Source organism: Pseudomonas sp. Pseu.R1, assembly GCF_045764065.1.
In the GTDB taxonomy this organism is placed as follows: domain Bacteria; phylum Pseudomonadota; class Gammaproteobacteria; order Pseudomonadales; family Pseudomonadaceae; genus Aquipseudomonas.
This window is the reverse complement of record NZ_JBJGEE020000001.1, coordinates 1536829-1652171: the sequence shown is the minus strand read 5'-3', so window position 1 is coordinate 1652171 and position 115343 is coordinate 1536829. Positions and strand designations below refer to the sequence as shown.

Here is a 115343-nt window from a genome sequence, read left to right as displayed (position 1 = left end):
ACAACCTCGGGTACGCCGCCAGTGCTTCGGGATGTGCATACAGCCCATCGCCCAACAACGGATGCCCGATCGACAGCATGTGCACGCGCAACTGGTGCGAACGGCCGGTGATCGGCGTCAGTTCGACGCGGCAATGGGTGTCGTGACGTTCCAGCACCTTCCAGAAGGTCAGCGCATGTTTGCCATGTTCGTGATCCACCACATGCCGGGGCTTGGTCGGTGGGTCGTAACGCAGGGGCAAGTCAATGCTGCCGCTGTCCAGCGTCGGTTGGCCCCAGGCCAGTGCGGTGTAGGCCTTTTCGGTTTCCCGGTCATGAAACTGTCGCGACAGTTCGCGGTGGGTGTCCGGATCACGTGCCAGCAGGATGATCCCTGAGGTTTCCCAGTCCAGCCGATGGACGATCAGGGCGTCGGGATAGCCATTCTCTTGCAGGCGCGTGATCAGGCAATCCTTGTTGTCGTCGGCGCGGCCAGGCACCGAAAGCAGCAGGGTGGGTTTGTTCACCACCAGCACGGCGTCGTCCTGATGGAGAATGTGAACGTTGGACAGCGGCATTGAAAACCAGCCTCGTGGCAAAAAACAGGCGTTCAGCAAATGCCAACGGCGGCTCGTTCACCCGGATCCTGATGACAGGTTCCGGGCAACCGAGCCGCCGTGGCGACTGCCTTTTCGATTAACGATCAGGCAGGGTGATGTTGAGTTCCAGAATCGAGTAGCTGCCCTCGTTGTCGAGCGCAACCTGTACTTTATCGTCATCGATCTTGACGTATTTGCGAATCACCTCGACCAGCTCCTTTTGCAGAGCGGGCAGGTAGTCCGGGGTACTGCGTTGGCCGCGTTCGTGCGCCACGATGATCTGTAGACGCTCTTTCGCAACCGACGCGGTGCTAGGCTTTTTGTTGGCACGAAAGAAGTCAAAAATGTTCATTAGTTACCCCCGAACAGGCGTTCGAAAAATCCTTTTTTCTGTACGTCCAGGAAACGGTGCTCGCGATCTTTGCCCAGCAGGCGATCTACGGTGTCGCTGTAGGCCTGACCGGCATCGCTCTGGTCATCGAGGATGACCGGCACGCCCTGGTTGGAAGCCTTGAGTACGGCCTGGGATTCCGGAATGACGCCCAGCAGGGTCACGGCCAGAATTTCCTTCACGTCATCAACGCCGAGCATTTCGCCCTTGCTCACACGCTCCGGGTGGTAGCGGGTGATCAGCAGGTGTTCCTTGATCGGGTCTTCGCCGTTTTCAGCGCGGCGGGATTTGCTGGCCAACAGGCCCAGCATGCGGTCCGAGTCACGAACCGAAGAGACTTCAGGGTTGGTCACGACGATGGCTTCGTCGGCGAAATACATCGCCAGATGCGCGCCTTTTTCGATACCGGCCGGGGAGTCGCAGACGATGTACTCGAAGGATTCCTTGAGTTCCATCAGGACTTTTTCCACGCCTTCCTGAGTCAGCGCGTCCTTGTCACGGGTCTGGCTGGCAGCCAGTACGTACAGGCCTTCGATCTTCTTGTCTTTGATCAAGGCTTGTTGCAGGTTGGCTTCGCCGTTGACCACGTTGACGAAGTCATACACCACGCGACGCTCGCACCCCATGATCAGGTCGAGGTTACGCAGACCGACGTCGAAGTCGACGATGACTGTTTTATGGCCGCGCAGCGCGAGACCGGTACCGATAGCGGCGCTGGTGGTGGTCTTGCCCACACCACCCTTGCCGGATGTAACCACGAGAATCTTGGCCAAGGTGTATCACCCCTAAAAGTAGGACGGCTAGTCCCTGAAGAGCCCCGCCGAATGCCGAGATAGACGCGCAAAGATGGAAACGTTGAGCCGGTGAAGGCTTCCCTGATCGAAAAAACCGCAGTTTCTCCGGATTTCCTACGTCCTTTGCCTCGATTTCACGACGAATCAGCGTTGCTTTGAAAATGGCGCAGTATCCGTTAAAGACGGGTGATGTTCAACACGTCGCCGGACAGACTGACCTGTACCCCGGCCCCCCACAGAGGATCCCTGCGCAGGTCTTCGGAAACCTTGTATTGCCCGGCGATGGACACCAGTTCGGCGACCATCTGCTGGCAGAAGATACGGGCTTTGGTATCACCCTTGATGCCTGCCAGCGCCCGACCCCGCATGGGGCCATACACATGGATGTTGCCATCGGCGAGAAGTTCCGCACCCGGACTGACCGAGGAAATCACTATCAGGTCAGAGCCTTGCGCGTAAATCTGCTGCCCGCCACGCACGGGGGCGGTGATGATCTTGGTCGGTTTGATGACCGGCTCGGGCGGTTTTTCCACCACTTCGGGCTTTTTCTTCACCTCGCCTTCCGTCGGATCGAGTGGCCGCTCCCGCGCACCGGATGGCGGCAGAACGGGCAGGTCGATGGCGATGGCGGCGGCGATGTCTTCGATACGGTTGGCGCGGATGGCCAGGGTGCGCAGGCCGTGATGGCGGCAGACACGCATCATGGCGGGCAGGTCGATGGCACCTTCGTTGGGCGGCAGTTTGTCCAGCGCCAGCACCAGGGGGGTGTTGCTGAAGAAGTTCGGCGCCTGAGCGACTTTGGCCGCCAACTGACGATCCAGTGCTTCGAGGTTATTGCGGGCCAGCTCCAGCACGGTGATGGCCAGCATGCTGCCCTTCAACTGGAACACGGGGTCCTTGTCTTGCAATTCGATTTGGCTCATGTCGGCATACAGCGGCTTGTCGCTAAAAGTGCCGAGACTTATAACGAGAACGCCGGTCAGCCGCAAGGGAGTGGCAAGTCGCTTGCAATCCAGGAAGCGTCACGAACGCTGCCGAACCGATGTAGAATGCCCGCCTTTGCCCTGATGGAAGCTGTAATGGATCGCCCGCGTTTTCGAGCCTACTTTCTTCATCCCCGTTTCTGGCCGCTGTGGCTGGGCCTGGGTTTGCTCTGGCTGGTGGTGCAGTTGCCGTTTCGCGTACTCGTGGCCATTGGCCGGGCACTGGGCGGGATCATGTATTACTTCGCCACGGATCGCCGCATCATTGCCGCGCGCAATCTGGAACTGTGCTTCCCGCAGTATTCGGAAGCCGAGCGCAAACGCTTGCTGAAAGCCAATTTCGCGTCCACCGGCATTGCCTTCTTCGAGATGGCCATGAGCTGGTGGTGGAGCCCTCAGCGTCTGGCGAAGCTGGCCCATATCGAAGGGCTCGAGCACCTCAAGCGTCCCCATGAGGAAGGCCAGGGCGTGATTCTCATGGCCCTGCATTTCACCACGCTGGAAATCGGCGCAGCGTTGCTCGGCCAGCAACACACCATCGACGGCATGTACCGCGAACACAACAACGCGTTGTTTGACTTCGTTCAGCGGCGGGGCCGTGAGCGGCACAATCTGGACGCCATTGCCGTCGAGCGCGAAGACGTGCGCGGCATGATCAAGCAACTGCGCAAGGGCCGTGCGATCTGGTACGCGCCGGATCAGGATTACGGCGCCAAGCAAAGCATCTTCGTGCCGCTGTTTGGCATTCAGGCGGCCACGGTGCCAGCCACCAGCAAGTTCGCCACTCTGGGGCGTGCCCTCGTCGTGCCGTTCACGCAAGAGCGCCTGTCCGACGGCAGCGGGTACAAACTGGTCATTCATCCGCCGTTGACGGATTTCCCCGGCGAAAGCGACGAGGCGGACTGCATCCGCATCAACCAGTGGGTCGAGCGCGCGGTGACGGCCTGTCCCGAGCAATATTTGTGGGCGCATCGACGTTTCAAGAGTCGACCGCCGGGCGAGCCCAAGCTATACAAGAAGCGTGGTTGAAGCAGAGAACTGAGCTTTTATGACGACGAGCGCATCAGAACAAAAAGAAGTCGACAGCGCATCAATGGCTCCGGTTGCAGTGGAATCGGTCACCGGGCTGATCCTCTCAGGTGGCGGTGCCCGCGCGGCCTATCAGGTGGGCGTGCTGGCGGGTATCGCCGAATTGCTGCCGGTGGGCGCCAAGAACCCGTTTCCGGTCATCGTCGGCACGTCGGCGGGGGCCATCAACGCAGTCAAACTGGCCAGTGGCGCCACGCATTTCAGAACCGCCATTCACGAACTCACCGATTTCTGGCAAGGCTTTCGCAGCCATCAAGTGCTGCGCAGCGACTGGGCCGGGGTGATTCGTCAGGCTGCGAGATTCTTTGGCCGCAGCCTGCTCGGCATTGGCCGCAAACAGGTGCCGGTGGCGTTGCTCAACAGCACGCCATTGAAAGATTTGCTCACCGAGCGCCTGAATCTGGACGGCATCGATGAGGCTATCGAGGCTCGACACCTACGCGCCGTCGCGATTACTGCGTTCGGTTATGAGTCAGGCCAGGCCGTCACGTTCTACCAAGGTAAGGGCACGATTGCGTCGTGGTTGCGTCATCGCCGGATTGGCATGCCGACGCGCCTGACTGTCGATCATTTGCTGGCCAGCTCGGCCATTCCGTTGTTGTTCGCGCCCGTGAAACTGGAGCATGAGTATTTTGGTGATGGCGCCGTGCGGCAGTCGGCACCGATCAGTCCGGCGTTGCATCTGGGGGCCAATCGGGTGCTGGTCGTGGGCGTCAGCGGCAACCCGCGCGGGGCTGGGGCAAATGTGGCGGTGAAGCGGCCGGTCAGTGGCGTACAGCCGAGTCTGGCGCAGATCAGCGGCCACATGCTCAACAGCACGTTCATTGACAGCCTGGAGAGTGACATTGAGTTGCTGGAGCGGTTGAACCTGCTCAGCCGCATGCTGCCGGTGCCGCCCGAGCCTTCGCCGCAAGTGTCCGAGCGACCGACTCCTGTGCAGTCGTTGGCGCCTGTGGAAGTGCTGGTGATTTCCCCCAGTCAGCCGCTGGATGAAATCGCTGCCCGCCACCGTCGCGAACTGCCTCCCGCGTTGCGTACCTTTTTGCGTGGGCCGGGCGCAACCAAGACCAGTGGGGCAGGGGTATTGAGTTATCTGCTGTTTGAGTCGGGGTATTGCAGTGAATTGATCGAACTGGGCCGCCGCGATGCGATGGCCCAGCAAGAGGAGTTGATGAGGTTTTTGCGGTTGGATTGATCTTGGTATGTATATACCTGTGGGAGCCGCCTTGCTGGCGAATGCGGTGTGTCATTCACTCTTGCGTTGTCTGACACACTCTATTCGCGAGCAAGCCGGCTCCCACAGTTTCTGCGTCGGACATGAGATTTAGGCTCGGCGCGATCCTTGTGGGAGCCGCCTTGGTGGCGAATCTCCCACGCCTTCGGCAGAATCAAAAACGGGTTGCGTTGCGCTGGTCATCACGCCGTCAGCTTGTCATCCCGAAAATCCCGTAGCGCCTGTTCGATCTCCTCACGGGTGTTCATCACGAACGGGCCGTATTGCACGATCGGCTCGCCCAACGGTTTGCCTGCAATCAACAGCACCTTGGCGCCCGTCGATGTGCTCAATTGCACCTCGCCCTTTTCCGACAACCGCGCCAGACGGCTCTTGCCCAGTTTCTGCACTTGCCCGCCAATTTCCACTTCCCCTTCGTACACGTACAGCAGCACGCGATGGCCTTCAGGGATGATCGGACGGATCGATTTGCCCGCCGGGATGTGGAAATCGAAATACTGCGGGTCGGTGTCCGGTCGCTGCACGGCCCCCGCCTGTTGCACCTGGCCGTCGTCGAACTGCCCGGCGATCACGATGACGTCAACGCCATTCTGCGTGGTGATGCGAGGAATGCGCTCCGGTTGGATGTCGTCGTAACCGGCGTCACCCATCTTCGATTTGCCCGGCAGGTTCAGCCACAGCTGGAAGCCGCGCATCACGCCTTCTTCCTGCTCGGGCATCTCGCTGTGAATCACGCCACGGGCGGCGGTCATCCACTGCACGCCACCGCCTTGCAGCAGACCGACGTTGCCCATGTGGTCTTCGTGGCGCATGCGGCCTTCGAGCATGTAGGTCACGGTTTCAAAACCGCGATGCGGGTGCGGGGGAAAACCGGCGATGTAGTCGTCGGCTTTGTCCGAGCCGAATTCGTCGAGCATCAGGAAGGGGTCGAACGCCTCGACGCCAGGGCCGCCGAATACGCGCGTCAGCTTGACGCCCGCGCCATCCGACGCCGGTTGGCCGCTTTGCATGGACAGCACTTTGCGAAATTGAGTCATGAGGCTCACTCCAGAATGGGTGGGAATGGCGCCTATGGTATGCCGGTTGAGGCGATGAATGGGTGACGTTTTTGCGTGGAATATATCGAGCTATTAGATGAGAAAGTGAGATTACAGGGACGTTGTGGGAGCCTGCTTGCTGGCGAAAGCGGTGTGTCAGTCACAAATGCGTAGACTGACACACCGCTTTCGCCAGCAAGCCGGCTCCCACGGCGCGCGTTATTCGGAAATCTGCAACTTGCGCGCCTCGGTGTACACGTAACGCACCTTCTCATACTCGAACGGCGAATCCATCTGGCCGTAGCGGAAGCTGGTGGTGTAACGCTTGTCGATGGCGCGCAGCAGATAAATCTCCGGATGGTCCTCGCTGACCTGCGAGACGTTCAGGAAGTTGATCTGCGACTCTGCCGCGAAGTCGAACACCAACCCGCCGGTGTCACGCAAGTTCGACGGGCCAAGAATCGGCAGCACGAGGTACGGGCCCGCTGGCACGCCATAGAAGCCCAGCGTCTGGCCGAAGTCTTCGCTCTGCTTGGGCAGGCCCATCATGGTCGCAGGGTCCCACAAGCCTGCGATGCCCAGCGTGGTGTTGATCAGCAAACGTCCGGTGGTGTTCATCGAGCGCTTGCCCTTGAACTGCAACAGACTGTTCAGCAGGTTGGGGATGTCGCCCAGGTTGCTGAAGAAGTTGCTGACGCCGGTGCGCAGGAAGCTGGGCGTGACGTATTTGTAGCCGTCGACCACTGGCAGGAACACCCACTCATCGAAGCGGTAGTTGAAGTGGTACACCCGGCGGTTCCACGACTCCAGTGGATCGTAGACATTGAGGGCGTTGAGCGTCGAGCGCTCGAACTCCTGCTGGTCCAGGCCGGGGTTAAATTTCAGCGACTTCAACGGCTCGGTGAAACCGTCGGGGGTCTCGACCCGCTTGACCGGCGCCGCCTTGGAGACGATCGGCGCGTCGGCCGCGTGAACAGCGCCTGCGCAGAGCAAGGCGGCGAGGAGCAATAGACGTTTAGCCACGGAAAAACTCCAGCATGGCGTCGCTGTTGACGCGATAGTTCATGTTGCCGCAATGACCGCCATACGGGTAAACGGTCAGGCGATCGCCAAAGGTCTTGCGCAGGAATCCGAGGTCGCCAGGGCCGAGGATCACATCGTCGGCGTTGTGCATCACGGCGATTTTCTTGCTGGTGCTCAGGTAATCCTTGAGCGCGTACAGGCTCACTTGGTCAACCAGTTGCAACAGGCTGCCGCCGTCGGTGCGCGCACGCCACATCGGGATCACCTGTTCGGTCACGTAGCAGTCGAAATCGCATTGCAGTGCGCGCTTCAGGAACGGCGTCAGACTGGTGCCTTCGCTGATGGGCGTCTTCGGCGGGGTGATCAGGCCGCGACGGTTGATCAGGTCCGAGGTAAAGGCGATGTCGGCCGCCGAGAACCGGAACGAGGTGCCGATCAGCATCGCCATCTGCTCGTTGGACAGGTGCTGTTTGGACTGCTGGAAGTCGTACAGCAGCGCGTCGTTGAGGTCGATGTAGCCTTTCTCGTTGAAGTAACGGGTCAGCTTTTGCAGCACCAGCTCATAGAACGTGGTGGTGTTGGTGATGCCCTTGACCTCGGTCTGGACCAGTTTGTCCAGATTGGTGATCGAGGTGTAGAGGTTCACGGGAGGGTTGATCAGCAGCACTTTCTTGAAGTTGAAGCTGCGGCGGGTCTCGTCCAGCTTGCTGACGAAGGCCGCGTCCAGCGCGCCAAGGCTGTAACCGCTCAGGTAATACTCGGTCACTTGCAGCTTGCTTTGCTGGGCGCGCACCGCTTGCATCACGCGATAGAGGTCTTCGGCGTCTTCGCTGGTCACGCCAGGTGTCGCAAAGCGTGAGGCGGCGCTCATGAAGTCGTAGCTGGTGGGGGACGAAAGCTGTACGACGTTATACCCGGCTCCGTAATACAGACGCTTGAGGTATTCGTTGAGGGTGCTGTTGTACGGTGCGCCAGTGCCGGCAATGAGGAAGATCAGCGGCGCAGCGTGGTCCTGTTTGGCCAGGCGGTAGCGCAGTTTCTTCACGGCCCAGAAATTGTCGGGCAGGGTGAATTCGCGATCGGGGCGCAAGGTCAGGCTGTAGTCGTCTTGGTCGATATCGGCATCTTCCGGGACTTTTGCACGCAAATCAGGAGGTGTCGTGGCGATGGTCGCTTCGAACGGGTTGGTCAGAGGGAAGCCATAGCTGGACGGATCGATGTCGACCGCCATCACGGACGCACTCAAGAACAGGCCGCCAGTCAGGGCGGCGAGGCGTAGAAAACGAAGCATGACTAAATCCCTTGGGAAAGAAGTGCTATTGAGATACGCAGGCTATGACAGGAGGGCGGTGAAAAAAGTGCCGTAATGGCAATCTGCATTTACACCCGGCCGTTCCCCCTGCAAATCCTAGGCGACAATACACGTTCTGGCACCACAGGCGAGTCAGGTTGTGCTTTTTATGAAGGGTAGGGTGCCAACGGTGGGAAGAATCTCAAACGCCAGACAGCATAAAGGGGAGCCGAGGCTCCCCTTTAAATCGTTGCACGTGCTCTTTTCTTATTGTTTTAGGGCGGTCTATTGTTGTTTTTGGCAACCGTTCCCTTCACAGCTTTTTCAGTGATCCCCACACGGGATACAAGAGCAAACGTATTTTTTTGAGCGCTGATTTGCCTTGACCGTTTGATCCAACCCGTTCTGGACGCTGCCTTGGGGCAGTTTTATTGTTCTCGGTCGGGCTGCGAGGCCTGAGCCTCTGTAAAGCACATCTACTCCAAAAAAATCAGTTGGCTGCGTCTCTGTACCGTTGTTCTTGTTATGTCAGAGCCGATTCATCTTATTTTTATTGGGTTTTCACATTTTGTTCTTGTTATGCAGAAGAGATAGCAGGTCTCGTGCCAGTTTTTAAAAAACCATATAAATCAATCATTTAAAAATGACCGGGCAAAAAATCAGGTGAGGAAAGGGCCTATTCTGTTTCCGTGTTACCCGTATTCTGTTTTGGAATGGCATCAGCGGTAACACAATGTGTTCCCGACACACGTGCTGACGACGTAGCTCCAGGCGGGGCGTTCTGAGGAGCTAATGACGACCAAAAGGGGCATGCCTGGCGCGGTTTCGACTTGTGGCTTGTAGCGTCAAGCCTGAGGCTGCTGTCAAGGCATGCAAGATTCGGACGGACTGCGACCCTTTTTACGACCTGTCTGTCGTTGATGGCTTAGTGATGTCGTTTCCCGCTGTCTGAGTGTCGCCCAGAGGAAAGGGACGAGGGCGGTGGGGGTTGATGATCGTTTCGTCAACGCAGCAAGCGCCGCTGCGCAGGCAAGTGGTTGAGGCGTGAAAGTCGGGGGATGCGCCAAATGCGGGCGCAGCGCCCGGTCTTATAAAAACGTTTACGAAACCCGACCGCCGTCGGGTTCAGGACTACCGGGGAAGTAACGATGAAGATGCGAAATATCCTGGGTGTAGGTGCCGCTCTGGCGCTCGCCGTCAGTTCCACGCTGACCTTTGCCGCCGACAAACCCGAGCTGAGCATCGGTTATGTGGATGGCTGGTCGGACAGCGTGGCGACCACCAACGTGGCCGCCGAAGTGATTCAGCAAAAATTGGGCTACCCCGTGAAACTGCAGGCCGTTGCTGCCGGGATCATGTGGCAGGGCGTTGCCACCGGCAAACTGGACATGATGCTGTCTGCCTGGCTGCCCGTGACCCACGGCGAATACTGGGCCAAGAACAAGGACAAGGTCACCGACTACGGTCCGAACTTCAAGGACGCGAAAATCGGCCTGATCGTGCCTGAGTACGTGAAAGCCAACTCGGTGGCCGACTTGAAAACCGACGAGTCCTTCAAGAAGAAAATCGTCGGCATCGACGCCGGTTCAGGCGTGATGATCAAGACCGACCAGGCCATCAAGGACTACGGTCTGGACGGCTACAAGCTTCAGGCGAGTTCTGGCGCCGGCATGATTGCCGAGCTGACCCGCGCTGAAAACAAGAAAGAATCCATCGCCGTGACCGGTTGGGTACCGCACTGGATGTTCGCGAAGTGGAAACTGAAGTTCCTGGAAGATCCAAAAGGCGTGTACGGCGCTGCTGAAACCGTCGACAGCGTCGGTAGTCTGGACCTGCCCAAAAAGGCACCGGACGTGGCGGACTTCCTGAAGAAGTTCCAGTGGAAAGACAAGGACGAGATCGGCGAAGTCATGCTCGCCATCCAGGACGGCGCCAAGCCTGAGCAAGCGGCTAAGGACTGGGTGGCCAAGCACCCAGAGCGCGTCAAGGAGTGGACCGGCAAGTAATTTGCCGACACAGATTCACGCGTGACCCGAACCGCCCGGCGATTTCTCGTCGGGCGGTTTTCATTTGCCGTTCACCTGGCCCTGTGGGTCGGCTTGCTGGCGAAAGCGGTGTGTCAGCAAATAGCCTGGGCCTGATATGCCGCTTTCGCCAGCAAGCCGGCTCCCACGGCTTTCGGCCAGAAGCACTCCACACCGGGCCATGCACACACGCCACTTACGCCAAACATGCCTCCACTTTTTTCTCATCCCTGAAACACCACACCCCGTTTGAATCAACTAATGTCGATCTAATACTAAGGTCGTCTGGAGTGCGTGCCAGAGCCGACTAAAGTGGATGACGTGACATCCATCTGTGCTGCGAGGACAAAAACAATGAACGACAGCATTTACCTCTCGATTCAGAACAGCCCGCGCTTCAAGGAGCTGGTCTCGAAAAGGGAACGATTCGCCTGGATTCTCTCGGCGATCATGCTGGGGCTGTATGCCGCATTCATCCTTTTGATTGCGTATGGGCCTCAGATTCTCGGTTCAAAACTCAGTGCGACTTCTTCCATCACTTGGGGCATGCCCATCGGGGTGGGGCTGATTGTCTCTGCGTTCGTGTTGACCGCCATCTACGTTCGTCGCGCCAACGGCGAATTCGATGAGCTGAACAACGCGATCCTGAAGGAGGCACAGCAATGAGTCGGCGCCTGATAGCAACCCTGGGCCTGGCGGCCTTTGCACCGTCCCTCTGGGCGGCGGATGCCCTGACCGGTGCGGTGCAGAAACAACCCCTCAACGTCGCGGCGATCATCATGTTCGTGATCTTCGTCGGCGCCACGCTTTGCGTGACCTACTGGGCCGCGAAGAAAAACAAATCGGCAGCGGACTACTACGCCGCAGGCGGCAAGATCACCGGTTTCCAGAACGGTCTAGCCATCGCCGGTGACTACATGTCGGCAGCGTCCTTCCTGGGTATCTCGGCCCTGGTGTACGCCTCCGGCTACGACGGCCTGATCTACTCGATCGGCTTCCTGGTGGGCTGGCCGATCATCCTGTTCCTGATCGCCGAACGCCTGCGTAACCTGGGTAAGTACACCTTCGCTGACGTGGCGTCCTACCGCCTGAAGCAAAAGGAGATCCGTACCCTGTCCGCCTGCGGTTCGCTGGTGGTCGTGGCGTTCTACCTGATCGCGCAGATGGTCGGCGCGGGCAAACTGATCCAGTTGCTGTTCGGTCTGGATTACAACGTTGCCGTGGTACTGGTCGGTATCCTGATGGCCCTGTACGTGCTGTTCGGCGGCATGCTGGCGACCACCTGGGTGCAGATCATCAAGGCTGTGTTGCTGCTGTCCGGTGCGTCGTTCATGGCGCTGATGGTCATGAAGCACGTCAACTTCGACTTCAACGTGCTGTTCTCCGAAGCGGTGAAGGTTCACCCGAAAGGCGAAGCCATCATGAGCCCGGGCGGTCTGGTCAAAGACCCGATCTCCGCGTTCTCGCTGGGTCTGGCGCTGATGTTCGGTACGGCGGGCCTGCCTCACATCCTGATGCGCTTCTTCACCGTGAGCGATGCCAAGGAAGCCCGTAAGTCGGTGCTGTATGCCACTGGCTTCATCGGCTACTTCTACATCCTGACCTTCATCATCGGTTTTGGCGCGATTCTGCTGGTCAGCACCAACCCGGCGTTCAAGGATGCGGCAGGCGCGCTGATCGGCGGTAACAACATGGCGGCGGTGCACCTGGCCGATGCCGTGGGCGGTTCGCTGTTCCTGGGCTTCATCTCGGCGGTGGCGTTCGCAACCATCCTGGCGGTGGTGGCCGGTCTGACCCTGGCCGGTGCTTCGGCGGTGTCTCACGACCTGTATGCCAGCGTGATTAAAGCCGGCAAAGCCAACGAGAAAGATGAAATCCGTGTGTCGAAGATCACCACCATCGCGCTGGCCATCGTCGCCATCGTGTTGGGTATTGCCTTCGAAAGTCAGAACATCGCGTTCATGGTCGGCCTGGCGTTCTCCATCGCGGCGAGCTGCAACTTCCCCGTGCTGTTGCTCTCGATGTATTGGAAAAACCTGACCACCCGTGGCGCCATGATCGGTGGCTGGATGGGCTTGATCAGCGCGGTCGTGCTGATGATTCTCGGCCCGACCATCTGGGTGCAGATCCTGCATCACGAGAAGGCGATCTTCCCGTACGAATACCCGGCGTTCTTCTCGATCATCATCGCGTTCATCGGTATCTGGTTCTTCTCGGTGACCGATAAATCGAAAGCGGCTGAGGGCGAGCGTGAATTGTTCTACCCGCAATTCGTGCGTTCGCAAACCGGCCTTGGCGCCAGTGGTGCGGTTTCGCATTGATTTGAATGAGTGGTTTGAAAATGAAAACGCCCCGATCGATATCGGGGCGTTTTCATTGGTGAAGCGCTTATATCCTGCCCAGCAATACCAGAATCAACAGGATGACCAGAATCGTGCCGATGATGCCCGATGGCCCGTAGCCCCAGCTGCGTGAGTGCGGGAAGACCGGCAGGCCGCCGACCAGCAGCAGGATCAGGATGATGATCAGAATGGTGCTGATGCCCATGACGAGTTCCTTCTTGTTTATTGAGTTGTTTGTGGCTCGAAGCTCGACCGTTGTCCCAATGGCCAAAAGACGAGCCGCTTGAAAAGTCCGACTCTGGGGCTGATTAAAAGGTTCGGACTTTAAATTTTCCCGACGCGGGAACTTGCGCCCGATGCAGCGGTTTGCCTGGCATATTCAGCGAGCTAATGAAGGGCTTGTCTGACAATCGCTCTGATTACACTGGGTTCACTTCCTGGCAAATGACAAGGCAACGGCTATGCAAAATCGCATCATGATCACTGGCGCAGGTTCCGGTCTGGGGCGTGAAATCGCGCTGCGGTGGGCGCGTGAAGGCTGGCGTCTGGCGCTGTCCGATGTCAGCGACAGCGGCCTTCAAGAAACATTGCGTCTGGTGCGAGAGGCGGGTGGAGACGGTTTCATTCAACGCTGTGATGTGCGCGACTACAGCCAGTTGACCGCTTTCGCACAGGCCTGCGAAAGCAAACTGGGCGGTATCGACATCATCGTCAACAACGCGGGTGTGGCGTCGGGCGGTTTCTTTGGCGAGCTGTCGCTGGAAGACTGGGACTGGCAGATCGCAATCAACCTCATGGGGGTGGTCAAAGGCTGCAAGGCGTTCCTGCCGTTGCTGGAAGAGAGCAAAGGCAAGATCATCAACATCGCGTCGATGGCAGCGTTGATGCAAGGTCCGGCCATGAGCAACTACAACGTGGCCAAGGCGGGTGTGGTGGCGCTGTCGGAGAGCCTGCTGGTGGAGCTGCGCCAACAGGAAATCGGCGTGCATGTGGTCTGCCCATCGTTTTTCCAGACCAACCTGTTGGACTCGTTTCGCGGCCCGACGCCTGCCATGAAGGCGCAGGTGGGCAAGTTACTGGAAAGCTCACCGATCAGCGCCAGCGACATTGCGGCGTACATCTTTGAGCGCGTCGCCGAAGGCGAATTCATGATCCTGCCCCATGAACAGGGGCGCATGGCCTGGCAACTCAAGCAACACAACCCGCAAGCGCTCTACGACGAGATGGCCAATATGGCCGAGAAGATGCGCGCCAAGGCCAGATCCGCTCACTGAGAGCATGGATTCTGATAGGGTGGCCCGCATTCGTCTGGCCACCCTTGAAGAGATTTTCTGTGCTCAATTACTTCTGGTTTTTCCTCGCTGCGTTGTTTGAAATCGCCGGTTGCTACGGCTTCTGGATGTGGCTGCGACAGGGCAAAAGCATCCTTTGGGTCGTTCCGGCGCTGATCAGTCTGACCCTGTTCGCGCTGCTGCTGACGCGCGTCGAAGCCGCGTATGCGGGCCGCGCCTACGCCGCCTATGGCGGAATCTACATCGTGACCTCGATCGCCTGGCTGGGCGTGATCGAACGAGTGCGTCCACTGACGTCGGACTGGATCGGCGTCGCGTTCTGCGTGGTGGGCGCGACCATTATTCTGCTAGGGCCGAAATGGTCCGGCGCTTGATCACAGTCCGGGTCGATAAATCCTGCAATTTCGACCGCTATTTTCCGATGGATCAATACTTGAAACAGTCGTGTAGGAAGCGTCTGTCAGCGTCATTCACCATCCTTTGAAGGACAAGACTGATTTTTCTCAAGTGGATTGATGGATGGGATCCAGAACGGCAACCTGCCCCCTCGGTTACCACCCAGGGAGTAGGAAACATGCTGGTATTGACGCGGGAAATAGGAGAATCCTTTTCCATCGGTGATGACATCACCGTGCAGGTTCTGGGCATCACCGGCAATCAGGTGCGGCTGGGCATCAAGGCGCCGCAGCATGTGAAAATTCATCGCAGCGAAGTCTACCGGCGCATCAATGCTTATTTGCGAGAACGCTCCGCCGAGTCGACGGGCACCTCGCATTAAGCCATCGAGCGGGTGACTGACCGCTCAATCATCGAAATACTCTCTGGGCACTTCGTGCTTGAGCATCAACTGGCACTGCTGACTGTCCAGATCGAAGAAAATCACCGCCTGCCCCTTGTTCAACGCATGCCGGACCCGCAACACGCGGGTCTCCAGCGGTGTGTCGTCACCGTTGTCCGTGCCGTCGCGGGTCACGAAGTCCTCGATCAAGCGGGTCAGCGTGTCGGCTTCGAGTTGGTCGTGGGGGATCAGCATGGGCAGGCTCGATGTTCAAATGGGGCGAATGGCGGGATGCTAGCGCGGTCGCGGGATGCGGGCTACAAGGGGCGCCAATTTTTCTTACAAGTCGACTGACTCGCGCGCAGCCCAGGTTGTGGGAGCCGGCTTGCTGGCGAATGCGGCGGGTCAGTCAACATAGAATCTCCCACAAGAGAAGTTTCATGTACGGACGGGAAGTGCCTACCGCTGGCCCACCAACGTATCCACCGCAGGCACCCGCGTATCGGTTTCCATCTGCGCGTCGTGTTCCAACTGGTGGCTGAAGTTCTCCAGCGAGGCATTCGCCGGTTTCGCATCGCTGGCGAACACGGGCGGGCTGAGGATGTAGGCCGACAGCAAACGGCTCAAGGCGCTGAGGCTGTCGATGTGGGTACGCTCGTAGCCGTGCGTCGCATCGCAACCGAAGGCCAGCAGAGCGGTACGGGTGTCGTAGCCTGCGGTAATCGCTGAATGGGCATCGCTGTAGTAATAGCGAAACAGGTCGCGACGCACGGACAGTTCGTGCTCATTGCCCAATCGCAACAGGTGCCGTGACAGGTGATAGTCATACGGGCCACCCGAATCCTGCATCGCCACGCTCACGGCGTGCTCACTGGAGTGTTGGCCGGGGGCGACCGGCGCAATGTCGATGCCAACGAATTCGCTGACGTCCCACGGCAAACTGCCCGCCGCGCCGCTGCCGATTTCCTCGGTGATGGTGAACAGCGGATGACAGTCGATGGGCGGTTCGGCGCCGCTGTCGACGATCGCCTTGAGGGCCGTGAGCAAAGCCGCCACGCCAGCCTTGTCGTCCAGATGACGGGCGCTGATGTGGCCGCTTTCGGTGAATTCGGGCAGCGGATCGAAGGCCACGAAATCACCGATATTGATCCCCAGCGACTCGCAATCGGCGCGAGTGGCGCAATAGGCGTCCAGCCGCAGTTCGACGTGATCCCAACTGATGGGCAGGGTGTCGACCGCGGTATTGAACGCATGCCCCGACGCCATCAACGGCAGCACACTGCCGCGAATCACGCCGCTGTCGGTGAACACGCTGACGCGGCTGCCTTCGGCGAAACGACTCGACCAGCAGCCTACCGCCGAGAGGCCCAGACGGCCGTTGTCTTTGACCTCACGCACGCTGGCGCCGATGGTGTCCAGGTGCGCGGAAACGGCACGGTCGGGGCTATTCTGTTTGCCTTTCAAGGTCGCGCGAATCGTGCCGCGACGGGTCAGTTCAAAGGGAATGCCCAGCTCTTCCAGACGCTCAGCGACGTAGCGCACGATGGTATCGGTAAAGCCTGTGGGGCTGGGGATCGCGAGCATTTCCAGCAGGACTTTCTGCAGGTAATTCAGATCCGGTTCAAGGATTTTGGGTGCAGTGGTCATGGGAGGCTCCTCATTTCAACAGTACACATCACCCCTTGTGGGAGTGAGCTTGCTCGCGATTGCTGGGTGCCAGCGATACATCTGTTGGCTAATACAACGCAATCGCGAGCAAGCTCACTCCTACAGGGATAATGTGTGCCTAGCCGTGAGCGGGCAGGCTAAGGGGAAACAACAGATCGACAAAACGTTCGGCAGTCGGTTGTGGCTCATGGTTGGCCAGTCCGCAGCGTTCGTTGGCTTCGATGAACACGTATTCCGGCTGGTCGGCAGCAGGCACCATCAGGTCCAGCCCGACGACGGGGATGTCGAGGGCGCGGGCGGCGCGGATGGCGGCGTCTTTCAACACCGGGTGCAGAATCGCGGTCACGTCTTCCAGACAACCGCCAGTGTGCAGGTTGGCCGTGCGACGCACCGCCAGACATTCCCCCGAAGGCAATACGCTGTCGAAGGTAAACCCTGCGTCTTCGACCGTGCGACGGGTCTCATCGTCCATCGGGATTTTGCTCTCGCCCCCGGTAGCGGCGGCACGTCGACGGCTCTGCGCTTCGATCAGCTGGCCCACGGTGTGCCGACCATCGCCGCGAATCTCTGCCGGACGTCGAATGGCCGCCGCTACCACATCAAAACCGATGACGACGACGCGCAGATCGAGCCCTTCGTGAAAACTTTCCAACAGCACCCGCGAATCGAACTGACGAGCACGCTCGACCGCCGCCTGAACGTCCTCGATGGTGCGCAGATCGACCGCCACGCCTTGGCCCTGCTCGCCATCCACCGGCTTGACCACCACGCGTTCGTGCTCGTCCAGAAATGCCAGATTGTCATCGCCGTTGCCTGCCAGTTGCTGAACCGGCAAATGAAGTCCGGCGGCTTTGAGCACCTTGTTGGTCAGGCGCTTGTCCTGGCACAGCGTCATGCTGACGGCGGTGGTCAGGTCGCTTAGAGATTCGCGGCAACGAATGCGGCGACCGCCGTGAATGAGGGTGAACAGGCCTGCTTCGGCGTCATCGACCTGTACGTCAATGCCGCGACGATGGGCTTCCTCGACGATGATCCGCGCGTAGGGATTGAAGTCCGCCTGCGGGCCGGGGCCGAGAAACAGCCGCTCGTTGATGCCGTTCTTGCGCTTGATGGCGAAGGTCGGCAGGTTGCGAAAACCCAACTTGTTATAAAGGTTTTTCGCCTGTTGGTTGTCGTGCAGCACGGAGAGGTCCAGGTAGCCCAAACCCCGGCTTTGAAAATGCTCGACCAAATGGCGCACCAGCACTTCGCCCACGCCGGGGCGGGTGCATTGCGGGTCCACCGCCAGGCACCACAGGCTGCTTCCGTTTTCCGGGTCATTGAATGCTTTCTGATGATTGAGGCCCATGACGCTGCCGATCACCGCATTGCTGCTCTCATCCTCGGCAATCCAGTACACCGGACCGCCCTGATGACGCGGGGTCAGTAGGGTGGGATCGATGGGCAACATGCCGCGGGCGATGTACAGATGGTTGATCGCCTCCCAGTCCGCCTGGCTCTGCGCGCGACGGATGCGAAAGCCACGAAACACACGCTGGGACGGGCGATAGTCGGTGAACCACAGACGCAAAGTGTCTGACGGATCGAGGAACAACTGCTGGGGCGCCTGCGCCAGGACCTGCTGCGGGGCGGCTACGTACAGCGCGATGTCGCGCTCGCCGGGCTTCTCGTTGAGCAGATCGTTGGCCAGCGCGGCCGGGTCAGGGTAGGTGTGACCGATCAGCAGTCGGCCCCAGCCGCAGTGCAGCGCCAGCGGCGCATCGTCCGGCGTGCTGCCGTCTTCGGCGAAGCGCGCCTGCAAGCGCTCATAAGACGGCGCCTGGCCGCGCAGCAGACGCTGGTTGTATATCGAAGCATTGGCTTTCATCGGTCACAGTCCTTGTTCGCTGAGCCACAGGTTCAGGGCCGCGAGCTGCCACAGCTTGGAGCCACGCAGCGGGGTCAATTGACCGTCGGGGTTGGTCAACAGCTTGTCGAGCGCGGCGGGATTGAACAGGCCGCGATCCTGGCTGGGATCGATCAGCAGATCGCGTACCCAGTTCAGTGTGTCGCCTTCGAGGTGCTTCAAACCGGGTACCGGGAAGTAGCCCTTTTTGCGGTCGATGACTTGCGATGGAATCACCAGACGCGCCGCTTCCTTGAGCACTTGTTTACCGCCATCCGGCAACTTGAAGCGCGCCGGTACGCGAGCGGACAGCTCGACGAGGCGGTAATCGAGAAACGGGGTACGCGCTTCCAGGCCCCAGGCCATGGTCATGTTGTCGACGCGTTTGACCGGGTCGTCCACCAGCATCACCGTGCTGTCCAGACGCAACGCTTTATCAACGCCTGCATCGGCGCCCGGCGTGGCGAAATGTTCGCGCACGAAGTCACCGGCAGCGTCATTGGCGGTCAGCCATTTAGGCGCCACGGTGTCGGCGTATTCCTGATAACTGCGGTCGAAAAACGCATCGCGATACGCCGCATACGGGTCGCTGGCGCCATCGACGTGTGGATACCAGTGATACCCGGCGAACAGCTCGTCCGCGCCCTGACCGCTTTGCACCACTTTGCAGTGCTTGGCCACTTCGCGGGACAGCAGGTAGAAAGCGATGCAGTCGTGGCTGACCATCGGCTCGCTCATGGCGCGAAACGCAGCAGGCAACTGCTCGATGATTTCGCTTTCCTTGATACGCAATTGATGATGGTTCGTGCCGTAATGCTTGGCGATGAGGTCCGAATACTGGAACTCGTCACCACGCTCGCCACCGGCGTCCTGAAAGCCGATGGAGAAAGTCGACAGGTCTTTCACGCCGACCTCGCGCAGCAGGCCGACGAGCATGCTGGAATCGACGCCACCCGAGAGCAATACGCCGACATCGACAGCGGCGCGTTGACGAATGGCCACGGCTTCGCGGGTGCTGTCGAGCACGCGGTCGCGCCAGTCTTCGAGGGTCAGATGCTGCTCATCGGCACGAGGGCCGTATGGCAGCGTCCACCAGACCTTCTGCTCGACCTCGCCATCAGCGCTCACACGCATCCAGGTGGCAGGCGGAATCTTCTCGACGCCTGCCAGCAAGGTGCGCGGGGCCGGGACCACGGCGTGGAAATTCAAATAGTGGTTCAGCGCCACCGGGTCGAGCATCGGGCTGATGTCGCCGCCTTTGAGCAGGGCGGGCAGGGTCGAGGCGAAGCGCAGACGCTTTTCGGTGAGCGACAGGTACAGCGGCTTGACGCCCAGACGGTCGCGGGCAATGAACAGGCTTTTGTTGTCGCGCTCCCAGATGGCGAAGGCGAACATGCCGTTCAGTTTAGGCAGCAGGTCGGCGCCCCAGGCGTGATAGCCCTTGAGCAGCACCTCGGTGTCACCGCCGGAATGGAATTGATAACCGAGGCTTTCCAGTTCGGCGCGCAATTCCGGAAAGTTATAAATCGCGCCGTTGAAGGCCAGCGACAGGCCCAGGTGGCTGTCAATCATGGGCTGCGCCGAACCGTCGGACAGGTCCATGATTTTCAAGCGCCGATGGCCAAGGGCAACCGGCCCCTGACTATGGAAGCCCCAGGCATCCGGGCCGCGAGGGGCCAGATGATGGGTGATGCGTTCTACTGCGGCGAGGTCCGCAGGTTGGTTGTCGAAACGTAACTCTCCAGCTAATCCGCACATAAGTCCTTACCGGTTTTCCGTTGGGGAATGTGGCCGGGGAAGTCCGGCTACCCAAAGACTGACCGGTGGGGGATGTGAGAGTTTTAGAACTAAAAGTTATAAATGCGATCGGTTGAGTAGCACGCGCACCTCTGTAGCAGCATGGCTTGCCGGTGATTGCAGTGTCGGCTTATGCGTATCAGGTGCTCCGCATTCGCCAGCAAGCCGGCTCCCACGGGTTCAACGTCGTACACACGATGTGGGATTCGGCACGGTCCTTGTGGGAGCCGCCTTGGTGGCGAATGCGGTGGGTCAGCAGCCATGGACCCCTACGTCCTGCGGGCAGAAGCAGGATTAGCGGGGTTTGCGTGATGGGCTAGTACCCCGTCATCTCCAGATACCCCACACCTTGCTGGCTCCCGCTGATCTGCACCGGCCCCTCCCAATACGGAATCTGCAAATCCATCCACGCCAGCGGATTGAGCGCTTCAACCGAGACGTTCACGCCCTTGCCGGGGATTTTCACTGTCCAGCGGGTAGGCATGTCACGGCCGTCGACCTCGGTGGTGTCTTCTGGCGTCAGCTCGATGTCGCGGGCGGCAAGCAACTCAGTGCTGCCATCGGCGTTAATCCACGTGCCCGTCAGATAAGGCTCGCCATCCTTCTGTCGCATGCGATAGAGCATCACGTCCGCTCCGTCTTTGAGGTGCAGCGAGAACCAGTCCCAGCCGGTCTGGTTTTCCGTCAGCGGCTGGCTGCTCCATTCCCGGTCCAGCCACGCAGGGCCTGAAACCTGGTACGCCTTGCCATCGATCTCGATACTGCCGTCAGCCTGAAAGAACGGCTGGCTGTAGTAATACGACGCCTGGCCTTGCTCGGATTTCTGGCTGAATCCCTGTTTGCCTTGCAGCACCAACGGCTTGCTCGATGTCAGGTGCAGGCTGTAGTTGAACTGAGGGCCACGGGCGTGCAATTGCATGTCGGTCAGCGGGTTTTCGACGCTGGCATGGCTGCCTAACACCCAGTCATCGATCCACGCCGTGAACGGGGCGAGGGTGACACCGGCCTGACCCACGCCGCCTCGGGCGTAACGTTCGGCAGCGTAATGTTCGTCGGCGGAGGTCACCGCCGCATGGCCCATCCACAGGTTGCGGTTGCTCCAGCCGTGGTTGTCTTCGGGGGCGGACGCAGAGCGAGGCAGGGCATTGCGAAACAGCGTCCACTGCACGCCGAACGACTGGCCGTCGGCGTCCTTGAGGTTGGCGGTGACGTACCACCACTCAATGCGGAAATCGTTGTGCGCGCCATGATCCCTTGGAAACATCAGCGGGGTGCCTGGCGTGACCTGCGCGTAGCTTGCAGCATCGTCGGCCAGGCCTGCGAAGCCTTTCTCCTCTTCAGGCTTGTCGCAAGCGCTCAGCAACAGCGTCATCAAAACCAGAACCAGCGCCTTAGCGTTCATTGGCAAAGGTCCTCAATAAATCGGCAGGGCGGGTGCGATACAGCCGATACAACGGCCAGGCCGACGCCAACAACGTGGCCAGCATTGCCAGCAACATCAAACGCAACAACTGCAGCGGGAACACCTGTGTGGGCAGCCGCCAACCAAACGCCTGCACGTTGATCACCGCATCCAGACACCACGCCAGCAGCAAGCCCAGAGGGATTGCCAGCACCAGCGTCAGCACCGCCAACAGCCAGGTTTGCGCCAGGTTCAGCAGCATCAACTGCCTGCGCGTGACCCCCAACGCCCACAGCGGCGCCAGTTGCCCCAGACGGCTCTGACTTTGCGTCAACAGGCTGATGAACAGCGCCACGCCCGCCACCATCAACGTCAGGCTGTTGAGCGCGGCGGTCGCGGCAAAGGTGCGTTCGAACACTTGTCGCGACCAGGCCTTGAGCTGGATCTGGTCGACGATGCGGTTGTCGTCGATGGTGAATTTGTTGTGCAACACCCGCAGCAATTGCGGGATGGCGCGGGTGTCGATGCGCAGGTTGAAGCGGTTCGGCGCCAGATCCGGCCAGTGCTCCAGCAGGTGATTGGCGTTGACCAGCATGTGGCCCTTGGGATTGCCGTAATCGGCGTAGATGCCCACTACACGCAAACGCCAGTCGCCATCCGGGGCGGGTAACGTCACTTCATCGCCGACGCTGACATCGAGGCGTCGTGCCAACTGCTCGCTGAGCATCAGCGTGTCGTCCTTGGCCAATTGGCCCCAAGCGTCGTCTCCTGACGATTCGAGCAGTGGCCAGTGCTGGCGATAATGCGGATGATCGATCACCCCATACAGTTCGGCGGGCCAGCCGTGCAGTTGCAGCGAGACTTGCCAGTTGGGCAGCACGGCAGACGTCAGCGGCTGTTCACTCAGCCATTTTTGCAAGGGCGCGGCCTGCGCGGCGTTCTGCGGGTTGATGTACAGCTCGGCACTCAGGCGTTGTTCCAGCCAATGCGTGAAGGTCTGACGGAAACCCGAGGTCATGCTGCCCGCGCCGATGTTCGCCGCCATCGCCAGTAACAGGGCCATCAGCGCCAGACTCAGCGCCGGTAACTGCTGACGACAGTCCGCAAGAAACCACTGGCCCAGCACCGAGCGGCTGTGGCCCAGCAAGGCATTGAGCAAGGCATTGAGCAGCACCGGCAGGCCCAGTGCAGCGCTGAGCAACAGGCTGGCCATCAGCACGAAGCCCATCGTCAGGCTGTTGCCGAACAGTGCGGCGAGCAGGGCGACGGCGGCAGAAACCCCGGCGATCCAGCCCTGGCGCTTCAGCCAGCGTGCGTGAGTGTCGTGCCAGGCTTGTTCGTTGGCCAGTGCCAGCAACGGCAGGCGCGCGGCGCGCAACAGACTGCTGGCCCCGGCGAGAAAGGCGCCGAGCAAGGCGACGCCAAGACCGCTCAGCCACCAGCCGATGCTCAGGTTCAGATGTCCGGCCACTTCCGCGCCATACAGGCCACGCAAGCTGGCGGCCACATCCGGCAACAAGATGCTCGCCAGCCAGTAACCGCTGACGACCCCGGCGATTCCGCCGAGCAAGGCCAGCACGCCCAGTTCGACGATCAGGCTCGTGATCAGCCCACGCGCACTGACGCCACAGGCCCGTAGGTTGCGCAGCAATCCACGTCGCTGCTCCAGCGCCAGCCCAATCGCAGCGTGAACGATGAACAGGCCCACCACGAACGACAGGAAGCCCAACGCATCGAGGTTCAGGTGAAAGCTTTCGGTCAGGCGCCCCAGGTCGTTGTCTTCGCCGCTCTTGCGAATCACCAGTTCGCCTTTCATGTCGTCGGGCAGGGGCGGCGGGTCTTCGGCGAAATCCTTGGGCAGGATCATGCGCGAGATCTGGTCGGGCTGATTGAGAATTCGCTGGGCAAAGCCGATGTCCACCAGCAGCAGACCGGGGGCCATGTCAGCCTGTGCGCGCAAGGGTGGCAGGGCCTGGCCAGCATCGGTTTGCGGCTGCTCGCCTTCATGCAGGCCGAGAGCTTGCATCGTCTGCGGCGAGATCCAGGTGCTGCCTGGCGGGGTGAAAAATTGCACGAGCTGTTCGGTGTTCAGTGTCTGCCCGGCCAACGCGGTGTTGGCGGGCAGGGTCACCGGCTCGATACCGAGCATGATCAGACGCTGATCGGGACGGTCCGCCAACGTCACCCGGCCGCGCAGCGCAGGCGAGACGGGCCAGCCCGCACGGCGCAGGCTGACGAACAGTTCTTGCGAATAATTGGCACCGTTCGGCGCCACCAGCACTTTCTGTGGCTCACCGCCGATCAACTGGCTGGCCTTGGCGTAGCTTTCCCGCGCCTGACTGTTCAGGGCCTGCACGCCCGTCAGCAGGCTGGTGGCCAGCCACAGGCCGGTCAGCACGCTGAAAAATTGCACCGGGTGGCGCCGCCAGTGGCTGAGCAGGGCTTTGAGTGTCCAGAAAAAGACCGGCATCAGCGTTCGCCTTCAGTCGCCAGACGGCCCAGGTGCAACACCGCCTGGCGGTCCAGACGCGCCGCGATCCGGGGGCTGTGAGTGACCATCAGCAGGCTGGTGGGGCTGTCTGCCAACAGGTCGAGCAAGAGTTGCAGCACTTCATCGCTGGTGTTTTCGTCGAGGTTGCCGGTGGGCTCGTCTGCCAGCAAAAGACCGGGACGAGAGGCGAGCGCGCGTCCGATAGCGACCCGTTGTTGCTGGCCGCCGGAGAGTTGTTCGGGGTAGCGCTTGAGTAAGGCGCCCAGGCCCAGGCGATGGACCAGTTCGGCCTGCCACTCAGGGTCGAAGCGCCCGGCGAGGCGCGCTTGAAAGGCGAGGTTATCCTCGACCTTGAGGCTGCCGATCAGGTTGAACTGCTGAAACACCAGACCGATTGCCGTACGCCGCCAGTTGGCCAGTTGTGCCTCGGTCATGGTGTCCAGACGCTGCCCGGCGATCTCGATGGTGCCTGCGTCCACTTGATCCAGCCCGGCCACCAGATGCAGCAGCGTGCTCTTGCCGCTCCCGGATTCGCCCATCAGCGCCAGGCTTTCGCCTTGGCCCAATTGCACATCCACCCCCTGTAATACCGCCAGCGGGCCTTGGGCCGTCGCATAGCTCTTGAACACGCCTTGGACTTGCAGCATCGACATGCACCTGAAAGGAGGATGGGGGGGAGGATACCGGGTTGTCCGGGAGAGTTGTACGGTCTGCATCCTCCGCGACATCTTGGCCATGCGCATCTCTGCTTCTGCCAAGCGATCTGCCGCGTAGCGGCAGTAAACCCTACCAATGCGGTGTGCCTGAAACGACGCGGGCGTTTGGTTTTACTGCCGCTACGCGGCAGATCGCTTGCAAGCAAGGCTCCTACGGGCTGCGCCCAGAATCAAAAGCCGCCCCCGGTTTGCGTCAGGCCAGTGATCAGGATCAAAATCCCTCCCCGGATTCAGTCGGGCTCAGTGCCAGCATCAAGCACTCACTTCCCACGAATCAACTGCCGCAGCACAAACCGGTTCGGGTGACAGGCCTCGGCCACGCTTCTGGGCAGCGGCAGCGGTTCGTTATCCAGCCACGCTGCGATCAATTCGCCCGACAACGGCGCGGTGATTAGCCCGCGTGAGCCGTGACCGCTGTTGACGTACAGACCGTCCAGCCACGGGCAGGGGAGGTCGGGCACTTGCCGGGCGTCTTTGCTCAGGATCGCGTAAGTCTCCGAAAACGCCTCACGATCCGCCAACGGCCCAACGATAGGCAGGTAGTCCGGGCTGGTGCAGCGAAAGGCGGCGCGGCCTTCGAGCTGTTCGACAGGCACCTGATCGGCTTGCAAACGCTCGGTCAGGTCCTGGGAGATTTCCCGCAGTAAGTCCAGGTTGCCCAAGTGCTCGGCAGTGGTGGGCGTCAGGTCGTCGCTGTTGAATTCGAAACTGGCACCCAAGGTGTGTTCGCCCAGACGACCCGGCGCAACGTAGCCCTCTGCACAGACCACGGTGCTCAACGATTGACTGGCCTGAGTTTCAGCCAGCCGGGTGATCTGCCCGCGAATGCGCTTGAGCGGCAATTCGGCGCTGGCCGGAAAGCGCTTGACCTCTGCCGCCCCGGCCAGAATCACGACAGGCGCTGAGTCGATCAATTGCTCGCCATCCCATGCTTGCCATACATCGCCTTCGCGCCGCAGTTCGACCACATCGGTGTGCGGCATCAGGCGAATGTTCGATGCACTCGCTTGATGTCGGCACAACGCAGGCGGGTGCACCCAGCCGCCTTCGGGGTAAAAAAGCCCGCCGCTGTTCAGCGTGACACCTGCTCTGCGCTCAGCTTCAGACCGATCCAGCACATGCAGCAACGCCGGGGAAAACGCCCCCGCCAGTTGCGCCTGCCGCTCGCGCTCCTTGTCATCGAAGGCCAGTTGCAGCACGCCGCAATCGCCCCAATCGACACCTCGTTCCAGCCGCTCCAGCAGCCGACGGGTGTGGCCGAAACCGCTGAGGATCAACTGCGACAGCGCGGTGCCGTGGGCCGACAGTTTGAGGTACAGCACGCCCTGCGGATTGCCCGACGCCTCCTGCGCCACAGCGTCATGACGCTCCAGCAAGCTGACCTGCCAACCACGAGCGGCGAGACTCGCGGCTGTCGCACAACCCGCCAGCCCTGCGCCGATGACCAGCGCCTTGCGCGTCGTATTCGCCAGGCGAGGTCGCGCAAACCACGGCTTCATTGGGGCCGGGGCAGGCGTCTCTTCAGGCCAGCCAATGAACGCCCCTCTCAACACCTCCCACTTGTGGCCGATCCCCGGCACGCGCTTCATCTTGAACCCCGCCGCATTCAGCGCGCGACGCACCCAGCCGGTGCTGGTGAACGTGCCGATGGTCGAACCGGGCGCGGCCAGGCGAGCCAGTTCAGCGAACAGTTCCGGGGTCCACATTTCCGGGTTTTTCGAAGGGGCGAAACCGTCGAGAAACCACGCATCGATCTGCCCGTCCAGTTGCGGCAGCATCTCCAGCGCATCGCCGATCATCAGCGTCAGCGTGACCCGGCCGCCATCGAACATCAGCCGCTGAAAGCCTTCGTGAATCGCCACGTATTGCGTGAGCAGTTGATCGGCCAATGCCTTCAGCTCCGGCCACAGGCTCAAGGCCCGTTCAAGATCGGCGTAGCTCAGAGGAAACTTCTCGACGCTGACGAATTGCAGCCGCGCGCCGGGTGTCGCGCAGGCTTCGAACAACTGCCAGGCGCAGAGAAAATTCAGCCCGGTGCCAAAGCCGGTTTCGCCGATGATCAAACGCCCGTCCGCAGGCAGCGCCGTAAAGCGTGCCTCAAGGTCGTTCTGGGTCAGGAACACATGGCGCGTCTCGGCCAGCCCCGATTCGTTGGAAAAGTAGACGTCGGCAAAGGCCCGGGAAATCGGGTTGCCGTTTTCGTCCCAGTCGAGCTGGGCGTGCTGGATGGTGGTCATGATCGAACGATGCAAGGCGCTGTGGCAGGTGCGAGGCCGCCATCTTAACGCAGCGCCCGTGCCGAGTTGCAGCGCATCGATTGATCCATGCCAGGGATTCGTTGTCATAGCCCACATTGCCCTCATCGATCCGCTAGTCTTGAGCGATAAGTCCCAGGGAGTTGTACATGTTCGAATCCGCTGAAATCGGCCACGCCATCGACGACAAAACCTACGACGCTGCGGTCCCCGCACTGCGCGAAGCCTTGCTCGAAGCCCAATACGAGCTGCACCAGCAAGGCAAACGCCAGATCATCGTACTGATCAATGGTATCGAAGGCGCGGGCAAGGGCGAGACGGTCAAACTGCTCAACGACTGGATGGACCCGCGCTTTATCGAGGTGCGCACTTTCGATCAGCAAACCGATGAAGAACTGGCCCATCCGCCTGTCTGGCGCTACTGGCGACAACTCCCGCCCAAGGGCAGGATCGGCGTGTTTTTTGGCAACTGGTACAGCCAGATGATTCAGGGGCGGGTGCACAAGCAGTTCAAGGACCCGGTGCTGGACCAGGCCATCAACGCTGCCGAGCGATTGGAAAAGATGCTGGTCGACGAGGGCGCGGTGATCTTCAAATTCTGGTTTCACCTGTCCAAAAAACAGATGAAGCTGCGCCTCAAGACCCTCAAGGACGACCCGCTGCACAGTTGGCGCATCAGCCCGCTGGACTGGCAGCAATCGCGGACTTACGACAAGTTCGTGCGCTTTGGTGAGCGCGTACTGCGCCGCACCAGCCGCGACTATGCGCCGTGGCATGTGATCGAAGGCGTGGACCCCAACTACCGCAGCCTCACGGTTGGCCGTCTGCTGCTGGAGGGTTTGCAGAATGCCCTCACGACCCCGGAAGGCAATGGCAACCTGGTCAACATCGGGCCGTTACCGAGCAACACCGATGAACTGAGCCTGCTCGATAATCTGGACATGACCCTGTCGCTGGAAAAGGACGATTACGAAGAACAGTTGATTGCCCAGCAGGCGAGGTTGTCCGGGCTGATGCGCGACAAGCGCATGCGTCGTCATGCGTTGGTGGCGGTGTTCGAAGGCAATGACGCGGCGGGCAAGGGTGGGGCGATCAAGCGCGTGGCGGGGGCGCTCGATCCTCGGCAGTACCACATCGTGCCGATTGCGGCGCCCAGTCAGGATGAACTGGCGCAACCGTACTTGTGGCGCTTCTGGCGGCAGATCCCGGCGCGGGGCAAATTCACCGTGTTCGATCGTTCGTGGTATGGCCGGGTATTGGTGGAGCGGGTCGAGGGTTTTTGTTCCGAGGCGGACTGGCTGCGGGCCTATGGCGAGATCAACGACTTTGAAGAGCAGCTCACCGACGCGGGCGTGGTGGTGGTGAAGTTCTGGCTGGCCATTGATGACAAGACTCAACTGGAACGCTTCAAGGCCCGGGAAAAGATCCCTTTCAAGCGCTACAAGATCACCGATGATGACTGGCGCAATCGCAGCAAATGGCCGCAATACCGCGAGGCGGTGGGCGACATGGTCGATCGCACCAGCACCGAAATCGCCCCATGGACGCTGGTGGAAGCCAACGACAAGCGCTGGGCGCGGGTGAAGGTGCTGCGCACGATCAACGATGCGTTGCAGGCAGCGTTTGAGAAGGGGGACAAGAAGAAGTAGCGACTGAGCACTTTCTCTCCAGGAGGCGAGTGTGTTGCCTGACCCACCGCCTTCGCCACCAAAGCGGCCCCCACAGATTGATCGTCTAACACAAGATTTGGATTCGGCACGATCTTTGTGGGAGCCGCCTTGGTGGCGAAAGCGGCGTGCCATACAACATTCATGTGGCTGACCCCCACGCAGTCGTCAGCAAAACCGGCTCCCACAGGGGGCTATCATCAATCCGGGATTTTATCTTTCCCGCAGTGCCTCGGTCCGCGCCTTGAGTACCGGCTTGAGCAGGTAGTCCATCACGCTTTTCTCACCCGTAATAATGTCCACCGTCGCCACCATCCCCGGAATGATCAACAACGGTTTCTCATCGCTGCCCAGGTGGTTTTTGTCGGTGCGCACCTGAATCAAATAGAAGGTGTTGCCCTTGTCATCGGTGGTGGTGTCCGCGCCGATCAGTTCCAGTTTCGCGGGCAGCCCGCCGTAGATGGTGTAGTCGTAGGCACTGAACTTGACCATGGCTTTCTGGCCTGGGTGCAAAAATGCCACGTCCTGCGGGCGAACTTTGGCCTCGATCAGCAAGTTGTCGTCCAGCGGCACGATTTCCACCATGTCGCTGCCGGGCTGAACCACGCCGCCGATGGTGTTGACCTTGAGCGTTTTGACGATGCCCTTGACCGGCGAAGTGACGGTGGTGCGTGTTACGCGGTCGTCGATGGCGATGCTGGTGGCGCTGGCCTTGGCCAGATCGGCGCGTTTGTCGTTGAGGTCCTTCGCGGCATCCGAGCGGAAGCTGTCGAGGGATTCCTGGATCTTGCTCTTGATCTCGCTGATCGCCGCTTCGGCACGCGGAATGGCCAACGCCGTCGCGTCCATCTGGCCCCGTGCTTCAGACGCTTTACCCTTTAGGCGAATGATCTCCACCGGGGACACTGCACCACTGTTCACCAGCGGCGCCGACATGCTCAGCTCCTGCTGAATGAAGCCCAGTTGATTGCGGTACTGATCCTGCTTGGAGCGGAACTCGGCGACTTCCTGGGTCTTCTGTCGCAGCTGTTCCTGCAAAGTGCGCTGTTCGCTGGCCAAACGACGCTGACGGGAGTCGTACAGCGCCTGTTCATCGGCGGCCACTTGCGGCGCCTTGCTCAGCATTTCGGCAGAGGGTTTGAAGGGACGGCCTTCGGACTCCGCCGACAGCCGATCCACTTGGGCCATCAAGGTGTATTTGTCGACTTCGCTTTCGCCCTTGTTCGACAGAAAGCGGGTGTCGTCGAGGCGCAGCAGGGTGTCGCCCTTGTTCACGATCTGGCCTTCACGCACGAAAATCTCGGTGACGATGCCGCCCTCAAGGTTTTGGATCACCTGCACCTTGCTCGACGGAATGGCCTTGCCTTCGCCCATGGTCACTTCCTGCAATACGGCGAATTTGGCCCAGACCAGTGCGCTGATGATCAGCGCAGCGGCGATCCACACGGTGATGCGCGAACCTCGGGATGAGTCTTGTGCGGCGACGCCTGCGACTTCAGGCATGAACTCGGTATCGACCTGACGGCCAGGGTGAAAATAGCGCTGAGCGGAAGTCATGGGAAACGCTCCTTAAACCGTGGCCGGGCCGACGCGACCCTTGCGCAGTGCTTCGACGACCAGCTCTTTGGGACCGTCGGCGACGACCTTGCCGTTGTCCAGCACGATCAAACGGTCCACCAGGCTGAGCATCGACATGCGATGGGTAACCAGCAGCAGCGTCTTGCCTTGCATGCGGTCAAACAGCTTCATGCGCAAGGCGTCTTCGCTGCTGTTGTCCATGTGGCTGGTGGGCTCGTCCAGCAGCATGATCGGTGGGTCCAGCAGCAGCGCGCGGGCCAGTAATACGGCCTGACGCTGACCGCCGGAAAGCAATTGACCGCGTTCGCCCACGGGGCGATCAAAGCCCAGCGGATGGTTGCGAGCGAGGTCGGTGACCCCCGTCAGTTCCGCGACTTCGAGCATGCGTGAATCGGTGACGTAACGGGCGCCGAGGGTCAGGTTGTCGCGCAGGCTGCCCGCCAGCAATGGCAAGTCATGAGCGACATAGCCCACTTGCTGGCGCAGGTCGGCCACGTCGACCTGACGCAGATCCAGACCGTCCAGCAGCAACTGACCTTCGTCCGGCGCATAGAAGCCCATCATCAAACGCGCCAAGGTGCTTTTGCCCGAACCGCTGCGACCGATGATGCCGATGCGCTCACCCGGTTTGACGCTGATGCTGACTTCATTCAACGCTGCCAAGGTGCCAGGCCCCGCATAAGCGAAGCTGGCTTTGACCACCTCGATGGCGCCCTTCAACTGGGTCTGCTGCAACGGGTGCTTGGCCGGGTCGCGCTCTTGCGGCAGGGCCATCAGCGCATCGGTGCTTTTCATCGTCAGTTGCGCTTGCTGATAGCGGGTGATCAGACCGGCGATCTGCCCCAGCGGCGCGAGCACGCGGCTGCCGAGCATGTAGCAGGCCACCAGCGCGCCCACGCTCAGGTTCCCGGCGATGATGATGTAGACCCCGGCAACGATGGTCGCCATGCCCGAGAACTGTTGAATGAACAGCGTGCCGTTGCTGGCCAGCGCTGAGAGGTCGCGGGCGTGGCTGTCCAGGCGGGTGAGAGCGCCGTGGGTCGATTCCCACTTGTGCTGACGTTCGCTCTCGGCACCGCAGGCTTTCAGGGTTTCCAGCCCGCCGAGGGTTTCCACCAGCAGCGCCTGACGCTCGGCGCCTAGTGCCAGGCTGCGCTCGACGGTGTCGCGCAGGCGCATCTGGATGATCCAGGCGAACAGAATGGTGATCGGAAACGCCACCAGCGGAATCACCACCAGCCAGCCGCCGAGCAGGCCGATCACCGCCAGCATCAGCACGGCGAAAGGCAGGTCGATGATGCTGGTCAGGGTCACCGCGGTGAGAAATTCCCGCAAGCCCTGAAAGTCGTGAATGCTCTGGGCAAAGCCGCCGATGGTCGCCGGGCGTGCCTTCATCGCCATGCCGGTGATGCGCTCGAACAGGGTTGCGGACAGGATCACATCGGTCTTTTTCCCGGCCTGATCCAGCAGGTGGGCGCGCACCAGACGCAGGGTCAGCTCGAAACCGGTGCCGATCAGCAGTCCGATGGCCAATACCCACAACGTCGAGGTCGCCTGATTGGGCACCACGCGGTCGTAGGTTTGCATCACGAACAGCGGCACCATCAGGCCCAGCAGGTTGATCAGCAAGCTGGCGAGAATCGCGTCGCTGTACAGCCAGCGCGACAACTTGAGGGTGTCGCGAAACCAGGCATTGACCCGTGGCACCAGCGGCGCACGCAGGTTTTCCAGCTCATGGCGGGGGCGGGCGAACAAGGCTTGGCCGGTGTAGAGCGCGTCCAGTTCGTCACGACCGACGCGTTGCTCGCCGCCATCGGCTTCGCTGGGCAGGATCAGCGCCCGGCCGTCGGCTTCCCAGCGCAGCAACACGGCGCAGCGACCGCCCTTGAGCAGCAACAGCACCGGCAGGTTCAGGCCGTCGATGGCATTGAGAGGGCGGCGCAGGATTCTGGCCTGCAAACCGGCGCGGGCCGCAGCCCGTGGCAACAGATCGACGCTCAGTGAGTGTTGCGCCAGTGGCAAGCCAGCGCTGAGGCTGGTGCGGCTGGCGCTGCAATCGTGGAGACGGCAGAGGATGAGCAGGCCATCCAGCAGCGGGTCGTCGAAGTTCGAACGTGGGTCAAATGGCGGTAATTCCATGCTGGTCACAGACTTCTCCCAGCGCTCGCGCGCTTGCTACTTCACTTCTTCGCTGCGGTGCCTGACCCGATTTCAGTGGCGCCGCGTACTCCCCGCGGGTGCTGGCTACTTCAACTCCGGCAGACGCGCTTCGCTTTTGACTTCAGTCAAGGCCACAGCGGCGCTCGGCATCACGACATGCGCCTTGCTCAGCAACTCGCCTTCGGTGGCCAGTACGCGGTACATCGAGAACTCCTCGGTGTAGCGCAGTTCGGTGTAGCGGCGGGCGGCGTTGTACAGCTCGTTTTCGCTGTCCAGCAGGTCGAGCAGGGTGCGCTGGCCGAGGCCGAACTGGTCCTGATACGCGGCGCGAACCTTGGTGGTGGTCTCCGCGTATTCACGGGCGATTGGCGTCTGGGTACGGGCGTTGTTCATCGCGTTCCAGGCCAGCGACAGGTTCTCGTTGAGCATGCGCAGCGCGTTGTTGCGGATGTCCATGGCCTGGCCGGTCTTGTACGCATCGGAGTTCAGACGGGCCTTGTCGCGGTTGCCGTTGAACAGGTTGTAATTCATCACCACAGCGGCACGCCATTCGTTGTCGTGGCCTTCTTCACCGGCGATGTTGTTGTTCGCACCGACCGCCAGCTCACCGTCGAAACGAGGGTAGAACGGCGCCTTGGCGGTTTCGTATTGCTTCTCGGCGGCGTTGACGTCGGCCTGGGCCGATTTGAGGTAGGGGTTGTTCACCAGCATGCTTTGCCGGGCGTCGCTCAGGCTGGCGGGGACTTCACCCTTGATCGAGGCAGGTGCTTCCAACTCGTCAGGCATCTTGCCCACGGCGCTGAAAAAGTTGGCTTCGGCGTCAGCCAGATCGACCTGGGCGGTGTAGAAGTTGTTTTCGGCCAGCGCGCGACGGGCCTTGGACTGATCGCTGTCAGCGTTACTGCCGATGCCGCGATTGGCGCGCAGGCCGATCTGGTCGTTGATCCGCAGGTGGGCTTGCAGGTTGTTCTTGGCCAGATCCAGCAGTTCGCGGCGCTTGAGCACTTCCAGGTACACCTCGATGGCCCGCAGGGCGAGGCTTTCCGAGGTGCCGCGCAGGTAGTACGCCCGGGAGTTGACCACCGCCTGAGTGCGGCCGACCTCGTTCTGGGTGTTGAAGCCGTCGAACAGCATCTGCCGCAGGCGCAGTTCGGACTGGGTGTAGTTCAGGGTTTCTTCGTTGTGATTGCCGAAGGCCCGTGTGGTGGGGCTGTCAGTGTGCTCGCGCCCGTAGGCGGCGACCAGGTCAACGGTCGGAAGATAGCCTCCCTTGGCGACTTTAACGTCCTCGTCTGCCGACAATCGGTTGTTCACGTTGGCGTGAATTTCCGGGTGATTGTCGATGGTGTTCTGAATCGCCTGATTCAGTGACATGGCTTGAGCCTGGGCGCAGGCAACCGCCAACACAACTGCACTGTAGAGCGGGGTCAAATCGCGCATGGAACTTCTCCCTGGATGTTTATTGTGACCTGCGCCAAAAAACCGGCGAAACGAGCTATGAAGACCGTATCAGGTTTGTAACATCAGAGCTAAGAACAACTTTTGGAAAACCTCAGACGTTTTTTTCATAACGCTTATTCCAAAAAAAACTTATGCCATTTCCGCAAATCAAGCGAATGTTGATTTCAGGAATTGCCTGTATTCAAGGTATTACAGGTGCCTTATGGTTGTTATGGGGGTTTCAACGGAAATTTGACGGCGTTCGATCAAGTGGTTTTTCGAGCAAAAAACTTGAAAAAATTCAGCGACATAAAATTGTCGTTTGATGCCAGCTCCAAACCATTTCTGTGCGCCGATTGAACAGTTTTTGTTGGATTCTTAACATTTTCTGATCCGGTATTTGCAGCAAGGGAGTGGACATGGCCAGATTGATCGGTACGGTTAAGCAGGTGGTGGGCGACGTCTTCGCGGTGGCGAGCAACGGCACCCGACGACTGGTCATCGAAGGGAGCAAGGTGTACGCCGGGGAGCAACTGGAAACGGGACCGACCGGCGCCGTCGCGGTGCATCTGGCCCAGGGGGGAGAACTGACCCTGGGACGCGACAGCAGCATGCCGCTGACGCCGCAGATCCTCGCCAACCACGCCACCCATGTGGACACGCCGGATGCCGTGGCGCCGAGTCAGCAGCAACTGGCTGACGTGCAACAGGTTCAGAAAGCAATTGCCGCAGGCGCCGACCCCAGTCAGATCACCGACGCCCCGGCCGCAGGCAACGCCAATCCAGGCGGCTCGCCCACCGCGCTGGGCGGCGGTCACACCTTCGTGTTACTGACCGAAACCGGCGGTTCGGTGACCCCGGTGATCGGCTTTCCCACGGGGCCCATCAGCCCGACGTTCATCATCCCCGAGCCGGAAATCGGCCTGTTCGTGAATGGCTCACCTGACGCAGCATTGCCGCCCGTCGTGGTGCCGCCTGATGAACCTCCTGTTGTGACGCCTCCGGATGAACCACCACCTCCACCCGTCAATAACGGCGTGACGCTGACCACCACCGGTGTGACCGTCAACGAAGCCAATCTGCCCGATGGCAGTAGCCCCAACCCTGAAGCGCTGACCCAGAGTGGCGTGATCAAGGTCAGTGCGCCGGATGGCCTGCAGACCCTCACCGTCGGTGGCATCGACGTCGTGACCAATGGCACGGCGGCGACCTTCCCGCAGTCGATCACTTTGCCATCGGGCAACACGCTGACGATTGTTGGCTACAACCCGAGCACTGGAGAGGTGTCGTACACCTACACCTTGAGTAATCCCGAGACCCACAATCAGGGCGACGGCACCTCCCTCGACGAGCAGATCGCCGTACATGCGGTGGACAGCGACGGTGACGTGGCCAATGGTTCTGTGAACGTACACGTCCTCGACGACGTGCCCCACGCCAACCCCGACATCGGCTACGTCAAGGAAGGCGGCGAGACCAGCGGCAACATCTTGGCCAACGATACGGCGGGCGCTGATGGTCCGGGCGCAGGCGGTCTGATTGTCGGCGTGCGTGCGGGCAGTGACACATCTACGCCCGTGACCACAGGCGTCGGCACTGTGATTCAGGGCCTCTACGGCACTCTGATTGTCGACGCCAGCGGCAATGCTTCATATGTTGCCAACCCGAATTCGGGTGGCACTGGCGATGCGCAGGACGTGTTCACCTACACCATCCGCGATGCCGATGGCGACACCAGCACCACCACGATCACGGTCAATGTGTTCCACAACGACGGCGTGACGATCGGCGGCAGCGATTGCACGGTCAGCGAGTCGCACCTGCCTTACGGCAGTGACCCCGATGCAGCGGCGTTGACTCAGACCAGTACGGTCAAAATCACTGCGCCGGACGGTCTGCAAACCCTGACCATCGGCGGCATCAACGTGATCGAGAACGGCGTGGCCATCACCAGCCCGCAATCGACCACGCTGCCGTCGGGCAGCACCTTCACGGTCATCAGCTACAACCCGACCACGGGCGAAGTGACCTACAGCTACACCCTCAATGGCGCCGAAACCCACAACCAGGGCGACGGCACCGTGAACGACGAGCAGATCGCTGTCCACGCTGTGGATAACGACGGCGACACCGCAGATGGCAACATCAACGTGCATGTCACCGACGACGTGCCCCACGCCAACCCCGACATCGGCTACGTCAAAGAAGGCGGCGAGACCAGCGGCAACATCCTGGCCAACGATACAGCGGGCGCTGATGGTCCGGGCGCAGGCGGTCTGATTGTCGGCGTGCGTGCGGGCAGTGACACATCTACGCCCGTGACCACAGGCGTGGGCACTGTGATTCAGGGCCTGTACGGCAACCTGATCGTCGACGCAGACGGCAACGCCTCCTACCATGCCAACCCCAACTCAGGTGGCACCGGCGATGCGCAGGACGTGTTCACCTACACCATTCGCGATGCCGATGGCGATACCAGCACTACCACCGTGACGGTCAACGTCTATCACAACGATGGCGTGACCATTGGTGGCGGTGACTGCACGGTGGACGAGGGCAATCTGCCGGGTGGATCGCATCCGAACCACGATGCCCTGACCCAGACCGGCACCCTCACCATCGGTGCGCCGGACGGCCTGCAGACGCTGACCGTCGGCGGCATCAACGTGATCGAAAATGGCGTGGCGATCACCGGCCCGCAATCGACCACGCTGCCATCGGGCAGCACCCTGACCATCCTCAATTACAACCCCGCCACGGGCGAGGTGACCTACACCTACACGCTCAACAACGCGGAAAATCACAATCAGGGCGATGGCACCTCGCTCAACGACCCGATCCCCGTGCATGCGGTGGACAACGATGGCGACGTGGCCGACGGCACGGTAGTGGTCAAGATCCTCGATGACACGCCACAGGCCCATTGCGACATCGGCAACGTGGCGGCGGGTGGTGAAGTCAGTGGCAACCTTTTACTCAACGACTCGGCCGGCGCGGACGGCGCAGGCCCCAATGGTCTGATCGTCGGCGTGCGAGCCGGTGGCGACACCTCGACGCCGGTCACTAGCGGCTTGAATACGGTGATCACCGGTTTGTACGGCACGCTGATCGTCGACAGTCAGGGCAATGCGACCTACCACAGCAACCCCGAGCTGGTCGGCCCCAACGGTGAGCAGGACGTGTTCACCTACACCATCCGCGATGCCGACGGCGACACCAGCACCACCACGGTGACGGTCAATGTTGCGCCGCCTTGCCCGCCCGTTGCCTGCGATGACCACGACGTCACGGTCAAGGAAAGCGCCCTCGATACTCACCAGGACGGCAAGGACCTGGCGCCCGGCAACGTCACCGGAAGCCATCCGTCTTCGACCCATGAAACCGGCAGCGGCACGGTGGCCGACTCGGCCCATGGCGGCTATGGCGCGCTGACGTTCAGCGTCAACGGCGCCGTCAATGGCACCGCGCAGGGCCAATATGGCCTGCTGCACATGAACGCTGACGGCAGTTACACCTACACACTGACCTCGGCGCCGAAAACCACGCCAGCGGCCAACGACGGACCGAACATCACCCACGACACCTTCACCTACACAGTGACCGATTCCTTGGGGCATTCCTCCACGGCGCAGGTGGTGGTCAACATCGTCGACGATCAGCCGAAAGCCGCCTGTATCGACAAGACCGTGACCAGCGAGGGCGTGAACACCAATTTGATGCTGATCGTCGACAACTCGGCCAGCATGAACCAGCCGTCGGGCGTCAACGGGCTATCCCGGTTGGGGTTGGAAAAACAGGCGATCCTCGAACTGCTGAACAAGTACGAAGCCTTGGGTGATGTGCGTGTGCAACTGGTGACGTTCAACAGCCAGGCGCACATCGGCAGCAACGAATGGGTCGATGTTGCCACCGCCAAGGCCATGGTCAATGCGCTGCAAGCGGGCAACGGCACCAACTACGACGCGGCGCTGGCGGCGGCTCAACAGGCGTTCGTCGAGAAGGGCGCCATTGCAGGTGCGCAAAACCTTGCGTATTTCTTCTCGGACGGCAATCCGACCGTCTCGCCACAGCATTCCGACCCTGATCATGTGCCGAATCCGGCCCGTGGCGACGGCATCGATGCCGCTGAAGAGCACGCCTGGACCACCTTCCTCGACACGCATCACATCAATGCGATTGCCATTGGTGTGGGCACCGAGGTCAGTAGCACCTACCTGAACCCGGTGGCGTACAACGGCGCCACGGGCAGCAACACCAATGCCATGATCGTGACCGACCTGGGCCAGTTGAACGTGGTACTGAGCGGCACCGTGCAGGGCGGAATTCATGGCAGCCTGCTGGAAGGCGGGACCTTTGGCGCGGATCAGGGCTTCATCAAATCGATCAGCGTCGATGGCACCACGTACACCTACGATCCGAAGGCCAATCAGCATCAGGGCGGCATCGTCAGCAGTGGCGGCGACAACCACGGCAGTTTCAACAGCCAGACCCACACGCTGACCGTGATCGGTGAGCACGGCACCCTGGTGCTCAACATGAACACCGGCGACTACAGCTACACGCCTGCGGTCGGGGTGAGTCATGAGGTCACCGAAAACATCCACTATGTCCTCAGCGACAACGACGGCGACCTGGCGTCGGCCAACCTGAGCGTGCACATCGTGCCGCCTCCGGTCTACGAGGCGCCGATTGCCGTGGCCGACAACGTGATCACCAACCTGAGCGGGTCGAGCATCGTCATACCGGGCGTGGCCCTGGCGGCCAACGACATCGCTGGAAACGGCGGCGCGCTGACGGCTTCACCCACCACTTTCACCACTGGCTGGACCGCCAAGGGCGCTGACTTCACGGCGGGCTCGGCCAAAACCCTCCAGTTCGCCGGAACGCAGGACAAAGCCGTCAATCAACTGAAAAACCTGGACCGCAGCGACTTCTTCAACAACACCGCCACCACGGCGATGCTAGTGATCAGTGGCTATCTCGGTGCGGTCAACGGCTCACCGACCAATGCACAGGACCTTTACAGCGTGCATTTGAAGGCCGGTGAAACCGTCACCGTTGATCACAACCTGACCAACGACGTGCTGGGCATGGCGTGGAAGTTCGAAGACGGCGCCTATCACGGCATTGCCGACGGCGGCACGTTCACCGCGACCGAAGACGGCGTGTACCGGCTGATCGTGGTCAACCAGGCTGATCCCGGCGTCAAAGAGCACTACAACCTGAACCTCACCATCGACTACGCAGCGGTCAACACCACGCCGGATGTCCACAGCACTTACACCGTCACCGACCCTCATGGCGGCAGTAGCACGGCGGCAGTGAACATCGCCCATCAGGACGGTCACACCGTGCTGGGCACGACAGGAAATGACGTACTGGTGGGGGCGGCGGACAGCCATCTGCACGGCGGCGATGGCAACGACGTGCTGGTGGCGGGGCCTGGCACCAACGAACTGTTCGGTGACAACGGCGACGACATGCTGTTCAGCGGTCCGGGCAATGACTTGCTCGACGGTGGCGCGGGCAACAACACCGCGAACTACTCGCTGGCGACGGCGGGAGTGACCGTGAGCACGGCGGAGCTGGGGCCTCAACATACCGGTGGTGCGGGCATCGATACGCTGGTCAATATCCAGAACCTGATCGGCTCGAACTATAACGACCACCTGACCGGTGATCAGGGCAACAATGTGCTCAATGGTGGTTTGGGCAATGACGTGCTCAATGGCGGGGCCGGTGACGACATCCTGATCGGCGGACCGGGCAACAACATACTGACCGGCGGCGAGGGGCACGACACCTTCCTTTATCAGGCGGGCAACACGGGTCACGACACCATCACTGACTTCAGCTTTGGCATCGACAAGCTCGACCTGTCGCAACTGCTACAGGGCGAGCATGGTGACGCCAATTCACTGGAAAACTTCCTGCACTTCAGCGTCAGTGGCAGTGGTTCGTCGTTGGTGTCGACCATCGACGTGAGCAGTGTGGCGGGGGGCGCGACCACGCAAACCATCGATCTGGCGGGTGTGAACCTGGCTCAGCAATACGGCGTCGCGACGGGGGCGGGCGGCATGGTTGCGAGCGGGCATGACACCGCGACGATCATCAACGGCATGCTGGCTGATCACTCGCTGAAAACGGATACGGTGTAACCGAAAGGCTTGCGGTGTGCCTTGAACACCGCACCATTTGTAGCTGTGGCGCGGTTGTGCAGCAAACACGGCCCCCTGTGGGAGCGAATGCATTCGCGAGAGGGCGGTACATCCGACACATCTCTGCCGGATAAACGATTGCATCGCGAATACATTCGCTTCTACAGGATTTGGCGGTGCCAGTTAAATCAGAGTCTTCAGGTACGCAGCGTCTTCTGCCGCAGAATGTAAACCGTTACCCCAATGGCCGAGGCCAGCATGAATACTCGCGCCCAGATCAACGGCACCAGCCAGCAGGACACACCGATGCTGACCCACATCAGACCGATGGCGTAGACCTTGCCCTTGAGCGGGATCCCGCTGCCGTCCAGATAATCCCGAATCCACGGCCCCAGACGAGGGTGGTTGACCAGCCAGTGATAGAAGCGCGGCGAGCTGCGAGCGAAACAGGCAGCCGCGAGGAGAAGAAAAGGGGTGGTAGGCAGCACCGGCAGGAAAATCCCGATCACGCCAAGCACGATGCTCAGCCAGCCAATGCCTTGCAGAAGAACCCGTACGAGCCGGGATCGACTCGTGCGGGGTGTTGAATCACCAGACCCACCGTGCGCCATAGGCGCCGACTCAGTGGTGACGAGGCTTGAGGATCGCCGGTTTTTCATCCGGTGCGTGCAGCAGCAGGAACAGCGCAGACAGCGCTTCCGGGATCTGCACGATCATGTCGTCCATCAGGTTGGCATCCGCCGCGATGTCGGCGAATTCAGGCTGCTCGTCGAACAGACCGGAGCCGACCATGATCGGCAACAGCATTTCGCTGACTTCTTCCTCGTCGTTCTCGAACCAGGCCGCTTCACGCAGGAACACGCCTTCCATGAAGCCGATGCACCAGCCGCGCAGTTCGGAATCGTCCGGCTCGTCGCCCAGATCCAGATCGCACGGCAGTTCGAACTCTTCGTCCGAGGCCAGTTGACGGGCAATGTGGGCCTTGAGCTGGACCAGCGTCGATTCGATTTCTTCGTGCTGAGCCTTGTCGGTGTAGTGCGGCGGCTCGGCGAACAGCGCGTCGATCCACTCACGATCCGGCACGGTTTCGGCACAGATCGACAGCGCGGTCAGGTAGCCATGGGCGGCTACATAGTCCAGCGCTTCGTCATGCAGCTCATCGGCGTCGAGGAAGGCTTGCAGGCGGTGTAATTGCTCAGCGAAGGACATTGAAGGACTACCTTGGAAATAAACGATGCTGAATTCTAGGCGCTGGGGGCCGTAGATGCCAGCGTAGAGGCTTATGTAATCAGGATTCCTGCAAATTTCGACCGCTGGTGTCGGTGTTGCCCTATCCGTCCGAGCGCTCCGGTATACTGCCGCGCTTTGCGATTTCAACAGCGGTTGTTTATCCGCTGTAGTGGCACCATCCGGGGTATCTATGCTCGACCAGGCTCAACGCGTACTTAAAGACATCTTCGGCTACGACAGCTTCCGTGGTCGCCAGGGTGCCATTATCGAGCGCGTGGCCAGCGGTGGTGATGCCCTGGTGCTGATGCCCACCGGCGGCGGTAAATCCCTGTGTTTTCAGGTGCCCAGCCTGTTGCGCGACGGTCTGGCGGTGGTTGTGTCGCCCCTGATTGCATTGATGGACGATCAGGTCGCAACCCTCGATGAACTGGGCGTCGCGGCGGCGGCCTTGAACTCGACCCTCACGCCCGATCAGCAGCGTGATCTGGCCAACCGGATTCGCCGGGGCGAAGTGAAAATGCTCTATCTGGCGCCGGAGCGGCTGGTGCAGCCACGCATGCTGGCGTTTTTGCAAAACCTCAAGATCGCGCTGTTCGCCATTGACGAGGCTCACTGCGTTTCGCAATGGGGTCATGATTTCCGTCCGGAATATCTGCAATTGGGGCAACTCGCCGAGCTGTTTCCCGACGTCCCGCGCATTGCGCTGACCGCCACCGCTGACAAACGCACCCGCGAAGAAATCGTCACGCGCCTGCATTTGCAGAACGCCGAACGCTTCCTGTCGAGCTTCGACCGGCCCAATATCTTTTACCGCATCGTGCCCAAGGAACAGCCGCGCAAGCAGTTGCTGGCGTTTTTGTCCGAGCGGCGCAGCGACGCCGGGATCGTTTACTGCCTGTCACGCAAGAAAGTCGAAGAAACCGCCGCCTTCCTCAGTGACAACGGCTATCCGGCATTACCGTACCACGCGGGCTTGCCCATCGACGTGCGTGCCGAAAACCAGCGCCGCTTCCTGAATGAGGAAGGGCTGATCATGGTTGCCACCATTGCCTTCGGCATGGGCATCGACAAACCCAACGTGCGGTTCGTCGCGCACATGGACCTGCCCAAGTCGCTGGAAGCCTATTACCAGGAAACCGGCCGGGCAGGGCGCGACGGTCTGCCCGCCGATGCATGGATGGCCTACGGTCTGCAAGACGTGGTCATGCTCAAGCAGATGCTGCAGAACTCCGAAGGTGACGAGCGCCACAAACGCGTCGAACAACACAAGCTCGATGCCATGTTGTCGCTGTGCGAAGAAACCCGCTGTCGGCGTCAGGCCCTGTTGGCCTACTTCGACGAAGACATGCCCAATCCGTGCGGCCACTGCGACAACTGCGTCGATGACGTACAGACCTGGGACGCCACCGAACCCGCCCGTCAGGCCCTCTCGGCAATTTATCGCACCGGGCAGCGTTACGGCGTCGGGCACCTGGTGGACGTGTTGCTGGGCAAGGAAAACGACAAGGTGCAGAGCTTCGGTCATCAGAAGCTCGCCGTGTTTGGGGTGGGCAAGGGCCGCAGTGAGAACGAATGGCGCTCGCTGTTCCGTCAATTGGTGGCCCGTGGTCTGGCGGACACTGACCTCGAAGGCTACGGCGGCCTGCGTTTGAGCGATTCCTGCCGTCCGCTGCTGCGCGGCGAAGTCACCTTGCAATTGCGCCGGGACCTCAAGCCTCAGACCACGCCGAAAGCGTCGGGCAGCCCGGCGAGCCAGTTGGTCCGTGGTGAAGAGCGCGAGCAATGGGAAGCCTTGCGTACCCTGCGTCGCAAGCTGGCCGAGGAGCATGGCGTGCCGCCGTACGTCATTTTCCCGGATTCGACGCTGCTGGAAATGCTGCGCAGCCAGCCGGGCACCATGGTCGAAATGGCCCGCGTCGGTGGTGTCGGAGCGCGCAAGCTGGAGCGTTATGGTGAAGCCTTCCTCGAAGTGCTTGGCGGCAGAGCAGCGGCGCCTCGCGCGGTCGCCGATGTCCGTCATGAACTGATCAGCCTGGCCCGCGCGGGCATGACCCCGACGCAGATCGCCGGTCAGTTGCAATGTTCGGAAAAGAACGTCTATACGATGCTGGCCGAGGCCATTGGCAACCAGCAATTGTCGCTGGAACAAGCGCTGGACCTGCCAGAAGACCTGCTCGGCGAGATTCAGGACGCGTTTTTGGATGGCGAGGGTGAACTGCCCCCTGTTTCCGCCATCGCAGGCATGTTCGCCGGGCGAGTGCCGGAGGGTGTGCTGTATTGCGTGCGTGCGGCGTTGCAGTCTGAGTTTGAGGTTTAACAATTCTCCTGAGTTGCGAACGCCAACTGTAGGAGTGAGCTTGCTCGCGATGCGTCTGGTCTGGCCCTGCGTTAGCGACTGACACACCGCTATCGCGAGCAAGCTCACTCCTACAGGTATGCGTCCGCAGCGACACCGCGCCAAACCCGCCGCAATCCGTTCTGCCAGCGCCCTGTGCGACGAAACACCACGCTTGACCCCTTGCCTCGTAATGCCCCCCATGGTTAGCTGCCTATTGATTAGGAATCATCTTTAACCATTGAGTTACCTATGCCGTTGACTGAAGAACACCGCTTTGGCATGCAGTTGGCCAACCTGTCCCGAGGCTGGCGTGCCGAGCTTGATCGCCGTTTGGCCGATCTGGGTTTGTCCCAGGCCCGCTGGCTGGTGCTGTTGCACCTGTCACGCTTCAAGGAAGCCCCCACCCAACGCGAGCTGGCGCAAAGCGTCGGCGTAGAAGGCCCAACCCTGGCCCGTTTGCTCGACAGTCTGGAAAGTCAGGGCCTGGTTCGGCGTCAGGCCGTGGTCGAGGATCGTCGCGCCAAGAAGATTCTGCTGTGCGACACCGCCAGGCCCCTCATCGAAAAAATCGAAACCATCGCCACCGCCCTGCGTCATGAATTGTTCGAAGGCATCGACGAGCAAGAGCTGCGTGTGTGCATGCGTGTGCACTCGACAATTCTGCGCAATCTGGAAAAATCCTGACGCAATGGCCCCGCGCCAGCTACAAATACGTTGAACCTGCCGAAACATCCTGTTCTATTTGCAGCCATACTGCTGTTGTCCACACCACGAAATTTGCAGGGAAGCCTGCCTCATAAGGGTTCGCATGCTGAAGAGTTTTCAGGCCGGGAGTCGGCGCGAGAGTCACGGATCGTGCCGCGTTCAGTCAGGTCTTCGCACGGGGTTGCTGGCAGCGGCCATCGCCTCGGCGTCCATGCTGCACAGCTCCATGGCGGCGGCCTTGGGACTGGGCGAGATCAATTTGCACTCGGCGTTGGGGCAGCCGTTCAATGCGGACATCGAGCTGATCGAGGCGGGCGGCCTGACCCCTGAAGAGATCGTGGTCACCCTGGCGTCGGCAGAGGCGTTCAGCAAGGCTGGCGTGGAGCGGCTGTTCTTTTTCAACGATCTGCGCTTCACCCCCATCATTCGCGGCAACCGCGCGGTGGTGCATGTTGAGTCGCAAAAACCGGTGACCGAACCATACATGGATTTCCTGGTGCGCCTCTCGCGCCCGAACGGCGATCAGTTGCGTGAGTACACCGTTTTGCTGGACCCGCCTAATTCTCCTGCAGGTCTGGCCGCTACGCGCAGCCGTACACAGTCGCCTGCGGTTGCCAGCAAAAAAGATGAATCCCGTTTCCCTGTCGCGCCGCCCAAGGCCGTACAGGGCAAGCACTACACCGTTGTGTCCGGCGATACCCTGGCGGGCATTGCACGGCAGATTCAGGCACCGGGCAGTAAAGTGTCGTCGGCGGAACTGATCAGTGGCATTCAGGCGCTCAACCCGCAAGCGTTTCCCAACGGTGAACGCAGCCAGTTGAAAGTCGGGCAGAGCCTGTTGTTGCCGGACGGTGCTGTAGAACCCAAGACCGCTGCGTCAGCCGCCGCTGCGCCTGCTGCGGGCACCCCTGCACCGGCGCCCGCTCCAGCGCCATCGAACGCTGCCGAGCCACTGACGGCCACCGCCATGGAAAACCAGGCGTTGAGCAAAACGGTCGATGACCTTAAAGGGAAGGTTCAGCAGATTTCGGAAGACGAAGCGGGCAAGGACAAGCAGATCATCGAGTTGCAGACGCAATTGGCCGAGATGAAGGCGCTGGCCTCCCGTCCAGCCCCTGCGCCAGCGCCTGTACCGGTCAACACACCCGTCCAGAAGACCGAGCCTGCTGCGTCCGCGCCAGCCCCGACACCCGCACCAGCCCCTGTTCCCGCAGCGCCGGTGGCGGACGATGACCTGCCGTGGACGATGATTGTCGCAGGGCTGTTGCTGATCGTGCTGTTGCTGGCGCTCGCCTGGTCGGTGCGGCGTAACCGCATGAAGAACACGTTGGTGCCGGAGCCCGAGCCAGTCGAGCCGATCATCAAACCGGCACAAGGGACGGTCACGCCTGTGTTTGAAGTCCCGGCAGTGACCCCGCGCCCGGCGTCGACTGCGCCCGCGACACCCGCCGCCCCCGCAGGGCAGCGGCTGGCGGGAGCCGCTACCGACGCACTGGATGGCGCAAGCATCTACATCGCCTACGGCCGTTTTGCCGAGGCGTTGGCCATTTTGCGTGACGCGCTGAAGACCCAACCGCAGCGCACCGACGTACGCATGCGTGTGCTGGAGCTGTTGGGCGAGCAGGGCGATGTCGCGGGGTTCGACGAAGAAGAGAAAATACTGCTGGCCCATGGCATCGAGCCGGAGAAACTGGCAGAGATTCGCGCGCGTTATCCGAAACTCAAGGTCGATCCGGTGCCGGCACCGCCCGCTCAGGCTGCGCCATTGGTGACACCGGCGGTCTTCGCTGGCGCCGCCGCGGCAGTGGTCGCCGGTGCGGCGGCGAGCGACGATCAACCCGCGCAGCAGGACGAAAAGGCGGCGTCGCCGAACTCGGAACCGGTGGACGATTTTCAGCTCAATCTTGACGACCTGTCCCTGGACGCCGACTGGGATCTGGTGGACCCATTCGACAGCACGCCTTCGCGCAAACCCGAAGCGACGCCTGAGCCGGAAGTCGATCCGTCGTTCGCTTCGGACCTCACTCAGTTGCCTGAAGTTTTCGAAATGCCGGACGAGCAATTCCTCAGCGATTTCGCCGAGGAGGAGGCCGAGCCGACGTTCGAGGTGGCGTTCGAGCCCGAGTTCGATCGCGAGCCTGAACCTCGATCGGACTCCGTGGCTCAGAGCGACAGCGACCTGCTGGACGACGAATTCCTCGACAGCTTCATGACCGACGACACCGAATTCGACCTGATGGACCTGGACGACGAGCCATTGAGCAAGATCAACGAAGCCCAGGTGCTGATCGACGACGGCAACATAGAGGAGGCCCGCAGGCTGTTACAGGAAGTGATCGACGAAGCTGATGACGGCCCGCAACAAACCGCGCGCGATCTGTTGGCCGGACTGGACTGACTTCGATGACGGAAAAGGCTGAGATCACCATCACTTACTGCACGCAATGCCAATGGTTGTTGCGTGCGGCATGGCTGGCGCAAGAACTGCTCAGCACCTTTGGCGACGATCTGGGCAAGGTGTCACTGGTGTCTGGCACGGGTGGCGTGTTCATCATCACCTGCAACGACGTGCAGATCTGGGAGCGCAAGGCGGACGGTGGTTTTCCGGAAGCCAAGGTGCTTAAACAGCGGGTTCGCGACCAGATCGACCCGGATCGGGATCTTGGCCATAACGACCGGAACAAAGGCATCGATAGCTGAACAGGCCCTGATAGAAACGGTCGATGGGCCAGTCGCGAACAGTGATTGGACGCTGTTCGCACAACCCCACTATGCTGGTCTGGCTTTCCGACGCTTTACCGAGCCCTGACCCATGATCGTACGACCCCATCCCAACCTGCTCAACGTTCTGTTGGCCCTCAAAGGCTCCATCGCCCGTCGCATCGCCCTGCGCAGTCTGATGATCACCGTACTGGCTGCGGCCATCGTACTGATTGAAAGCCTGCACCCCGATTACTTTGCCAAAGTCAGTGCCACGCCGTTCACGTTGCTGGGGTTGTCGTTGTCGATCTTCATGAGCTTTCGCAACAATGCCTGCTACGACCGCTGGTACGAAGCGCGCAAAGCCTGGGGCGAGGTGATCACCGCGACCCGATCGATCATTCGCGAAACCCAGGTCATCAAGGATGACGCTGGACGCAGCATGATTCTGCGTGACTTGTGTGGTTTTGCCCACGCCCTCAATGCCCGCTTGCGCGGTCTTGATGTGCACCAGGCCGCCCAACCTTGGGTGAGTCGGATGCCGCCTGACGACTGTGCGAACCTCTGCGACGGCATCCTGCGTGACATTGGCCTTCAGTGTTCCAGGGCCAGTGACAGCGGTCAGATCAATGAATGGCGTTACACACTGCTGGCTAACCATCTGACGTCGCTGAGTCGGGTGCTGGCGGCGTGTGAGCGGATCAAGAGCACGCCCTTGCCGTTCCCCTACACCTTGCTCTTGCACCGCACGATTTACCTGTTCTGCATTTTGCTGCCGTTCGCCATGGCCGAACCGCTGGGCTGGATGACACCGCTGTTCATGGCCATCGTCAGCTACACGTTTTTCGGCCTGGATGTGATCGGCAACGAACTGGAAGACCCGTTTGGTTACGACGAAAACGATTTGCCGCTCGATGCGCTGGTGCGGGTGATCGAGCGTGATGTTCTCGATGCGCTGGGCGTAAGGCCATTGCCGCCGCAGTTGGAGCCGGTGGAGTTTGTGTTGACGTAAGTTCTCTCAGGGTTCGGCGTGATTTCTGCCGCATTTGCGCTTGTCATCAAACTTCAACGACCCCGTCATGTGCACTTCACCGGCCCGGTCCACCCTTGTGGAAACCCGAGCGGAGGCTGTCCATGAGCATTGCCGAGAACGTGAAGCCCAGTCGTAAACAACGTGTCCGGACCTTGTGGATTTCTGATGTTCACTTGGGGACCCGGGACTGTCAGGCCGAGCATCTGTCGACCTTCCTCAAGCAGTATCATGCCGACAGGATTTATCTGGTCGGCGATATCATCGATGGCTGGAAGCTGCGCGGCGGCATGTACTGGCCACAGGCGCACACCAACGTCATTCGCCGTTTGCTGACCATGAGCAAGCGCGGCACCGAAGTCATCTACGTCACGGGCAACCACGACGAATTCCTGCGTCGCTATTCGAAGCTGATCCTGGGCAATATCCAGTTGGTGGACGAAGCCGAACACGTCACCGCCGATGGCCGTCGCCTGTTGGTGATCCACGGCGATCAGTTCGACGTCATCACCCGTTATCACCGCTGGCTGGCCTTTCTCGGCGACTCGGCCTACGAATTCACCCTGACTCTCAACCGGTGGCTCAACCACTGGCGAGCCAAGTACGGCAAGGGTTACTGGTCGCTATCGGCGTACTTGAAGCACAAGGTCAAAACCGCTGTGAACTTCATCAGTGATTTCGAAGAGGCCATTGCCCATGAATGCGTGAAGCGCGGACTGGACGGCGTGGTGTGCGGGCACATTCACCACGCGGAGATCCGCCAGGTGGGTGAGGTGGAGTACCTCAACTGCGGTGACTGGGTCGAATCCTGCACCGCGTTGATCGAGCATTGGGACGGCACCATCGAGCTGTTCCGCCTGGCCGATGCGCACGTGAAGGCCAAGAGCGTGCAAATGCAGGCGGCGGAGACCGTTTGACCGATGGGGTCACGACTGCTACAGGGGGAAGCATAAGCCATGCTGATGGTGGGGTATCAGAACGCGACCCGACCCGTCAGCATGTCTTTGTACATCACAAAATCCCCCAGCAGACTGTAGAACGGATGCTTGAAGGTGGCGGGCCGGTTCTTCTCGAAAAAGAAATGGCCTACCCAGGCAAAGCTGTATCCGGCCAGTGGCAAGACCCACAGCAACAACCAATGACCGCTGAACAGAGCGCTCGCCGCGATCAGGATCACCAGCGTGGTGCCGATGAAATGCAGGCGACGGCAGGTGCTGTCTCGGTGTTCTTGCAGGTAATACGGGTAGAAATCTGCGAAGCGCTCGAAGGTTTTGAGGTTTTCCACTGCGTGCCTCTCTTATTGTTGGTCAGGTCTTCAGTTTAGCGAAGTGCTTGTCGCGGCCAGTGACAATGGGTGCCAACGTAGTATCCTTCGGCTATCAGTCGCAGGGGGCGCCTGATCTGCAACCTGAAGACGCGGCCATGGAAAAAACGACTTCTTCGAGCTGGGCGATGGGGATCGTCAAGTCCCTTGAAATGGATGGCCTGGACTGTCGCGCACTGTTCAAGGAGTTGGGCCTGGTTTACGCCGATCTGGAGAACCCTGACGCCCGTTTTCCGCAGGACGCCATGACCCGGCTCTGGCAACGTGCGGTGGAGCTTTCCGGCAACCCGGCGGTGGGGCTGAACATGGCGCGAGTGGTTCGCCCGGCGTCGTTCAGCGTTGCGGGCTATGCCTTGATGTCCAGTCGCACCCTCAAAGAAGGTTTCGAGCGGCTGGTACGTTATCAGCGCATCATCGCCGACAGTGCGGATTTGAGCTTTCGTCTGTTACCGGAAGGTTATGCACTGATTCTGACGGTGCATGGCGACCTGCTTCCCCCGACTCGGCAAAGCGCCGAAGCCTCCCTCGCGTTTGCTCTAGCCTTTTGCGGCTGGCTGACGGGCCGACCGCTGCACCCGCGCCAGGTGCTGATTCAGGGCGATATGCCGAAAAACGTCGAACCTTACAAGAAGTTCTTTCACGCCCCGTTGACGTTCAACGCTCCCTATGACGCCCTGGTGTTTGAGCGTGTCGACATGGAAGCGCCGCTCCCGACCGCCGATGAGGCCATGGCCAAACTGCATGATCGTTTTGCGGGGGAGTTTCTGGCGCGTTTTGCCAGCAATCGCGTGACCCATCAGGCGCGGCAGGTGTTGTGCCGTTTGCTGCCACAGGGTGAACCCAAGCGTGAAGCCGTCGCGCAGAGTTTGCACCTGTCACAGCGCACGTTGCAGCGTCGGTTGCAGGAGGAAGGCACCAGCTTCCAGACCCTGCTGGACGACACCCGCCGTGAGCTGGCCGAACAGTACCTGGCCCAGCCGCAGATGACCTTGTTGGAAATTGCCTATCTGCTGGGCTTTGCCGACCCGAGTAACTTCTTCCGGGCATTTCGTCGCTGGTTCGATGAGACGCCGGGAGAGTATCGCTTGCGCAAGGGCATGACGTAGCGCTGAAATCTGTGGGAGCCGACTTGCTGGCGAAAGGGGCGTATCAATCAGCAAAGATGTGGTTGATTTGACGCTTTCGCCAGCAAGCCGGCTCCCACAACTGATCTGGTGCGTTCCCTGATCAATGCCGCCAGAATGCTGGGATGCACAGCACCAGGATGGTGATGATTTCCAGCCGCCCCAACAGCATGCCCACCGACAGAATCCACTTCGCCGCGTCCGGCAAGGTCGAGAAGTTGCCCGCCGGGCCGATGGTTTCGCCTAATCCTGGCCCAACGCCCGATACCGTACTTGCCGCACCCGTCAGGGCGGTCATCCAGTCCAGCCCCAGCAGCGACAGCAGTAGCGCGATCAGGCAGATGGTGATGGTGAAGAAGAACGAAAACGTCAGGATCGACCGCACGATCTCGTCGTCCAGCCGATGGCCGTTGTACCGCTGTTTGATCACGGCGCGGGGATGGATCAACTGGTTGAGGTTGGCCTTGAGCAGAATGTAGGCCACCTGAAAACGGAACACTTTCACGCCGCCTGCGGTCGAGCCTGAACAACCGCCGATGAAGCCGATGTAAAAGAAAAACATCAACGCGAAGTTGCCCCACAGGCTGTAGTCGCCCAATGCAAAGCCGGTGGTGGTGACCACTGAGGTGACGTTCAACGCTACGTGTCGCAGCGCGTCCCACCACGGCAGGTCGGTGGTCGCCCAATACCACACCGTCATCACCAGCCATGTCACCAGCAATAGCCCGATGAAACCCTGCACCTGCTCGTCCTTGATCAGCGCCTTGCGATGCCCGCGCAAGGTCGCGACATACAGCGTGAACGGCAGGCTGCCGAGAATCATGATGACGATGGCGACCCAGTGCACCGCCGGTTGTGGCCATTTGGCGAGGGATTGATCGGACGTCGAAAAGCCGCCTGTGGAAATGGCCGACATCGCATGGTTGATCGCATCGAACAGGCTCATGCCTGCCCACCAGAACGCCAGGCTGCCGAGGATGGTGATGCCGACGTACACCAGCACGATGTACTTGGCGACCATGTGCGAACGCGGCATGACTTTTTCGGAGCGATCGGAAGATTCGGTTTGGAACAGGCGCATGCCGCCGATGCGCAACAGCGGCAGAATCGCGACCGCCATGCCGATGAAGCCGATGCCGCCGAGCCAGTGCAACAACGAGCGCCAGATCAGAATGCCCGGCGACATGGTGTCCAGCCCGCTGAGCACCGTGGAGCCGGTGGCGGTGATCCCGGACATGCTTTCGAAGAACGAGTCGGTGTAGCTGATGTGCTGAGTCAGCAGAAAGGGCAGGGCCGAGAAAATGCACACCACCACCCAACTGCTGACGGTCAGCAGGTACATGTCGCGAGGGCGCAGGTGCACATGTTCCGGGCGCCCCTGGCCGACCAGCGCAAGACCTGCGATGAAGGTGATCATGCTCGACCAGAGAAACGACGGCATGTCGCTCGTACGATCGAAGATCACCAGAGTGGCCATGGGCACGACCATGGCGATGGCCAGGGTAATGAGGAAGATGCCGATGATGAAACCGATGATGCGGAGGGTCGGCAACGCCATGCAATCGCTCTGATCAGGTGATGGAAAGCCGCACATTCTACCCGTGGGTCGAACGGTGTAAACCGAGGCCCTTTCCGAGAGTCATGTAAGTAATTGCTACTGTCATACGTTATTGAAGTTCAAGAAGGCGTTGGCGGCACTACAATGCCCCATCAAATTTCAGGAGACGATTCAATGGAAGCGCTTGATGTACTGCTCAATCGCGTGTCCGTCCCGCGGCTGATCGAGCCGGCCCCGGATGCGGCACAGCGTGAAATCCTCTTCGGCGCAGCGTTACGAGCCCCTGACCATGGCGGTCTGCGGCCTTATCGCTTTCTCACTGTAGAGGGCGATGCGCGCAATCACATGGGGGACTTACTGGCCCAGGCGCTGGTCGAGAGTGGCGGCGCAGCGGATGAGAAGGCGCTGGAAAAGGCCCGTTTCGGGCCGTTGCGTGCGCCGTTGGTGGTGGTGGTCATCGCCAAGCTGACCGATCACTACAAGGTGCCGAAGAAGGAACAGTTCATTACTGCGGGCTGTGCGGCCCATGGTGTGTTGCTGGCGGCTTACGCGATGGGCGTGGGCGCGGTGTGGCGTACGGGGGAGTTGTCGTATTCGCCCCATGTCGCGAAGGGGCTGGGACTGGCGGCGGATGAAGAGGTCGTGGCGTTTCTTTATCTGGGCACACCTCTGAACCCGCCGCGTGAGGCGGCCAAGCCGGATGTGTCGGAATTTGTGAGCGCGTGGCAGTAGGAGACGTCTTGCACAAATTTTTGGGAGCCGGCTCCCACAATTCCAGCGTTGAATACTGGATTTGGATTCGTCCTGATATTTGTGGGAGCTGCCTTGGTGGCGGATGGTGTTGACCCGCCAACATAGAATCCCCCACAAGGGAACAGCGCCTACGGCAAGACTTCCCGGGGCACAACGATACTGGCCACGAATCCGCCCTGCGGGTGATTTTCGAACACCAGGTGCCCGCCGTGTTTCTCGGCGGCGCGTTTGGCAATGGCCAGTCCCAGGCCATATCCCGGCGCGGTCTGGTTTGGCGCGCGATAAAACGGCTCACCCAGCTGTGCGAGGTGTTCTGCGCTGACGCCCGGTCCGTGGTCACGCACGCTGATGCGCAGCCCTTCGTCGACGTTACGGGCGCTCAGTTCGATGGGGTGCCCAGTCGGATTAAAGCGCAGGGCATTGCGCAACAAGTTATCCACAGCCCGCTCCAGCACGTTTGGCCAGCCTTGAAGATGCGCGTCAGGCTGCGCGTCGACCACGATGCTTTGCTCGGTGCTGCTCATCTCGGTTTCGGCTTTGAGGTGATGAAGCATGCCCGGCAGGTCGATAGGGGCGGCATTGCCCATGTCGGCGTCCAGCCGGGCCAGCGCGAGAATTTCCCCGATCAGTTCTTCGAGGCGATCGCATTCACGGGTCAATCGCGGCCAGAGCTTTTCGCGTTCGGCGGGTTCCGCGCGCTCGGCCAGTGCCAGGGCGATACGCAGACGCGCCAACGGCGAGCGCAGTTCGTGGGAAACGTCGCGCAGCAGTTGACGCTGGCTCACGATCAGGCTTTGCAGGCGTGCACCCATGCGGTTGAAGTCGTTGGCCAATACGCCGAATTCGTCACGACGGTTCGCCAGTTGCGCCAGGCTGTTCTGTTGATACGTGGTTTGCCCCAGATCGTGCACGGCGCCGCGCAGGCGGCTGAGCGGGCGGGTGATCGACAGGGTCACCAGCAAGCTGAACAATGTCAGTACGACGAGGGCAATTCCCAGCGCACTGAGCGGCCACATCAGGCTCTGACGGTGCCAGGCATCCAGTTCCGGGTGCGGAATGCGGTAGATCAGCAGGTAGGTTTCGTTGGTCTTGAGGCTGGTGTATTCGGTGGTCAGACGGCGCCAAGGCAATGGGCGTTCATCGTCTTTCTGCTGGCGCGCTTCGAAGGCGGCGGCACGAAGTGGAAAGGTGCCGGGAATCACCGCCTCGCCGCTGTCGTTCAGCACCTGCACATCGATGTGGTACTTGCGCTTGAGGTTTTGCAGGTAATCCTGCGCCGGGCCTTCACCCTGATCTTCGTAAAGCTGCGTCCACTTCTGCGGCAGGTTGTGCAGCCCGGGATGGCGGCTGAGGATCCAGGCGTCCTGATTGAGCATGTGCCCCAACAGGATCGACAGGCCTGCCACCAACGCGATTGCGAGCCAGAAGCTCGCCAGGATTCGCCAGAACAATGAACGCACGTGAAATTCTCTCCTGCCCATGAACTACAAAGCCCGACACGCCGGGGAGAGCGTGTCGGGTTGGGGAGTGTAATGCCGCGCCAGCAGCCGGTTACTGGGTTTTTTGCGCTTTTTGCGCTTTCCAGGCTTCGAACTCGGCACGATCAGCGCGACGTTGCTCGCGGTCTTTCTGCATCTGGTCAAACGTCTTCTGCTGTTCCGGGGTCAGCATCGCACGGATGTCAGCCTGGGTTTTGGCTTGCTTGGCCGCAAACTCATCCTTCATTGCCTTCTGGTCGGCTGGCGACAGTTTGGCCAGGTACTTCTGAGTGATCTCGGAGCGGCTGTGCCACTGATCGCCCATCAGCTTGCCGATCTGTTGGCGTTGCTCCGGGGTCAGGTTCAGTTTGTCGAACGGACCTTTGCGGTGATGCTGCATGCCCGGGCCATCAAAACCTGGGCCACCCATGTGACCGCCTTCAGCGGGCTGTGCCATCGCAACGGTGGGCAGGGCTGCAGCGAACATCAAAGCCATCAGAGTCTTACGCATGGTGAATCTCCTTGTCTCGGATCCGGCTCTGTGCCGGTTGTGGCCAGTTTAGGGAGATCAAGGTCAAGCGAGGTCAGGCGTGGGTAAAGCTTGGGTAAAGAGGATTTGTAAGGGGGCTTACAGACGCGGAGCGTTTCGATGATCTTTGTAGCCGCCCGGCTTGCCGGCGGCAGCGATTTCAAAGCCGCCACCGCCGGCAAGCCGGACTGATACAGGTCATTGCTCGGGATATCAAACCGCGTAGTAATAGCCCCGGCTACGCAACGCCACGATCCGCGGCCTGCCATCGGCATGTGGGCCGATCTTCTTGCGCAGGTTGCTGACGTGCATGTCCAGGCTGCGGTCGTAGAGGGTCAGCTTGCGGCCCAGCGCCAGTTGCGCCAGTTCCTGCTTCTCAAGCGGTTCACCGGGCTGGCTGAGCAAGGCTTCGAGCAAACGGGCCTCGGAGACGGTGAGGGTGAACTCCTGATCGTCGATGGTGACCACGCCACGTGCCGGGCTGAAACACAGGTCACCCAGCTCGATCTGGGTAGACACTGCCGTCGGGTGGCTGCGGCGCAGCACCGCGCGCAGACGAGCAGTCAGCTCGCGGGGATCGCAGGGCTTGGCCAGGTAATCGTCAGCGCCCAATTCCAGACCGAGAATACGGTCCAGTGGCTCGCCACGGGCTGAAAGCATCAGCACCGGCAGATCAGGGTGGTCGGTGCGCAATTGTTTGAGCAGCTCCAGGCCGCTGCCATCGGGCAGCATCACGTCCAGCACCACCGCCGCCGGGGCGGTTTCGGCGAGGGCCTTTCGGGCACTTTGGCCGTCATGGCACGCCCGGACCACAAAGCCTTCCTGACTCAACCAACTGCTCAGGAGCTCACACAGCTCCTGGTCATCATCAATAAGTAACAGCTCGCTCATGACTCACTCAATTTAGCCATTGCCGACGCCGTCTACGCCAGCCGCTGGCAAAGATACCGCACAGCAGGGCCACCATTGCAACGCCGCCCCCTGTGACGAACCATTGTTGTTGCTCGGTCAGCATGCGCGCAGGCAATACCGACTGCGCTTCTTTGAGCTGCAGTTTAAGCCTTTGGTTCTCTTGGCGCAGGCGTCCCACCTGAATACTTTCGCGTTCAGTGTCGGCATTCTGCAGTTGCCGGGTCAATTCTTCACGCTGCTTTTCGCTGTCGGCCAGCTTTTGTCGCAGATCGCTCAACTGGCTCGCTGCGCTAGGCAGGGGCAATGCATGGCTGATGGCATCGCCGGTTTCTTCGGCCTGCACACCGAAACTGATCATCGAAACGGCCAGTGCGGCCGCCAGCACACACCACGGACGTGGACGCATCTGAACTCCTGACTTTTCTTGGCATTGGCAGGCTATCGGCAAGCCGATGCGAATAATGAGCAGTCAGGAAGGGAGGGCGTAACAGTGGTTAGGTTGAACATCGCTATAGTGGGAGCCGGCTTGCTGGCGAAGGCGGTGGGTCAGTTACCGATGAGTTGACTGACGAGCCTCATTCGCCAGCAAGCCGGCTCCCACAATCGGTGCTTGATCAGCACCTGTGGTCTACGGGATTGACAGGGGATTACGGCAACACTTGCTTGAACGGCTTGACCACCACGTGATCGTAGACACCCGCCTTGATGTATGGATCGGCGTCAGCCCAGGCTTGGGCCGCGTTCAGAGATTCGAACTCGGCGACGATCAGGCTGCCGGTAAAGCCAGCAGGGCCTGGATCATTGCTGTCGATGGCGGGTAGCGGGCCTGCGAGCACGATGCGGCCTTCGCTTTTCAGGGCGGTCAGGCGCTCCAGATGGGCAGGGCGCGCCTCAAGGCGTTTTTCCAGCGAGTTGGCGACGTCCGTTGCTACGATTGCGTAAAGCATGTCAGTCCTCGGTTTTTTTGGTGGAAGGCTCGGCCGATGCGTCGGCATCGTGCATGTGACGGGCCAGGAAAATCCCTTGGCCGATCAGGAAAATCAGGGTCATGCCCAGGCTGCCGAAGACTTTGAAGTCGACCCAGAAGTCTTGGTAAGTGAAGGCCACGTAGAGATTGGCCGCACCGCAAAACAGAAAGAACACGATCCAGGCGATGTTCAGTTTCACCCAGATGGCCTGAGGCAGCGTCAGCGCGTGGCCCATGATGCGTTGAATCAGCAGGCGATCACCGATGAAGTGGCTACCGGCGAAGATCAGTGCGAACAGCCAGTTGACCACCGGAGCTTTCCACTTGAGGAAGGTTTCGCTGTGGAAGGCCAGGGTCAGGCTGCCGAAGACCAGACACGCGATCAGGGTCAACCACTGGCTTTTTTCCAGCTTGCCCTGACGCACATAAAGGATGCCGTACACCACGATGGAACTGGCGATCAGCATGGCGGTGGCGCTGAAAATTCCGCCGACCGTGACACTGTGGCCCAGGATATCGACGGCTTGAGGGCTGATTTTGTAGACGATGAAAAACAGGATGAGCGGGATGAAATCGATGAATTGTTTCACAGTGAGAGCCAGAAGCTGGATGTGACGGCATAATAACAAACATCGATGACTGCGAAAGCGCCCCTATGAATGTCGATCTGCACTGTCACAGTACCGCCTCCGACGGCGCGCTTGCGCCCACGGCATTGGTCGCCCGTGCCCATGAGAACGGCGTCCGGGTGCTCGCGCTGACCGACCATGACACCATCGAAGGCCTTGAAGAAGCCCGCGTGGCGGCCCGTGCGCTGGACATGCAACTGATCAACGGCATCGAACTGTCCTGCACCTGGGGTGGTGCCACCATCCATATTCTGGGTTACGGTTTTGATGTCGATGCCCGGCCGTTGCTCGATGCCATTGAGCAATTGCACAGCGGTCGCTGGCTGCGCGCCGAAGAAATTGCCCGCAAATTGGCGATGAAAGGTATGCCTGGCGCGCTGGAAGGCGCCCGGGCGATCCAACAGTCCCTCGGAGACAGCGGAAACGCACCGGCCAGACCGCATTTCGCCGACTTCCTGGTCAATGAGGGTTTCGTGAAAGATCGTGCCGAGGCATTTCGCAAATGGCTGGGCGCGGGCAAGCTGGGCGACGTCAAGCAACACTGGCCGACCCTTGAGGACACGGTGGCGACCTTGCGCGCTGCCAATGCCTGGGTCAGCCTGGCTCACCCGTGGCATTATGATTTCACTCGCAGTAAACGTCGCAAGCTGGTCGCCGATTTCCTTCAGGCAGGCGGCCAGGCGATCGAAGTGGTCAACGGTCTGCAGCCCGCCGATCAGGTGGGCAGCATGGCCATTCTGGCCCGGGAGTTCGGTCTGCTGGCAACGGCGGGCAGCGATTTCCATGCCCCTGGCGCCTGGTCCGAGATTGGTGTCTACCGCCCCTTACCGGAGGATCTGCCGCCGTTGTGGCGCCGATTCAAACATGACCAGCCTACTGCCGTCTGAACAGGAAGATACCGTGAGTCAATTTTTCCAGGTCCACCCGGAAAACCCGCAGGCGCGCCTGATAAAACAGGCGGTGGACATCATCAAGCGCGGCGGTCTGGTGGTGTACCCCACCGACTCCTCCTACGCGCTGGGGTGTCAGATGGGCGATAAAGGTGCCGTCGAGCGCATCCGCCGCCTGCGTCAACTGGACGACAAACATAATTTCACCCTGATGTGCTGCGACCTGTCGCAACTGGGGTTGTTTGCCAAGGTCGACACCGCCGCGTTCCGGGAGCTGAAGGCTCACACGCCGGGGCCATACACCTTCATTCTCAACGCCACCCGGGAAGTACCGCGTCTGGTGCTGCACCCGAAACGTCGCACGATCGGCCTGCGCGTGCCACGTCATCCCGTGGCGCAGGCGTTGTTGCAGGAACTGGGCGAGCCACTGATGAGCGTGAGCCTGATCCTGCCGGGCGAAACCCTGCCCATGAGTGATCCGCAGGAAATGCGTGAGATGCTTGAACATCAGGTGGATCTGATCATCGACGCTGGACACGGCGGTGTGTCGGCGTCCACCGTGGTCAACCTGTCCGAAGGCGAGCCGCAGGTGGTGCGCGTCGGTTGTGGCGATCCGACGCCGTTCGGGGTTGAGGTCGAGTGACCGAAGTCGAAGCAGTCGACCCGCAGGCGGACGCTCAGCAGGAACTGCCGTTTGCGCTGGTCTATGGGCAGGCCGTCACCCAGATGCCGGTCGACCTGTACATTCCGCCGGACGCGCTGGAGGTGTTTCTCGAAGCCTTCGAAGGCCCGCTCGACCTGCTGCTGTACCTGATTCGCAAACAGAATATCGACATTCTCGACATCCCGGTGGCGGAAATCACTCGCCAGTACATGGGTTACGTCGAATTGATGAAAACCGTGCGTCTGGAGCTGGCGGCGGAGTATCTGGTCATGGCCGCGATGCTGGCCGAGATCAAGTCGCGAATGCTGCTGCCGCGCTCGGAAACCGCCGAAGAGGAAGAGGACGACCCTCGCGCCGAACTGATTCGCCGCTTGCAAGAGTACGAGCGTTTCAAGGCCGCCGCCGAAGGGATCGACGAATTGCCTCGTGTGGGGCGTGAAGTCATCGTGCCGAAACTCGATGCCCCGCAAGCCCGCGCGCGCAAGCTGTTGCCGGACGTGGCGCTGGAAGAACTGCTGACGTCCATGGCCGAAGTGCTGCGCCGGGGTGACATGTTCGAAAGTCACCAGGTCAGCCGCGAGGCGTTGTCCACCCGCGAGCGCATGAGCGATGTGCTTGAGCGCTTGAAGGGCGCCGGGTTTGTGCCGTTCGCCGAGCTTTTCACCGCCGAAGAGGGCCGGTTAGGCGTAGTGGTGACGTTCATGGCGGTGCTGGAGCTGGTCAAGGAGCAACTGGTCGAGCTGGTGCAGAACGAGCCGTTCGCTGTCATTCATGTAAGGGCGCGAGCCGAGTAAAGAACTGAACGATGAATCTGAATGAACCCCGCGAGCTTGCGCCGCTGCTCGAAGCCTTTCTGCTGGCCTCCGGTAAGCCGCAATCCCTCGAACGGCTGTACGAGTTGTTCGAAGAGGGCGAGCGCCCGGAACCGGCCGTGTTCAAGAAGGCCCTGACGCTGCTGAGCAAATCCTGCGACAACCGCGCATTTGAGTTAAAGGAAGTGGCCACTGGGTATCGCCTGCAGATTCGCGAAAAATTCGCGCCGTGGGTGGGGCGTCTGTGGGAAGAGCGTCCGCAGCGCTATTCCCGGGCCTTGCTGGAAACCATGGCGCTGATTGCCTATCGGCAGCCGATCACTCGGGGCGAGATCGAGGACGTCCGAGGCGTGGCGGTGAACAGCAACATCGTCAAGACGCTGATGGAGCGCGAATGGATCAGGATCGTCGGTTATCGCGACGTGCCAGGCAAACCGGCGATGTTCGCCACGACCAAGGCGTTTCTCGACCATTTCAACTTGAAAAGTCTGGAAGAATTGCCGCCGCTGGCTGACCTGCGCGAAATGGAAGCGGAGCCGGTGTTGGAGTTCGACGACGCGCCCGTGCCCGCGCACCTTCAGGCCCTGGCCGACGCCGCCTTGGGGGAGGAGGGCGAGGCCGAGCCGGAAGCGCCGAGAGACGAAACCAGCTTCCGCAGCCTGCTGGCCGAGCTGGACACCATGGAGCAGGGGTTGAAGATCGACTTCGACGATTTATTGCTCAATGAGCCCGATACAGCGTCTGAATTGGAAGATTTGCCTGAGGACGACGAAGATCCGCGCTGAAGGACCTTCAGGTTCACCGCCATCCATTGTGGGAGCCGGCTTGCTGGCGAAAGCGGCATATCAGGCGATCTGGCTGTGATTGATACACCGCCTTCGCCAGCAAGCCGGCTCCCTCATGTTCGGCGTTGAACAGGAGGTTTGGATTCGGCGAGGTTATTGTGGGAGCCGCCTATGGTGGCGAATGCGATTGACCGAACACCATAGAATCCCCTCACGTTCGTGCAATTCAGGGACATCAATGAGCACCAAAGACCCCTGCATCAGCCTCTGCAAATTCGACGACGATATCTGCCTCGGCTGCGGGCGCAGCAAGCGTGAGATCAAGTCCTGGAAGAAGATGGACAAGGACGAGAAGCGTTCGGTCCTGGCCGAATCGGCGGCCCGCTTGAAGCAGATGAAAGGCTCCGGTCGGCGGAAAAAGAAATGAGCCATCGGTTTTCATCTAGTCTCTGATGCGCAACGCGCGCCATGAGCGTATGATTCGCGACCTTTTGGCGATCCACACTCGCCAGAGATTCCAGTTTCAGCCCGACGCTCTGACCCTCAGAGCAGGGCAACAGGGCGTGCCCACTCGCGCACGCCCTGATTCGACACACCGGGAGGTGCCCAGATGAGTGAACAAGACAAGCAAGACACCGAGATCCGTCCAGCCGGCGAAAAGTTGCAAAAAGTGCTGGCGCGCATTGGCGTGGGTTCGCGCCGTGACGTGGAAGCCTGGATCGGTGAAGGTCGGATCAAGGTCAACGGCGTAGAAGCCACTCTCGGCCAACGCGTCGACCTGCACGACGCCATTACCGTCGACGGTCGCGTGATCAAGCGCGAAGAGGCGGCCGAAACGGTCCGCCGCGTCATCATGTACAACAAACCAGACGGTGAAATCTGCACCCGTGACGATCCGGAAGGCCGTCCGACCGTGTTCGACCGCCTGCCGCGCCCGAAAGAGGGCCGCTGGATCAATATCGGTCGTCTGGACATCAACACCACCGGTCTGCTGATGTTCACCACCGACGGTGAGCTGGCCAACCGCTTGATGCACCCATCGTTCGAAATGGACCGCGAGTACGCCGTGCGTGTGCGCGGTGAAGTCGACGATGACATGCTGCTGCGCCTGAAGAACGGTGTGATTCTGGAAGACGGCCCGGCCCGTTTCACCGACATCCAGCAAGCGCCGGGCGGCGAAGGCTTCAACCACTGGTACCACTGCGTGGTGATGGAAGGCCGTAACCGTGAAGTGCGTCGTCTGTGGGAATCCCAGGGTCTGGTGGTCAGTCGTCTGAAACGCGTGCGTTTTGGTCCGGTGTTCCTCAACTCCGATCTGCCAATGGGCCGCTGGCGCGAAATGAGCCAGCAGGAAGTCGACATCCTCAGCGCTGAAGTAGGCCTGAAGCCTGTGGCCATGCCGCAGATGAACGCCAAGACCAAGGACCGGCTGGAGCGCTTGCAGCGTCAGCATTCGCGTCCGTTGAGCAAGAACGAGCGCGTGCGTCAGTTGCGCCCGGCCAAAGACGCTGTGGCGGTTGAAGGTGAGCGCCCGGCACGCAAACCTGCTGAAACGGGGCGCCCGGTTCGTACCCCGCGTCCTGCGGCAGAAGGGCGTGGCGGCAATGGCCGTGCGACCCCGGTGGCAGAGCGTCCGAGCGAAATGAACAAACGTCCGGCCAAGCCGAAAGCCACGCGTCCCGGCATCAAACTGAGTGATGCTAAGGCGCCTGCGGGCAAGCGTCGTGGTGCGCCAGCCGGTCGCCGCAAGCCTGAGTGATAAAGGCTTGAAATGAAAGAACGCCAGTCCCCGTGACTGGCGTTTTTTTTGGCGGGACGCGCATTTCCCATTGTGGGAGCCGGCTTGCTGGCGAAAGCGGCGTATCAGGCACATCGATGTGGGATGACACATCGCTTTCGCCAGCAAGCCGGCCCCCACAGAAGCGTCGGTCTTGCGATAGCGAGCGGATTGCGCCCTGCTGTGCCTGTCACCTCGGTATTTGAGGTGTACAATGCCGCGCGTTTTTTCTGTGATTCATCGGCGTATGAACGCCATCCTACTCGGGGTTTACCCACCCCGTTTTCATTCCGCCGCGTCATGAGCGCGTCGGGTTCGATTCCGTCACAGACAAGAACAACAAGGTGACTATGCAATGAGTGAACACATGTCCCATTCAGGTGACTTGAAGCGCGGTCTGAAAAACCGCCATATCCAGCTGATTGCCCTCGGTGGCGCGATCGGCACCGGGCTCTTCCTGGGCTCGGCAGGGGTGCTCAAATCGGCGGGTCCGTCGATGATTCTCGGCTATGCCCTGTGCGGTTTCATCGCCTTCATGATCATGCGCCAACTGGGCGAAATGATCGTCGAAGAGCCAGTCGCCGGGTCTTTCAGCCATTTTGCACACAAATATTGGGGCGGTTTCGCAGGCTTTCTGTCCGGCTGGAACTGCTGGGTGTTGTACATCCTCGTCGGTATGTCCGAGTTGACTGCCGTCGGTAAATACGTTCAGTACTGGTGGCCGGAAATCCCGACCTGGGCATCGGCTGCGGTGTTCTTCGTGATGATCAACGTCATCAACCTGGCCAACGTCAAAGTCTTTGGCGAGGCCGAGTTCTGGTTCGCGATCATCAAGGTCGTGGCGATTCTGGGCATGATCGCCCTGGGCAGCTACCTGCTGGTCAGCGGCAGCGGCGGCCCGCAGGCGTCGGTCAGCAACCTGTGGGACCACGGCGGCTTCTTCCCTAACGGGGTAAGCGGGTTGGTCATGGCGCTCGCATTCATTATGTTTTCCTTCGGCGGGCTGGAAATGCTGGGCTTTACCGCAGCCGAGGCCGATCAGCCGAAAACCGTGATTCCCAAGGCCATCAATCAGGTGATCTACCGCATCCTGATTTTCTACATCGGTTCGTTGGTGGTGCTGTTGTCGTTGACCCCGTGGGACGCATTGTTGGGTGATCTGAATGCCTCGGGCGATGCCTACAGCGGCAGCCCGTTCGTGCATGTGTTTTCGATGCTGGGCAGCACCACGGCCGCACACATTCTCAACTTCGTGGTCCTGACCGCGGCACTGTCGGTGTACAACAGCGGCACGTACTGCAACGCGCGGATGCTGTTCGGCATGGCCGAGCAGGGCGATGCGCCGCGGTCGCTGGCGCGGGTCGATGGCCGTGGCGTGCCGGTGCGGGCGATTCTGGTGTCGGCGGCAGTGACCCTGATCGCAGTGCTGGTCAACTACCTGATCCCGAAAAACGCGCTGGAGCTGCTGATGTCGCTGGTGGTCGCGACCCTGGTGATCAACTGGGCGATGATCAGCTACTCGCACCTCAAATTCCGTCAGTATCTGGTGCGCAAGGATCAGCAGCCGTCGTTCAAAGCGCTGTGGTATCCGTTCGGCAACTTCCTGTGCCTGGCGTTCGTGGTGCTGATTCTGGGGATCATGCTGATGATTCCGGGGATCCGGATTTCGGTCTATGCGATCCCGGTCTGGTTGGTAGCGATGTGGCTGTTCTACGTAATGAAGAACAAGCGCCACGCTGATGGCGAGTCGATGGCGCAGCGCAATTCGATCATCAAGTAAAGGCGAGTACTGTGCTGATCATCTCCAACAACGTTCACTTGCCCGACCACGAAGTCGAACTGACCGCGATTCGCGCTCAGGGCGCGGGTGGGCAGAACGTTAACAAGGTGTCCAGCGCGGTGCATCTGCGTTTTGATATCAATGCTTCGTCACTGCCGCCGTTCTACAAAGAGCGGCTGCTGGTGCTGCGCGACAGCCGGATCACCAGCGACGGTGTGATCATCATCAAAGCACAGCAATACCGCACGCAGGAGCAGAACCGAGCCGATGCGCTGGAGCGCTTGAGCGAATTGATTGTCAGTGCGGCGAAGGTCGATAAAAAGCGCCGCCCGACCAAGCCGACGCTGGGGTCCAAGACCCGCAGACTGGAAGCCAAGTCCAAACGCGGGTCGATCAAGGCGGGGCGGGGGAAGGTGGATTTTTGAAGTACCGCTTTCGCCAGCAAGCCGGCTCCCACAGGGTTAAATGTATTCCTCAGGGTGTGGTCACTTTCTCCCGCATCACCTTCGCCTGCTTGTACAGGTAGACGCTCAACCCCAACCCACCCAACGACGCCAACGCCGCGAACAGGAAAATCGAGGCGAAGCCGAAGCCCGACGCCACTGCGCCTGCAACAGGGCCGGTGATGCCCAGCGACAGGTCAATGAACAGCGAATACGCGCCGACTGCCGCGCCACGGCTGGAGGCGGGCACCAGATTCACGGCCTCGACGCCCAATGCCGGGAACACCAGCGAGAAACCGAAACCGGTCAGTGCCGCACCCGCCAGCGCGAGATTGGGATTCGGCGCCAGCCACAGCAGCAACAGGCCCAGCGCCTCCACCGACAGGCAGGCGATGGCCACGCGAAAACCGCCAATGCGGTTGATCATGTTGCCGAACAACAATCGCGCGCCGATGAAACAGGCGCCGAACAAGCTCAGGCACAGCACGGCATTCGGCCAGGTGTGGCTGGCGTAATACAGGGTGATGAAGGTGGCGATGGTGCCAAAACCGATCGAACCCAGCGCCAGTCCAGTGCCGTGGGGCAACACGCGACCCAGCACGTGAAGAAACGGCATCCGTTCTCCATGCACGATGGGCGCCGGGGTTTTCTTCCAGGCCAGTGCAATGCCCAACGCTGCCAACAGGATGATGCTCATGCCCATCGACCACAGGCCCAATGCCTTGACCAGCAGTACCCCCAGCGGCGCGCCAATCGCCAGTGCGCCGTAGCTGGCGATGCCATTCCAGGAAATGACTTTCGCGGTGTTCGCCGCGCCCACCCGGCCGATCCCCCAGCCGATGGAGCCGGAACCGACGAGGCTTTCCGCGCTGCCCAGCACCAACCGCCCGATGAACAGGCACACCAGACTGACCATCGGCCAGGCGTCGAGCCAGCCTGCCAGCAACATGAACACGCCGCTCAGGCCACAGCCGAACAGGCCGATAATCACCGCTTTTTTGGGGCCTTTGTTGTCGATGATTTTACCGGCTTGAGGGCGGCTGAGCAGTGTGGCCAGGTACTGCACGCTGATCACCAGGCCCGCCGTTACGGCGCCAAAACCAAGGTCGGTGTGTACGTAGCCGGGCAGGACGGCCAACGGAATGCCGATGTTCAGATAACCGATGAAGGTAAAAAGAACGATGGAAACGACCTGCAGTGTCACGGCGACACGGCGTTGTGGTGCGGCGCTTGAAGCGTCTGGCATGGGTATCAATCCACGATTGCGGCTGGAGAGGAGAAGCGGGGCTGGAAACTGAATGAAGCGTAGACGCTTGAACGTCAAGCGATGCCACATGATAACGGGGCTTTCCCGTTCATGGCAGTCGAAGGTTGAATCTGTGTTGAATGGAAAGCGGATTATCTGGCGTCAGACGCTGGCGGTCATTCGGTGGCAGGGGACACGAGTTGTGTGGTGATCAGCGCAGCCAGGGCATTTTCCTGAGTGCCGAAACGGGTCAGCAACGCTTGCTGCTTTTCCGGGGTCAAGCGTGCCCAGATTTCGATCATCTTCTCGGCGGTGCCGATCAGTGCCTGTGCCTGGGTTTCTGTGAAGTCGGTCATGGGTTGTAGTCTCGGAGTATTCAGCCCTTATGGAAGTACGCCTCAAAGACGCTCTTGCATAGGGGCTGAACATTCATCCCTCAGCCGTGGCTTTGGGCTTTCTTACTGTCATCTTCTTTCGCACCGGCTTTCATCTCGATCGGCTGACCGAGTTCCTGACGGGCTGCTGCGCTTTGCTGGGTTTGGCTTGGGAAGGGGAAGTTTGGGATTTCGTGCATCGTCTGTCGCTCCTCACAAGTGGCTTCGTTCAATCCGCAGGTAGGCGTTGTACACCGGTTTGCGGACCTCCCTGAGCTGCCGATCAGGCAGCGCGTCCATAAAACGCAAAGGGAGCATACCCCACATCACATGACGGTCCGACGATTAATGATGGCCGTTGGTCATGTAGTGGCCATCGAATCTCGCAACCTCGCGAATATCCTGAAAAATACCTGACGTCAGATGGTGCTCGAAGCCCTGTCGATACAACGTCCAGAGCTGCTCGGCGCGCACTGCGGGGGATGTGACGTACGCTGCATTACGCGCGCGTTCACGCAATGCGGCAAAATCCGCAAGGCCGTCGACATGCTCGCCCGCCAAGGCATCGCGCAACAGCCGGGTGTGCAGATTGCACAGACCGACAACGGCAAAAACCGTGTGGGGATGTTCCAGCGCATAGACCCCGGCCAGCGCATTGAGGGCGGCCTTGGACACGGCATAACTCAAGGCTCCGGCGCGCAGACGCACGCCTGCTATGGACGCCGACAGCACGCAGTGCCCGATGGCGTACGCCCTCAACAGCACATCGAGCAGGGCCTTGTTGGCCACCAGATTCAGGTTCAACACGTCAACGAAATCGCTTAGCGAAACGTCAGTCGCCGGACGTGGTGAAGGTCCGAAGCGTCCAGCATTGAGGAACACCAGATCGAAATGCACGATCCCCCACCCGGCCAGCATGCGGCTCGCTCGGGCTTCAAGAGAAACAAGGTCGCTCAGGTCCAGCGGCGCCCAATGGAACCGCTCATGTGGCAAGAGTGAATCAGGCGGTGTGCGCGAGCAGCCGAACACTGTCAGGCCTTCATCCAGCAGTTTTTGCGCCATGGCCTTGCCAAAACCCTGACTGACCCCGGTCACGAATGCCGTCTGCATTTCAGAATTTTCCGCTGGCATAACCACCGTCCACTGACAGGATCGTTCCCGTGACGTAAGACGCCTGATCGCTGAGCAGCCACAGGACCGCGTTGGCGACCTCGTCCTGAGTGCCGAAGCGTTTCATGGACGTGACGCCGATCTTGCGTCGGGTGTTTTCAGGCGCAGCCTCCAGCCGTTGCGGCGTGTTCATGCCCCCCAGAATCGGGCCGGGCGCAATGGCGTTGACCCGAATGCAACCGCCGTCCTCGAACTGTGCGTTTTCGATGGACGCCACCTGCGTCATCGTGTTGATAGCCTGTTTGCTGACGCTGTAGGCCATTTGCCCGGCCAGGGGCAAGACGCCCGCGCAGGAGGAGGTGTTGACGATGGCGCCGTATCTGCCTTGAGCTTGCATAATACGCAGTTCGTGTTTCATGCATTCGTAGGTGCCGGTGATGTTGATTCCGATCACGCTGTTCCAGTCCGTGCTGCAGGAGTCGACGACAGGGGCGTATTGCGCAGTGATCCCGGCGTTGTTGAACGCACAGTCCAGTCGGTCATAGTCGCTGCGTATCGTCTGAAAGGCTCGCTCGACCTGATCGGTGTCAGCCACGTCGCACGTCAGCGAACGACACTTGTCGCCCAGCCGCTCAGCCACTTCCCGGCCTCTGGACTCGCCGCGTCCAAGCACGATCAGTTCAGCCCCGGCTTCGATCAACCGTTCGCTGACGCGCAGCCCGATGCCGTGGGTGCCGCCTGTGATCAGGCACACTTTTCCTGTGAAGTCATACATCGAGAAATCCCTTAATTGAAGGTGGGGCGTGGGTAGTTCGGATTCACGCAGCAGAACACCCGGCTCATGCGTGGATCGCTTTTGTCACTGAAACACCGGCCGTCCCACAGGCAGCGGTCGACATCCCGGGCGCGCCCTTGCAGTGTCTTGTTGATCAACTGGTTATCGGCGAACAATGCCCGCGACATGCCCACCCAGTCGCAGACCTCGTCGCCCAGCAGGCGTTCGGCCTTGTCGAGACCGTCGATAAAACCGGCAAAACCCACGGGTACCCTGGCGCTGCCTTTGATGACCTTCACGCCGGTATGCAGGTAGTTGTCCATTTCCCGGGAAGGGGTGAACAGCCGATGGAAACTCGCCCCCACAGACATTGAGCATTCCAGCGCACAAATGCCGCTTTGATTGAGCGCTTGCACGGTCTCTTCCAGTTCCGTGAACTGCAAGCCCTCATCACCGAGCAGGTCATCGATGCCCAATCGGACCGTCACGATCAACCCATTGTCGGTTCGTGCGCGGATGGCCCGGATAACCTCCAATAACAGGCGTGCACGGTTCTCTTCGCTACCACCATAGGCATCGGTCCGCTGATTGAAGCGGGGCGAGAGAAAGCTGCTCAGCAGATAACCGTTCGCCGCCTGCAATTGCACGACCCTGGCACCGCTTTGCCATGCTCGCCAGGCGGCCGACGCGAATTCGTCGATCACCTGCGCGATGTGCTCCAGTGTCATGGCCTGCACGCGATAACCGGGCGACTGCCGTGCCGCCCTTGAACAGCCGATGCCGCTGGGTGTCAGCAACGGTGCACCTGATGGCAGCACTGCGCCTTGGCCGCCGTAGTGTTGCAACTGCACGGCAACTGGCACACCGGCTGCTGACGCCATGCGTTGTACGGCGTACATCGACAGCCGCTGCGCGTCATCGAACAGCGCCAGGCCACGGCTTTGCAGGCGTGATCCTGCACTGACGGTGGCGTTGCCAAGAAAGGCCATCGCGCAGCCTCCCTCGATGACACCTTTATAAAAAGCGGTCATCTGGGGAGTGGCGCAGCCATTTTCGTCCGCCAGATCGACCCCCATCGAGGTGAAAGCCAGGCGGTTTTTCAGCACCAGGTCATCGCTCAATCGCAGTGGCCGAGTGGACAGTGGATAACGCCGGTTCACGCTTGCGCCTCCACCCATGTTTCGGCGGGAGGGGCGTCGCTGTGGGCGAAATAGCTGAACTGCTTGAGCACTTCGCGCCAGTTGAAACGCTGCCTGCTGTCGAGCGAGGCCAATTGCAAGTGCAGGGTCGATCCGTGGGCGTCCTCGCGGTCCTGAATGGACGCGACGGGCAGGGTGATCAAGCCGTCGTTTTCCAGATACAGATAGACATGTCCCGCGCCCCCCTGCCACGCATCGCCGGTTTGTGGCGTGTAGCGTACTTGCAGGCCGTTCATCGACAACAGTGCAATCTCTCCGGTCAGGTGCCGACCGCAGGTCAGGCGAATCATGGCTTCCCTGCGGATACCCTTGAGAGGGCGGAACCAGTGCGTTGGATCGATGCTGATGTTTCGCATGCGTTTGAACACCGGCATCTTGATCACTTCGCCCAGCAAGTGGATCTCGGCGACTTTGTGCCCGTTCTGGAAAAACTCCCCGCGCTTGTCCATCTTGCGCGGTTTTTTTTCCATGGGGGCGTCGTAATCCGACACCATGACGCTGACCGGGTAGGACGATTCGGTGTAGCGAGGGAACCGCGAATCCAGATCGAGGATTGAAATCGACACTTCGCCGCGCTTGAAGTCGCTGTGTGCGTAGAACTCGGCGTACATCGCCTGACGCGCCACCTCGATCAGCATCAACCCCGGCACATGTTCGTGGTGCTTGCGGTAGAAGAAGTAATTCGAGGTGTCGTTGTACATCGTGTAGCAAACCGGGCTGTTGGCGGGGTAGCCGGGCAGGCATTTGAAGCATTCGTGCAGGCGCTGTCGAGCGGGGATGTCCAGTGGTGACCGGGTATTCGAGCACTGAGCGCTCAACAGTGCCTCAAGATGTTCGGGTAACCACTGGCTGCTCAGTACCCGTCCTTCCTCGGAGGGTTCGTAATACTCGCCCAGCGAGTCCAGGCCGTTTTGATCGAGTTGTGTCCTGTGAATGACACCCGGCAGCGAGCGCAGAATGAGCCGTTCACCGTCGACACGATAAGCCTCGTGCAAGGCATTCAAGACTTCAGGATCGCTTTCCGCCTGTTGCAAGACGTCAAGGGGCAGCCAGGCGGCGAGCAAATGGCGAGGGTCATAAATGAGCACATCGTCGTCGTGTGATTTATGCACGATGTGTTTGTCGAGTTTCCGTAGCGTGTCGATCATGTTCGTCCTTGTTTAAAGCGTATTGCGAGAAGTGCAGAGTCAGATCAGGGTGTTGAGCATGCTGTTGACGATGCGCCGATGAACGGGCGAAATAGCACGGGTGTAGAACTTTCCCGTTGCGCTGCGAGGGGTCACGAGCGTGCTCAAATAAATAACATGTGTGTGCGCGTGGCGTTCCATGTTGATGGAAAGCGAGACATGAAAATGAGGGTCGTTGTGAACGAGTAACAGTTCGTCTTGCTCACAGCGTACGACCTCAAAAAAGTCCAGCGGATCGCCGGGGCTTAGTTGCGTTGAAAAGGATTCTTTTTTCTGATTGAAACCCCGTGTTGCCCCCATGTTCAGCGGTTTTACAAGCGTGTCGCGCCACCGCAGCAGTCTATGGATCCAGGCCGGTGTTCGATGGGTCATTTTCCGGTAGATCGCAATCGCCGGATCATCCGATGAATAATAAAAGTGGCGTGTAAAACAATCCGAATAATAAGCGGCGTCAAAGTGTTCTGTCAGTGAACAGGACGCAGGTGGACGCACCCGACGGCCCGCGGAGGTGGCTGAGCGCATCATGAAACGAGGGCAACGTTCATGGCCTCGGCGGTCAGCAGCAGCTTCTCGTAGACAACACTGGCGGGCTCGCAAACGCCTGTAACGTGGGCCAGCATGGCTTGCGCGGAGGCCTCGATCTGCTCGTCGCTGGCAAACACGGATTCGTAGAAAATGAACGGCGGCACCATGCGTGCCTTTATGTAGTTCGCGGTTTGCTGAAAGGGACGCAGCAACTCGTCGAGGGTGAAATGATTGAACCCGGTGGCGCGATAACCGTCTTCCGGGGCACCAACGGAAATGCACAACATCAACTCTTTTCCTTTTAACTTGTCACCGTTTCGGGCATAGGCGAAACCCGGCGTGAAAACATCGTCTATCCACTTTTTAAGCAGCGCAGGGCAGGAGTACCAGAACAACGGGAACTGCAAGATGATACGGTCTGCCTGAATAAGATCAGTCTGTTCTTGATCCAGATCAAACTGATAGTCAGGGTACAGTGTGATCAAGTCTTTTACTTGAATGTCAGGGGCCTGTTGAAGTGCTTTCATCCAGCGGGCGTTAACGCGTGATTGTTCAACGTGGGGGTGTGCGACGATTGCCAGAGTTTTCATAAGGTCTCTCTAGTTGGTTGGGAAAAGTAGAGGGCCTTAGTTTGAGTAAGTTGAGTTTTTCTGGCAACGGAAAAGTGCGTGGGAAAGTGTTGACTTGATGCGCACGTTGCTTCTGACGTAATGCGTCTTTAATTAAAACTCATGTTTAATATCAGGAGAGGCCCGCTTACGATCATTGCGATGTAAGCGGGCCCAGAGCGATCAGTCTTGGCAGACGGCTGCAAAGGCCGCTGCCAGCGCATCCAGCCGTGTGGCGTCAATGCCTGCGACGTTGGCGCGGCCGGCTGCGACCATGTACACGCTGTGCTCGTTGCGCAAACGAGCCACCTGATCGTCGCTCATGCCGGTGTACGAGAACATGCCGCGTTGCACGCCGATGTGAGCGAAGCGCTCACCCAAGCCTAAAGGCGTCAGCGCTTCGACCAGGCCCAGACGCAGTTGCGCGATACGGCTGCGCATTTCTTCCACTTCGTCGGCCCAGAGTGCCTTGAGTTCGGGATCTCCCAGAATCTCTGCCACGACCGCCGCGCCATGATCCGGCGGGTTGGACCACAGATTGCGGGCAGTGGCCGAAAGCTGGCTGCGCACGTCGGCCAGTTTCTCGCTGTTGTCGGCACACACCAGCAGCGCGCCCGTGCGCTCGCGGTACAGGCCGAAGTTCTTGGAGCAGGAGCTGGTGATCAGCAGCTCAGGGAGTTCGGCGGCAAACAGGCGAACAGCCCACGCGTCTTCTTCCAGACCGTCACCAAAGCCTTGATACGCGAAGTCGATCAGCGGCAGCAGGTTGCGACGTTTGACGATTTTCAGCACCTCATGCCAGTCGTCGTGGCTGAGGTCGAAGCCGGTCGGGTTGTGGCAGCAGGCATGCAGCAGCACCACGTCGCCTTCCGGCACGGTGTTCAGGGTTTCCAGCATGGCCGGAACGTTCAGTTTGTTGTCGCGGCCCACGTAGGGGTAATGGCTGACTTTCAGGCCCGCTGCGGCATAGATGGTTTCGTGGATCGGCCAGGTCGGGTCGCTCAGCCAGATGCCTTTGCCGGGCAGGCAGTTGGCGATGAAGTCGGCGGACAGTCGCAGTGCGCCTGTGCCACCGGGCGTTTGCGTGGCGCCGACGCGCTTTTGCTGGATCAGCGACGAATCGGCGCCCATGACCAGTTCACAGATCAGCGTACCGAAACGCGGCTCGCCATGACCGCCGATGTAGGTCTTGGTCGGTTGCGAGTCCACCAGACGCTGTTCGGCCAGTTTGACCGCACGGGGAATGGTGGTCAGGCCTTGGGCGTCCTTGTAGACACCCACGCCCAGGTCGAACTTGTTCGGGTTCGGGTCTTTGGCGTAGGCCTGGATCAAGCCCAGGATCGGATCATCCGGCACACGCTGAATCTGTGAAAAATGCATTTACTTACGGCCCTCGGCGCTCTTGGCCACCTCGTCGGTGCGGGCAGCCATGATGAAATCGTTGCGGTGCAGCCCTTTGATGGAATGGCTCCACCAGGTCACGGTCACTTTGCCCCATTCGGTCAGCAGACCGGGGTGATGACCTTCGGACTCGGCAATTTCGCCGACCGCGTTGGTAAACGCCAGCGCAAATTTGAAATTCTTGAACAGCCAGACCTTTTCCAGTTGCATCACGCCATCACGGACTTCGATGTTCCAGTCCGGAATCTGGCGCAACAGTTCAGGCAATTCGGCTTCGCTGACCTGCGTGGCATCGGCGCGGCAGGCTTCGCAGTGGTTTTGGCTCAGGGATGTCATGAAGAGGGTCCTTGTTCAGGCGGCAGTTGTTTTGGGTGTCGGGTTCTTCGGCGCGAAGCGTGGCGCATGCAGGCCTGCCTGCATGGCCGTCTGGACCATGCCCATGATGTCCTCGTGGGCGAGGTCGAACAGGCGCTTGAGGTTCGGCAGCACAAAGTAAAGCGGTTGCAGGATGTCGATTCGATAGGGCGTGCGCATGGCTTCAATGGGGTCGAATGCCTGGTGCGTCGGTTCCGTGGACAGGCTGTACACCGTTTCCTTGGGCGAGGACAGAATGCCTCCGCCATAAATCTTGCGACCTTGAGGGGTGTCCACCAGACCAAACTCGATGGTCATCCAGTACAGACGGGCAAGATACACCCGCTGCTCTTTGCTGGCTGCCAGACCGAGCTTGCCGTAGGTGTGGGTAAATTCAGCAAACCAGGGGTTGGTCAGCAGCGGGCAGTGTCCGAAAACTTCATGGAAGATGTCGGGCTCTTGCAAATAATCCAGTTCTTCTTCGGTACGGATGAACGTAGCCACGGGAAATCGTTTGCTGGCCAACAGTTCGAAAAAGGTCTGGAAGGGAATGAGAGCGGGGACCCGTGCAACTTGCCAACCCGTGGTGGCGTCAAGCACGCGGTTGATTTCGCCCAATTGCGGGATTCGGTCATGGGGCAGTTTCAGGTGTTCGATGCCGTCGAGGTATTCTTGACAGGCGCGTCCCTCGACCACTTTCATCTGTCGAGTGATCAGAGTGTTCCAGACCCGATGCTCGGCGTCGGGGTAGTCGATAAAGCCGCTGACGTCCGGTTCGCGGGCGACATACTGCGTGCTCATGCTGCTCTCCTGAATGGCTTTTTGTTATCTGGAGCGAAACGGGTTCATGGCCCGCCTGTGGGTATAGATAACGGTTTTGCAGCCGCTTGCAGTGAGGTGAAATCGATCCGGGTCTAGGATTTGCGCTTGATGATGTAAAGAATTCCTGACGATTTTTACGACGCCCTCACAAATATGCCGTCTGAGCGGGATATGTGCCGTTGCGCTGTAACGTATTCTTGACGATAAACTTCACGGTCCTACAAAAACTCAGCCTGTTCAGAAGAGTCGACCTGCCATGCGCATCAAAGTGCACTGTCAAAACCGCGTCGGGATCCTGCGCGACATCCTCGATCTGCTCGTCTCTTATGGCGTCAACGTCTCGGGAGGGGAGGTGGGAGGCGAGCGGGGCGATGCGATTTACCTGCGTTGCCCAAACCTGATCAACCTGCAATTTCAGGCAATGGTGCCGAAGTTCGAAACGATTCCCGGCGTCTTCGGTGTCAAGCGCGTAGGACTGATTCCCAGCGAACGTCGGCACCTGGAACTGAATGCGTTGCTGGGAGCGCTGGAGTTTCCAGTCCTGTCCATCGACATGGGCGGCTCGATCGTCGCGGCCAACCGAGCGGCGGCGCAGTTGCTCGGTGTGCGAGTCGATGAAGTGCCGGGCATTCCGCTGTCCCGTTACACCGAGGACTTCGACCTGCCGCAACTGGTGCGCGCCAACCGCTCTCGCATCAACGGGCTGCGGGTGACAGTGAAAGGCGATATTTTTCTCGCGGACATCGCGCCCTTGCAGTCCGAGCACGAAGACAGTGAAGCGATGGCCGGCGCGGTGTTGACGCTGCATCGGGCGGATCGCGTCGGCGAGCACATTTACAACGTGCGCAAACAGGAGTTGCGCGGCTTCGACAGCATTTTCCAAAGTTCGAAAGTCATGGCAGCGGTGGTGCGAGAAGCGCGGCGCATGGCCCCTCTGGATGCGCCGCTATTAATAGAAGGCGAGACCGGGACCGGCAAAGAGTTGCTGGCGCGGGCCTGCCACCTGGCGAGCCCTCGCGGCCAGTCGCCGATGATGGCGCTCAATTGCGCGGGATTGTCCGAGTCCATGGCCGAGACTGAGTTGTTCGGTTACGGGCCCGGGGCGTTCGAAGGCGCTCGTGCCGAAGGCAAGCTCGGGCTGTTGGAGTTGACGGCGGGCGGTACGCTGTTTCTGGATGGTGTAGCGGAAATCAGCCCACGGTTGCAGGCGAAACTGTTGCGTTATTTGCAAGACGGTTGCTTCCGGCGCGTCGGGAGTGATGAAGAGGTGTACCTGGACGTGCGAGTGATCTGCGCGACGCAGGTTGACCTGTCCGAACTGTGTGCACGCGGTGAGTTTCGCCAGGATCTCTATCATCGACTGAACGTGCTGTCGCTGCACATTCCGCCGCTGCGTGACTGCCTCGACGGCCTTGAAACGCTGGTTCAGCACTTTCTCGACCAGGCGAGTCGGCAGATTGGCTGCCCACTTCCCCGAATCGCCCCCGCTGCCATGGTGCGGCTGAATCAATACCATTGGCCGGGTAATATCCGGCAATTGGAAAACGTATTGTTTCAAGCGGTATCGCTGTGTGAGGGCGGGCAGGTCAATGCCGAGCATATTCGTTTGCCCGATTATGGCGTGCGTCAACCCTTGGGAGAGTTTGCTCTGGACGGAGGGCTGGAAGAGATAGTCGGGCGTTTTGAGAAAACGGTATTGGAACACCTGTATCGGGAATATCCGAGCAGTCGCTTATTGGGAAAACGTTTAGGTGTTTCGCATACGACGATTGCCAATAAGTTAAAAAGTTACGGCGTCGGTCACGATAGTTGAAATGACGTAGATCAAATTGTAGGAGTGAGCGTGCTCGCGATAGCGATCGGTCAATCAATAAAAGTGTTCTGATGGACCGCTATCGTCGGAATGCCGCCCAGAGCACGCTCACTCCTACAGGGCGGAGCGTTGCCTATCAATCAGCCGTTGCTGCAGCCGTTGCCCATCACCATGTATTCCATGACATGGCGCTGGCCTTGGGAGTCTTCGTAGGTCATGTGTTGCGGCACGACGGCGCAGACATTAGGCGTTTCGTCCACCGAGATGACCTTGGCGATGTCCAGTTTGGTCGCGTAAGTGTAGTGCTCGATGCGTTGCTGTTGGGCCGCTACTTTCGCACCCGATTCTTCTGCCATTGCCATGGCGCTGAAACCACAAAGAGCCATTACAACCACTGCAGCTTTCATTACATGTTTCCTCTAAGTTGCTTCGTCAACTCGGTCGAACAGGTATTCCGTTCGGCAGGGTGCGCAAAACCCTTGTGGGGCTTTGTGTGAAGCCAGTCATTACTGGGTTAAGTTACTCGATCGACAGCCAGTGTGTGGGGGGCTTTAAGTTGTCAATCATTTGCCGTGTTGGCGGAATGAATTCTATGCCTCTGCACTAAGGTTATATAGAAACCATTTTGATAAAGACTGTTGAGCGTTTCGGTAACAATCGTCGAATTGGGCGTTTGAGCGCTCGGCGGTCTCGTTCTTTGGTCGTAGTCCGCACATGAAGATTCGCCAGAAAATGGGCCTGTCGGAGCGTTTCGGCGTTATGCTGAAGGCCGGTAAGACCATCGTCGAATGGCTTTCTGAGCCATCGGCGGATACAAGTGGTCCATACAAAAACAACATTTCCACCGAGGTAAGAAAGATGAGTGCGGCTTCCCTGTACCCCGTTCGCCCTGAAGTGGCAGCAAACACGCTGACTGACGAGGCGACTTACAAGGCCATGTACCAGCAGTCGGTGGTCAACCCCGATGGTTTCTGGCGCGAGCAGGCCAAGCGCCTGGACTGGATCAAGCCTTTCACCCACGTCAAACAGACCTCCTTCGACGATCATCGCGTCGACATCAAGTGGTTCGCCGACGGCACCTTGAACGTTTCCTACAACTGCCTGGACCGCCATCTGGCTGAACGTGGCGATCAGGTCGCAATCATCTGGGAAGGCGACGATCCTTCCGAAAGCCGCAACATCACCTACCGCGAACTGCACGAAGAAGTCTGCAAGTTCGCCAACGCGCTGCGCGGTCAGGACGTGCACCGGGGTGATGTGGTGACCATTTACATGCCGATGATTCCGGAAGCTGTGGTGGCGATGCTGGCTTGTGCCCGTATCGGCGCGATTCACTCCGTGGTGTTCGGCGGCTTCTCGCCGGAGGCGCTGGCCGGTCGCATCATCGACTGCAAATCGAAAGTGGTGATCACCGCTGACGAAGGCCTGCGGGGTGGCAAGAAAACAGCCCTGAAAGCCAACGTCGACCGTGCCCTGACCAACCCCGAAACCAACAGTGTGCAGAAGGTCATCGTGTGCAAACGCACGGGTGGCGACATTGAGTGGAACCGCCATCGCGACATCTGGTACCACGCGCTGCTGGAAGTGGCATCGAGCACCTGTGCCCCGAAAGAAATGGGTGCCGAAGAGTCGCTGTTCATCCTTTATACCTCCGGCTCCACCGGCAAACCGAAAGGCGTGCTGCACACCACCGCAGGCTACCTGCTATATGCCGCTCTGACCCATGAGCGCGTGTTCGACTACAAACCGGGTGAAATCTACTGGTGCACCGCTGACGTGGGTTGGGTCACTGGTCATAGCTATATCGTCTACGGCCCGCTGGCCAATGGCGCGACTACGTTGCTGTTCGAAGGTATTCCGAACTACCCGGACATCACCCGCATGTCGAAGATCATCGACAAGCACAAGGTCAACATCCTCTACACCGCGCCGACCGCGATCCGCGCGATGATGGCCGAAGGCACCAAAGCAGTCGAAGGCGCCGACGGTTCGAGCCTGCGCCTGCTGGGTTCGGTGGGCGAGCCGATCAATCCGGAAGCCTGGAACTGGTACTACAACACCGTTGGCAAACAGAATTGCCCGATTGTCGATACCTGGTGGCAGACCGAAACCGGCGGCATTCTGATCAGCCCGCTGCCGGGTGCAACGGCTCTGAAGCCGGGTTCAGCAACCCGTCCATTCTTCGGTGTGATTCCGGCGCTGGTGGACAACCTTGGCAACCTGATCGAAGGTGCGGCGGAAGGCAATCTGGTGATCCTCGATTCGTGGCCGGGCCAGTCCCGCAGCCTGTACGGCGATCACGATCGCTTCGTCGATACCTACTTCAAGACCTTCCGTGGCATGTACTTCACGGGTGATGGTGCGCGTCGTGATGAAGACGGCTACTACTGGATCACTGGCCGCGTAGATGACGTGCTCAACGTGTCCGGCCACCGCATGGGCACCGCCGAGATCGAAAGTGCGATGGTGGCTCACCCGAAAGTCGCTGAAGCTGCGGTTGTCGGTGTGCCGCACGACCTGAAAGGACAGGGCATTTATGTCTACGTCACCCTGAACGGTGGCGAGGTGCCGGACGAAGCGTTGCGTATCGAACTGCGCAATTGGGTGCGCAAGGAGATCGGTCCGATCGCTTCGCCGGACGTCATCCAATGGGCGCCTGGCCTGCCGAAAACCCGCTCCGGCAAGATCATGCGCCGCATCCTGCGCAAGATCGCTACCGGCGAGTATGACGCACTGGGCGACATCTCGACGCTGGCCGACCCGAGTGTCGTGGCGCATCTGGTCGAGACCCACAAGACCATGACGGCGGCCTGATAGCCACTCTGTGATAAATAACGCCCCGTCCGGTGAAAGCCAGGCGGGGCGTTTTTTATGGTTGGTTGGGCCTATTAGGCGGTGTGGCATTCACATAGGTTGGGGCTGCCCCAACGTATTCGCCAGCAAGCCGGCTCCTACAGGTTCGGTGTCGAACGTAGGGCTTGGACCCTGCGCGATCATTGTGGGAGCCGCCTCTGGTGGCGAAGGCCATTTACCAGCCAACACAGAATCCCCCACGGGCTGAAGTTTGAAAGATATATATCGATTTGTTACCTAGCGAGTGCGCCCTGTAACCGGTTGCGCCGGTATGGGGCGAAACACCCCGTAACCGTCGCATTCGATCGCCTGAATCTACCTCCCGACATGCTGGGCTTGCCGGATTAGAAGGCTTTGCCAATAATGGGCGCGTTATTTGCTTCGTTGATGGGTTTGCTGCTAATTGCCCGGGCATGAAATGCTTGGGCTGTCAATCAGTCTGATCGACTTTCTCGGCGCTTCTGTAACTAGTTGTCGCATTGAAGAAATATCGACTTACAGCCTGCCGCTAAAATGCCGATCACTCGCCGAAGGCCCGCCGAGCCTTGAGACTCGATGGCGCCTCGCGTCGCAATTTCAAAGCATCCTTCTGCCCATTGAGCGTTTCGCTCACTGCCACTTGTTGCGTTAGACCGATGGAGTTCCAAGAATGAAAAAGCTCATGCTGCTGGGCGCACTGGCGCTGTCCGTATTGGCACAGCCTGTGTTCGCTGATGAAAAGCCTCTCAAAATCGGTATCGAAGCGGCGTACCCTCCATTCGCTTCGAAAGCGCCGGATGGCAGCATCGTCGGCTTCGACTACGACATTGGCAACGCCTTGTGCGAAGAGATGAAGGTCAAGTGCGTATGGGTCGAGCAGGAATTCGACGGCCTGATCCCGGCGCTGAAAGTGCGCAAGATCGACGCGATCCTGTCCTCGATGTCTATCACTGAAGACCGCAAGAAATCCGTTGACTTCACCAACAAGTATTACAACACCCCGGCCCGTCTGGTCATGAAGCAGGGCACGGTCGTCAGCGACGGCCTGAGCGAACTGAAAGGCAAGAACATCGGCGTGCAACGTGGCTCGATCCACGAACGTTTCGCCAAGGAAGTCCTGGCTCCGTTGGGCGCTGAAATCAAGCCTTACAGCTCGCAGAACGAAATCTATCTGGACATCGGCGCCGGTCGTCTGGATGGCACCGTGGCCGACGCCACTTTGTTGCAAGACGGCTTCCTGAACACTGACGCTGGCAAAGGCTACGCGTTCGTTGGTCCGGCGTTCACCGACGTCAACTATTTTGGCGACGGCGTTGGCATCGCGGTACGCAAAGGCGACAAGGCTGACCTGGACAAGCTCAACGCAGCCATTGCGGCCATCCGCGAAAACGGCAAATACAAAGCGATTCAAGACAAGTACTTCAACTTCGACATCTACGGCAAGTAAGTCGAATTCCGAACGCAATGGCGCAGTCAGCGGATCTTCGATCCTTCTGATTGCGCCATTTTTCTATCCCGCGCTCGAGGGCCACACTACATGTTGAAAGGCTACGGAGCCGTCATCCTCGACGGTGCATGGCTGACCCTGCAGCTCGCCTTGTGCTCCATGGCACTGGCCATCGTGCTCGGGCTGATCGGCGTGTCACTGCGTCTGTCCCCGGTGCGCTGGCTGGCCTGGCTGGGCGATGTGTACTCCACGGTCATTCGTGGCATTCCTGATCTGGTGCTGATCCTGCTGATTTTCTACGGTGGTCAGGACCTGCTCAACCGCGTTGCGCCGCTGCTCGGGCACGACGACTATATTGACCTGAACCCCCTGATGGCCGGTATCGGCACGCTGGGATTCATTTTCGGGGCCTATCTTTCCGAGACGTTTCGTGGCGCCTTCATGGCCATTCCCAAAGGCCAGGCCGAAGCGGGCATGGCGTATGGCATGAGCAGAATGCGTGTGTTTTTCCGCATCATGGTGCCGCAGATGATCCGTCTGGCGATTCCCGGCTTCACCAACAACTGGCTGGTGCTGACCAAGGCCACTGCGCTGATTTCCGTGGTCGGTCTGCAAGACATGATGTTCAAGGCCAAGCAGGCCGCTGATGCGACCCGCGAACCTTTCACCTTCTTCCTCGCCGTCGCGGCCATGTATCTGGTGATCACCAGTGTCTCGCTGCTGGTGCTGCGGCATATCGAAAAACGCTACTCGGCAGGCGTAAGGGCGGCAGACCTATGATCTTCGATTACCACGTCGTCTGGGACAACCTGCCGCTGTACTTCAGCGGCGTACTGATTACCCTCAAGCTGCTCGCGCTGTCGCTGTTCTTCGGACTGTTGACGGCCTTGCCGCTGGCCCTGATGCGCGTCTCGAAAGTCGCCTGGGTCAACCTGCTGGCCTGGAGCTACACCTACGTGATTCGCGGCACGCCGATGCTGGTGCAGTTGTTCCTGATCTACTACGGCCTGGCCCAGTTCGAAGCGGTGCGCGAGAGCATTTTCTGGCCGTGGCTGTCCAGCGCGACCTTCTGCGCCTGCCTGGCCTTCGCCATCAACACCAGCGCCTACACCGCGGAAATCATCGCGGGCAGCCTCAAATCCACGCCACCGGGCGAGATCGAAGCGGCGCGGGCGATGGGCATGTCCAAGGCCAAGATGTACCGTCGCATTCTGCTGCCGTCCGCGTTGCGCCGTGCACTGCCGCAGTACAGCAACGAAGTGATCATGATGCTGCAGACCACCAGTCTGGCGTCCATCGTCACCTTGATGGACATCACCGGTGCGGCGCGTGATGTCAACGCCCGGTTGTATCTGCCGTTCGAGGCGTACATCACGGCGGGCGTGTTCTACCTGTGCCTGACCTTCATTCTGGTGAAACTGTTCAAGCTGGCCGAGCGCCGCTGGCTTGGTTACCTCGCACCGAGGAAGCACTGATATGCAACGCATCGATCACGACTTGCCATGGGGCAATCTCGGCACGCAGCGCACGCTGAGCGTGTTCCGCTTCGGTCAGGGCGAGCGCAAGGCTTACATTCAGGCCAGCCTGCACGCCGATGAACTGCCGGGCATGCGTACGGCCTGGGAATTGAAAAAGCGGCTGACGCAACTCGAAACCCAAGGCTTGCTCAAGGGCGTTATCGAACTGGTGCCCGTCGCTAACCCGATTGGCCTGGGGCAATTGCTGCAAGGCAATCATCAGGGGCGTTTCGAATACGGCAGCGGCAAGAACTTCAACCGCGATTTCACCGAGTTGAGCGAGCCTGTGGCCGAGCGATTGATGGGCAAACTGGGCGATGATCCTCACGCCAATGTGAAGCTGATCCGCCAGGCCATGGCTGATGTGCTCGACCAATTGCCGCCTGCGGGCAGCGAGCTGGCGGGTATGCAGCGGGTGCTGTTGCGCCATGCCTGCAACGCCGACATTGTGCTCGACCTGCATTGCGACACCGATGCCTCGCTGCACATGTATGCTTTGCCGCAGCACTGGCCGCAATGGCGTTCACTGTCGGCGCATCTGGGCGTCAGCGTCGGGTTGCTGGCCGAAGATTCAGGCGGCAGCTCGTTCGACGAAGCCTGTTCGTTGCCCTGGTTGCGCCTGAGCAAGCAGTTCCCCGAAGCGCAAATTCCATTGGCGTGCATGTCGACCACGCTCGAACTCGGCGGACAGTCCAACACCGGCAAGGCCGAAGCCGAGGCGTATGCCGAAGGCATTCTGGCGTTCCTCGCCGAGCAGGGGTTGATTGGCGGCGAGTGGCCGCAAGCGACTCATGACGCGTGCGAAGGCATGCCCTTCGAAGGCACCGAAATGATCTACGCGCCGCACCCCGGCGTGCTGACCTTCCTGCGCCCGGCGGGTGCCTGGGTCGAGCCGGGCGAGCCGCTGTTCGAAGTGATTGATCCGCTGACCGACCGCGTCACCACGGTCTGCACCGCAACGGCTGGCGTATTGTTCGCCATCGAAAAACTGCGTTACGCCCAACCGGGTTTCTGGATGGCCAAGGTGGCGGGACGTACCCCGCTGCGCAGCGGCCGCCTGCTCAGCGACTGATTACCTGTGAGAACCGAGAACATGAACAAACTGGAAATCCAGGACCTGCATAAATGCTACGGCAGTCACGAAGTGCTCAAAGGCGTTTCGCTGACCGCCAAAGCAGGTGACGTGATCAGCATCATCGGCTCCAGCGGCTCGGGAAAAAGTACCTTTCTGCGCTGCATCAATCTGCTGGAGCAGCCCAAATCCGGTCGCATCCTGCTCAACAACGAAGAGTTGAAGCTGGTGGCGAGCAAGGACGGCGGCTTGAAGGCTGCCGATCCGAAACAACTGCAGCGCATGCGTTCGCGCCTGTCGATGGTGTTTCAGCATTTCAACCTGTGGTCGCACATGACGGCGCTGGAAAACATTATCGAGGCGCCCGTTCACGTCCTCGGCGTGCCCAAAAAGGAAGCGCTGGAAAAGGCCGAACACTACCTGAACAAGGTGGGCGTGGCTCATCGCAAGGACGCCTACCCGGGTCATATGTCCGGGGGTGAACAGCAGCGTGTGGCGATCGCTCGCGCGCTGGCGATGGAGCCGGAAGTCATGCTGTTCGACGAGCCGACCTCGGCGCTGGACCCTGAATTGGTTGGCGATGTACTCAAGGTCATGCAGGCACTGGCTCAGGAAGGTCGCACCATGGTGGTGGTGACCCACGAGATGGGCTTTGCTCGCGAAGTCTCCAATCAGTTGATTTTCCTGCACAAAGGCTTGGTCGAAGAAAGCGGCGATCCCCGCGAAGTGTTGCTCAATCCGAAGTCGGAACGTTTGCAGCAGTTTCTCTCCGGCAGCTTGAAGTAGCGAAACGCGCCGTCCCGGACGGTGCGTTTTGCGTCAGAACAGTTCATGCTGCGCGTCACCTTGACCGCTGGCATGAACTGATAGCAACGGGTTCACTTCACACGCGCGGGCGTGTGACCCCTAACAGCGACACGTTTCGGATTGCACGCCATGACTGCCCATCGAATCGGATTTCTCATCTGGCCCGGCACCAAAGCCCTGACTCTGGCGCTGGCGGAGGAAGCCTTGCGTGTCGCTCAGCGCGTTCATCCCGAAGTCGCGTATGAGCTGACCTTCATGCACGCCGAGCCGGCGGAATCGAACGGCGGCTGGCAATTGCCGGGCGAGTCGTGGGTGGGGCGTCTGGAAGGGTGTCAGAAAGTGTTCCTGTTGGCCGACGAGCCTCCTGCGCCCATGGCGTCGGCACTCGCTGGCGCGCTGAAACAACTAGTGCGCGCAGGTTGTGTGATTGGTGGCTTGTCAGCGGGGGTTTACCCGCTGGCGCAGCTGGGGCTGTTGGACGGTTACCGCGCAGCCGTGCACTGGCGCTGGCAAGATGATTTCGCCGAGCGCTTTCCGAAAGTGATCGCCACCAGCCATTTGTTCGACTGGGACCGGGATCGTCTGACGGCCTGCGGCGGCATGTCGGTGCTGGACCTGTTGCTGGCCGTACTGGCTCGGGATCATGGCGCTGAATTGGCCGGAGCGGTTTCCGAGGAGCTGGTGGTTGAGCGCATCCGTGAAGGTGGCGAGCGTCAGCGCATTCCATTGCAGAACCGTCTGGGGTCGAGCCATCCGAAACTGACCCAGGCTGTGTTGTTGATGGAAGCCAACATCGAAGAGCCGCTGACCACCGACGAAATCGCCCAGCATGTGTGCGTGTCCCGTCGTCAACTGGAGCGCATCTTCAAGCAGTATCTCAATCGTGTACCGAGCCAGTATTACCTGGAGCTGCGTCTGAACAAGGCGCGGCAGATGCTGATGCAAACCAGCAAGTCGATCATTCAGATCGGCCTGTCCTGTGGCTTCTCCTCCGGCCCGCATTTCTCCAGTGCCTATCGCAATTTCTTTGGTGCCACCCCCCGCGAAGACCGCAACCAGCGACGCAGCAGCAGCCCGTTCGAGTTGTCGTCGGTTCCCGCCGAGCGCGGTTGACACCGACGGCGATTTGCCGAATTTGATTGCTGCCGGTGGCAACGGTCGCTGCTTCTGGCCGAAGGCCGTGCAAGCCGGCTCCCACAGGTTATTGCGCGTGCGTTGCGATCAAATCAAATCGACAGACCGCTGCTACAACGGCGCGCCAACGTTTAAACTGCGCCTTTCCGACGCTATTTGTCGCATTGCCGAAAGCCTCGGAAAAAGCCGGTTTTGCGCTATAAGAAGTTGTCGCTTGGCGGCAAGGCCGGGCTGAAATCAGTCCTTACAATCCTTCCATCGCTCGCCAGTCCCAGGCAGGCGTTCCTCTTCAGGAGACTCCGATGTCCGTTGAGCAAGTACCGGTGCAACGTGCCGATTTCGACCAGGTGATGGTCCCCAACTACGCCCCCGCAGCGTTCATTCCCGTGCGCGGCCAGGGTTCCCGCGTCTGGGATCAGTCGGGCCGTGAGCTGGTGGATTTCTCCGGTGGCATCGCGGTTAACGTACTGGGCCACGCCCATCCGGCGTTGGTCGGTGCACTGACCGAACAGGCCAACAAGCTGTGGCATGTCTCCAACGTCTTCACCAACGAACCGGCACTGCGCCTGGCCAGGAAACTGGTCGACGCCACGTTCGCTGATCGCGTGTTCTTCTGTAACTCCGGCGCCGAAGCCAACGAAGCGGCCTTCAAACTGGCCCGTCGTGTGGCCCATGACCTGTACGGCACCGAGAAGTACGAAATCATTGCTGCACTGAACAGCTTCCACGGTCGCACCCTGTTCACCGTGAGCGTCGGTGGCCAGCCGAAATACTCCGACGGTTTCGGCCCGAAAATCACCGGCATCACCCACGTCCCGTACAACGACCTGGCTGCACTGAAAGCGGCCGTCAGCGACAAGACCTGCGCCGTTGTACTGGAGCCGATTCAAGGCGAAGGCGGCGTGTTGCCTGCCGAACTGGAATACCTGCAAGGCGCGCGCAAACTGTGCGACGAACACAATGCGCTGCTGATTTTCGACGAAGTGCAGAGCGGCATGGGGCGCAGTGGCCATCTGTTCGCCTATCAACATTACGGCGTGACCCCGGACATCCTTTCCAGCGCGAAGAGCATCGGCGGCGGTTTCCCGATGGCGGCCATGCTGACTACTGACAAGCTGGCCAAGCACCTGTCGGTCGGCGTGCACGGCACCACGTACGGCGGCAATCCGCTGGCCTGCGCGGTGGGCGAGGCGGTGATCGACGTGATCAACACCCCTGAAGTGCTCAAGGGCGTCAAGGCCAAGCATGACCTGTTCAAGACGCGGCTTGAGAAGATCGGCCAGCAATACGGCGTGTTCAGCGAAGTGCGCGGTATGGGCCTGTTGATCGGTTGTGTGCTGACTGACGCCTGGAAAGGCAAAGCCAAGGACTTCTTCAACGCGGCCGAGCATGAAGGCGTGATGATTCTGCAAGCCGGTCCTGACGTGGTGCGTTTCGCGCCGAGTCTGGTGATCGAAGATGCCGATATCAACGAAGGTCTGGACCGTTTCGAGCGTGCTGTCGCCAAGCTGGCTGCGGCCTAACAGCGTCTGCATTCCATGTGGGAGCCGGCTTGCTGGCGAAAGCGGTGTGTCAGTAGACATCAATGTGTCTGGGTTGACGCCTTCGCCAGCAAGCCGGCTCCCACGGATCGCGCAAGTCTCACATTTTGTTTTCTCTCGCCGGGTAACCGGCCTGATTTTTTCCAAGGAGTGACACCATGCTGGTAATGCGCCCTGCGCAAATGGCGGATCTGAGCGAGGTCCAGCGACTCGCTGCGGACAGCCCGATTGGTGTCACGTCTCTGCCGGATGACGCTGGCCGTCTGGGTGACAAGATCGCCGCGTCCGAGGCGTCGTTTGCCGCCGAGGTCAGCTTCAACGGCGAGGAAACCTATTTTTTCGTGCTGGAAGACACCGAGTCCGGTCGGCTGGTGGGCTGTTCGGGGATCGTCGCCTCGGCGGGGTATTCAGAGCCGTTCTACAGCTTTCGCAACGAGACTTTCGTTCACGCCTCCCGCGAACTGAAGATTCACAACAAGATTCACGTTCTGTCCCAGTGCCACGACCTGACCGGCAACAGCCTGTTGACCAGTTTCTACGTGCTGCCCGAACTGGTCGGTACGTTATGGTCTGAACTCAACTCACGCGCCCGACTGCTGTTCGTCGCCGCGCACCCCGAGCGCTTCGCCGATTCGGTGGTGACCGAAATCGTCGGTTATAGCGACGAAAACGGCGACTCACCGTTCTGGGACGCCATCGGCCGTAACTTTTTCGACCTCAACTACGCCGAAGCCGAGCGTCTGTGTGGCCTGAAAAGCCGGACGTTCCTCGCAGAACTGATGCCGCATTACCCGATCTACGTGCCGTTGCTGCCGGACGAGGCCCAAGAGGCCATGGGCCAGGTGCATCCGCGTGCGCAGATCACCTTCGACATCCTGATGCGCGAAGGCTTTGAAACCGACCATTACATCGACATCTTCGACGGTGGTCCGACCCTGCATGCGCGGGTGTCCGGCATTCGCTCGATTGCCCAGAGCCGCGTGGTGCCAGTGAAAGTCGACCCGGTGGACAGCGGCGACGCCGTCAAGGGCGGGCGTCCGTATCTGGTCGCCAACAGCCAGTTGCAGGATTACCGCGCGGTGATGCTGGAACTCGACTGGGTGCCCGGCAAGCCGGTGACCCTGAGCGTGGCAGCCGCCGAAGCCCTGGGTGTCGGCGAGGGCGCCAGCGTGCGCATCGTCGCGGTCTGACGGTTTTGTTTATCGGTTGAGTCATCGGTGGCCGCAACGTACTGCGAAGTACTGCAAAAAAAGCGTCGCCGTGTCGCAGATTAGCGAGTTGGCCGGTTTCCCAGCGAGGGATCGGCATGAGGAGAAAGCATGATCGTTCGTCCCGTACGCAGCAGTGACCTTCCGGCGCTGATCGACCTGGCGCGCAGCACAGGCGCAGGCCTGACCACGCTGCCCGCCAATGAGGAGCGCCTGGCGCACCGGGTCGGTTGGGCCGAAAAAAGCTTCCGTGGCGAAGCCGAGCGGGGCGACACCGATTACCTGTTCGTGCTGGAGGACGACGACGGGCGTGTGGTCGGCATCTCGGCCATTGCCGGTGCAGTGGGCCTGCGTGAGCCCTGGTACAACTACCGCGTGGGCCTGACGGTCAGCGCGTCGCAAGAACTGAACATCTATCGCGAAATCCCGACGCTGTTCCTGGCCAACGACCTGACCGGCAACTCGGAACTGTGCTCGCTGTTCCTCCACGCCGATGCGCGCAATGGTCTTAACGGTCGTCTGCTGTCCAAGGCGCGGATGATGTTCATCGCTGAATTTCCCGAGCTGTTTGGCGCCAAGATCATCGCTGAGATGCGCGGCATGTCCGACGAGCAAGGCCACTCGCCATTCTGGGAAAGCCTGGGTCGTCACTTCTTCAAGATGGAATTCAGCCAGGCCGACTACCTGACGGGCGTTGGCAATCGCGCGTTCATCGCCGAGTTGATGCCGAAATTTCCGCTGTACAGCTGCTTCCTGTCGGAAGCGGCGCGCAACGTCATCGGGCGGGTGCACACCAGCACCGAGCCTGCGCTGACCATGCTCAAGGCGGAGGGCTTCAGCTATCAAGGCTACGTCGACATTTTCGACGCAGGCCCGGCTATTGAATGCGAAACCGGCAAGATCCGAGCAGTGCGTGACAGTCAGGCGCTGGTGTTGGCCGTAGGCACGCCGGGCGACGATGCGACGCCTTTCCTCATTCACAACCGCAAGCGCGAAGACTGCCGTATCACCGCAGCGCCTGCGCGTTTTGCGGCGGGCACGCTGGTGGTCGATCCGATGACCGCCAAACGCTTGCGTCTTACCGCAGGCGATCAGGTGCGAGCCGTGCCTTTGTCTCCAGCTCGGGAGGGTGTGTGATGTCGACTTTGTATATCGCCGGCACCTGGCAGGCCGGGCAGGGCGAGGCGTTCGAGTCGCTGAATCCGGTGACCCAAGAGGTGATCTGGACTGGGCAAAGCGCGACGACTGAACAGGTGGACGCTGCGGTGATAGCGGCGCGTCAGGCGTTTCCCGCGTGGGCGACCCGCACACTGGAAGAGCGCATTGTCGTGCTCGAAGCCTTCGCTGCCGCGCTGAAAACACGTGCCGATGAGATCGCTCACTGCATCGGCGAGGAAACCGGCAAGCCCCTGTGGGAGTCTGCGACGGAAGTGACCAGCATGGTCAACAAAGTCGCGATTTCGATCCAGAGCTACCGCGAGCGCACGGGCGAGAAAAGTGGTCCGCTGGGCGATGCCACGGCAGTGCTGCGGCACAAGCCCCATGGTGTGGTCGCAGTGTTCGGCCCTTACAACTTCCCCGGCCATTTGCCGAACGGGCACATCGTCCCGGCGCTGTTGGCGGGCAATGCGGTGGTGTTCAAGCCCAGCGAGCTGACGCCGAAGGTCGCCGAACTGACCGTGAAGTGCTGGATTGAAGCAGGCTTGCCAGCGGGGGTGCTGAACCTGGTGCAAGGTGCTCGGGACACCGGTATCGCGCTGGCCGCCAACGCAGGAATCGACGGCCTGTTCTTCACCGGCTCCAGCCGCACCGGCAATTCGCTGCATCAGCAATTTGCCGGTCGCCCGGACAAGATCCTTGCGCTGGAAATGGGCGGCAATAACCCGCTGGTGGTGGATCAGGTGGCCGATGTCGATGCGGCGGTGTACACCGTGATTCAGTCGGCGTTCATTTCGGCAGGTCAGCGCTGCACGTGCGCTCGTCGTCTTCTGGTGCCGCAAGGTTCGTGGGGAGATGCGTTCGTGACGCGTTTGGTAGAGGTCAGCAAAACCATTCAAGTGGGCGCGTTCGATGAGCAGCCCGCACCGTTCATGGGCTCGGTCATTTCCCTGCGTGCTGCGCAGGCACTGATCGATGCGCAAGAGCAGTTGCTGGCCAATGGCGCGATAGCGTTGTTGGAAATGACCCAGCCAGATGTTAACGCCGCGTTGCTGACGCCGGGCATTATTGACGTCAGCGACGTGAACGATCGGCCAGATGAAGAGCTGTTCGGCCCCTTGTTGCAGGTGATTCGGTACGTGGATTTCGATGCAGCCATCGCTGAAGCCAACAACACGCAATATGGCCTGGCGGCGGGGTTGCTCTCGGATTCGCAAGCGCGTTACCAGCAGTTCTGGCTGCAAAGCCGGGCGGGCATCGTCAATTGGAACAAGCAATTGACGGGTGCCGCGAGCACCGCGCCGTTCGGTGGTGTGGGGTCATCGGGTAACCATCGCGCCAGTGCGTATTACGCAGCGGATTATTGCGCGTACCCGGTGGCGTCGCTGGAGGCGGGGGCGTTGGCGTTGCCAGCAAGCCTGACGCCGGGCATCACATTGACTTGAGGGTTGACGCTTGATCTGTGGGAGCCGGCTTGCTGGCGAATGCTTCGGTCCAGATATATCAATGTCGACTGACACGCCGCCTTCGCCAGCAAGCCGGCTCCCACAGGTTTTGTGCAGCAGCAGTGCGAAACGAACATTGATGTTTATAAAAACAGATCCACGGAGCCTCACCGATGAAATCCTGTGAAGTCAACTTTGACGGTCTAGTGGGGCCAACCCACAACTACGGTGGGTTGTCCTACGGCAACGTCGCGTCCCAGAGCAATTGCCAGCAATCGTCCAACCCGCGCGAAGCCGCGTTGCAGGGGCTGGCGAAGATGAAAGCGCTGATGGACATGGGCTTCACCCAGGGCGTGCTGGCGCCACAGGAGCGTCCGGACGTCGCGGGTCTTCGCAAGCTGGGTTTCAGTGGCACCGATGCGCAGGTCATCCAGCGTGCAGCCAAAGAGTCCATGCCGTTGCTGGTCGCCAGTTGCTCGGCATCCAGCATGTGGGTTGCCAACGCGGCCACCGTCAGCCCGAGTGCCGACACCGCTGACGGTCGTGTGCATTTCACCGCCGCCAACCTCAACTGCAAATACCACCGCAGCATCGAGCATCCGACCACCAGTCGCGTGTTGGGCGCGATGTTCGCCAATCAGGCGCATTTCGCGCATCACGCCGCCTTGCCTGCCGTCGCCCAGTTTGGCGATGAAGGTGCGGCCAACCACACGCGCTTCTGCCGCAGCTATGGCGAGGCCGGGGTGGAGTTTTTCGTCTTCGGGCGTGCAGCGTTCGACACCCGCTTCCCGACGCCCCAGAAATACCCGGCGCGCCAGACCCTGGAAGCCTCGCAAGCCGTGGCGCGTCTGCACGGCCTGAGTGACGAGGGCGTGGTCTATGCGCAACAGAACCCGGCGGTGATCGACCAGGGCGTGTTCCATAACGATGTGATCGCGGTCGGCAACGGTGAAGTGCTGTTCTATCACGAAGATGCTTTTCTCAATACCGAGCATATGCTCAGCGAGTTGCACGACAAACTGAGTCGTCGCGGCGGGCGTTTCCAGGCCATTTGCGTGCCGCGCACTGAAGTGGGCGTCGAGGACGCCGTGCGTTCTTACCTGTTCAACAGCCAGTTGCTGTCGCGCCCGGACGGCTCGATGCTGCTGATCGTGCCGGAAGAATGCCGCAGCAACGAACGCGTCTGGCATTACCTGCAACGTCTGATGGCCGACGACAGCCCCATTCGCGAAGTGAAGGTCTTCGATCTCAAGCAAAGCATGCAGAACGGCGGCGGGCCGGCGTGCCTGCGTTTGCGAGTGGCGTTGAATGAAACGGAACTGGCGGCGGTCAATCCAGGGGTTATCATGACCGCGCCGCTGTACGACACGCTGACCCAGTGGGTGGACAAGCACTATCGCGATCGTCTGAGCGAAAGTGATCTCGCAGATCCCCAACTGCTGATCGAGTGCCGTACGGCGCTGGATGAACTGACACAGCACCTGAAACTGGGTGCGGTCTATCCTTTCCAGATCAATTGAGCCCTTTGCGACATTGCGTCTCGCCTGATTGGTGTCAGGCAGGCAATGTCTTCGCGTTTTAGAGAGAGAATTTTTGTCATGAGCGACGCCCTGCGTTTGATCCTTGAAGACACCGACGGCACCCAGCTGGAAACCTCCTGCACTCGCTTTGCCGTGATCTGGCAGGGCAAGGAAGTCTGGATTCAACAGGACGGTCGTGGCCAGTTGCTGATCGGCGTGGACGTCGAAGAGGGCGACACCGAGTACGCCAACCTGCTGTTGCGTCCGATGGCCACCAACCTGGTCAGCCTGCAACTGGAGATGGAAGCGGCTGACGCAGATGACGAAGAAGACGGCCACGTACACGGTCCGGACTGCAACCACTAAGCTTTAGCAGGAATCCGCCCCATGCTCGCCCTCGGCAAACTGCTTGAACTGACCCTGGCAGGTCGTGAACCCGCCGAAAAGACTCAACTGACCGTCGAAGGCGTGCGCATGCGCTGGCTGGCCGAGGGGGCGCTGGAAGTCCGGCCCCCCGAAGCGAAAGACAACGGCACTGACCTGCTGTTGTCCGCAGGCATCCATGGTAATGAAACCGCCCCCATCGAGCTGCTCGATGACCTGATCCATGCCATCGCCCGCAGCGAACTCAAACCTCGGACGCGGATTCTGTTTCTGTTCGGCAACCCCGAAGCGATGCGTCGCGGCGAGCGTTACATCGAACAGGACGTCAACCGGCTGTTCAACGGCCGCCACGAGCTGAGCAGCGGCAACGAAGCCATTCGCGCCTGTGAGCTGGAGCGTCTGGCGGCGAGTTTTTTCAACATTCCCGATCGCTATCGCCTGCATTACGACCTGCACACGGCCATTCGTGGCTCGAAGATCGAGCAATTCGCGCTGTATCCCTGGAAAGAAGGGCGCCAACACTCACGCCGTGAACTCGTGCGTCTGCACGGTGCGGGAATGGAAGCGGTGCTGCTGCAGAACAAGCCTTCGGTGGTGTTCAGCGCCTACACCTACGACAAGCTGGGGGCAGAGGCCTTCACCCTTGAACTGGGCAAGGCGCGGCCATTCGGACAGAACCAGCAGGTCGACCTGTCGCGCTTGCGAACGACGCTGATAAACCTGATTCAAGGCACCGAACCGTTGGTGGGTGATGAAATCGACGGGTTGAAACTGTTCAGCGTTGCCCGGGAAATCATCAAGCACAGCGATGCTTTCCGCCTGCATTTGCCCGCGGACATCGAAAACTTTACCAAGCTGGATAAAGGCTTTGTGCTGGCCGAAGATCTGGCCGATTCACGCTGGGTGGTGGAAGAAGAGGGCGCCCGCATCATCTTCCCGAACCCGAAGGTCAAGAACGGGCTGCGTGCAGGGATTCTGATCGTGCCGACGACGGATGAGCAGTTGGGCTGACAGAGCTCCGACGATTGTCTCGATCATTGTGGGAGCCGCCTTGGTGGCGAATACGTTGGTCCTGACACATCGATGTTGACTGACACACCGCCTTCGCCAGCAAGCCGGCTCCCACAGTAGTGCGTGTCGAGCCTATGAGTCATGTTCGGCGCCGACTTTGTGGGAGCCGCCTTGGTGGCGAAGGCAGTTGACGGGGCAACATAGAATCTTTCACAAAAAATGGCAGCACTCCTGAGAGCGCCGCCATTCCATCAACCTGCTGCTTTCTGCGGCTCTGCCAAACGGCGCACTGCACGCAATTTGGTCAGCGTATCGGCGCAGGTCTTCGCCGCTTCCTGACCCTTGTGCACGAAGTGGTTGAAGAAGTAGTTGTGGTGCTCTTCACCCGCGTGGAAATGGTGCGGGGTCAAAACCACCGAGAACACCGGCACCTCGGTTTCCAGTTGAACCTGCATCAAGGCGCTGATCACCGATTGCGCAACGAACTCGTGACGATAGATACCGCCATCGACCACCAGACCTGCCGCGACGACGCCGCCGTAGCGACCGGTCTTGGCCAGCAATTTGGCATGCAGGGGGATTTCAAAAGCGCCGCCGACTTCGAAAAAGTCGATATCGCTCTCGGCATAGCCGTGGTTGGCCATCTCGGCGACAAAGCCCTTGCGTGCCTGATCGACGATATCTTTGTGCCAGCAAGCTTGAATGAAGGCAATGCGCTCATGAGCGTGAATAGCGGTGGGTTGCATCTGTTCTGACTCCTGTTTAATGAAAAAACAGGGCGTTTGGATCGAAGGGGATGCCAGGGTACGGTCGTCAGCCATCCGGGTAAAACGCACCCGTGATGAGGCTGCGAGACGATCCTATGGTACCTATCCCGTTCTCTCTTCATCCGGACTATGACCGTCGGCTCTGGAATCACACCAGATCTGCTGACCTCCTGCACAGGCACAACCCTGCAAGAGCGCTCGCGGGCTAGACGCTTTGCACGCCATTACCGCCGGTGGGGAATCGCACCCCGCCCTGAGAACGTTACCGACGATTTCTCGTCGGCGTGCAGTTTGTAACACAGATTTTCAGAATGTGCATGGAGCCTTTTGGATGGGTTTCATCAGCTTTTCTTATAAGCGTGGCTTGGCAATCCCTGGCGCAGCCTTGATTATCTTCGGCTCAGACCTCAAGACTGAGGTTCAACCAGCTATCAGGGAGCTTCATCGTGACGGTTATCGATCTGCGCAGCGACACAGTGACCCAACCCACCGCAGGCATGCGCGAGGCCATGGCTCGCGCGCCACTGGGTGACGACGTGTATGGCGAAGACCCGACAGTCAATAAGCTGGAGTCGTGGTTGGCGCAGCGTCTTGGGTTTGCGGCGGCACTGTTCGTACCCACCGGCACCATGAGCAATCTGTTGGGCCTAATGGCGCATTGTGAGCGCGGTGACGAATACATCGTCGGCCAGCAGGCGCACACCTACAAATACGAAGGCGGCGGCGCGGCGGTATTGGGGTCGATCCAGCCACAACCGCTGGACAATCAGCCCGACGGTTCGCTCGACTTGAATGATGTGCAGGCCGCCATCAAGGCCGACGATTTCCATTTCGCTCGCACCCGTTTGCTGGCGTTGGAAAACACCATGCAGGGCAAAGTGCTGTCATTGGAGTACCTGAGAGCCGCGCGCACGCTGACGAGCGAGAAGGGGCTGGGCCTGCACCTGGATGGCGCCCGTCTCTATAACGCGGCGGTCAAACTGGGCGTCGATGCTCGTGAAATCACTCGCCACTTCGATTCGGTGTCGGTCTGCCTGTCCAAAGGACTGGGCGCGCCTGTCGGGTCAGTGTTGTGCGGATCGAGTGAGTTCATCGCCAAGGCGCGGCGTCTGCGCAAGATGGTCGGTGGCGGTATGCGTCAGGCCGGCTTGCTGGCCGCCGCAGGGTTATATGCGCTGGAGCACCAGGTGGAGCGTCTGGCTGAAGACCACGCCAACGCTGCGTTTCTGGGCAAGGCGTTGGGCGAGCTGGGTTTTGACGTCGAGCCGGTACAAACCAACATGGTCTATGTTCAGGTCGGTGAGCGAGCCGAGAAACTCAAGGCCTTTTGCGCTGAGCGGGGTATCGTCCTGAGCGCGGCGCCGCGTCTGCGCATGGTGACGCACCTGGATGCCTCGGCTGCGCAAATGGAGCAGGTGGTCGCGGCATTTGCCGAATTTGGCAGCCGATAGTCGCCCTATAAACCAATTGGCAGCTTCTATCGTACAAAGTGACTGTACCGTAGCTGCAACGCCTATATAATGCGGCCCTTTGCCGTCGTTTCGTCGAATGACGTTATGCACCTGGCTCCGGCCGCAGTTCCCGTGGAAGAACCTATGAAAAGCGCAGAAATCCGTGAAGCCTTCCTTCGCTTCTTCGAAGAGCAAGGCCACACCCGTGTAGCCTCCAGCTCCTTGATTCCGGGCAATGACCCGACCCTGCTGTTCACCAACGCAGGCATGAACCAGTTCAAGGACTGCTTTCTGGGTCAGGAGAAGCGGGCTTATACCCGTGCTGTCAGCAGCCAGAAATGCGTGCGTGCCGGTGGCAAGCACAATGACCTGGAAAACGTCGGTTACACCGCCCGTCACCACACCTTCTTCGAAATGCTGGGTAACTTCAGCTTCGGTGACTATTTCAAGCGCGATGCGATCACCTTCGCCTGGACGTTCCTGACCTCCGAGAAATGGCTGAATCTGCCCAAGGAAAAGCTCTGGGTCACGGTCTACGCCACGGACGACGAAGCCTACGACATCTGGACCAAGGAAGTCGGCGTGCCGGCCGAGCGCATGGTTCGCATCGGTGACAACAAGGGTGCGCCGTACGCGTCCGATAACTTCTGGACCATGGGCGATACCGGCCCGTGCGGTCCGTGCACCGAGATTTTCTACGATCACGGCGCTGACATCTGGGGCGGCCCGCCCGGTTCGCCAGAAGAAGACGGCGACCGCTACATCGAGATCTGGAACAACGTTTTCATGCAGTTCAACCGCACTGCCGACGGCGTGCTGCATCCGCTGCCAGCGCCATCGGTGGACACCGGCATGGGCCTGGAGCGGATCAGCGCCGTATTGCAGCACGTGCATTCGAACTACGAGATCGATCTGTTCCAGAGCCTGCTGTCCGCTGCCGCCAAGGCCATCGGTTGCACCAATGACAATCAGCCGTCACTGAAAGTCGTGGCTGACCACATTCGTTCCTGTGGCTTCCTGATTGCCGATGGCGTGCTGCCATCAAACGAAGGCCGTGGCTACGTGCTGCGTCGCATCATTCGCCGCGCTTGCCGTCATGGCAACAAACTGGGTGCCAAGGGCAGCTTCTTCTACCAGATCGTCGCGGCGCTGGTGGCCGAAATGGGCGAAGCGTTCCCTGAGTTGAAATCCCAACAGGCGCACATCGAGCGCGTGTTGAAAGCTGAAGAAGAGCAATTCGCCAAGACCCTGGAACAGGGCCTGAAGATTCTCGAACAGGATCTGGCTGAACTGAAAGGCACCGTGGTGCCGGGCGATGTGGTGTTCAAGTTGTACGACACCTACGGTTTCCCGATGGACCTCACCGGCGACATCGCCCGTGAGCGCAACCTGACCCTCGACGAAGTTGGCTTCGAGCGTGAAATGGACGCCCAGCGTGAGCGCGCGCGTTCGGCCAGCGCCTTTGGCATGGACTACAACAGCCTGGTCAAAGTGGACGTCGCCACCGAGTTCACGGGTTACCACGCGACGCGCGGCGACGCGAAAGTTGTGGCTATCTATAAGGAAGGCCAGTCGGTTCAGCAGTTGAACGAAGGCGAAGAGGGCGTGGTGATCCTCGATCGGACCCCGTTCTACGCGGAATCGGGTGGTCAGATCGGTGACTGCGGCTATCTCTCTGCCGGTGCTGCGCGCTTTGACGTGCGTGACACCACCAAGACCGGCGGCGCATTCCTGCACCACGGCGTACAAGCCTCGGGCAGCCTGTCGGTCGGTACTGCCCTGCAGACCGAAGTCGCTGCTGACGTACGCAAGGCCACTTCGCTGAACCACTCCGCCACTCACTTGCTGCACGCTGCATTGCGTCAGGTGCTGGGTGATCACGTTCAGCAGAAAGGCTCGTTGGTCGACAGCCAGCGCCTGCGCTTCGACTTCAGTCACTTCGAAGCGATCAAGCCTGAGCAGATCAAAGCGCTGGAAGACATCGTCAACGCTGAAGTGCGCAAGAACACCGCCGTCGAAACCGAAGAAACCGACATCGACACCGCCAAGAAGAAGGGCGCCATGGCGCTGTTCGGCGAGAAGTACGGCGACACCGTTCGCGTGCTGAGCATGGGTGGCGACTTCTCGGTGGAACTGTGTGGCGGTATCCACGCGGATCGTACCGGCGACATCGCGCTGTTCAAGATCATCAGCGAAGGCGGCGTGGCCTCTGGCGTGCGTCGTATCGAAGCGGTGACCGGTGCCGTTGCGCTGGCGTATCTGAATACCGCTGAAGAACAACTGAAGGAAGCCGCGAGCCTGATCAAAGGTAATCGCGACAACCTGCTGGACAAGCTGACCGCTGTCCTGGAACGCAATCGCCTGTTGGAAAAACAACTGGAACAACTGCAGGCCAAGGCGGCCAGCGCGGCGGGCGACGATCTGTCGAACGCTGCGGTGGACGTCAAGGGTGCCAAGGTCCTCGCTGCCCGTCTCGACGGTCAGGATGGCAAGGCGCTGCTGGCGCTGGTGGACCAGTTGAAGAACAAACTCGGCCGCGCAGTGATCCTGCTCGGCGGTGTGCATGAGGAAAAGGTCGTGCTGGTGGCGGGTGTCACCAAAGACCTGACTGGCCAACTCAAAGCCGGTGATTTGATGAAGCAAGCGGCTGCCGCCGTGGGCGGTAAAGGTGGCGGTCGTCCTGATATGGCACAAGGCGGTGGCGTTGATGCCGCAGGCCTGGACGCAGCGCTTGCGCTCGCGGTTCCGTTCGCCGAACAGGGAATTTAAGTCGACCCATCGCAGCCTTCTTCAAAGGGAGGCTGCGGCGCTACGCGGTTTGAATGTTTAACGGGCGCCCTTACGGGCCGAGGCGGCTTTGAGATGGCTTTAATCGTACAGAAATTTGGCGGCACCTCCGTGGGCTCGATCGAGCGCATCGAGCAGGTGGCCGACAAAGTCAAAAAATTCCGCGAGTCGGGCGATGACCTGGTAGTGGTGCTGTCCGCCATGAGCGGCGAGACCAATCGCCTGATCGATCTGGCCAAGCAGATCAACGGCAATCCGGATCCTCGTGAGCTGGACGTGATCGTTTCCACCGGCGAGCAGGTCACCATTGCCCTGCTGGCCATGGCCCTGATCAAGCGCGGTGTGCCTGCGGTGTCCTACACCGGTAATCAGGTGCGCATCCTGACCGACAACGCGCACAACAAGGCGCGTATCCTGCAGATCGACGATCAGAAAATTCGCGCTGACCTGAAAGCCGGTCGAGTGGTCGTGGTTGCAGGTTTCCAGGGGGTCGACGAAAACGGCAATATCACGACCCTGGGCCGTGGCGGCTCCGACACCACTGGTGTGGCCCTGGCTGCGGCGCTGAAGGCAGATGAATGCCAGATCTACACCGACGTCGATGGTGTCTACACCACTGACCCGCGTGTGGTGCCTCAGGCTCAGCGTCTGGAAAAGATCACCTTCGAAGAGATGCTGGAAATGGCCAGCCTCGGTTCCAAGGTGTTGCAGATCCGCTCGGTGGAATTCGCCGGCAAGTACAACGTCCCGCTGCGCGTGCTGCACAGCTTCAAGGAGGGTCCGGGTACCCTCATTACCATCGATGAAGAGGAATCCATGGAACAGCCGATCATTTCGGGCATCGCCTTCAACCGTGACGAGGCCAAGCTGACCATTCGTGGCGTCCCTGACACTCCAGGCGTTGCTTTCAAGATTCTGGGCCCGATCAGCGCCGCGAACATCGAAGTGGACATGATCGTGCAGAATGTTGCGCACGATAACACCACCGATTTCACCTTCACCGTGCACCGCAACGAGTACGAGAAGGCTCTGAGCGTGCTGGAAAATACCGCGAAGGAAATCGGTGCACGCGAAGTGATCGGTGACACCAAGATTGCCAAGGTCTCCATCGTTGGCGTCGGCATGCGTTCTCACGCGGGCGTTGCCAGCCGCATGTTCGAGGCATTGGCCAAGGAAAGCATCAACATTCAGATGATCTCCACTTCTGAAATCAAGGTTTCGGTCGTGATCGAAGAGAAGTATCTGGAACTGGCCGTGCGCGCGCTGCACACGGCGTTCGAACTCGACGCTCCCCGCCAGGGCGAGTAAGAGGTGAAGCAAAAGGCGCGGTCGAGACCGCGCCTTTTGTGTTTCTGACGTGCACGAGAAAACTGATTTTTTCCCGGCGCTAGTCAATACTCAGGGTGCTGGCCTGTTGCCGCTTGCGGCGCGGGCCGATGCCTTTCGGTTGTGCAGACTGCAGTCCCTGAATTGAGGTTGAGGAGATAGGTATGCTGATTTTGACCCGTCGGTGCGCGGAGAGCCTGATTATTGGTGACGGTGAGATCACCGTGACCGTGCTCGGCGTTAAAGGTAATCAGGTACGAATTGGGGTCAATGCGCCCAAGGAAGTGGCTGTTCACCGTGAGGAGATCTACCTGCGCATCAAGAAAGAGAAGGACGAGGAACCAAGCCATTAATTTTATTTGAATTTTTGGTTTGCAAACGGGGAAAAGGGTGGTTATTATACGCCCCGTGTTGCGGAGAGCTGGCCGAGTGGCCGAAGGCGCTCCCCTGCTAAGGGAGTACACCTCACAAGGGTGTCGGGGGTTCGAATCCCCCGTTCTCCGCCATTATTTGCGTAGTACGTTGTAATCTGGCTTCTTCTGTAAGTTGTTGAAATTACTAGAAAAAGTGCTTGACCAAGAGATTTAACGGCCTATAATGCGCGGCAACAAATGCACTCGTAGCTCAGCTGGATAGAGTACTCGGCTACGAACCGAGCGGTCACAGGTTCGAATCCTGTCGAGTGCACCATTTAAGCGTTACTTGTAGTGATACAGGTAGTAGCTTTAAGAAAGAGCCTGGCTTCAACAGGTCTTCGGAAGCACCACTCACTTCCAGAAGTAAAATGCATTGACCAGAGGTGAGCTGGTTTAACAAGCGCCAATTGCACTCGTAGCTCAGCTGGATAGAGTACTCGGCTACGAACCGAGCGGTCACAGGTTCGAATCCTGTCGAGTGCACCATAAAACGAAAAGCCCGCATGCAAATGCGGGCTTTTTGCTTTTCTACGGTTTGCTTTTTGAGCGGCCGCTTTTTACGCAGCCGTGTTCGTCAAACGTGACCTGCCGGCTTCGTCCCTTCTTTTCGGCGTAGACGTAACGCACCTCGCCGTTGCGGCCAATGATCTTGTCCGGTTTCCCCAGCAGGCTCTCCACGTCCCGTTTCGTCATGCCCGTTGGCGTTTGCTGATTGATGATCGCCTTGCGTCGCAGCTCCGGGCTGAGCACGTTTCCACAGCCATCGTCGCGTTGCCCGACAATCACTAGCTCATTGTTCGGCACTTTTGCTGATGGCTTGCTGTGAGGCGGCGAGGGAAGGCGTGTTCCGGGAGGTGGGCTATTCGCGTTTTGCGAGCTGGCGGATTGACCGAAGGGGCAGCTCAAGGTCGTGAAGGTGACGTGGCCGCGTTCGTCTTCGCAGCGGTTGACCGTTGTTGCCCACGTACACGCAGGCAGAAAAAACAGCGCAGCAAAAATGGCTTTGCGGGTGTCGAAGCGCATGATGCAGTCCTCCTTGACGGGATGTCAGAGGAGGCTAGCCAGATGTATTTTTTTCGGCGAGCGTGTTTTCTTCTCGGGATGTGACGTCGTAGCAATAACGACTCGGACAATGCTTAACATTGTGTTGCAAGCGATTGTTCCGCGTTGAATTTTTAACATGCAGACCCGGCAAGCGGTGTATCATTGCGCCCGTCAGCCCCGCCGGGGCTTGTGGAATACCTCCATGGACTTACCCAGTAGCAACTTAGAACCAAGCTGTACCAATCAAGAATCGACTGATTGATCTTCCGGCGTGCTCCACTGCTGGGAGTGGAGTTCGCCTATGACCGAAGTAGAAGTAAAGAAAACGCAGGAAAGCCTTCAGGATCGCCTCGCTCAAGTCGTTGATCTGCTGCAGCGCCAGCGTGTTGTCGAGGACCTGACCCATCGCCAGGAAGGCCAGCACCAGGACCGTGTTGAAAATCTGGTTCACCGGCAGAATCTGGTCGAGCTGCAACGCAAGCTCGATGATCTGCACTCCGCCGACGTCGCCTATATTCTCGAAGCCTTGCCTGTTGAGGACCGTCTGACGGTCTGGCAACTGGTCAAGGCCGAGCGCGACGGTGACATCCTCCTCGAAGTGTCCGACTCCGTTCGTGAAACGCTGATCGCCGACATGGACGATCACGAGCTGTTGGCCGCTGCCAAGGAAATGGACGCGGACGAACTCGCCGACCTCGCGCCGGAATTGCCGCGCGACGTCGTACATGAATTGATGGAAGCGCTGGACAGCCAGCAGCGTGAGCGTGTGCGTTCAGCGCTTTCCTATGATGAAGAGCAAGTCGGCGCCTTGATGGACTTCGAGATGGTCACCATCCGCGAAGACGTCAGCCTCGAAGTGGTTTTGCGCTACCTGCGTCGCCTCAAGGAGTTGCCGGGTCACACCGACAAGCTGTTCGTGGTCGATTACGACGGGGTGCTCAAGGGCGTGTTGCCGATCAAGCGCCTGCTGGTCAACGATCCTGAAAAACAGGTATCGGAGGTCATGGCCAGTGACCCTGTGAGTTTTCATCCGGATGGCGATGCGTACGAAGCTGCGCAGGCTTTCGAGCGTTATGACCTGATTTCCTCGCCCGTTGTAGACAAGAACGGCAAGCTGATTGGCCGCTTGACCATCGACGAAATGGTCGACCTGATTCGTGAAGAGAGCGAGTCCGAAGTCCTTAACATGGCCGGTTTGCGTGAAGAAGAAGACATCTTCGCTTCGGTATGGCGCTCCTTGCGCAACCGTTGGTCCTGGCTGGCGGTCAACCTGATCACGGCGTTCATCGCATCGCGTGTGATCGGCCTCTTTGAAGGCTCTATCGAGAAGCTGGTCGCGCTCGCGGCCCTGATGCCGATCGTGGCCGGGATTGGTGGCAACTCAGGCAATCAGACCATCACCATGATCGTTCGCGCGATGGCGCTGGACCAGGTGAGCACCGGAAATACGTCACGCTTGATGCGCAAGGAGCTGGGTGTCGCATTGGTCAACGGCCTGATCTGGGGCGGCGTGATTGGTGTTGTGGCTTACATGCTCTATCACAGCTGGTCGCTGGGTGTGGTGATGACGGCAGCGATGACGCTTAACCTGTTGCTGGCCGCCTTCATGGGGGTATTGATTCCGATGACGCTGGCCCGGCTGGGGCGTGATCCGGCGATGGGTTCCAGTGTCATGATCACAGCCATGACTGACAGTGGCGGCTTCTTCATTTTCCTGGGACTTGCGACGTTGTTCCTGCTCTAACGTTGTGAGACAAAGCAAACCGCCCAGCAGGGCGGTTTTTTATTGGGCGCAACAGTCAGGTGCGCGCTTACACGCGCACAAAAAAGCCAGCGATACGCTGGCTTTTTTGGTCGTTGGCCGGGAGGGCTTATTCCTCGTCGCCCAGGCTGGTGTCGTGAGCAATCAGCGACACCAGGGCATTCTGCTGGCGATGAGCGAGCTGGCGGAAGCGTTGCAGCAATTCGCGCTCATGCAGCGACAGTTCAGGACTGTCCAGACGCAGTTTAGGCTCGTCACCCAAGGCGCCTTCCTGAATCAGGCTTTGTTCGAGGCGCGCAATGATTTCAGAGTTCATGCTGCGATGGTTGTCCTTGGAGACTTCGGCGATGCGCTCGCGCATGCCTTCCGGAAGACGGACAACGAACTTGTCAGCTGTGCGACTGGAATAATTGGCCTGTTTCATAGGGCTCATATATTTAACCGATTTAGTTCAAAAGGGAGGCGGTTCATGCATTTGGCCGCGAGATGTCATCGTCTGACTATCATTTCGGCGAAATGTTCAACCTGCCCAACATAAAGGTCCGTCATCATGCATCAATCCGTCGGAACCTTGGCGTCAAATCTGTGACAAATATTGAACTAGATAAAGGCGTTTAGCCAGCACCAATTATCAGAAATGCGTTCTGGTTTGCAAAGTTCCGAGGTATCGCTTATCCGGGCGATAGCCACAGATTACGCGGGTTTTCGCCATGATGGCTATCTGTCTTCAGGGTAGAACTGTCCACGAAAAAATTCGAGAAAGCGTCCAAGAAAGAGACGAAGGGTCTGTCGGCGAGGTGTTAGCTAGTCAATAACGCGAGCAGAAGGTCAGATCGGGCAGCGGGAAACAGGGCGAACAGTGTAGAACTTTTCTCCAGTTAGGGCTTTGCCTGACGCAGCACCGGGTCAAATTTGATCCGTCGCCCGGCAACCAATGCCAAAAGGAACAGCGAGGCAAAAACGCCCGCAGACGTCTTGGCGATCATCCCGAATGGCTCCATTGAAGGCGTGAGTAATTGGTCGGCGGCGAGCGCCATGAGGGTCAGGATCAGAAAGGATAAAGCGGCTTTTGACATGACGGTTCTCGTAAAAGACAAACAGGCAACTCAGTGAAGGTTGTTGAATCAGAACACCCAGCGCTCGGTGCGCTCGACGGGAATGGCCTCGTCGGTATCGTTGGCCAGCATGGCGTCGGAACGGAGGCTCGGGATTGTGGCGTAGCGTGGGGTCTGCTTGATCAGAAAATGCGGTTGAGCCTGAACGGCAACGCTCTCGGTTTTGCGGCCATCGTCCTGAAAGTGGAAGGCTACCAACGCGGCGAAGGCTGCGGCGTTCAATAGGGAGAGCGTGATGTTCATCTCGATTACCTTCGCTTGAATTGATCTATGAAGGGGGGGCACAAGAGTGATAATGCAGTGCGCATGCCAAGCGAATTGAATAAAAAATAACTTAAAAATCAATTAGTTACGTTTTAAATGATCGTGCTGTGGATTGCAGTTTGCAATGATGCCATTTTGCACCATTGCAATTTGCATGATGACCTTTTCGTGCCAGTCAAATGCCCGGCGGACTACAGCCCAAAAAGACAATGACGACATGACAAAACAATGGCTTGCCGTTAACATGCTCGCCGTCTCGCCAGCGCCATTCCGCGCGTTGGCACCGTGTCTCAGTAGCTCAATTGGATAGAGCATCCCCCTCCTAAGGGGAAGGTTGTGAGTTCTTATCCGACATAGGTTTTACTGCACCTTGACTCTCCCCGATTTTCCTAGGTCTAGAGGCTAGGAAGGCTTATTCGCTGCACGTTCATGGGACTCCCCTCCGTTTCCACTGCTGGCCTTCAGAACGGGTCAAAGGGAAAGCGGCAACACCAATGGGGGGAGCGGTAACACTGAGTTGGTACGGGCTAGGATGGGGCTCCCGATCAGTGAATTTGTGCCCGAAATGTCGGTGCCGCTGAGTGTCCAGAATGTGCCCTAAAGCCTTGTTTTTTCTATTTTTGCTTGAATGAAAGCAAAAAAAAACTCAAGATACATATATGGTGTCCTCTTAGTTCAACGGATAGAACGAGCCCCTCCTAAGGGCTAGATGCAGGTTCGATTCCTGCAGGGGACATATCCTTTTTGTCTGCCTTGGCTTTCGATACTCGATGGCCTAGCGGCTCATGCCTCTACCCACGACCCCTCGCCTCCATCCTGAATTTATGTGAGCAAATCCCCAGAGGTTGTCGCGCGCTCAGGGTTTTTCTGTCATGAAAATGCCTAATTCGTAATGATCGCGCATGCCGCAGTCTCTCGACACCACAGGAGTGGAGCCGCTAATTCGAAAAATGTAACGGCTCTTCCATAGAGCAGCCGATTCTACGGCTACTCACCTAGAGGACGTTCCTGGAGCCTATTCACCAACGCCGTTGAGAAGCCCAGCTCGCGTGCAATCTGTGCCTGAGTTCTTTACACGTCCCTGTCGAGCCGTTTTTTGCCAACAAGGCGCGTTGGCTAAATCCTGACCGCCTAAGGCATCAGTTAGTATGGGCGTCGGAATCTCAAAGAGCGTCCAAAAGTGCTTCAGCTTCCTCGAGAAGGTCGAGTTGTTCGAATTCAAATCGAACCGGCTGAGTTGCTTGCATTGGTTGGCGTAAATTCCTGGCGCATATGGCCACTCGCATGGCACCAGCGAGGAGTTCGGCGGATCGCTTTAACGAAACGCCAGCGAACGATCTGTCGATCATCCTGATGCCGCCACTCCGTACATTCTCGAGATACCTGTTCAACAGGCTTATCACAAAGAGGATCCTTGCAATAAAACTTGTGCGGCACTCGTGCGGCTTGCGGGTGCAGGAAGTCAAGATTGAGGAGGTAGCGCTCAGGACTAGGACGTTGGTATCGGGAAGGACGATCAGTGTCTTGAACGTGTCATCGATTACGGTGAGACCTTGTTAGTTGAATGGTCGGAAGCTATCAGGCCGGCCTGCATTTGCTAACCCCGAGCCCCGATCTCGTTGTTAACCTTATGTCTGACGCCAAAGCCTTCTCAGAGTGGTCTTCGCGATTCCCAATTCCCTAGCGGCCTGGGCCTGTGAGAACCCTTTTGACTTCAACCCCTGAACCGCTTGCCGTTTCCTCTCAGCTTCAGCCATCGCTGGCGTCACCATCGTCTCCGATTTAGAAGGTAGTTCCGCGTCTGCCAACCCAAGCTCCTCGAGCTCGGCTAGGGACGCCATCAGCGTATCGCGCGCAGTCTCTCTCTCGCATGAGGCGAGCGCTAGAACAAGGAGTGTCGTGGGTCGAATACTCAACGCAGATGCGAGCTCACCGCTTACCTCTACGGTTGGGCTCGTCTTGGCGGATTCGAGCTGGCTGATGTGGGATTGAACCACTGTCTTTGAGATATCCGCTTGGGTTAGCCCCTTCCGTGTGCGAAGCAGCTGTAGCACCGCTCCAAACGATTCGCGCAGCGACATTTCAGAATCCCAAAAGGGGACGGTATGCCGTGTTTGCTTGGGGCCGCACAAATCTATATATTGATTCATGTGGCCCTTGCGTATCGCTAGCCTTCTTTACAGAGGCTGGAGAGCGTTCGAGGAGCTAAGTTTATTAGATATTGACGAGCGAGGTTGGGGTAGATGGATGGCTCTGTGGACTACGGCCTGTTGGGCGACCCTGGCGTTGTCACTGCAGGATCTGACCTTAGCCTCGAAGACGTCCTGGCACTGGCCAGATCCCGGTACCGATGGATGCCTTGTTGTGTTGTAGAGGACTGGATCCTTTTCGACGTGGTCGTAACCGAGGATGAACTCGCCAAGGTTCATGCCGCTGGCTGCCTGCCCATGATCGTATACGCGCACAATGTCAGGCATGACGACAACCGCAGGTTCGAACCAGGCAATTGGGTGAGGTCAACCATCGCCACTGAGTTCAGTGAAGGATTTCTGTTCGTCACCCGGAACACCGTGTACGTCCTGAGAGGCAGCGGCCATCGGAAGTCAGCCTCGCTAAAAGACATCTATGCCATTCACTAAATCACCCGCTTTTAACGCGGCGCATGAGATCGAGACAGCCACAAAATGTTCTGCACGCATGAGAGTGAAATGGCCGGGTTTGTTGGGATGTTCGGTGACGGGCTGGCCCACTGGCATGGTGTCTCTAGGGCGCTCAAAACCCACTGGTATCACGTAAGCGTGAAACGGTGGCAGGACGACCGGTTCGTCGCAGTCGAAGAGTTCGTGAACGACGAGACTCGGTTGTACGAGCTGCTAAGCGGGCAGAACGATACCTTCAAAGTCTCTGAGGTGCAGGTCGTCACCCCGGCATGGGTCAATGGCGGAGAGTCTTGGCGCATGGAGCGGCTCCAATCGCTCAAAATGGGATTCGACTCCAATGACGTTCCAACATGTGTTTTCGAAGTAGACAGTGGTGCTGTCTACCACGACTCACATCGTCCTGATTTCGACGTCGAATCTCTGAAAGTTGTAAAAAACGTATATCGCGCATCGAATTAGTAACTGCTTACCTTTTTAATTTTCGCTAAAATATTGCTCATTATTAAGGAAATAATATGAGTCTCGCCTTTAACTTTAGTTATGTTGATGGGGTTGTCTCGAATGTTCGGGATGGCAAGGCTATCAATCTGTACGATATTACTTTGAATGGCTATCGGTACAAAGACGTCTACATGGAGTCGAGCGCTTCCAATTACCTTCAATACACGGGCCGAGGAACGACGAATCGCCTGTATTTTGGCCGAAAAGGTAAGGCGCTCGTGCTAATGGCTATCAGAAACGAAGCAGGCGAAACACTGCGCGCTCCTATGGCCGGATCGCAGATGTTAGGCGCCACCGGTGGCGTATTAGCGATCAGTGTCCTCGTGACCGTTTTCTCTTGGATTCCATATGCGGTCATTTTCTCGATAATGCGTGACGGTAATCTCGAAGCAGGCTGTGGGGACGCTGCATATGCATGTGTCGTAACCGGCATCATTTATTTCATTTACAAACTGAGGCAGGTATTTGCTTTTAAGGAGCAAATGACAAATCTGGAATCTATCCCTCAAGGCTCCCTAGAGGCATACGGAACTCATGAGTTTGGTGTCACGCCGCAGCGAGCCTCGTAAAGTAAACCCGCTGCTAGGGAGGTCATCTGCCATGGCCTCTCCTAGACCCACGCTAGGCCTCAGCGTCATGTGACAGTGGCCTAGCTGAGACTCGCGGAAGAGGATTATCAAGCATGTCGCCAGAGCACCCGCAGCTTCCTCAGGATGAACGCCGTGAATTACGGCAAAGAGAGAGAGCCCGGCGCGCAGCACTATGGCGTCTGACAGGGGTTCGCCTTGGAGATACGGGAGCAGCTGGGATCCTTCTCGTGCTTGATGAGGTCGACGGTGATGATCGCTCCAACCCTATAGGCAGTGGCCATGCTTTATCTGTGGAGGCGGTGCGCGATCTGGTTCCGCTGACCCAGATACGCAAGATGCAGGTGGTTGCAATAAGCGGCATTCAATAGGCACTGGATATGGGAAGCACGATTCTACGACCAGGTGATGTGATAACCATCGCCTCCGGAAAATTCGAAGGATACGATCGCGCAGGCCCATTCCTGGTTCAGCGCGAATTTGATCTCGATGCTTTCGTGCGGGAAGCAAAAAAATCCACGCCGGTCACGGAGAGATGGGAAGCAACTGACCTGATGCTGGACATCCCTCGGCAATTACTGGAACAGGGATATATTCAGCGTTTGCCTTGTCGACGACTATATCTTGGCGCATATGATGACTTCGACGTACGCGACGAGCATGAGTAGAACACTTTTCACGGCTCTGTCGAAATAGCGTCAATTTTAAGCACCTTAACTTTGCACTCTGGCAGCGCGACTAAGTTGTCGCTTATGGTGTAGTTGTGCGCGGCCTCAAACTCGGCTTCGATATCTCGGATTGATCCGCATGCAGAGTAAGGGAACGTAGTTGCGTTGATGATTTCATGTTGAACACCATGCACTGCTAACCTTTCCAGCAGTTGAGTGTCGGGAACTGTTGTGTCGCATGAAACGAAAGTAATGAGCAGTTTCATATGTGCCTACATCGTACAGCTGGCGATAGAGAGGGCATCGTGCCACAGTGGATATCGTCATGATGGAGGGCTATCTCTTGAGAGGCGTGGCCTGCTACAGGCGCCTCTCCAAGCGGACTAGCGCGAGGCCCAAGGCTCGACCTTCAGTACCTTCACCTTCTGTTTGGGCCAAAGCACTGCGTCATCGTTTGTTGGAAAGTTGTGGTGGCGCTCGAATGCCTGTTCTACCTCTCTGATGTTTCTGCAATGGGTATACGGCGGGTTGTCTTTTGTGCTCACGCTTGTTTGCGAGACCATGCCCAGGTTGTCAGGGTGATCAAGAAGTTGGTCTTCGACTGTAATGTCAATTTTGAGGAAGTAGACGCGGTAATCCATCTTTCGCCTTTCGTTTCATATTGGTGGGGGGTGTGGTTGAGATTTTTACACAGGAAAAAAATAAATCAAGATGAGGGCCGGAAGATAAAACCCTTGGCAGTCAGTATATATATGTGCGGGGTGGGATGATGTTGAGAATCAAGACCAAGAACGACAACTATCGATATCCCAGTAAAATCAACGTTTTTTGTTCTTTATAGGCTCGACTGTAGTCACAATTTTTAGCTGTCTTCCTGTGATTTCATACAGGGTAAGTCTTCCAGTTGGATGACATTTATTTTTTCTCAAGCTGGCGTGCCCTGCGGGCCGGCTGTCGTTAATCGAGCCACTTCGTGGCTCGCCCCTTCGGGCTTTCATCCTTACGCCTCTGGCTCTTTGAGCCGGCGCGCTCCGCTTGCATCTCGCTTGGAGCGTAGTCGCCTGCAATTGGGAGGTTCTATCCCTGCGATACAGCCTCGGAGAGTGAGCGGACTCGTCCTCAAGCGAGCTTTGTCGAAATACCAAGCGTGGGTTAGAGTTGGGATGCAGCGATCAAAGCTCGCTTTGACCGCTGCAGGGCATTTTGTCGATGGTGTGGTTGATCGTTTCACGCCACTCGTTTTGCGTATTCCTCCATCCAGACCGACAACGACTTCATGTCCTCTTCGAGATTAGCAATCTCCGGCGGTGCAGCAGGGAGATCGTCCGACTGCGAATGTTCATACACAGAGTAACGGGTCATCAGATCATCGATCAGATCGCAGTCTTCCTGGGTAATGTGGCTCAGTTGTCTGAGTAGTCCCTTTGTGGTGACTTCTCTACGGAATCGCAGAACAACACTGTTCAGCATTACTACCTCGACCGTACGCTCCACGATGATCCGAAAATCACTGCAGATGGCCTTAGCGATGAGATCGTAGTTGTCGGCATCGCTTTCTGCCTGGAGCTTTTTAAGCCGAGGCAGGGTCTCGTTCAGTAGCTTGTTGAGGGCAGGCTTGGGCTTCGAGTCGCGGACACTTGTCCCGGCCAATACACCAGAAACTTTGTCGAGGCGCCTAAGCGTCTTAACGTCAAAAGTTACATCCGGGATATCCGGATGCTCCTTCAGCTTCTTCACCGCAGATTCTACGAGGGTCACCAGCGACAACCTGTGTGTGAATATGATCACTTGGCGGGTTCGAGCCAGGTTGACCAAGCGTGAAACGACTGCTTCTTCAAAGTCTTGATCCAGTGATGAAATTGGATCGTCGAAAATGAATGGTGCCACCTGGTTCGAGCCGGTGATGTCGGCCAAGAAGGCTGCGAGTGCAACAATTCTTGTCTCACCTTCACTGAGAATTTGCTCGGGCGGACGCGCGCTTTTGGCGCCGACGAGCGTTAACCCAAAAGTCGTCCTCCCTTTGCCAACAGTTTTGCTCTGGGGAGCTACAGGAAGCCTCGAGCCACCAAGCAATTTGAGTTCGGCGGCGAAGCGGGTTTGATATCCTGCCTCGACCTCGGATTTCGCAAGCTCGTTGTTCTTGGACGTCAGCGTATTGGTCGCGGCTAGTCGTATGGCCTTTGCGTATTGGTCAACGGCCAGACGCCGATCGCGTTCGGTGAGGATTGCCGGCTTGTTTTGCGCCAACCATTGCAGGCCTTTGAGTTTGCGGACTTGTGCCTCCATTTGCTGCCGTTTACCGTCCTGCTGCAGCTCTGTAAGAGATTTTTCTTCCTTGGATAGTTGTTCGGTTTGTGCGAGTAAAGCTTGATCCACCGGCACCCAGTCAAATGGGGACACTCCTTCAATCAAATCAGCAGTGTTGAGATCCATGCGCCGCTGCACCAAGGCCGTGTACAACTCGGTGGCCTTCTGTTGATCTAATTTGAGCAGAGCCATGTGAGCCAGCCACCCCTGCTCATCTGGCAACTGGGGGAGGCCACGGAGCAGCTGCTTGTACTTGTCTTCCGCCTGCTTCGCCACACGCTCCAACCCCAGCGTGACGAACTGCTCGAAGTGTTGCAGCCGAACGCCTGCGTCTTTACTGAGCTCCTGCTGACAGAGCACGCATTTGGCGTCTTCACCAACCACGGGGAATGGTTGTTCCGGATAAGCATGTGTTTGAGAGAACAGTCGGGCCTGCTTCCAGAGTTCCTGCCAAACAGCTTCACCCACACCCTCGAGAGGTGTTTCAGCAAACAACTGTTGCGCTGACTTTTGAGCAGCTAATCGCGTAGTTTTCGCCTCGATGTGAGCGTCCACGATTCCCTGCGCGACCTCTGAGGAAAGCTTTTCCTTGAGCTGAGTCATGGCCAACTCAACAGCGGTCAATCCCTGCTTTTCTTTCCTGATGGAGGCCAGTCGTCCTGCCACATCCTTTTGAGTCAGTGCGGTTTCAAAAGCGATCCTTTCCTCATCCTGCTCCTGGGTGTAAGTGCAGCCTTTATCAATGACAGCGTTGGTCGTCGCCGAGGTGAGACCTTTGAGCCATTTGCTTTCTTCGGTCTCGCTCAAGTCGTCGGGGAACTGGGGCAATGCACTCAACAGCGCATCCTTCGATGCTGTCAGGTGCTTGTTAACCTGATCAGTGATCGAGATCAACGAGGCCACAAATCTCATCTGGCTAGGCTCGTAGCTAGCTTCATTTTTACCCATGTATTGGGTAGCGGTTCTGGAATCAAAGACCTGGGCATGACGAAGCATCGCATCTGCGCCTTGGAGCAGAGTCCATTCGATCTTTCCTGACTTACCTGCTACTGAAACGCTGAAGTTAGCCCGGCACGCCTCTGGTTCTTCGGCAAAGACATTAGGGTGAATGTCGTCTTTCGACTTCGAGCCACATGCCTGCTTCAGAAGTCGTGCATAGCCGCTTTTGCCTGAGCCGTTCTGTCCGTAGAAAACGGTGATGTCGCCTGCACCAAACGGCAGCGCGGCTCCAGATTTTACGGCATTCAAACCGTAGACCTCCTCGAGGCCTTCTATCCGTATAGGCGGTCGGTGTGCCGCTAAAGCTAGGGATCCTGGCGTCACCTTGCCAAAGCCAGGATCGTCACCTTTTTTTGACTCGATCACGCAGAGTCGAGCCAACTCTGCGATCTGATCTTCTGTGGGGAGCTTTTTAGTTTCAATTAGATGCTTGGCTGCCGTCTGCAACCAGCGGCTTCGCTCACCAAGCCAGGTTTCAAAGTCATCGACAACGGGTGCTAATTCCCCGCCTAAATCCGGAACAGCGGCCATACAGATCTCTCCTTGAAATACTGCGGAAGGGAGAGGATAGACCGGTAATGGCAGATTGCCTTGCCCTTGGAGGAGGGAATCATTCCAAAAGGTATGCCGCCAGCTCACAGCAATATTTAAACAGCTCTGGGGCTAAATCTCGGCAAAACTCGCGATTTGAGCCTGTAGGTTTGGGCGCAAAGTCTTCAACTTTCATCTATGGATTGAAAAGCAGCAGCGATTTGTTGGTATTTTGGACAGACCGTGCAATGCCAGAAGGTAACCCTGATGAGTCTTTCCCTGCTGAGCCGCTATGCGTTCTTCGTGTGTTGTGTGCTGTTCACGTTGGCAACCCTGCCTTTCGTCTACCAGCATGAGTGGCTCTGGCCATTCACCTTGGTCATCGGCGCCCTGAGTCTCTTGGGTGTGTTTGATCTGCTTCAGTCGCGTCACGCTGTGCGACGCAACTACCCCATCCTTGGCAACATCCGCTATCTGATCGAAGGAATCCGCCCAGAGATCCGTCAGTACCTGCTGGAAGCCGACGATGAGGCCACACCGTTCTCTCGCTCCCAACGAGCACTCGTCTACTCCCGAGCCAAAAGTGAAGCCTCCGATAAGCCTTTTGGTACGTTGATGAATGTCTACCAGGCCGGATATGAGTTCATCAGCCATTCGATGCGTCCGGCTCCGCTGTCAGATCCAGAAAGCTTTCGGGTAGAGATCGGTGGCCCGCTTTGCAAACAACCGTATTCAGCATCGGTTTTTAACATCTCTGCCATGAGCTTCGGATCGTTGAGTGCTAATGCGATTCGCGCTCTGAACAAGGGGGCGAAGTTGGGCAAGTTCTCCCATGACACGGGGGAGGGCAGCATTAGTCCCTACCACCGTGAACATGGTGGTGATCTGGTCTGGGAGCTGGGGAGTGGCTATTTCGGATGCCGTACTGACGATGGCAAATTCGATCCTGAGAAGTTCGCCAAGCAGGCGACCGATCCGCAGGTGAAGATGATCGAGATCAAGCTCAGCCAAGGCGCCAAACCAGGTCATGGCGGCATCCTGCCCAAGCATAAGGTTACCCAGGAGATTGCCAGTACCCGTGGTGTACCGATGGGCCAGGATTGCATCTCGCCCTCCAGCCACAGCGCCTTTTCTACGCCTTTGGAGATGATGCATTTCATTGCCCAACTGCGTGATTTGTCCGGTGGCAAGCCGGTGGGCTTCAAGCTATGCCTGGGCCATCCATGGGAGTTCATGGGTATCGCCAAGGCCATGCTTGAAACCGGAATCCTGCCTGACTTCATCGTGATCGACGGTGCTGAGGGTGGTACCGGTGCGGCGCCGGTGGAGTTCACAGATCACCTTGGCGTGCCGATGCGTGAGGGGCTTCTGTTCGTCCACAACACGCTGGTTGGCATCAACTTGCGAGACAAGATCAAGCTGGGCGCCAGTGGCAAGATCATCAGTGCCTTCGACATAGCGAGTGTTTTGGCGATCGGTGCTGATTGGGGGAATGCGGCCCGAGGATTTATGTTCGCTATCGGGTGTATTCAATCTCAATCCTGTCATACAAATAAGTGTCCAACTGGTGTGGCCACGCAGGATCCTTTGCGCCAACGAGCTTTGGTTGTAGAGGACAAGGCGACTCGGGTGTACAACTTTCATCGCAGCACGCTGAAGGCGTTGGCCGAGATGCTGGCAGCAGCTGGCCTGACTAACCCATCCCAACTGACTGCACGGCACTTGGTGCGTCGTATGTCGGCCACTGAGGTGAAGCTCTTCTCGCAGATGCACGTGTTCCTGAGACCTGGAGAATTGCTTAGTGGCAAGATAGCCGGTGAGTTTTATGAGCGTATGTGGCGTGCTGCTCGCGCTGACAGCTTCGATCCTATGCCGGCGGATGAGACGGAGATGGAGCCTACGCGTATCGGTCAAGCAACTGCGTAAAAGTTTTGGGCCGATAGGGTGAGACGCGATGGAGGTTACTGAGTTGTTCAATGAGCTCTCAGTTGAGCTGCCTTCAGCGCGTTCAGCTCTGCAGTCAGGGCATCATTCATTGCTACCATCGATAGTTTGGTGGGCCGCTGTCGCGGACGGCTGTCGTTAACCGAGCCTACGCGTGACCGCTTCGTCTCGGCCCTGTCGGGCTTCCATCCTCCCACCTGCGCGCTCCGCTTGCCCATGACAACATCCCTGTATTGGCGGATCTGTAGTCGTACCATTTCTCAAACCATTTCTACTTCACTGAGTGGGTATCCTGTACGCAAAGGTATGGAGCTAAGCCTACCCGCAGCATACAACCGGGAGTGGTAAGTGTTCTTGGAGTTGTACGGACAGGCACCCGGCAATGGGTTGGTGGAGATGTTCCGATAGACAGTCATGGCAAGCCGTCGCATTTCTGAGACACTCCCAGTGACCGCGCCTCAAAATATGGTTCGCTCTGCAGCACCTCTTACATCAACTACATCTTGAATTCACCCACAGAAATACGTCTGTGGCACACGTTGGGAGATCTGCTTGTCAACCGTTCCAGTGGATCAAAACAATGAGGGCCGCCTCTCACACTTGCTCAACGCAACTGAGCGGCTGAGCACGGCACGATCAGTAGACGAAGTCGTAGCCGTGTTGCGTGACACTGCGCGTGCAGCGGTTGGTGCAGATGGCATCGCGGTTGCTATTGAAGACGAGGGACGTTGTTCCTACATTGCGGAAGATGCTGATTCCCCGCTTTGGCAAGGTCAGACCTTCCAGGCTGACCACTGTATTTCGGGTTGGGTCATGCATCATCGTGAGACTGTTGCTATTCGTGACGTCCGGGTTGATTCTCGGATCCCGCAAGATGCTTATGCGCCAACGTTCGTCCGAAGTTTAGTCATGGTGCCCATAGGCAAGCCTGTTCCAGTCGCGGCGCTCGGAGCATACTGGTCAGAGGTTGGCGATCATGGTGGCGACACCATCATGCGACTTGAGAGTCTGGCGCGCCTTGCAACGATTGCCATCGAGAATGCACGGCTTACCCAGGCGCGTAATCGCGCGATGGCCATCGGGGCTGCGCAAACTCGAATTCTGGAACTGGCTGTCGAAGAAACTGCCCTCAGCATCACGCTGGATGCCATTGTTCGAGAGATGGATGCGATTTCCTCAGCCCGCTTCTTGGGAAGCATCATGCTGCTGGATAAAGCCGGCCAG

At 59.2% G+C, this 115343-nt stretch carries 104 protein-coding genes, 5 tRNA genes and 1 riboswitch (2 of these 110 only partly in view); of the genes, 57 read left to right on the top strand and 52 right to left on the bottom strand.

What is annotated here, in order from left to right:
* From ACI5GA_RS07760 to minC, 4 genes are all read right to left on the bottom strand, one after another.
* A protein-coding gene (locus ACI5GA_RS07760; RefSeq protein WP_421422431.1) for an RluA family pseudouridine synthase crosses the window boundary here: on the bottom strand, positions 1-556 show its 5' portion. Its footprint begins 80 nt before the window's first position; the window shows 556 of its 636 coding nt (coding positions 1-556); its start codon is at positions 554-556; the stop codon falls past the left edge of the window.
* A gap of 118 nt (positions 557-674) precedes the next feature.
* Positions 675-929, bottom strand: a complete 255-nt coding sequence (minE, locus tag ACI5GA_RS07755) for a cell division topological specificity factor MinE (RefSeq protein WP_108235596.1) — start codon at positions 927-929, stop codon at positions 675-677.
* Positions 929-1741 (bottom strand): septum site-determining protein MinD, encoded by an 813-nt coding sequence (minD, locus tag ACI5GA_RS07750; RefSeq protein ID WP_404631485.1) that lies wholly within the window; start codon positions 1739-1741, stop codon positions 929-931. Before minD ends, minE begins: the two co-directional genes overlap by 1 nt.
* Before the next feature lie 197 nt (positions 1742-1938).
* Positions 1939-2685, bottom strand: a complete 747-nt coding sequence (gene minC, locus ACI5GA_RS07745) for a septum site-determining protein MinC (protein ID WP_404631484.1) — start codon at positions 2683-2685, stop codon at positions 1939-1941.
* 156 nt (positions 2686-2841) lie between these two features.
* Here minC and ACI5GA_RS07740 point away from each other — a divergent pair, with 156 nt between their 5' ends.
* Together ACI5GA_RS07740 and ACI5GA_RS07735 are read left to right on the top strand one after the other, a co-directional pair.
* Positions 2842-3774 (top strand): lipid A biosynthesis lauroyl acyltransferase, encoded by a 933-nt coding sequence (locus ACI5GA_RS07740; RefSeq protein ID WP_404631483.1) that lies wholly within the window; start codon positions 2842-2844, stop codon positions 3772-3774.
* Positions 3775-3838: 64 nt separating this feature from the next.
* Complete coding sequence (locus ACI5GA_RS07735; RefSeq protein ID WP_404631482.1) at positions 3839-5029, top strand: patatin-like phospholipase family protein; 1191 nt, start codon at positions 3839-3841, stop codon at positions 5027-5029.
* Positions 5030-5250: 221 nt separating this feature from the next.
* Here the strand turns inward: ACI5GA_RS07735 and ACI5GA_RS07730 are convergent, their stop codons facing one another.
* From ACI5GA_RS07730 to ACI5GA_RS07720, 3 genes are all read right to left on the bottom strand, one after another.
* A complete protein-coding gene (locus ACI5GA_RS07730) occupies positions 5251-6105 on the bottom strand; it encodes a pirin family protein (RefSeq protein WP_404631481.1) in 855 nt (284 codons plus the stop codon).
* A 219-nt stretch (positions 6106-6324) separates the two neighbouring features.
* Entirely contained in the window at positions 6325-7128 is an 804-nt protein-coding gene (locus ACI5GA_RS07725) for an MlaA family lipoprotein (protein ID WP_404631480.1), read from the bottom strand.
* The gene (locus tag ACI5GA_RS07720) at positions 7121-8419 is read right to left on the bottom strand and encodes a serine/threonine protein kinase (protein ID WP_421422430.1); all 1299 of its coding nucleotides are present in this window, start codon (positions 8417-8419) and stop codon (positions 7121-7123) included. The genes ACI5GA_RS07725 and ACI5GA_RS07720 overlap by 8 nt, the downstream gene beginning before the upstream one ends.
* Before the next feature lie 1148 nt (positions 8420-9567).
* Between ACI5GA_RS07720 and ACI5GA_RS07715 the strand changes: the two genes are divergently transcribed.
* The 3 genes from ACI5GA_RS07715 to ACI5GA_RS07705 all read left to right on the top strand — a co-directional run bounded on the left by ACI5GA_RS07715 (position 9568) and on the right by ACI5GA_RS07705 (position 12764).
* Entirely contained in the window at positions 9568-10425 is an 858-nt protein-coding gene (locus tag ACI5GA_RS07715) for a glycine betaine ABC transporter substrate-binding protein (RefSeq protein ID WP_404631478.1), read from the top strand.
* A gap of 372 nt (positions 10426-10797) precedes the next feature.
* A complete protein-coding gene (locus ACI5GA_RS07710; RefSeq protein WP_404631477.1) occupies positions 10798-11109 on the top strand; it encodes a DUF485 domain-containing protein in 312 nt (103 codons plus the stop codon).
* The gene (locus ACI5GA_RS07705; RefSeq protein ID WP_404631476.1) at positions 11106-12764 is read left to right on the top strand and encodes a cation acetate symporter; all 1659 of its coding nucleotides are present in this window, start codon (positions 11106-11108) and stop codon (positions 12762-12764) included. The genes ACI5GA_RS07710 and ACI5GA_RS07705 overlap by 4 nt, the downstream gene beginning before the upstream one ends.
* Before the next feature lie 67 nt (positions 12765-12831).
* Here ACI5GA_RS07705 and ACI5GA_RS07700 read toward each other — a convergent pair whose 3' ends face one another.
* Positions 12832-12990 carry a DUF3309 family protein gene (locus ACI5GA_RS07700; RefSeq protein WP_404631475.1) on the bottom strand — a complete coding sequence of 53 codons (159 nt, stop codon included), beginning with the start codon at positions 12988-12990 and terminating at the stop codon, positions 12832-12834.
* 256 nt (positions 12991-13246) lie between these two features.
* On the opposite strand from ACI5GA_RS07700, the gene ACI5GA_RS07695 reads away from it, so the two are divergent.
* The 3 genes from ACI5GA_RS07695 to csrA (ACI5GA_RS07685) all read left to right on the top strand — a co-directional run bounded on the left by ACI5GA_RS07695 (position 13247) and on the right by csrA (ACI5GA_RS07685) (position 14855).
* On the top strand, positions 13247-14059 hold the full coding sequence (locus ACI5GA_RS07695; RefSeq protein WP_404631474.1) for an SDR family oxidoreductase: 813 nt from the start codon (positions 13247-13249) through the stop codon (positions 14057-14059).
* A gap of 59 nt (positions 14060-14118) precedes the next feature.
* Positions 14119-14451: a YnfA family protein gene (locus ACI5GA_RS07690; protein WP_404631473.1), complete on the top strand. Its 333-nt coding sequence runs from the start codon at positions 14119-14121 to the stop codon at positions 14449-14451.
* Positions 14452-14651: 200 nt separating this feature from the next.
* Positions 14652-14855: a carbon storage regulator CsrA gene (gene csrA / locus ACI5GA_RS07685; RefSeq protein WP_404631472.1), complete on the top strand. Its 204-nt coding sequence runs from the start codon at positions 14652-14654 to the stop codon at positions 14853-14855.
* 24 nt (positions 14856-14879) lie between these two features.
* Here csrA (ACI5GA_RS07685) and ACI5GA_RS07680 read toward each other — a convergent pair whose 3' ends face one another.
* The 8 genes from ACI5GA_RS07680 to mnmC all read right to left on the bottom strand — a co-directional run bounded on the left by ACI5GA_RS07680 (position 14880) and on the right by mnmC (position 27051).
* A complete protein-coding gene (locus tag ACI5GA_RS07680; protein WP_404631471.1) occupies positions 14880-15110 on the bottom strand; it encodes a YheU family protein in 231 nt (76 codons plus the stop codon).
* Between the two features lie 204 nt (positions 15111-15314).
* Complete coding sequence (locus ACI5GA_RS07675; protein WP_421422429.1) at positions 15315-16502, bottom strand: osmoprotectant NAGGN system M42 family peptidase; 1188 nt, start codon at positions 16500-16502, stop codon at positions 15315-15317.
* 139 nt (positions 16503-16641) lie between these two features.
* The gene (gene ngg / locus ACI5GA_RS07670) at positions 16642-18390 is read right to left on the bottom strand and encodes an N-acetylglutaminylglutamine synthetase (protein WP_421422428.1); all 1749 of its coding nucleotides are present in this window, start codon (positions 18388-18390) and stop codon (positions 16642-16644) included.
* A gap of 3 nt (positions 18391-18393) precedes the next feature.
* Positions 18394-20166, bottom strand: a complete 1773-nt coding sequence (locus tag ACI5GA_RS07665; RefSeq protein ID WP_421422427.1) for an N-acetylglutaminylglutamine amidotransferase — start codon at positions 20164-20166, stop codon at positions 18394-18396.
* Positions 20167-20521: 355 nt separating this feature from the next.
* On the bottom strand, positions 20522-21607 hold the full coding sequence (locus ACI5GA_RS07660) for a lipocalin-like domain-containing protein (protein ID WP_404631466.1): 1086 nt from the start codon (positions 21605-21607) through the stop codon (positions 20522-20524).
* Positions 21597-24077, bottom strand: a complete 2481-nt coding sequence (locus ACI5GA_RS07655) for an ABC transporter permease (RefSeq protein WP_404631464.1) — start codon at positions 24075-24077, stop codon at positions 21597-21599. Before ACI5GA_RS07655 ends, ACI5GA_RS07660 begins: the two co-directional genes overlap by 11 nt.
* Positions 24077-24745, bottom strand: a complete 669-nt coding sequence (locus ACI5GA_RS07650) for an ABC transporter ATP-binding protein (RefSeq protein WP_404631462.1) — start codon at positions 24743-24745, stop codon at positions 24077-24079. Before ACI5GA_RS07650 ends, ACI5GA_RS07655 begins: the two co-directional genes overlap by 1 nt.
* A 329-nt stretch (positions 24746-25074) precedes the next feature.
* Complete coding sequence (gene mnmC, locus ACI5GA_RS07645) at positions 25075-27051, bottom strand: bifunctional tRNA (5-methylaminomethyl-2-thiouridine)(34)-methyltransferase MnmD/FAD-dependent 5-carboxymethylaminomethyl-2-thiouridine(34) oxidoreductase MnmC (protein ID WP_421425451.1); 1977 nt, start codon at positions 27049-27051, stop codon at positions 25075-25077.
* A 167-nt stretch (positions 27052-27218) separates the two neighbouring features.
* Between mnmC and pap the strand changes: the two genes are divergently transcribed.
* On the top strand, positions 27219-28718 hold the full coding sequence (gene pap, locus ACI5GA_RS07640; protein ID WP_404631458.1) for a polyphosphate:AMP phosphotransferase: 1500 nt from the start codon (positions 27219-27221) through the stop codon (positions 28716-28718).
* A gap of 231 nt (positions 28719-28949) precedes the next feature.
* Here the strand turns inward: pap and ACI5GA_RS07635 are convergent, their stop codons facing one another.
* The 3 genes from ACI5GA_RS07635 to ACI5GA_RS07625 all read right to left on the bottom strand — a co-directional run bounded on the left by ACI5GA_RS07635 (position 28950) and on the right by ACI5GA_RS07625 (position 33914).
* On the bottom strand, positions 28950-30293 hold the full coding sequence (locus ACI5GA_RS07635; RefSeq protein ID WP_421422426.1) for an HlyD family type I secretion periplasmic adaptor subunit: 1344 nt from the start codon (positions 30291-30293) through the stop codon (positions 28950-28952).
* A gap of 12 nt (positions 30294-30305) precedes the next feature.
* Complete coding sequence (locus ACI5GA_RS07630) at positions 30306-32453, bottom strand: type I secretion system permease/ATPase (protein ID WP_404631739.1); 2148 nt, start codon at positions 32451-32453, stop codon at positions 30306-30308.
* A gap of 105 nt (positions 32454-32558) precedes the next feature.
* Complete coding sequence (locus ACI5GA_RS07625; protein WP_404631454.1) at positions 32559-33914, bottom strand: TolC family outer membrane protein; 1356 nt, start codon at positions 33912-33914, stop codon at positions 32559-32561.
* 419 nt (positions 33915-34333) lie between these two features.
* On the opposite strand from ACI5GA_RS07625, the gene ACI5GA_RS07620 reads away from it, so the two are divergent.
* Positions 34334-40072: a retention module-containing protein gene (locus ACI5GA_RS07620; protein ID WP_421422425.1), complete on the top strand. Its 5739-nt coding sequence runs from the start codon at positions 34334-34336 to the stop codon at positions 40070-40072.
* Positions 40073-40269: 197 nt separating this feature from the next.
* Here the strand turns inward: ACI5GA_RS07620 and ACI5GA_RS07615 are convergent, their stop codons facing one another.
* Entirely contained in the window at positions 40270-40683 is a 414-nt protein-coding gene (locus tag ACI5GA_RS07615; RefSeq protein ID WP_421422424.1) for a YbaN family protein, read from the bottom strand.
* 10 nt (positions 40684-40693) lie between these two features.
* On the bottom strand, positions 40694-41281 hold the full coding sequence (locus tag ACI5GA_RS07610; protein WP_400597151.1) for a UPF0149 family protein: 588 nt from the start codon (positions 41279-41281) through the stop codon (positions 40694-40696).
* 211 nt (positions 41282-41492) lie between these two features.
* Here ACI5GA_RS07610 and recQ point away from each other — a divergent pair, with 211 nt between their 5' ends.
* From recQ to ACI5GA_RS07580, 6 genes are all read left to right on the top strand, one after another.
* Positions 41493-43619, top strand: a complete 2127-nt coding sequence (gene recQ / locus ACI5GA_RS07605) for a DNA helicase RecQ (protein ID WP_421422423.1) — start codon at positions 41493-41495, stop codon at positions 43617-43619.
* Between the two features lie 270 nt (positions 43620-43889).
* Complete coding sequence (locus ACI5GA_RS07600; RefSeq protein ID WP_404631446.1) at positions 43890-44324, top strand: MarR family transcriptional regulator; 435 nt, start codon at positions 43890-43892, stop codon at positions 44322-44324.
* Positions 44325-44448: 124 nt separating this feature from the next.
* On the top strand, positions 44449-46743 hold the full coding sequence (locus tag ACI5GA_RS07595; RefSeq protein WP_421422422.1) for a FimV/HubP family polar landmark protein: 2295 nt from the start codon (positions 44449-44451) through the stop codon (positions 46741-46743).
* A gap of 5 nt (positions 46744-46748) precedes the next feature.
* Positions 46749-47045, top strand: coding sequence for a SelT/SelW/SelH family protein (locus ACI5GA_RS07590; RefSeq protein ID WP_421422421.1), 297 nt, complete (start codon positions 46749-46751; stop codon positions 47043-47045).
* A 112-nt stretch (positions 47046-47157) separates the two neighbouring features.
* Positions 47158-48057 carry a bestrophin family protein gene (locus tag ACI5GA_RS07585; RefSeq protein WP_404631440.1) on the top strand — a complete coding sequence of 300 codons (900 nt, stop codon included), beginning with the start codon at positions 47158-47160 and terminating at the stop codon, positions 48055-48057.
* A gap of 122 nt (positions 48058-48179) precedes the next feature.
* On the top strand, positions 48180-48992 hold the full coding sequence (locus ACI5GA_RS07580) for a UDP-2,3-diacylglucosamine diphosphatase (protein ID WP_404631438.1): 813 nt from the start codon (positions 48180-48182) through the stop codon (positions 48990-48992).
* 56 nt (positions 48993-49048) lie between these two features.
* On the opposite strand, the gene ACI5GA_RS07575 is transcribed toward ACI5GA_RS07580, so the two are convergent.
* Complete coding sequence (locus tag ACI5GA_RS07575; protein WP_404631436.1) at positions 49049-49360, bottom strand: Mpo1-like protein; 312 nt, start codon at positions 49358-49360, stop codon at positions 49049-49051.
* 137 nt (positions 49361-49497) lie between these two features.
* On the opposite strand from ACI5GA_RS07575, the gene ACI5GA_RS07570 reads away from it, so the two are divergent.
* Positions 49498-50505, top strand: a complete 1008-nt coding sequence (locus ACI5GA_RS07570) for an AraC family transcriptional regulator (RefSeq protein WP_404631434.1) — start codon at positions 49498-49500, stop codon at positions 50503-50505.
* 121 nt (positions 50506-50626) lie between these two features.
* Here ACI5GA_RS07570 and ACI5GA_RS07565 read toward each other — a convergent pair whose 3' ends face one another.
* Complete coding sequence (locus tag ACI5GA_RS07565) at positions 50627-52081, bottom strand: TrkH family potassium uptake protein (RefSeq protein WP_404631432.1); 1455 nt, start codon at positions 52079-52081, stop codon at positions 50627-50629.
* A 174-nt stretch (positions 52082-52255) separates the two neighbouring features.
* On the opposite strand from ACI5GA_RS07565, the gene ACI5GA_RS07560 reads away from it, so the two are divergent.
* A complete protein-coding gene (locus ACI5GA_RS07560) occupies positions 52256-52813 on the top strand; it encodes a nitroreductase family protein (RefSeq protein ID WP_421422420.1) in 558 nt (185 codons plus the stop codon).
* Positions 52814-52962: 149 nt separating this feature from the next.
* Here ACI5GA_RS07560 and ACI5GA_RS07555 read toward each other — a convergent pair whose 3' ends face one another.
* From ACI5GA_RS07555 to ACI5GA_RS07530, 6 genes are all read right to left on the bottom strand, one after another.
* The gene (locus ACI5GA_RS07555; protein WP_421422419.1) at positions 52963-54294 is read right to left on the bottom strand and encodes a sensor histidine kinase; all 1332 of its coding nucleotides are present in this window, start codon (positions 54292-54294) and stop codon (positions 52963-52965) included.
* A gap of 91 nt (positions 54295-54385) precedes the next feature.
* Positions 54386-54823, bottom strand: coding sequence for a Spy/CpxP family protein refolding chaperone (locus tag ACI5GA_RS07550; RefSeq protein ID WP_421422418.1), 438 nt, complete (start codon positions 54821-54823; stop codon positions 54386-54388).
* Between the two features lie 231 nt (positions 54824-55054).
* A complete protein-coding gene (locus ACI5GA_RS07545) occupies positions 55055-55732 on the bottom strand; it encodes a response regulator transcription factor (RefSeq protein ID WP_421422417.1) in 678 nt (225 codons plus the stop codon).
* 7 nt (positions 55733-55739) lie between these two features.
* Positions 55740-56159, bottom strand: a complete 420-nt coding sequence (locus ACI5GA_RS07540; protein WP_404631422.1) for a translation initiation factor 2 — start codon at positions 56157-56159, stop codon at positions 55740-55742.
* Between the two features lie 241 nt (positions 56160-56400).
* The gene (locus ACI5GA_RS07535) at positions 56401-56700 is read right to left on the bottom strand and encodes a YciI family protein (RefSeq protein WP_421422416.1); all 300 of its coding nucleotides are present in this window, start codon (positions 56698-56700) and stop codon (positions 56401-56403) included.
* A gap of 1 nt (position 56701) precedes the next feature.
* On the bottom strand, positions 56702-57310 hold the full coding sequence (locus ACI5GA_RS07530) for a septation protein A (RefSeq protein WP_404631418.1): 609 nt from the start codon (positions 57308-57310) through the stop codon (positions 56702-56704).
* A gap of 65 nt (positions 57311-57375) precedes the next feature.
* Between ACI5GA_RS07530 and ACI5GA_RS07525 the strand changes: the two genes are divergently transcribed.
* From ACI5GA_RS07525 to arfB, 8 genes are all read left to right on the top strand, one after another.
* Positions 57376-58236 carry a PHP domain-containing protein gene (locus ACI5GA_RS07525; protein ID WP_421422415.1) on the top strand — a complete coding sequence of 287 codons (861 nt, stop codon included), beginning with the start codon at positions 57376-57378 and terminating at the stop codon, positions 58234-58236.
* A gap of 13 nt (positions 58237-58249) precedes the next feature.
* A complete protein-coding gene (locus ACI5GA_RS07520; RefSeq protein ID WP_404631414.1) occupies positions 58250-58882 on the top strand; it encodes an L-threonylcarbamoyladenylate synthase in 633 nt (210 codons plus the stop codon).
* 116 nt (positions 58883-58998) lie between these two features.
* Entirely contained in the window at positions 58999-59697 is a 699-nt protein-coding gene (locus ACI5GA_RS07515) for a segregation and condensation protein A (protein ID WP_404631737.1), read from the top strand.
* Between the two features lie 11 nt (positions 59698-59708).
* A complete protein-coding gene (gene scpB / locus ACI5GA_RS07510) occupies positions 59709-60500 on the top strand; it encodes an SMC-Scp complex subunit ScpB (protein WP_421422414.1) in 792 nt (263 codons plus the stop codon).
* Between the two features lie 238 nt (positions 60501-60738).
* Positions 60739-60927, top strand: coding sequence for a DUF1289 domain-containing protein (locus tag ACI5GA_RS07505; protein ID WP_404631410.1), 189 nt, complete (start codon positions 60739-60741; stop codon positions 60925-60927).
* A gap of 183 nt (positions 60928-61110) precedes the next feature.
* Complete coding sequence (gene rluB / locus ACI5GA_RS07500; RefSeq protein ID WP_421422413.1) at positions 61111-62259, top strand: 23S rRNA pseudouridine(2605) synthase RluB; 1149 nt, start codon at positions 61111-61113, stop codon at positions 62257-62259.
* A 373-nt stretch (positions 62260-62632) separates the two neighbouring features.
* Positions 62633-64057 (top strand): amino acid permease, encoded by a 1425-nt coding sequence (locus ACI5GA_RS07495; protein WP_421422412.1) that lies wholly within the window; start codon positions 62633-62635, stop codon positions 64055-64057.
* 11 nt (positions 64058-64068) lie between these two features.
* Positions 64069-64482 carry an alternative ribosome rescue aminoacyl-tRNA hydrolase ArfB gene (gene arfB, locus ACI5GA_RS07490; protein WP_421422411.1) on the top strand — a complete coding sequence of 138 codons (414 nt, stop codon included), beginning with the start codon at positions 64069-64071 and terminating at the stop codon, positions 64480-64482.
* A 49-nt stretch (positions 64483-64531) separates the two neighbouring features.
* Here arfB and ACI5GA_RS07485 read toward each other — a convergent pair whose 3' ends face one another.
* The 12 genes from ACI5GA_RS07485 to phhA form a co-directional block, all read right to left on the bottom strand.
* Positions 64532-65746: an MFS transporter gene (locus tag ACI5GA_RS07485; RefSeq protein WP_404631402.1), complete on the bottom strand. Its 1215-nt coding sequence runs from the start codon at positions 65744-65746 to the stop codon at positions 64532-64534.
* A gap of 176 nt (positions 65747-65922) precedes the next feature.
* Positions 65923-66102 (bottom strand): hypothetical protein, encoded by a 180-nt coding sequence (locus tag ACI5GA_RS07480; RefSeq protein WP_404631400.1) that lies wholly within the window; start codon positions 66100-66102, stop codon positions 65923-65925.
* Positions 66103-66182: 80 nt separating this feature from the next.
* Complete coding sequence (locus ACI5GA_RS07475) at positions 66183-66320, bottom strand: hypothetical protein (protein ID WP_404631398.1); 138 nt, start codon at positions 66318-66320, stop codon at positions 66183-66185.
* Positions 66321-66465: 145 nt separating this feature from the next.
* The gene (locus tag ACI5GA_RS07470) at positions 66466-67230 is read right to left on the bottom strand and encodes an SDR family oxidoreductase (RefSeq protein WP_421422410.1); all 765 of its coding nucleotides are present in this window, start codon (positions 67228-67230) and stop codon (positions 66466-66468) included.
* A gap of 1 nt (position 67231) precedes the next feature.
* Positions 67232-68005, bottom strand: a complete 774-nt coding sequence (locus ACI5GA_RS07465) for an SDR family NAD(P)-dependent oxidoreductase (protein ID WP_404631394.1) — start codon at positions 68003-68005, stop codon at positions 67232-67234.
* 11 nt (positions 68006-68016) lie between these two features.
* A complete protein-coding gene (locus ACI5GA_RS07460; RefSeq protein ID WP_421422409.1) occupies positions 68017-69165 on the bottom strand; it encodes an NADH:flavin oxidoreductase in 1149 nt (382 codons plus the stop codon).
* Entirely contained in the window at positions 69162-70352 is a 1191-nt protein-coding gene (locus ACI5GA_RS07455) for an AfsA-related hotdog domain-containing protein (RefSeq protein WP_421422408.1), read from the bottom strand. The genes ACI5GA_RS07460 and ACI5GA_RS07455 overlap by 4 nt, the downstream gene beginning before the upstream one ends.
* A 39-nt stretch (positions 70353-70391) precedes the next feature.
* The gene (locus tag ACI5GA_RS07450; protein ID WP_421422407.1) at positions 70392-70916 is read right to left on the bottom strand and encodes a DUF2867 domain-containing protein; all 525 of its coding nucleotides are present in this window, start codon (positions 70914-70916) and stop codon (positions 70392-70394) included.
* Positions 70913-71506: an NAD(P)H-dependent oxidoreductase gene (locus ACI5GA_RS07445; protein WP_421422406.1), complete on the bottom strand. Its 594-nt coding sequence runs from the start codon at positions 71504-71506 to the stop codon at positions 70913-70915. The genes ACI5GA_RS07450 and ACI5GA_RS07445 overlap by 4 nt, the downstream gene beginning before the upstream one ends.
* A 201-nt stretch (positions 71507-71707) precedes the next feature.
* A complete protein-coding gene (locus tag ACI5GA_RS07440) occupies positions 71708-72904 on the bottom strand; it encodes an amino acid aminotransferase (RefSeq protein ID WP_421422405.1) in 1197 nt (398 codons plus the stop codon).
* A complete protein-coding gene (locus ACI5GA_RS07435) occupies positions 72905-73261 on the bottom strand; it encodes a 4a-hydroxytetrahydrobiopterin dehydratase (RefSeq protein ID WP_421422403.1) in 357 nt (118 codons plus the stop codon).
* Between the two features lie 15 nt (positions 73262-73276).
* Entirely contained in the window at positions 73277-74080 is an 804-nt protein-coding gene (phhA, locus tag ACI5GA_RS07430; RefSeq protein WP_404631380.1) for a phenylalanine 4-monooxygenase, read from the bottom strand.
* 277 nt (positions 74081-74357) lie between these two features.
* On the opposite strand from phhA, the gene ACI5GA_RS07425 reads away from it, so the two are divergent.
* The gene (locus tag ACI5GA_RS07425) at positions 74358-75914 is read left to right on the top strand and encodes a sigma-54-dependent transcriptional regulator (RefSeq protein WP_421422402.1); all 1557 of its coding nucleotides are present in this window, start codon (positions 74358-74360) and stop codon (positions 75912-75914) included.
* Positions 75915-76054: 140 nt separating this feature from the next.
* On the opposite strand, the gene ACI5GA_RS07420 is transcribed toward ACI5GA_RS07425, so the two are convergent.
* On the bottom strand, positions 76055-76321 hold the full coding sequence (locus ACI5GA_RS07420; RefSeq protein ID WP_421422401.1) for a DUF2790 domain-containing protein: 267 nt from the start codon (positions 76319-76321) through the stop codon (positions 76055-76057).
* A 451-nt stretch (positions 76322-76772) separates the two neighbouring features.
* Between ACI5GA_RS07420 and acs the strand changes: the two genes are divergently transcribed.
* From acs to astE, 14 genes are all read left to right on the top strand, one after another.
* Complete coding sequence (gene acs / locus ACI5GA_RS07415; RefSeq protein ID WP_404631374.1) at positions 76773-78728, top strand: acetate--CoA ligase; 1956 nt, start codon at positions 76773-76775, stop codon at positions 78726-78728.
* Positions 78729-79416: 688 nt separating this feature from the next.
* The gene (locus ACI5GA_RS07410; protein WP_421422400.1) at positions 79417-80193 is read left to right on the top strand and encodes an ABC transporter substrate-binding protein; all 777 of its coding nucleotides are present in this window, start codon (positions 79417-79419) and stop codon (positions 80191-80193) included.
* Between the two features lie 90 nt (positions 80194-80283).
* Positions 80284-80973 carry an ABC transporter permease gene (locus tag ACI5GA_RS07405; RefSeq protein ID WP_404631370.1) on the top strand — a complete coding sequence of 230 codons (690 nt, stop codon included), beginning with the start codon at positions 80284-80286 and terminating at the stop codon, positions 80971-80973.
* A complete protein-coding gene (locus ACI5GA_RS07400) occupies positions 80970-81668 on the top strand; it encodes an ABC transporter permease (protein ID WP_404631368.1) in 699 nt (232 codons plus the stop codon). Before ACI5GA_RS07405 ends, ACI5GA_RS07400 begins: the two co-directional genes overlap by 4 nt.
* 1 nt (position 81669) lies before the next feature.
* The gene (locus ACI5GA_RS07395; RefSeq protein ID WP_421422399.1) at positions 81670-82782 is read left to right on the top strand and encodes a succinylglutamate desuccinylase/aspartoacylase family protein; all 1113 of its coding nucleotides are present in this window, start codon (positions 81670-81672) and stop codon (positions 82780-82782) included.
* Between the two features lie 21 nt (positions 82783-82803).
* Complete coding sequence (locus ACI5GA_RS07390; RefSeq protein WP_404631364.1) at positions 82804-83568, top strand: ABC transporter ATP-binding protein; 765 nt, start codon at positions 82804-82806, stop codon at positions 83566-83568.
* 150 nt (positions 83569-83718) lie between these two features.
* Positions 83719-84702, top strand: coding sequence for a transcriptional regulator ArgR (gene argR / locus ACI5GA_RS07385; protein ID WP_404631362.1), 984 nt, complete (start codon positions 83719-83721; stop codon positions 84700-84702).
* A 323-nt stretch (positions 84703-85025) separates the two neighbouring features.
* A complete protein-coding gene (locus tag ACI5GA_RS07380) occupies positions 85026-86246 on the top strand; it encodes an aspartate aminotransferase family protein (RefSeq protein WP_404631360.1) in 1221 nt (406 codons plus the stop codon).
* A gap of 176 nt (positions 86247-86422) precedes the next feature.
* Positions 86423-87454, top strand: a complete 1032-nt coding sequence (aruF, locus tag ACI5GA_RS07375; RefSeq protein WP_404631358.1) for an arginine/ornithine succinyltransferase subunit alpha — start codon at positions 86423-86425, stop codon at positions 87452-87454.
* A 129-nt stretch (positions 87455-87583) separates the two neighbouring features.
* Positions 87584-88609 (top strand): arginine N-succinyltransferase, encoded by a 1026-nt coding sequence (astA, locus tag ACI5GA_RS07370; RefSeq protein ID WP_404631356.1) that lies wholly within the window; start codon positions 87584-87586, stop codon positions 88607-88609.
* Positions 88606-90075, top strand: a complete 1470-nt coding sequence (astD, locus tag ACI5GA_RS07365; protein ID WP_404631354.1) for a succinylglutamate-semialdehyde dehydrogenase — start codon at positions 88606-88608, stop codon at positions 90073-90075. Before astA ends, astD begins: the two co-directional genes overlap by 4 nt.
* A 173-nt stretch (positions 90076-90248) precedes the next feature.
* Positions 90249-91595, top strand: a complete 1347-nt coding sequence (astB, locus tag ACI5GA_RS07360) for an N-succinylarginine dihydrolase (protein WP_404631352.1) — start codon at positions 90249-90251, stop codon at positions 91593-91595.
* Between the two features lie 78 nt (positions 91596-91673).
* The gene (locus ACI5GA_RS07355; protein ID WP_404631350.1) at positions 91674-91961 is read left to right on the top strand and encodes a topoisomerase II; all 288 of its coding nucleotides are present in this window, start codon (positions 91674-91676) and stop codon (positions 91959-91961) included.
* A gap of 21 nt (positions 91962-91982) precedes the next feature.
* A complete protein-coding gene (gene astE, locus ACI5GA_RS07350) occupies positions 91983-92990 on the top strand; it encodes a succinylglutamate desuccinylase (RefSeq protein ID WP_404631348.1) in 1008 nt (335 codons plus the stop codon).
* A 251-nt stretch (positions 92991-93241) separates the two neighbouring features.
* Here astE and ACI5GA_RS07345 read toward each other — a convergent pair whose 3' ends face one another.
* Complete coding sequence (locus ACI5GA_RS07345; RefSeq protein WP_404631346.1) at positions 93242-93736, bottom strand: 6,7-dimethyl-8-ribityllumazine synthase; 495 nt, start codon at positions 93734-93736, stop codon at positions 93242-93244.
* A gap of 126 nt (positions 93737-93862) precedes the next feature.
* Positions 93863-94022, bottom strand: a riboswitch (FMN riboswitch).
* 181 nt (positions 94023-94203) lie between these two features.
* Between ACI5GA_RS07345 and ltaE the strand changes: the two genes are divergently transcribed.
* The 7 genes from ltaE (at position 94204) to ACI5GA_RS07310 (ending at position 100223) form a co-directional block, all read left to right on the top strand.
* On the top strand, positions 94204-95208 hold the full coding sequence (ltaE, locus tag ACI5GA_RS07340) for a low-specificity L-threonine aldolase (protein WP_404631344.1): 1005 nt from the start codon (positions 94204-94206) through the stop codon (positions 95206-95208).
* A 144-nt stretch (positions 95209-95352) separates the two neighbouring features.
* Complete coding sequence (gene alaS / locus ACI5GA_RS07335; RefSeq protein ID WP_421422398.1) at positions 95353-97977, top strand: alanine--tRNA ligase; 2625 nt, start codon at positions 95353-95355, stop codon at positions 97975-97977.
* A gap of 93 nt (positions 97978-98070) precedes the next feature.
* A complete protein-coding gene (locus tag ACI5GA_RS07330) occupies positions 98071-99303 on the top strand; it encodes an aspartate kinase (RefSeq protein ID WP_404631340.1) in 1233 nt (410 codons plus the stop codon).
* 182 nt (positions 99304-99485) lie between these two features.
* Positions 99486-99674: a carbon storage regulator CsrA gene (csrA, locus tag ACI5GA_RS07325; RefSeq protein ID WP_002554426.1), complete on the top strand. Its 189-nt coding sequence runs from the start codon at positions 99486-99488 to the stop codon at positions 99672-99674.
* Positions 99675-99736: 62 nt separating this feature from the next.
* Positions 99737-99827 (top strand) — tRNA-Ser (locus tag ACI5GA_RS07320).
* 107 nt (positions 99828-99934) lie between these two features.
* Positions 99935-100011: transfer RNA gene (locus ACI5GA_RS07315), tRNA-Arg, on the top strand.
* Positions 100012-100146: 135 nt separating this feature from the next.
* Positions 100147-100223: transfer RNA gene (locus ACI5GA_RS07310), tRNA-Arg, on the top strand.
* A gap of 42 nt (positions 100224-100265) precedes the next feature.
* On the opposite strand, the gene ACI5GA_RS07305 is transcribed toward ACI5GA_RS07310, so the two are convergent.
* Positions 100266-100760, bottom strand: a complete 495-nt coding sequence (locus tag ACI5GA_RS07305) for a DUF4124 domain-containing protein (RefSeq protein WP_404631337.1) — start codon at positions 100758-100760, stop codon at positions 100266-100268.
* A gap of 322 nt (positions 100761-101082) precedes the next feature.
* Here ACI5GA_RS07305 and mgtE point away from each other — a divergent pair, with 322 nt between their 5' ends.
* Positions 101083-102525 (top strand): magnesium transporter, encoded by a 1443-nt coding sequence (gene mgtE / locus ACI5GA_RS07300; RefSeq protein ID WP_404631335.1) that lies wholly within the window; start codon positions 101083-101085, stop codon positions 102523-102525.
* A gap of 127 nt (positions 102526-102652) precedes the next feature.
* On the opposite strand, the gene ACI5GA_RS07295 is transcribed toward mgtE, so the two are convergent.
* The 4 genes from ACI5GA_RS07295 to ACI5GA_RS07280 all read right to left on the bottom strand — a co-directional run bounded on the left by ACI5GA_RS07295 (position 102653) and on the right by ACI5GA_RS07280 (position 104237).
* On the bottom strand, positions 102653-102976 hold the full coding sequence (locus ACI5GA_RS07295; RefSeq protein ID WP_404631333.1) for an Arc family DNA-binding protein: 324 nt from the start codon (positions 102974-102976) through the stop codon (positions 102653-102655).
* Positions 102977-103421: 445 nt separating this feature from the next.
* Entirely contained in the window at positions 103422-103619 is a 198-nt protein-coding gene (locus ACI5GA_RS07290; RefSeq protein WP_404631331.1) for a PA3371 family protein, read from the bottom strand.
* A gap of 48 nt (positions 103620-103667) precedes the next feature.
* Positions 103668-103901: a hypothetical protein gene (locus tag ACI5GA_RS07285; protein WP_421422394.1), complete on the bottom strand. Its 234-nt coding sequence runs from the start codon at positions 103899-103901 to the stop codon at positions 103668-103670.
* Between the two features lie 102 nt (positions 103902-104003).
* Positions 104004-104237, bottom strand: coding sequence for a hypothetical protein (locus ACI5GA_RS07280; RefSeq protein WP_421422393.1), 234 nt, complete (start codon positions 104235-104237; stop codon positions 104004-104006).
* Here ACI5GA_RS07280 and ACI5GA_RS07275 point away from each other — a divergent pair.
* Positions 104207-104279: transfer RNA gene (locus ACI5GA_RS07275), tRNA-Arg, on the top strand. The genes ACI5GA_RS07280 and ACI5GA_RS07275 overlap by 31 nt on opposite strands.
* A 307-nt stretch (positions 104280-104586) precedes the next feature.
* Positions 104587-104658, top strand: a tRNA-Arg gene (locus ACI5GA_RS07270).
* A gap of 892 nt (positions 104659-105550) precedes the next feature.
* On the opposite strand, the gene ACI5GA_RS07265 is transcribed toward ACI5GA_RS07270, so the two are convergent.
* Positions 105551-106003 carry a helix-turn-helix domain-containing protein gene (locus ACI5GA_RS07265; RefSeq protein ID WP_421422392.1) on the bottom strand — a complete coding sequence of 151 codons (453 nt, stop codon included), beginning with the start codon at positions 106001-106003 and terminating at the stop codon, positions 105551-105553.
* A gap of 162 nt (positions 106004-106165) precedes the next feature.
* On the opposite strand from ACI5GA_RS07265, the gene ACI5GA_RS07260 reads away from it, so the two are divergent.
* The 4 genes from ACI5GA_RS07260 to ACI5GA_RS07245 all read left to right on the top strand — a co-directional run bounded on the left by ACI5GA_RS07260 (position 106166) and on the right by ACI5GA_RS07245 (position 108338).
* A complete protein-coding gene (locus ACI5GA_RS07260; protein ID WP_421422391.1) occupies positions 106166-106561 on the top strand; it encodes a DUF6957 family protein in 396 nt (131 codons plus the stop codon).
* A gap of 45 nt (positions 106562-106606) precedes the next feature.
* Positions 106607-107041 carry a hypothetical protein gene (locus tag ACI5GA_RS07255; protein WP_421422390.1) on the top strand — a complete coding sequence of 145 codons (435 nt, stop codon included), beginning with the start codon at positions 106607-106609 and terminating at the stop codon, positions 107039-107041.
* A 56-nt stretch (positions 107042-107097) separates the two neighbouring features.
* Positions 107098-107652 carry a hypothetical protein gene (locus tag ACI5GA_RS07250; RefSeq protein ID WP_421422388.1) on the top strand — a complete coding sequence of 185 codons (555 nt, stop codon included), beginning with the start codon at positions 107098-107100 and terminating at the stop codon, positions 107650-107652.
* Between the two features lie 398 nt (positions 107653-108050).
* The gene (locus ACI5GA_RS07245) at positions 108051-108338 is read left to right on the top strand and encodes a hypothetical protein (protein ID WP_421422387.1); all 288 of its coding nucleotides are present in this window, start codon (positions 108051-108053) and stop codon (positions 108336-108338) included.
* 8 nt (positions 108339-108346) lie between these two features.
* Here the strand turns inward: ACI5GA_RS07245 and ACI5GA_RS07240 are convergent, their stop codons facing one another.
* The 3 genes from ACI5GA_RS07240 to ACI5GA_RS07230 all read right to left on the bottom strand — a co-directional run bounded on the left by ACI5GA_RS07240 (position 108347) and on the right by ACI5GA_RS07230 (position 112175).
* Positions 108347-108604, bottom strand: coding sequence for a hypothetical protein (locus ACI5GA_RS07240; RefSeq protein WP_421422386.1), 258 nt, complete (start codon positions 108602-108604; stop codon positions 108347-108349).
* A gap of 117 nt (positions 108605-108721) precedes the next feature.
* The gene (locus tag ACI5GA_RS07235) at positions 108722-108979 is read right to left on the bottom strand and encodes a hypothetical protein (protein WP_421422385.1); all 258 of its coding nucleotides are present in this window, start codon (positions 108977-108979) and stop codon (positions 108722-108724) included.
* Between the two features lie 586 nt (positions 108980-109565).
* Entirely contained in the window at positions 109566-112175 is a 2610-nt protein-coding gene (locus tag ACI5GA_RS07230; protein WP_421422384.1) for an AAA family ATPase, read from the bottom strand.
* Positions 112176-112442: 267 nt separating this feature from the next.
* Here ACI5GA_RS07230 and ACI5GA_RS07225 point away from each other — a divergent pair, with 267 nt between their 5' ends.
* A complete protein-coding gene (locus tag ACI5GA_RS07225) occupies positions 112443-114101 on the top strand; it encodes an FMN-binding glutamate synthase family protein (protein WP_421422383.1) in 1659 nt (552 codons plus the stop codon).
* Positions 114102-114671: 570 nt separating this feature from the next.
* On the top strand, positions 114672-115343 hold the 5' portion of the coding sequence (locus ACI5GA_RS07220) for an ATP-binding protein (RefSeq protein WP_421422382.1). It continues 1929 nt past the right edge of the window; only the first 672 of its 2601 coding nucleotides appear in the window; its start codon is at positions 114672-114674; its stop codon lies beyond the right edge, outside the window.

Bases quoted from the DNA above. Each gene is read 5' to 3' on its own strand.
- ACI5GA_RS07730 (WP_404631481.1), bottom strand. From the start codon at position 6,105: ATGACTCAATTTCGCAAAGTGCTGTCCATGCAAAGCGGCCAACCGGCG.
- ACI5GA_RS07225 (WP_421422383.1), top strand. From the start codon at position 112,443: ATGAGTCTTTCCCTGCTGAGCCGCTATGCGTTCTTCGTGTGTTGTGTG.
- acs (WP_404631374.1), top strand. From the start codon at position 76,773: ATGAGTGCGGCTTCCCTGTACCCCGTTCGCCCTGAAGTGGCAGCAAAC.
- ACI5GA_RS07545 (WP_421422417.1), bottom strand. From the start codon at position 55,732: ATGAGCGAGCTGTTACTTATTGATGATGACCAGGAGCTGTGTGAGCTC.
- phhA (WP_404631380.1), bottom strand. From the start codon at position 74,080: ATGAGCACGCAGTATGTCGCCCGCGAACCGGACGTCAGCGGCTTTATC.
- mnmC (WP_421425451.1), bottom strand. From the start codon at position 27,051: ATGACCACCATCCAGCACGCCCAGCTCGACTGGGACGAAAACGGCAAC.
- ACI5GA_RS07615 (WP_421422424.1), bottom strand. From the start codon at position 40,683: ATGGCGCACGGTGGGTCTGGTGATTCAACACCCCGCACGAGTCGATCC.
- ACI5GA_RS07630 (WP_404631739.1), bottom strand. From the start codon at position 32,453: ATGGAATTACCGCCATTTGACCCACGTTCGAACTTCGACGACCCGCTG.
- csrA (WP_404631472.1), top strand. From the start codon at position 14,652: ATGCTGGTATTGACGCGGGAAATAGGAGAATCCTTTTCCATCGGTGAT.
- astB (WP_404631352.1), top strand. From the start codon at position 90,249: ATGAAATCCTGTGAAGTCAACTTTGACGGTCTAGTGGGGCCAACCCAC.
- ACI5GA_RS07705 (WP_404631476.1), top strand. From the start codon at position 11,106: ATGAGTCGGCGCCTGATAGCAACCCTGGGCCTGGCGGCCTTTGCACCG.
- ACI5GA_RS07570 (WP_404631434.1), top strand. From the start codon at position 49,498: ATGGAAAAAACGACTTCTTCGAGCTGGGCGATGGGGATCGTCAAGTCC.
- ACI5GA_RS07485 (WP_404631402.1), bottom strand. From the start codon at position 65,746: ATGCCAGACGCTTCAAGCGCCGCACCACAACGCCGTGTCGCCGTGACA.
- scpB (WP_421422414.1), top strand. From the start codon at position 59,709: ATGAATCTGAATGAACCCCGCGAGCTTGCGCCGCTGCTCGAAGCCTTT.
- ACI5GA_RS07450 (WP_421422407.1), bottom strand. From the start codon at position 70,916: ATGATGCGCTCAGCCACCTCCGCGGGCCGTCGGGTGCGTCCACCTGCG.
- ACI5GA_RS07435 (WP_421422403.1), bottom strand. From the start codon at position 73,261: ATGACATCCCTGAGCCAAAACCACTGCGAAGCCTGCCGCGCCGATGCC.
- ACI5GA_RS07715 (WP_404631478.1), top strand. From the start codon at position 9,568: ATGAAGATGCGAAATATCCTGGGTGTAGGTGCCGCTCTGGCGCTCGCC.
- ACI5GA_RS07655 (WP_404631464.1), bottom strand. From the start codon at position 24,077: ATGCCGGTCTTTTTCTGGACACTCAAAGCCCTGCTCAGCCACTGGCGG.
- ACI5GA_RS07565 (WP_404631432.1), bottom strand. From the start codon at position 52,081: ATGGCGTTGCCGACCCTCCGCATCATCGGTTTCATCATCGGCATCTTC.
- ACI5GA_RS07560 (WP_421422420.1), top strand. From the start codon at position 52,256: ATGGAAGCGCTTGATGTACTGCTCAATCGCGTGTCCGTCCCGCGGCTG.
- ngg (WP_421422428.1), bottom strand. From the start codon at position 18,390: ATGAAAGCCAATGCTTCGATATACAACCAGCGTCTGCTGCGCGGCCAG.
- ACI5GA_RS07675 (WP_421422429.1), bottom strand. From the start codon at position 16,502: ATGACCACTGCACCCAAAATCCTTGAACCGGATCTGAATTACCTGCAG.
- ACI5GA_RS07280 (WP_421422393.1), bottom strand. From the start codon at position 104,237: ATGCTCTATCCAATTGAGCTACTGAGACACGGTGCCAACGCGCGGAAT.
- ACI5GA_RS07265 (WP_421422392.1), bottom strand. From the start codon at position 106,003: ATGTCGCTGCGCGAATCGTTTGGAGCGGTGCTACAGCTGCTTCGCACA.
- ACI5GA_RS07400 (WP_404631368.1), top strand. From the start codon at position 80,970: ATGATCTTCGATTACCACGTCGTCTGGGACAACCTGCCGCTGTACTTC.
- ACI5GA_RS07250 (WP_421422388.1), top strand. From the start codon at position 107,098: ATGAGTCTCGCCTTTAACTTTAGTTATGTTGATGGGGTTGTCTCGAAT.
- ACI5GA_RS07255 (WP_421422390.1), top strand. From the start codon at position 106,607: ATGTTCTGCACGCATGAGAGTGAAATGGCCGGGTTTGTTGGGATGTTC.
- ACI5GA_RS07380 (WP_404631360.1), top strand. From the start codon at position 85,026: ATGTCCGTTGAGCAAGTACCGGTGCAACGTGCCGATTTCGACCAGGTG.
- ACI5GA_RS07735 (WP_404631482.1), top strand. From the start codon at position 3,839: ATGGCTCCGGTTGCAGTGGAATCGGTCACCGGGCTGATCCTCTCAGGT.
- csrA (WP_002554426.1), top strand. From the start codon at position 99,486: ATGCTGATTTTGACCCGTCGGTGCGCGGAGAGCCTGATTATTGGTGAC.
- ACI5GA_RS07695 (WP_404631474.1), top strand. From the start codon at position 13,247: ATGCAAAATCGCATCATGATCACTGGCGCAGGTTCCGGTCTGGGGCGT.
- ACI5GA_RS07440 (WP_421422405.1), bottom strand. From the start codon at position 72,904: ATGCATTTTTCACAGATTCAGCGTGTGCCGGATGATCCGATCCTGGGC.
- astA (WP_404631356.1), top strand. From the start codon at position 87,584: ATGATCGTTCGTCCCGTACGCAGCAGTGACCTTCCGGCGCTGATCGAC.
- ACI5GA_RS07390 (WP_404631364.1), top strand. From the start codon at position 82,804: ATGAACAAACTGGAAATCCAGGACCTGCATAAATGCTACGGCAGTCAC.
- ACI5GA_RS07625 (WP_404631454.1), bottom strand. From the start codon at position 33,914: ATGCGCGATTTGACCCCGCTCTACAGTGCAGTTGTGTTGGCGGTTGCC.
- ACI5GA_RS07535 (WP_421422416.1), bottom strand. From the start codon at position 56,700: ATGCTTTACGCAATCGTAGCAACGGACGTCGCCAACTCGCTGGAAAAA.
- ACI5GA_RS07525 (WP_421422415.1), top strand. From the start codon at position 57,376: ATGAATGTCGATCTGCACTGTCACAGTACCGCCTCCGACGGCGCGCTT.
- ACI5GA_RS07475 (WP_404631398.1), bottom strand. From the start codon at position 66,320: ATGCACGAAATCCCAAACTTCCCCTTCCCAAGCCAAACCCAGCAAAGC.
- ACI5GA_RS07585 (WP_404631440.1), top strand. From the start codon at position 47,158: ATGATCGTACGACCCCATCCCAACCTGCTCAACGTTCTGTTGGCCCTC.
- pap (WP_404631458.1), top strand. From the start codon at position 27,219: ATGTTCGAATCCGCTGAAATCGGCCACGCCATCGACGACAAAACCTAC.
- alaS (WP_421422398.1), top strand. From the start codon at position 95,353: ATGAAAAGCGCAGAAATCCGTGAAGCCTTCCTTCGCTTCTTCGAAGAG.
- ACI5GA_RS07660 (WP_404631466.1), bottom strand. From the start codon at position 21,607: ATGAACGCTAAGGCGCTGGTTCTGGTTTTGATGACGCTGTTGCTGAGC.
- ACI5GA_RS07480 (WP_404631400.1), bottom strand. From the start codon at position 66,102: ATGACCGACTTCACAGAAACCCAGGCACAGGCACTGATCGGCACCGCC.
- ACI5GA_RS07285 (WP_421422394.1), bottom strand. From the start codon at position 103,901: ATGAACATCACGCTCTCCCTATTGAACGCCGCAGCCTTCGCCGCGTTG.
- ACI5GA_RS07290 (WP_404631331.1), bottom strand. From the start codon at position 103,619: ATGTCAAAAGCCGCTTTATCCTTTCTGATCCTGACCCTCATGGCGCTC.
- argR (WP_404631362.1), top strand. From the start codon at position 83,719: ATGACTGCCCATCGAATCGGATTTCTCATCTGGCCCGGCACCAAAGCC.
- ACI5GA_RS07240 (WP_421422386.1), bottom strand. From the start codon at position 108,604: ATGAAACTGCTCATTACTTTCGTTTCATGCGACACAACAGTTCCCGAC.
- minE (WP_108235596.1), bottom strand. From the start codon at position 929: ATGAACATTTTTGACTTCTTTCGTGCCAACAAAAAGCCTAGCACCGCG.
- ACI5GA_RS07245 (WP_421422387.1), top strand. From the start codon at position 108,051: ATGGGAAGCACGATTCTACGACCAGGTGATGTGATAACCATCGCCTCC.
- ACI5GA_RS07720 (WP_421422430.1), bottom strand. From the start codon at position 8,419: ATGCTTCGTTTTCTACGCCTCGCCGCCCTGACTGGCGGCCTGTTCTTG.
- ACI5GA_RS07470 (WP_421422410.1), bottom strand. From the start codon at position 67,230: ATGCAGACGGCATTCGTGACCGGGGTCAGTCAGGGTTTTGGCAAGGCC.
- ACI5GA_RS07355 (WP_404631350.1), top strand. From the start codon at position 91,674: ATGAGCGACGCCCTGCGTTTGATCCTTGAAGACACCGACGGCACCCAG.
- ACI5GA_RS07395 (WP_421422399.1), top strand. From the start codon at position 81,670: ATGCAACGCATCGATCACGACTTGCCATGGGGCAATCTCGGCACGCAG.
- ACI5GA_RS07580 (WP_404631438.1), top strand. From the start codon at position 48,180: ATGAGCATTGCCGAGAACGTGAAGCCCAGTCGTAAACAACGTGTCCGG.
- ACI5GA_RS07445 (WP_421422406.1), bottom strand. From the start codon at position 71,506: ATGAAAACTCTGGCAATCGTCGCACACCCCCACGTTGAACAATCACGC.
- ACI5GA_RS07345 (WP_404631346.1), bottom strand. From the start codon at position 93,736: ATGCAACCCACCGCTATTCACGCTCATGAGCGCATTGCCTTCATTCAA.
- ACI5GA_RS07330 (WP_404631340.1), top strand. From the start codon at position 98,071: ATGGCTTTAATCGTACAGAAATTTGGCGGCACCTCCGTGGGCTCGATC.
- ACI5GA_RS07305 (WP_404631337.1), bottom strand. From the start codon at position 100,760: ATGCGCTTCGACACCCGCAAAGCCATTTTTGCTGCGCTGTTTTTTCTG.
- ACI5GA_RS07665 (WP_421422427.1), bottom strand. From the start codon at position 20,166: ATGTGCGGATTAGCTGGAGAGTTACGTTTCGACAACCAACCTGCGGAC.
- ACI5GA_RS07405 (WP_404631370.1), top strand. From the start codon at position 80,284: ATGTTGAAAGGCTACGGAGCCGTCATCCTCGACGGTGCATGGCTGACC.
- ACI5GA_RS07230 (WP_421422384.1), bottom strand. From the start codon at position 112,175: ATGGCCGCTGTTCCGGATTTAGGCGGGGAATTAGCACCCGTTGTCGAT.
- recQ (WP_421422423.1), top strand. From the start codon at position 41,493: ATGCTCGACCAGGCTCAACGCGTACTTAAAGACATCTTCGGCTACGAC.
- ACI5GA_RS07590 (WP_421422421.1), top strand. From the start codon at position 46,749: ATGACGGAAAAGGCTGAGATCACCATCACTTACTGCACGCAATGCCAA.
- ACI5GA_RS07420 (WP_421422401.1), bottom strand. From the start codon at position 76,321: ATGAAAGCTGCAGTGGTTGTAATGGCTCTTTGTGGTTTCAGCGCCATG.
- ACI5GA_RS07505 (WP_404631410.1), top strand. From the start codon at position 60,739: ATGAGCACCAAAGACCCCTGCATCAGCCTCTGCAAATTCGACGACGAT.
- ACI5GA_RS07595 (WP_421422422.1), top strand. From the start codon at position 44,449: ATGCTGAAGAGTTTTCAGGCCGGGAGTCGGCGCGAGAGTCACGGATCG.
- ACI5GA_RS07540 (WP_404631422.1), bottom strand. From the start codon at position 56,159: ATGCGTCCACGTCCGTGGTGTGTGCTGGCGGCCGCACTGGCCGTTTCG.
- ACI5GA_RS07235 (WP_421422385.1), bottom strand. From the start codon at position 108,979: ATGGATTACCGCGTCTACTTCCTCAAAATTGACATTACAGTCGAAGAC.
- ACI5GA_RS07710 (WP_404631477.1), top strand. From the start codon at position 10,798: ATGAACGACAGCATTTACCTCTCGATTCAGAACAGCCCGCGCTTCAAG.
- aruF (WP_404631358.1), top strand. From the start codon at position 86,423: ATGCTGGTAATGCGCCCTGCGCAAATGGCGGATCTGAGCGAGGTCCAG.
- ACI5GA_RS07425 (WP_421422402.1), top strand. From the start codon at position 74,358: ATGCGCATCAAAGTGCACTGTCAAAACCGCGTCGGGATCCTGCGCGAC.
- ACI5GA_RS07260 (WP_421422391.1), top strand. From the start codon at position 106,166: ATGGATGGCTCTGTGGACTACGGCCTGTTGGGCGACCCTGGCGTTGTC.
- ACI5GA_RS07600 (WP_404631446.1), top strand. From the start codon at position 43,890: ATGCCGTTGACTGAAGAACACCGCTTTGGCATGCAGTTGGCCAACCTG.
- ACI5GA_RS07650 (WP_404631462.1), bottom strand. From the start codon at position 24,745: ATGCTGCAAGTCCAAGGCGTGTTCAAGAGCTATGCGACGGCCCAAGGC.
- rluB (WP_421422413.1), top strand. From the start codon at position 61,111: ATGAGTGAACAAGACAAGCAAGACACCGAGATCCGTCCAGCCGGCGAA.
- ACI5GA_RS07465 (WP_404631394.1), bottom strand. From the start codon at position 68,005: ATGTATGACTTCACAGGAAAAGTGTGCCTGATCACAGGCGGCACCCAC.
- ACI5GA_RS07740 (WP_404631483.1), top strand. From the start codon at position 2,842: ATGGATCGCCCGCGTTTTCGAGCCTACTTTCTTCATCCCCGTTTCTGG.
- mgtE (WP_404631335.1), top strand. From the start codon at position 101,083: ATGACCGAAGTAGAAGTAAAGAAAACGCAGGAAAGCCTTCAGGATCGC.
- minC (WP_404631484.1), bottom strand. From the start codon at position 2,685: ATGAGCCAAATCGAATTGCAAGACAAGGACCCCGTGTTCCAGTTGAAG.
- ACI5GA_RS07495 (WP_421422412.1), top strand. From the start codon at position 62,633: ATGAGTGAACACATGTCCCATTCAGGTGACTTGAAGCGCGGTCTGAAA.
- ACI5GA_RS07700 (WP_404631475.1), bottom strand. From the start codon at position 12,990: ATGGGCATCAGCACCATTCTGATCATCATCCTGATCCTGCTGCTGGTC.
- ACI5GA_RS07635 (WP_421422426.1), bottom strand. From the start codon at position 30,293: ATGACTTCCGCTCAGCGCTATTTTCACCCTGGCCGTCAGGTCGATACC.
- astE (WP_404631348.1), top strand. From the start codon at position 91,983: ATGCTCGCCCTCGGCAAACTGCTTGAACTGACCCTGGCAGGTCGTGAA.
- ACI5GA_RS07455 (WP_421422408.1), bottom strand. From the start codon at position 70,352: ATGATCGACACGCTACGGAAACTCGACAAACACATCGTGCATAAATCA.
- ACI5GA_RS07295 (WP_404631333.1), bottom strand. From the start codon at position 102,976: ATGAGCCCTATGAAACAGGCCAATTATTCCAGTCGCACAGCTGACAAG.
- ACI5GA_RS07550 (WP_421422418.1), bottom strand. From the start codon at position 54,823: ATGCGTAAGACTCTGATGGCTTTGATGTTCGCTGCAGCCCTGCCCACC.
- ACI5GA_RS07620 (WP_421422425.1), top strand. From the start codon at position 34,334: ATGGCCAGATTGATCGGTACGGTTAAGCAGGTGGTGGGCGACGTCTTC.
- ACI5GA_RS07410 (WP_421422400.1), top strand. From the start codon at position 79,417: ATGAAAAAGCTCATGCTGCTGGGCGCACTGGCGCTGTCCGTATTGGCA.
- ACI5GA_RS07680 (WP_404631471.1), bottom strand. From the start codon at position 15,110: ATGCTGATCCCCCACGACCAACTCGAAGCCGACACGCTGACCCGCTTG.
- ACI5GA_RS07610 (WP_400597151.1), bottom strand. From the start codon at position 41,281: ATGTCCTTCGCTGAGCAATTACACCGCCTGCAAGCCTTCCTCGACGCC.